We start from the raw sequence: 115,343 nt of genomic DNA on the forward strand, positions 1-115,343 counted from the left end.
ACCATTCAACCTGATAACCGACTGATTGAAAAAATAAAAGCAGTGCCCCGAGAGCACCGCCAATCATTGCTACATATTGTTTTGCCTTATCCATACAAATTCCTCCTTGATTATGTTTCAATTCTTGCTATCGCTAACAATAATTTGTTTAATTTCATTTACATCCTGAGCCAATGTAGGGAACGCTTGAGCTTGTGTTTCAATTACGCCTTGATTCTTTTCGATTACTGCTTGATAATTCGCTTCACGTTCTTTGTTAGTTTTCATTGTTGAGAAAAATAACCATACAAATAAGGCTGCGAATGCACCCTTTTCTAGAATCATATTAACTATTTTGACCCCCTTTCAATGCAAAATAAAAAAAGCCATTCTCTAATTAAGAGAAGACTTGGATATGCTTTGCTGATATCGAATGTGATTGAAAACGGATTGAATATATTTCCCTCACCCTTATTCTGTTGAAAAAAACTTTAATTCTCTAATGCTGTTATTCTTTGTTCCATGCTATTCATTAACGCGGCCATATTCTCAATGGTTTGTTGGCTGATATGAAAAATGTCCTTGATTAATTTTTTTTGATTTTTTCCGGGCATTTATCGGGCAGTTGATAACTTCATTAGATTTTATGAATAAATGCCCGAAATAGAAAAACCCCTGACACCAGAGGTGCCAAGGGTTTGAAAGATTAATACATTGACATATATTGTTCGCGTTCCCATGGGTGAACTTGTGTTCTAAACATATCCCACTCGATTTCTTTTGCTTCGACGAAGTGTTCAAGTAAATGTTCACCTAATGCTTCTTTGATGACTTCATCAGCTTTTAATGTTTCCAATGCAGCATATAAAGTAGCTGGTAGATCAACGATACCTACTTCTTCACGCTCTTCTTTATTCATAACATAGATGTTGCGGTCAACTGGAGCTGGAGGAGTCAAGTCGTTCTTGATACCGTCTAGACCAGCTTTTAGTATAACTGCAAGTGCCAAGTATGGGTTTGCTGCTGGATCGACACTGCGTACCTCTACGCGAGTACTTACTCCGCGTGATGCTGGGATACGGATTAGTGGGCTACGGTTTTTAGCGGACCATGCAACATAACAAGGAGCTTCGTAACCAGGAACTAGACGTTTGTATGAGTTAACAGTTGGGTTTGTTACCGCAGTGAAGCTTGGAGCGTGCTTAATGATACCTGCGATAAATTGCTCAGCTGTTTTACTTAATTCCAATTTACCTTCTTTATCATAAAATGCGTTTTCCTTGCCTTTGAATAGAGAAACGTTACAGTGCATACCAGATCCGTTAACACCGAACAATGGTTTTGGCATGAATGTCGCGTGTAAACCATGTTTGCGGGCAATCGTTTTAACAACCAATTTAAATGTTTGGATGTTATCGCAAGCTGAAACTGCATCTGCATATTTAAAGTCAATTTCATGTTGTCCTGGAGCTACTTCATGGTGGGATGCTTCGATTTCAAATCCCATTTCTTCAAGCTCAAGAACGATATCGCGACGGCAGTTTTCTCCTAGGTCAGTAGGTGCAAGGTCAAAGTATCCGCCTTTATCGTTCAATTCTAGAGTCGGCTCGCCTGCTGCATCCAGTTTGAATAGGAAGAATTCAGGTTCAGGTCCAAGATTGAAATCTGTGAAGCCCATTTCCCTAGCTTCTGCAAGAACACGTTTCAGGTTTGCACGTGGATCTCCATCAAAAGGTGTTCCATCCGTATTGTAAATATCACAGATTAACCGTGCGACTTTACCTTTTTCGGAAGTCCAAGGGAAGATAACCCATGTATTTAAATCAGGATATAGGTACATATCAGACTCTTCAATACGTACGAAGCCTTCAATGGAAGATCCGTCAAACATCATTTTATTATCAAGTGCTTTTTCTAATTGACTGACTGGGATTTCAACGTTTTTAATTGTCCCTAAAATGTCAGTGAATTGTAAACGAATGTACTTAACATTTTCTTCTTTCGCTAAACGAGTGATGTCTTCACGTGTGAACTTTGTCAATTTCTTTTCCCCCTAATAATCATTCATAAATCATATTTTTATTGGAAAAAACGGGACATATCCCCTTGTCGAAGAGATGTTCGATGCTTGCTTCCTTGTAAAAGCTCGGTACGCAGAAGCTTGCGAAGCTCCTCGTCACTAAGGTCCTGTCTTATCTTTTCCGCTTGTTCTAATTCTTGAGTTTTAGGTAAATTCTGTTCCTTTACAGTGAAAATCTTTTTGATGCCGGCCAGATTGACTCCTTGTTCGATTAAGTCTTTAATCTCAAGCAGTCGATCGATATCGTTTAATGAGAAAACCCGACGATTTCCATCTGTTCTCATAGGAGTAATAAGTTGATGCTCTTCGTAATATCGAATTTGGCGTGCAGACAACTCAGTTAGCTGCATGACGATTCCGATGGAAAAAAGAGGCATCGAACGCCGAATGTTGTTGCCGCTCATTCTTAGCATCCTCCTTTTGTTTATCTAAAATTATCTTATATCATGTTATTAAACTTGTCAATATGATGTTACATTTTATAACATGATTCTTTCAGAAAAATTAAATGATTTGTTCTACTCAAATATTATGACTATTGCTTTTGCGGGAATCCAATTGTATTTGGATTCCCATAACATTCCTAACTTAATTTCGTTTACAATTGAATCAGCTTTTTGTCCATTAGCGCATTCACTGCAGTCAATACAGCTACTTTAACATGGGCGTATGTCAAGCCGCCTTGAACGTAGGCAACATATGGAGCCCTTGTCGGACCATCTGCCGTAAGTTCAATGCTGGCCCCTTGTATAAAGGTACCCGCAGCCATGATTACATCGTCTTCATATCCTGGCATATAGGCAGGATATGGGGTCACATGTGAATTGATTGGTGAGGCATATTGGATGGCCTGACAGAAGGCAACCATCTTATCCCGGTCATTAAATTGGACGGATTGAATCAAGTCAGTTCGCTTCGCATCCCATTTAGGAGATGTATTCATACCGAGTTTTTCTAAAAAGGCAGCTGTGAAAATGGCTCCTTTAACAGCTTGGCCCACGACATGTGGTGCAAGGAAGAATCCTTGGTACATTTCCTGCAGACTATAAAGCGACGCACCTGCTTCAGCCCCAATTCCTGGTGATGTTAACCGATAGGAGCAAGCTTCAACCAGGTCCTTTTTACCAACAATGTATCCTCCGGTCTTCACTATCCCGCCACCGGGGTTTTTAATGAGTGAACCTGCCATTAAATCCGCTCCGACGTGACATGGTTCTTGCGTCTCGACAAACTCTCCATAACAATTGTCCACGAATACGACGATTTCAGGGTTAATGTCTTTTACAAAAGAAATCATTTCCCTTATTTCATCAATCGTAAAGGAAGGACGTGTAGCATACCCTTTTGATCGTTGTATACCGATCATCTTCGTATTTGGTTGGATGGCTTGTTTGACGGCTTCGAAATCAACGGTGCCAGTTTCCCCTAATGGAACGGCCTTATAGCTGATCTGAAAATCACGCAAAGATCCGATACCCGAACCCCGGATACCTACAATTTCCTCCAAAGTGTCATACGGCTTTCCAGTTATGTATAACAATTCATCCCCTGGGCGCAATATGCCGAAAAGAGCGGTGGAGATGGCGTGTGTGCCTGAAATAATTTGGGGGCGCACCAATCCAGCTTCCGCTCCAAATACATCTGCATATATCAATTCCAGCGTATCGCGGCCCATATCGTCGTATCCATACCCTGTTGTCGGGATGAAATGGGAATCACTCACTCTATGTGCTTGATAACTTTGTAATACGCGGAATTGATTTTCTTCAATTCGTTCGTCCACTTGCTTATGTAACGGAGAAATCATTGCTTCCACTTCCTCGGCAATGTTTTTCAACACTTCTCCATTAGTTAACTGCTGATACATCAAAATTCCCCTTTATAATGAATATTTCTCCAGCTGCCCGGTTATTGGATGATCAGCTAGACAAAAACCTTTGCATTCATACCTTTCCGATTCTTCATTAAAGGAGAGAATGCGCAATATGGTTTCATTTTTCAGCTGTGATAATAATTTACCCTCACTCGACGGCAGGAAAACATGATACGGGACCATTTCTTCAATCACGTACTTTTCAATTTCTTCCATGATTTGATTCAAGTCCGATTTTTCATAGGCACTGATCATCAATGAAGCACGACTTGCTGACCTGACAAAATCAGTGTGAATCTTATCTTTCTTATTATACAACGTTAGCTGTGGAATGGAAGGGACATCTAAGTCATTTAGCAAATCCTGCACCGTTTTCTGATGATTAAAGTAATCTGTACTTGAGGAATCGACCACATGGAGCAACAGATCCGCTTCTTTCACTTCTTCAAGGGTAGAACGGAATGCGGCAATTAAAGATGTCGGCAAATCTTGTATGAATCCAACAGTATCCGTCAGCAGCACGGTAAATCCGCTAGGAAGAATCGCCTTTCGTGTCATGGGATCCAATGTAGCGAACAATTGGTTCTCTTCGTATGAATCCGCCTCTGTCAAACGGTTGAACAGCGTTGATTTACCTGCATTCGTGTATCCTACAAGTGCTATTTGAAAGGTCTTATTACGTTTCCTTCTATCGCGATAGCGTTCACGATGCTTCACTATTCCACTTAATTGCTGCTTGATTTCATCTATTTTCCCACGGATGTGGCGTCGGTCGCTTTCCAGCTTCGTCTCCCCTGGTCCCCTGGTGCCGATTCCGCCTCCTAGCCTGGACATCGCCGTCCCCTGTCCGACCAAACGCGGCAATAAATATTGGAGCTGGGCAAGTTCAACTTGCAGCTTCCCTTCTTTGGATCGCGCCCGCTGAGCAAAAATATCCAATATTAGCTGTGTCCGGTCAATGATCCTTGCCTCCAATTGTTTCGAAAGGTTCCGAATCTGGCTCGGGGATAGTTCATCATTAAAGATAAATAAATCCGGCTCCAGCTCCTCTTCCAGATTCCGAAGTTCCTCCACTTTTCCTTTTCCTATATATGTAGCGGGATCAACACTTTCCCTTTTCTGGGAAATGGTCATTAAAACTTCACCATTCGCCGTCTTCGCCAAAGAAGCCAATTCATCTAGTGAATATTCAAAACGTTCATTAGCCTCAGTTGTTTGACACCCAATCAACACGGCCGTTTCCTTTTTTGTTTCTTCCAAATCACAAGCACCACTTTCTGGTAGATTTCTGTTAATCATAACAAAAAAATCGAATATATAAAAATTCCCTCAAAACGAAGCTTTTAACCGTTTTAAAAATTCCGATAACATGCTAAAATCAAATTTGGCTTTACCATTAAAATCGAAAAGACATAGAGGGACATTCATATGACATGGGAAGTATTAAGCTTAATAGGTACGATTGCATTCGCTATTAGCGGAACCATCATCGCCATGGAAGAAGAGTATGATATTTTGGGAGTTTATATTTTGGGAATCATAACCGCCTTTGGCGGAGGGGCAATGCGCAATCTATTGATCGGTGTCCCCGTTTCAGCGTTATGGGATCAAAGTTTCTATTTTGTCATCGCTTTAGTATCCATCACCATCGTTTTTGTTTTTCCTACAAACCTTTCAAAGCACTGGGACAGATGGGGAAACCTTAGTGATGCCATTGGCCTTTCAGCCTTTGCCATCCAAGGGGCGATGTATGCTGTGGAACTTAATCACCCAATAAGCGCCATCATTGTATCAGCTGCATTAACCGGATGCGGCGGCGGGATAATCCGTGACGTGTTAGCTGGAAGAAAGCCATTGGTCTTCAGAAAAGAAATCTACGTAGTATGGGCCATCATTGCAGGCTTGGCTCTAGGCAGTGGTGTATTATCCCAGTCATGGCAGCTTTATTCGCTCTTTGCCGTCATCACGATATTGCGAGTCCTATCTTACACCAACAATTGGCATCTTCCCAATAAGAAATGGGTGCCTAAAACATAAATTTGAAAAGCCCGCCATCTTGGTGGGCTTTTCCATGTCATTCTTTCTCATCATCATCGAAAATCAAATCTTGGCTGGTCAGCGTCAGTAAATCGGATTTTTCAAATGAATCTTCCAGTAAAAGCCTCATTGCCTGCGCCCTGATAGACTTTTCAAGTACATTGCGGATATAACGTCCGTTGGAAAATGAAATAGGTCCCCGGAATGAACGCAATATGATTAAATGTTCTTTTAATTTTCTTTCGGCATCCCGATTCATTAGATACTCCTTTTCCTGCAGCATCCGATCGGCTATTTCCATTAACTGTTCAATCGTATAATCCGGAAAATCAATCACAAGCGGGAACCTGGAATGAAGACCAGGATTAAGGCTGAGGAAATAATCCATTTCCCTCGAATATCCTGCAAGGATCAAAATGAATTCGTGCTGCCGATCCTCCATATGCTTGACTAGGGTATCTATGGCTTCTTTTCCAAAATCTTTTTCGCCGCCTCTTCCCAAGGAATAGGCTTCATCAATAAATAGGATCCCGCCAATGGCCTTTTTAATTAGATCCCTAGTTTTTTGGGCAGTATGACCAATGTATTCCCCGACTAAATCTGCCCTCTCCGCCTCAATTAAATGCCCTTTCGAAAGGACATTCATTTTTTGAAACAACTTACCGATTAAACGTGCAACCGTTGTTTTCCCTGTTCCGGGATTTCCTTTAAACATCATATGCAGTGCTTGCCTGCCAGTTTTCAACCCCTTTGCCTCACGCTGTTTATTGATGTAAATCCAGGCATATATCTCTTTTATCATCCGTTTCATTTCTTCCATTCCAACCAGCGCTTTCAGTTCATCTTCAATCTCTTTCAATGCCACATGCTGGTGGGGGATTTCCTGTACCAAAATTTCTTTTATCGGCAGATCCTTTTGTAGCGCTTTTCTATTTTCCGCGTTAAACACAATATTGATTTGCCCGTTATTTTTCATACGGATCGGTTGTTCCAATGCATTCACCTCTCCATCTTGGACCCTAACTCTAACACCACAATTTTCAATTTATGATGGTCATAGGCATATATTGCCTAGCCAAAACTACCCCATCGGAAAATTCGTTTATTTCTTTTCGAGAATAAGCCCCATTCCTACCTGATAAGAAGCTTACTCTGACAGGATTATTTCCTCGGAGGATACGTTTCGACAAACTCCATTTCCGTTCACCATTTTATTAGGGGTAATGTCATTTCCTGCGGTTTCCCGGAAAATAATCCGTTCCTTAATATATATTCAAATCAGGTACGTAAAATTATCGATTCTTTGAAAAAGAACAGAGAAGTCCATGCAAAAAAAACAGGTCGCTATAAGCTAAACCTGTTTTTTACATTCATATATATGATTATTCCTTCACTTCGTAATCAATCTGAACATTACGTTGTGGAGCAAATGTAGAGATCGCATGTTTATAGACTAATTGTTGTTTGCCCTCTGATTCAAATAAAACGGTAAAATTATCGAACCCTTTCACTTGTCCTCTAATCTGGAAACCGTTTAGTAAAAACACCGTCACATACGTACCATCTTTACGTAATTGATTAAGAAACTGATCTTGAATATTTACTGATTGTTTCATGTATTAGTCCTCCTCTTTTCTCTCTAAATTTATGTATTCGCCTTCACTGAAAAGCTTTCCTGCTACAAATCCAGATATTTCATGTATTTTTTTTGGAAAACCCTTGAGATCGGTCATATCAAACCAAATTACATCCATTTTATTCCGAAACCAGGTCAATTGCCTTTTTGCATATCGACGGGAGTTTTGCTTCAATGTCTCAACTGCTTCATCCAAAGAAGCCCTACCATCAAAAAAATCATAGATTTCTTTATATCCTATAGCCTGGATTGATTGGCAATCCCTCAAACCTTTTTCATAAAATGACTCTACCTCTTGAATCAGCCCTTCTTCCACCATGCCATCAACACGTTGATCGATGCGTTGATATAACCTTTCACGTTCCATAGTCAATCCAATGATGCACGTATCATATTTCAATTCTGTAGGCTGTTCATTCAACTGCTCACTCATTGTTTTACCAGTACAATGAAAAATCTCTAGTGCCCTGATCACCCTTCTTACATTATTAGGATGAATCCGATTCGCGCTTTCCGGGTCAACACTGCGTAATTGTTCAAAAATGGGATCAATCCCCAACTCCCTAACCTGTTTTTCGAGTCCCTCCCTATAAACAGGGTCGGATGGCGCCTCCGAAAATTGATAATCATAAATGACCGATTGTATATATAATCCTGTTCCACCGACGATAATGGGAAGTTTACCCCTGTTTTGGATCTCCTTGATACAAGCATTAGCCCGTTCCTGGAACTCCGCCACACTAAATGGTTCATCAGGGTCTTTAATATCAAGTAAATAATGAGGAATTCCCTCTGTTTCTTCCCTTTTGATTTTTGCAGTCCCAATATCCATCCCCTTATAAACCTGCATGGAATCCCCGCTAATAATTTCACCATTAAATAACTTTGCCATCTCAATACTCATCTTCGTCTTCCCAACAGCAGTCGGTCCAATGATAACGAGAAGTTTTCCTTTTTGTTTTTTCACAATCTCACTGCCTTAAATGATTTTTCCCTATCTTATCATAATCTCGATGAAAGCAGCTAAACATCTACCCATTATGCCCAATTCAGGTACTTTTATTCAACTTTTTCCCCCTATTAATCGTCATAGTTATATCTCTCAGATTGTCAGAGTGTAGAATTGCCGAAAATACATTTGAGGCTCACAGATCCATTGCCCCTCCCCTGGCAGAAGGAGCTATAATCCAGTTAATGGAATCGCAAAAAAAGGTATGATTCCTTCTGCATTTGAGGAATCATACCTTTTTTTCTATTGTCTTTAGATCAATTTAGCCGATTTTTCCATTTACGGGTATGATCATCGTAACGGTTGTTGCTTTTACTGAGGATTGTACATGAATCTCTCCATCATATCTGTTCACTAAGTCTTTAACGATGAACAATCCTTGTCCGCGAACTTTTCCCTTTTGTGCCTTTTTGGTTGAAAATCCGCTGTTGAATATATTCTCCAAATCTAATTCCGAAATCATTGGTCCGGTATTCGTGACCATAAACGTATACTTTTCACCATCAGCTTTGCAGGAAATATTCATTCGGCGTTCTTGCTCTGGCAATTCAATTGTTGCCTCAATAGCATTGTCGATAACATTTGATAATAATTTAATCAAATCGATTGTTTTAATTCGATTGAAGGATTCGAATGAAACATCAACCTCTATATCAATGTTATAATTCTGGGCCGAGAGCCTTTTTGTCTCTAACAGAACAGATAAGCCCGGGTGAGTCACATCCAATTGCATCGATTCAATTGAATGCACTTCTTTTGAAAGACCGGTTAAGTATTCGAGTGCTTTTGCATTCTCCTCTAATTTAAGCAGTCCATGTATAACTTGAATATGATTGGAAAAATCATGCCTCAATGAGCGGACTGAAGCAATGAGCGATTGAAATTCCGATTGATACGTATCTTCCGTATCCCCCACTTCACGTGTCAGTTCCTTTTGATACCATTTTTGAATGACAAAAAAGGTAACCAGCAGCATGATAACAAATCCACCATTATAGACAAGAATGGCAATGCTGCTTTTCAATACCTTGCCGTTAATGGCATTAATATCTTCTGCGCTCACATCAATGCCCAAAAAACCAATTATGTCGCCATCTTTATTTTTCATTGGCACTCCCACAGTCAAATATTCACCATACTCCGGATCTTCTAGAATCCCGGTAATGAAGCTTCTGCCTTCATACCCCCGTTTGACCTGCTCCGGCGGAACAGTACATGCACCACCGATAGGAAAATCCCCTTTATGATCTTTAGAAAACCCAGTAATCATAGCCTTAGATACTTCCGGATTATCAATCATGATGGTATAAACATATAGCGCTCCTATTTTTTCACGGGCATCCTCTAAGTAAGTTTTTATATCCTTATATTCCCGGCTATTTACTTGGTTATTAAGAAATCGCTGATAGGCCTCTATATCCATCGAGTCGGCAATAGATCTAGCAGCTACCAAGTTTTGATTAGCAACGGATTTTTGGACAGAATTTTTAATGCTTAAATATGTTGAAAACATATTTAGAAAAATGAAAACAATCAATAAAAGAATGGTCAAATAAAGAAATGCCCTTAACTTTTTATTTTTCATAGGATTAAACTTACCTCATCTCTAGCAGCTAAAAGTTAACGAACCTATTCTGAGTTTACTATATAAAGGGACAAAGAAATAGAGAAAAATCTAATATTCTCTATAATTCCAGGTATATAATACTATAATTTATCAAGTAATTAACAGATTACCCACTAACTTTCGACCATTTAACTTTTTCATATCTTATCTGCATTGAATCAATTAATAATTTTTTCTAATAAATCATATCATTTCCAGTAAATAATTATACTAATATAGTAATTTAACGATGTTGGGTTTGGTACTTTCTCTACAAATAAATAATTTTACCCTTTATATGAAAATATTACAAGAACCTAAAGGTTCCGTCTGTAAAGTTACACCATAATTCACATTTTTTATATCAAGTTTCGCAAAAAAAGTGAATCACTTCCCTTTCAATAGTACATATTAACCAATTTTTCATATAGGAAAACAAAAATGGAATCAGGGCCTGCCCCCTGATTCCATTTTTAAATGACAGCTTTTATTTAATCGAATTGATGACTGCCCGCTCATACATCTTTTTTGTTACTTGATAATATAGCAGTTGAAAAAGAAAATACATTCCGATGACCATAGCAGAATAGACGAACAAGTTGGATCCCAATAAATTGCTTAATGCTACGTAGGCGATGATGGCATGAGTCATCCCTATCAGAAAAGGAGCGAAAAAGAGGGTGCGTATTTCTGCACTTAAAATTTGCCGTATTTCTTTTTTTGTCAGTCCCAATCGATGAAGGGCATGAATTTGGATTTTTTTATCTTCTAAATTCGTAAAAACTCGGAGATACATCATGCTTCCTTGGACGATAAAGAATAATAAACTGACAAACAAGCCGATAAAAAGTATCAAAATGCTTCCCTGTTTCATTTCTTGATAAATCGGAGCTCTTGTTTGCAATTGATTATGGTCTGGATTGTTAGACATTTTTTCGATTTTACTGGATGTTTCGATTGATTCTTCCCAATCTTTAATTTCGTACCCGCGTACTCTTACCTTTTCTTTTATAGGCACATCAGCAGTTATTTCTTGAAACAGCCGATCATCGACCACCATCAGGGTCGTTGCTGACTTTAGGGGGGTGACTATGGATTGATTGCGCTGACCAATCATAGTTACCTGCATGGTTTGTTTACCATAGTGAAGTTCCTTTTTTTCTCCCTTTTGGACGAAGTGATAATCCAGTCCTCCATAAGGAAAAATGTATAACGCTTCCTTTCCAGATAACTTTGCCGGATCAATCTTTCGCAATGCAGCCACATTGTTATAATCACTTTCCGAGATTAATAATGACCTATTTTCATTGGATTCTCCCGTTCTCATATGGGGTAACATGTGGGTAATGGGTACACCCGTCATATTTACTTCGTAAAGGATCTTGAATCCATCTTCCTTTAATGCTTCCTCTACTGCGGATGGTTCAATAATGGAATATATAGAAGCGTCATTTTCCACCCAGCCAATTGATTGCGGAATGTTATTCATCCCTTGCTTTTTTAAGTCTGCACTGAACATGAAAAGTGTGCCTGCTGCTGTTAAAATGACGGCTGTTATGATCGAGGTCAAAAAGAATAATCTCGAATAGTCTTTAATATTAAAGATCAGGTTTGTTTGAGTGATTAAATGCGTTCCGCCATATAAGCTTTTCTTCTTCCGGTAAAGCCTGCTGCAAAGAGCGACAATACTTTGGCTGAATAAAAAGTAGGTGCCTATAAGTACGAAGAATAAAATGGGCATTACTCGAATATAAGAATTGTTCAACGACATAGTGCCTGCCAAATAATAAGAAACGCTTAAGCAAACTGCTGATAATGCAATTAGCCACTTTGAAACGAAGGGCGTCTTTTTTGGTTTTTGTTTATCTTTTAGTAAATCGACGACCTCCGCTTTTCCAATGTGAAACAATGAAAGGAGCGATAGTAGCTGAAATAGCAAAACGAAACCAACAATCGTATAAACAAAGGCTTCAGGGACAAAGACAAACAATATTGGTTGCTCTACAGCCAATAACCAAGAAACTGCCATTAAGAATAACTTTGAGAACAAAAGGCCCAAGCCTACCCCAATCAGGATGGATATGAGGGAAACCATCGTTTGCTCCAAGTAAATCAGTTTTCTTAGTTGGGATCTGGACATTCCAAGCAGTGTCAGCAGCCCAAACTCTTTTTTCCGCGGCTGTATAAATGCGGAATTTGAATAAGCGATAAAGAAAACCGAAAATATGATGATCACTATTTCTGCTGCAATGAGTCCCTTACTAATTAGCTGTCCCCCCGGGATATTCGCAGTGACCACATCAGGATGAAAGATAAATGATGCGTAAATAAAAAAGATTGAGACGGAAAGGACGATACTGAAAAAATAAGCTAGATAACGTTGTGCATTTCCTTGGATATTTCTCTTAGCGAGAAGTCGGATGTTCATGATAGACTCCTCCCAAAACGCTTAACGTATCTAAAATCCTTTGATGGAAACTCTGTCTTTCCCCTCCGCTGTGCACCTCCGAAAAGAACTTGCCATCCTTTATGAATAGAATCCGGTCACAGAAGCTGGCAGCAGTCGGGTCATGAGTGACCATGAGGATGGTTGCTCCCTTTTTCTCCTGAAGTGTCGTGAGGGTATCCATTACCTGCTTGGCGGATTTGGAATCCAAATTACCAGTAGGTTCATCCGCTAAAATAATGGAAGGCTCATGAATCATCGCTCTTGCACAAGCCGTTCGTTGCTGCTGACCTCCGGAAATTTCATAAGTCCGCTTTTCTAAAATCCCTTCTATACCAAGAAGGTTCGCCAACTGATTTACCCTATTTTCCATTTCCTTCAATTTATAATGATCTAACGCTAAAGGAAGGAGGATATTTTCGCGAACGGTAAGTGTATCAAGAAGGTTGAAGTCTTGAAAAACAAACCCAATCTCCCTCCTGCGAAACAAAGCCAGGTCCTGATTGTTTAATTCGTTAGGGTTTTGATCATTTAGAATGACATTACCTGTGGTCGGCTTATCAATCGTGGCCATTAAGTTAAGCAGAGTGGTTTTCCCGCTGCCTGATGGTCCCATCACCCCGACAAATTCCCCTTTCTGTACATTCATGGTGAAATTATGTAACGCTTTATGAAATAAATTCCCCTGCTTTTGAAAATAAGTTTTGGATAATTGCTCCGCTTTTAATATCGACATCCTAAAATACCTCCCTTTCTTACCGTAAGTATATTGAATAAAGCGGGAGGTTCCCATCGAAGTTTATTACATAATCGTTTAACACCCTTACAATTCTGTCACCTTTCATGTAAGGTATTTGTCTTAAAGAGAAATTCCACAGTAGTCCCTTCCGATACAGTCGATTGAATGGTAACACCATGCCCAAGCCTGTTAACGATTTCCTTCACTAGATATAATCCCATCCCGGTTGACTCCTGTTGGGCTCGCCCGTTCTCTCCAGTAAAAAATGGATCAAACACCCGTTTTACATCATGCGGGACGATTCCAATTCCTTGATCTGTTATCCTAAGCATAATCTCCGACTCTTTTTCAACAACGCTGAACGTTATGCTGTCATGCTCTTCCTGCCTTGAATACTTCAGTGCATTAAAGACCACCTGACTAATGGCAAAGTGGAGCCACTTACGATCCGAATGCACATATAAATTCTCAAGCTCCGTGTCAAGCCTGGGATATATGAACCGTTTGATGAACTGTTTCTTTTCTTCGTTAATCACTTGCTTGACTAGATTAATTAAGTCAACCCGCTCCGATTTTACATCCTCCGAAAAACGCTGCAGCCTTGCTCCATGCAAAATAATTTCCAGTCCTCTGCGAAATCGATCATTTTCTTCTTCTATCTCTTTAAGATAATCCTTCATCGATTCACTCGAAATTGTCCTTTTGCCTTCTTGAACCAGTAAGGAAATGACTGAAACGGGTGTCTTCATTTGATGAACCCATTGATGGATCAACAGCTCATATTGCTCCTTCTGTTTGATTTGTTCTTGTAATTGTCCAATTGTTACCTGGTTCATTTGTTGAAAAAGTTCCATCCATAACTTTTGTTCATTTGACAGGGGTTCCCTAAAAGCTTCGACATATTCAAACGACAAGCTCGGTTCTTGCTTCATCCTTACTAATTGATTAAGAAAACGGTAATGCCTTATATAATCCGCCCCTAAAAATAGAAGCATCATAAACAACGCGAGAATAAATAAATAGAAGATATTCGAAATCGATATGTGATTCCCCGCTTCCAGAACGGCTAATGCATAAGCAATGATAAGCAGGCCTACCAATAGAACGGTATAAAAAATAAAATAAAGACGGTCTTTTATAAAGGATTTCAGCTTCACTTTTCTTCACCTTGCACTATTTTAAGTCGATATCCTTTTCCCCTGCTAGTTGTTATGGCGTGATTGACGCCAATATCCTCAAGTTTTCTCCGTACCCTTGTGACATTGACGGTCAATGTGTTGTCATCAACAAATGAATCATCATTCCATAATGCTTCAAGTAAATCTTCACGCGAGACAATGTTGTCATACTGACGTAGTAAACAACTCAATAATTTCAACTCATTTTGAGTTAACGTTACCCGCTTGTCCTGATATTCGATCATCGCTTTTTCCGTATAAAGCGTTAACCCATCCATTTCCTTTATTTTTTGGTGGGATGAGGATATTTCCGCATATTCACCATACACCCTGCGTAGGACACTCTTTATTTTCGCTAGTACCACTTCCAAATGAAACGGTTTTGTTAAATAATCATCCCCCCCATATTCAATGGCCATGACTTGGTTCATTTCATCTGTCCTTGCAGAGATGAATATGATGGGAACCTTTGAAACCGCCCTTATTAGGCGGCACCAATGAAAACCATCATAATAGGGAAGATTAATATCCAATAAAACCAGATCTGGCATTACCTCTTGGAACTCCGCAAAGACTTGGTCCAGTTGCTTCACTTCAAATACCTCATACCCATACCTTTTTAAATAATTGACTAAGATCCCCGCTATTTTGAAATCGTCTTCAACCAATAATATTTTATACATCTTTATCTCCTCATTAACTTGACAATCCTTCATATCATTCCATTTATTGAAATGAAAATAAAAAACCTTGAATGGGATGAGCCAATCAAGGGGATTCAAATAAAATTAGATTTCTTCCGGGATTTTCAATCCCTCAATGAAGGATTTAAAACTCGTTGCAACTTTATAAATATTTTCATCCTGACTTGACGGATCCGAATACCAACCCTGATCCCAGAAATAAACTCCCTTTTCCTCTTCGTTATCTATCAGCAAGATTTTACCTGCACATGTATCATTACCTATTATAATGCAATTCTTATGTAAGTTTTTCCTATTTTCTTCATGCCATTTCTGTAGATCCAGTTCTTTATCTTGAATCTCTAATCCATAAAGTACATTTAAGCAAACGAGCGTGTCTAATCCATCTACATAAAACTTACTGTTTTGAACAGCAGTTGTGCCGCCATTATGTGTAAGGAGAAATTGTTTATAATCTGCAGGGATCTCAAAACCCACAAATTGCTGAAAATTATTTACTGCCTCTTCTGTCGCTTTTCCATATCCGGTAATATTAACCATTCTACCACTCCATTTCAGTTTATTTTAGCAAAATCAATTGATAATCTTATTCTGTAAGCCTGCTAAGGTCAGGCCCTACACTCCATTTATGGAGATCGTTTAAAAAAAGTTATTATTACTTAGAAAATAATACTTTTTTTAAATATATTAACATAATTTTACTTTCCTTATCAGTATTTTCTGATATTTTTTTTGACAATTTTGTTGCATTTCAATAAGAAAATAGCTTTTTTAGAAAGAGTTTTGTCAAAAAATCAATAAATCGTATAATTCGTAGATAAATCGGTAGTTTTCGGAGATATATAGGGAGCTGATGATGAAACTTAGCATTATTCCTCCTTCTTTCATCCAATAAAAAAGGCGCCCAACCATCATCTTTCTAGGTTATGCGCCTTTTTTCTATTTATGAATCATCCCTATACATCTCAGACAACTTTATAGTCGTCATAAGTAATTAGTAACCTGCTCATAGAAACTGTCTCAGCACGAAGCCTATTCTTATCACGACAATAAGCAATGATGGAACTATTGGGGATTTTGGCTGTACAATTCCATTTACTATATTTTTCATTATACCTGGAGGATATTTCGATATTCTCACCACGGACCTCTAATATCCTGCGTTCTACCAAGGGCATCAACTCCAATTCCGATAATATTCTTTACCCTAAACCAGATAAAATATTCCTGGGTCACATTCAGGCATGTCATATTCAAAGATTATGGACATTATAGCAAACCAAACATATATTCAAAACAAAAGATGTCTACATATTCTGCCGATAGCCGATTGATCATGCCCCTTATATAATAGGAAATGCGGTGAACCCCCAATCGTAATCTTATAGAATGTCTCTTTATATAAGGTATTATAATTAGAATAATCTTAATGTTTTTTTGGAATATTAAGAGAAATCACAAAATCCACCTAATAACTGTTAATAATAACTATAAAAATTATATTCGTATCACAAAAGAAATATTTGAAATTAAGAGGTTAGAGTCGTATGATTAGTAGTATCGGCGGAAAACACATTAATCAAAATAATGAAGTATAAAGGGGAATTAGATATGGTAGATGTAGTCTCAAAACCTGAACATGAAACACTTAATATTTCTGCAAACCAAGAACAATTGGATATCCTTGATCAGCTTTTAAAGCCCGAGGTTCAGGAATCATTGAACACTTTAGTTGAGCAGTTACCAAAACTGACTGAGTTAGTGAATATTTTAACAAAGTCTTATGATTTCGCTCAATCGGTTGCGACTGATGATGTTTTGAAAAACGATACGGTCAGCGCCATTTCGGAGATCGCGACACCTGTAGTCGATTCAGTGAAAGGGCTTGCGGTTACTGCCATCGAAGCTAAGGATCGTGCTGAAGTGAATCATGACGTGATTGGTCTTTTTGGTCTGTTAAGAATGATGAAAGACCCACAAGCACAAAAACTTTTCCGTTTCGCCCAAGCTTTTCTTGAAGTCTCTTCAGAACGTAAAAACCAAAAATAATTTGATGAATTTTCAATCAGTAAGGACGGGGGATTAACTATGTCAAAACAAATCGTCATCTTAGGTGCAGGTTACGCTGGATTGCTATCTGCCTTATCCGTACGTGAATATTACAAAAAGGATGAAGTACAGGTTACAGTGGTGAACCAATTTCCAACACACCAAATCATCACTGAATTGCACCGTCTTGCAGGCGGATCTATTTCTGAACAAGCCGTTTCCATTCCGTTGGAAAAACTTTTCAAAGGAAAAGATATCGACCTTATCATTTCCAAAGTGGATTCTTTCTCAGTGGATAACAAAGAAGTGAAACTTGCCAATGGTTCCACTTTATCTTATGATGCCCTGGTTGTTGCTTTAGGAAGCCAAACAGGATTCTTCGGCATTCCGGGACTTGAGGAAAACAGCATGGTCTTGAAATCCGTAAACGATGCAAACAAAATTTACAAACATATCGAAGATCGCATACGCGAATATGCACAAACGAATAATGAAGCGGACGCAACTATCGTGATCGGCGGCGGCGGATTGACAGGCGTCGAGTTAATCGGTGAAATCGTGGATCATTTCCCTAAAATCGCCAAAAAATTCGGAGTGGACTTCAAAGACTTGAAAATCAAGCTTGTGGAAGCTGGTCCAAAAATCCTTCCGGTCCTGCCTGACCACTTGATCGAACGTGCGATGACAAGCTTGGAAGCACGCGGTGTTGAATTCCTGACAGGTCTGCCTGTAACGGGTGTTAAAGGAAATCAAATCGAGTTGAAAGATGGACAAACGATAACGGCCAATACGCTTGTTTGGACAGGCGGAGTTGCGGCTCTTCCTATCGTAGGCGAATCAGGCCTTGAAGTGGATCGCGGCAAAGCGACCGTTAATGAGTATTTACAATCCAAATCCCATAATGACGTATTCGTTGTCGGGGACAGCGCCGTTGCGTTCCCTCCAGAAGGCGGCCGTCCATACGCTCCTACTGCACAAAATGCTTGGCAAATGGGTGAGCTTGTTGGATACAACCTATATGCAGCCTTTGAAGGCAAGAAACTTGAAGAATTTTCACCTGTAAACTCAGGTACACTTGCGAGCCTAGGCCGTAAGGATGCGGTGGCAACCGTTGGGGCCAATAACACTTCCCTTAAAGGCCTGCCGGCTACATTGATGAAAGAAGCAAGTAATGTTCGCTATCTATCACACATCAAAGCCCTATTCAGCTTGGCTTATTAATTTTTAGATATAGCACTCATTGAATTTAAAAGGACCATTCATCATTTGATGAATGGTCCTCTTTTGTAATGATCAAATCTTAACTTGGTTGATGCTGAATCTAAGGGAAAATCCCTCAGGTAATTTTGCATGTGTCAAAATCCGGGTTTCTTTCAAGCGTTTATCATTATAAGAGGAGACTTCCATCAATTCTTCATCCATATAAGCAGGATGGGTCATTATCTCCACGCTCGCCCCATCCGGTACCCTTCCCTTCAAGTTTTGAAAATAATCTTCAACCACCATATCTCCATAAAAATCATCCAGGAATACATCTGTAACGGTTTGAATCCCAGCCAGGTGCCTTCCGGCATTACGCACTGGCAATCCGTATTTATCAGACAGCTTTTTTATTACAGGTAGAAATGCTGTGATCCCGTGTACATGATGATGGCTGTCGAAATGAGTCGGAAATAAGCCAAATTCCAAGAATCTTTCGATTTGTGCTGACCACTCCCTCTCCAATTCCCTCAAGGAAATACCGGCAGGATCCCCATATATCAACGCTTGCTTTTTAAAAAAACCTGATTCATCAACTAAACTCGGAACATCACTCAATAAAGGTTTACCCCATGTCAGCACTAAGTGTATACCTACTTTCAACGAAGGGGTCTTCTTTGCGATTTCAATCGCATGCTCAGTTGCTTTCGCATTCATCATGATCGTCGCCGAATTGACAATCCCATATTTGTGGCTATCCAAAATCCCATAATTCACCGCTTTAGTCAACCCGAAATCATCTGCATTTACAAGGACTTCAATCATGATAAATTATCGTGCAACTCCTTTTTTTCAAAAAACTGCGGCAAATACTCTTTATGCGCCTCCAGCATTTCGTCTAAGATAAGTTTTGCAACCCGATCACTTGGAACGAGTGGATTGATCGTCATGGCAAGCAATGCAGTATCATAGTCGCCTGTAATTGCGGCTTCGATGGCTACCCTTTCAAAGGATTTGATTTGCTGTATTAAACCGCGGACTGCGACAGGAAGCTCACCTACATTGATAGGCTTAGGACCATCCTTGGTTATCACGCAACTGGTTTCAATCGCCGAGCCATAGGGGATGCCTTCAATCGCACCATGGTTTACGGTATTTACCGCTTGAATATCTCGCTTATCGGTATGCATCGAGCAAATCAACCGCACAGCAGCATCACTGTAGTACGCACCTCCGCGCTCTTCAAGCTGCGGCGGCTTGATGGCCAGATCCTTGTCTTTGTATAGCTCAAATAAACCTGTTTCAAGTCTTTGAACGACCTCTGCACGTGTTTCCCCTTTTTCTGCATCCTTCAATTCCTGGGCTAGTACATCTCCCGTTTTATAATAGTAGTTGTGGTATGGACACGGAAACAGGTTTAACGCTCTTAGGAATTCCGGTTCCCAGCCCATTGCATGGATATTCTTCATCGTTACAGCATTAGATGGATCTGTAATCAAATGGATGATTTGATCTTTGACACTCTCGCCATCAACGAATACATCCAAGCCGTAAACCATATGGTTCAAGCCAGCAAAGTCGATCCGGACTCTTGATGGCTCTACATCCATTAAATCCGCAACACCTCGTTCCATACCAATCGGCACATTGCAAAGGCCGATGATTTTGGAAATATTACTGTGACGCAGAACTGCTTCCGTTACCATTCCTGCAGGATTCGTGAAGTTAATCAGCCATGCTTCCGGACATAATTCCTCCATTTCATGAGCAATATCCAGAATGACAGGAATCGTTCTAAAAGCCTTGAAAAGCCCTCCTGGTCCGTTCGTCTCCTGTCCGATCACTCCGTGTTTCAATGGAATCCTTTCATCAAGCGCCCTTGCTGCTAGCTGGCCAACCCGCAGCTGGGTTGTTACATAATCAGCGCCTTTAAGCGCTTTCTTTCTGTCTAACGTGAGATGGACTTCAATATTCACACCAGCCTTTTCAATCATCCTTTTTGCCAAATTCCCGACAATTTCAAGCTTTTCCTTTCCCGCTTCGATGTCCACGAGCCAAATTTCACTCACAGGAAGTTTTTCATGATATTTGATGAAACCTTCGATCAGTTCGGGCGTATAGCTCGAACCTCCGCCAATCGTGACAATCTTCAGCCCCTTGCTCATTCAGCAGTCCTCTCCTTCACAGCCTCTGCATGTAAGAATTCTTCGCGTAGATCAATCATTTCAATTGCAAGATCCTTTATAGTCATCGCTGTCATTAAATGATCTTGTGCATGCACCAGGATAATGGGAAGATCAAATTGGTCCCCGCCCGCCTCAGCATGGATTAATTGGGTTTGGTATTTATGGGCTTGCAGTAATTCCGTTTCGGCCTCGGCTATTTTCACGCGAGCAGAATCAAAATTCCTTTTCTTTGCTTCCTGCATCGCTTCCATTGCAAAGCTTCTCGCATTCCCGCTATATAAAATCAATTGAAAGGATAGCTGGTATAATTCTTCTTTTTCCATTTTCATCACCGCTTTCTTAAACGCTTAGCGTTTCTGAATCTTTTGTAAGCTCTGTTTTATTTTTGGTGTCTATCTTCACTTGAGCATAAACGAATGGTAAATAAATCACTGTTGAAATGACTAAGTTGATTGCAGCCAAGACCGCTCCGGACATATGCCCGCCTGTCGCCAGGAATCCACCCACTATCGGAGGGGTAACCCATGGAATCTTGGCGACGATCGGGAAAACCATTCCGCTGCTTACCGCGATATAAGAGATCACGGTTGTAATTACCGGGCCGAGAACAAATGGGATGAACCACATTGGATTCAGAACGATAGGCAACCCGAAAAGAATGGGTTCGTTAATCTGGAACACTCCTGGTGCCCCTCCGAGTGCAATCATCTGTTTATACCGTTTCCGACCGGCAATGATCATTGCAATGATCAGGCCCAATGTTGCACCAGATCCGCCTAAATAAACAAATGCATCCAGGAAAGAACCCGCCAATACCCCGTATTGATCCATGTCTTTTATGCCTTTTGCATATAAATCGATATTTTTCACTCCCGAACTTTCAAAAAGCGGTGTCGTGATCCCGCCAAGGATATTGGGTCCATGCAAACCGATCATCCATAATAAATGAACAAGAAATACTAGTAAAATAGCGAATGGCAATGAATCTACTGCACTTTGTAATGGAGATACAATCACTTTACCAAGCCAGTCATTCAGTATTTGCCCATCCGTAATTTTACGGAATAGCAGTCCGAATACACCAGCGATAAAGATCGTCGCCATACCCGGCACTAACTTTGCAAATGAACGGGCTACCGCTGGGGGTACTCCATCAGGCAGCTTGATGACTAAATATTTCACTCGTGAAAGTCTCACAAAGATTTCAGTGGCAATTAAGGCAACGACAATTCCTGTAAATAAAGCTGTAGCATTAAAATAGTTAACGCTTACAAAACCCCATGCCCCGCCTGTTACATCCTTATCATCGATGGTCAAGGTGACATTTCCGATTTGAGGCAATAATAAGAAGAAACAGGCTGCGGAAACCAACATCGCTTCAAAACCATCGTCACCGTATGATCGTGCCAATTTATAAGAGATGCCGAATACAGCGAATACCGTCATGAATGCAAAGGTTCCAAACCAAATATCACCGCCCAGCGTATTCCATGCAGGACCGAAGATGGCCTCCATCATTCTACCGTAAGGCTTGATGACTTGCCCTAGATTATTAAACAGGACGGCGAATGACCCAATCATTGTAATCGCTATCATTCCAATCAATGTGTCACGGATCGCAAGCAAATGCCGGTTATTTCCTACCTTTACCGCCCCAGGCATAATATACTTATCAATAAAAGTCATCATATCCTTATTCTCCTTTTATTAAAGTAGTGGCTTGTTTTAATACTTCTTCACCATTACATAGTCCATAGAACATTGGATTGATGGTTGCGACTGGAATCCCCTTTTCTTTCCCCGATTCCTGTAACTTGGAAAGAAGATATCTAACCTGCGGACCTAATAAAATCACATCGGCCTTATCTATTTCATTATTCACTTCTGTAGAACCAACAGCCCATATACGACATTCTATTCCTTGTTTTTTAGCGCTTTCCTCCATCTTGGTAACTAATAAACTAGTAGACATCCCCGCAGAACAACATAATAAGATATTCATTGAAATTACCCCCCTTTTTAATGTTTGATTATTCAGTATTTTTAAGTAAGGCTAAACCACATTTTTGTATTAATCCCTGTTAATTTGTTTTATCACTTCCCCTGAAAGGCTATATGAAGTGGGTATTATTACCTCCATACATATATTGTAGTTACAAATTAGGAAAATATCAACACAATTTTAAATTTGTTACTACAAATTTTCGATTTAAAGTTGATTATTAAACTTATCCGAGATAATCTATATGTATATATTGGAATGAACATAGGAGGAATCACTGTGGAGACCATGAATAAAGAAGCGGCATTGCATTCCATAGTTAAGGAATCAATTATCGATCTCATAAAAAATGGCGAATATCAACCAAATACAAAATTACCGACCGAGGCTGAATTTTGTAAAATATACGGAGTAAGCAGGACAACAGTTCGTACGGCCTTACAGCAATTGAACGTCGAAGGCTACATCTACCGTGTTCAAGGCAAAGGGACTTTCGTTTCGGAGAATAAAGTGAAGCAATTTCTTACAAGCACGGTTGAAAAATTCTCTGAGCAAGTCACGATGCAAGGGAAAAACCCTTCTACGAAGGTCATTAGCTTAAAGGTGATTGAAGCAAACGCTACCCTAGCCAAGCTTTTCAAACAAAATATTGGAGACCCCGTAAATAAACTGGAACGGATACGTTACGTAAACGACATCCCCCTTCAATATGAAATTGCCTTTCTCCCTTGGTATAAAACACCCGGGCTTAATATCGAAGCCTGCGAAAAATCACTCTTTAAAGTACTTGAGACACAATTCAATTTAAAAGTAAAAAAAACAGTCGAACACTTGGAGTTTTCACTTGCCGACGATTCCATTTCTGACAAATTGGAGGTTCCGAACGGTTCACCTTGTTTTTCCTTAGAAACTTACACATATGAGAATGACGGATCGGTCATTGAATTCTCTAAAACTCTCTTTAGAGGCGATCGTGCACACTTTGTCATCGAGCGAAACTATTGATTGTAATTATATAAAAAATGACGGATGCCTAATTAATTAAGGCATCCTTACAAGAAACTCTGATGGATTCCGTAAACGTCCATATGAGAAGTGAAGTTCCGGTTGGATCTTTTCTATCAGGCGGGATTGATTCATCATTTAGCTGCTCCATTGCAAAAGAATCAAAACTTTTTCTGTTGGGCTCGAAAGAGATGGATATAGTGAAATAAACGTTGCCCAGGAAACAGCAGCCGCTCTAAATTATAGAAAATATAAGTTATATAATAAGTCCTGAAGAATTGGATTATATCTCCGGTTTCGGCATTTTATCTGCGATTTTCGGAGTTATATCTCCGATTTTTGAAATATATCTGCGATACTTTTAATAATTACTTGATTATCACCATAATCCATTCAATTCAATAATTCGTATATGACGAATTTCTCAAAAGGATTAGATTCAGTCAAGCCAGGTAACATCACTTCGTTTTTCAGCCTGAAGGCGGTTTGATTTTCAAGGAAAAAAATATAATCCTGTGAAGGATAAAATAATATAAGTTCGATTTGGCGCGGCTCTTTCTCAAAGGAAAGCAAAATGTTATTGATGATTTTCATGAAAATCTGTACCGAGAACGGATTAAAGAAATAAAAACGGTTGTCTTTCGTATCAATACCATACTCTTCTGCCAAACAACAGTGGAATTCTATATTGGCATTGTTTTTTTTCCTTTTCTCCAAATACCCATTCAGATTCTCAATCGCTTCTTTATAGAAACTTTCATTCATCTCCACGCCAACCACAGATGATTGATATAAGTGATGGATAAAAAAATTCAAGCGTCCTTTACCGCATCCAAAATCCACAATGCGATCATTTCCTTTCAGTGCATATTTTTTGAATAAATGTTCTAATGCACTGTATGGAGTAGGTTCATAGCGGTGATAATGCAAAGAATCATTGGATTTTTTTTGTACACCTTCCGTCCTGATGTTCAGCATTTCATCATAATTCGTTTCTTTCATTATTATTTGCACCTGCTTCATGTTTTTTAAAATATAGGGCTCCCTAATTAAAAACCCCGGATAAGGTTGATCTTATCCAGGGTAAGGTTTTGATATAAGAATGTCCAGACAATTAATTGGATTTTGCTTTAGTTACATAATCATTAAAATCAGAGATGCTTGGGTTGGCTATATAATGACCGCCTTCCACTTGGATCGTCTGACCTGTAATGAATTTGGACTCGTCTGATGCAAGGAATAGAACGGTATAACCGATATCTTCCGCTTCACCATGATATGGCAATGCATTAAATTTGGCAAAAATATCGAGTACGGCCTGAGGCATATTATTTTTCGCTGCAGGAGTTAAAATAAGGCCTGGTGCCACTCCATTACAACGAATATGATCTTTACCATACTGTGCAGCGATATAACGGGTCAAATTCACTACCCCCGCTTTGGACGCACCATATGCAGATCGTACGGAGTCACCTGTAAACCCAGCCATGGAGGCAGTATTGATTATCGATCCCCCTCCTGCTTTAATCATGTGAGGAATTGCAAACCTGCTTCCCAATAGGACACTTTTTAAATTCACATCCATAAGTCGATCCCATTCTTCCAAATCTAAATTCACGACATCCAGATCTTTATGGAGGTTAGTTAAACCCACGTTATTAACAAGCACCGTAACCGTACCATATTGTTCAATTGTAAAGTCGACTGCTGCCTGGATAGAATCTGCTTGTCCAGCATCCAAGAATACTCCAGCCGCTTCCCCACCTTGTTTTTTTATGTTTTCGGCCGCTTCTTTTGCTCCTGCTTCGTTAAAATCAGCAATCACGACTTTTGCGCCTTCTTTAGCCATCAGAGTGGATATGGATAACCCTATACCCGAAGCTCCACCTGTCACTAATGCTACTTTACCTTGTACTCTTCCCATAATAAATAACCACCTGCTCTTCAAAATTGAATATCACTGCTTTATTACTCATGACTACCAGTACAAGAATACAATATCTATAAAGTCATTACAAATAATTATACCTATATTCCAATCGTTGAAGGGAGATTATTAGAAGTTCATAAACCTAAAGAAAATTTTGTTTACCAAAGGGAAAACAGAAAAAAGCTGAAGCATCAAAAAGAGCTTCAGCTTTCTTTCATTTTTCTTCTTCATCATCCCATATGATCCAATCATGAACCTCAAGAATCTCCAGAAACTTCATCAACCGCGGTAAAGCTGGTTCTGCTTCCTCACCAAAATGTTCACTCATCGCTTCAGAAATCTGATTTACATTCCTTTGGAACTGCATCTGTTTAATGGCATATGCCCCAAACTTATCAAGCTTGATTTTACGGACTGATGGTTGTTTAAAAAAACGAATTGTAATTCGTTCCACAAAATTTGTCCTTTGAATGACCAAAAAAGTTGCTTCCGAAGATTCATGTACCATAGTGACGCGACTTTCCAAAAGGGGAACCATAGTTAACAGGTTCCTCTTTTTTGATTGGCGTTTACGAAGCATCTTCTTTTTTCCCTTTGCTGGATACGAACCAAAGCAATCCAGCTAGAGCAAGGAATAGTAGGAATGGCAGCAAATTGCTGGCTAATTTAGCCGCAGCCGGGACTTGGACACCTGCTGCGATCAATATGGCAATAAGAACACCAATCAATGATTCACCTGCTATTAAACCAGAGGCAAATAATACACCTCTATCAACCCGAGCTTTAAGCGCTTCTTTTGTTTTCGAGAAGAACTCAACGAAGAATCGAATAAATCCACCGATCATGATTGGGACACTAGTATGAACCGGTAAGTAAATGCCGACTGCAACAACAAGTGAATTCAGACCGAAAAACTCTAATGTGATGGAAATAGCAGCACCGATAAAGATAAGGGTCCAAGGCAAATCCCCTCCTAGAACACCTTCAGCAAGGATTTTCATTAATGCCGCTTTAGGTGCAGGTAGTTCTGCAGACCCCATCGTATATGCATTATCCATCAGAACAAGGATAAAACCAATGACTGAAGCGGACGCAACAACACCGATCATCATGGCAACTTGTTGTTTCCATGGTGTTCCGCCGACGATATATCCTGTTTTTAGATCTTGTGAAACATCACCTGATACCGCAAGTGCTGTACAAATGATTGCAGCGACGGTCAATGCGGCTACCATTCCAGTTGTACCAGTAAAACCAGTAGCTTTATAGACAATGGCCACAATCAATAGTGTAGCTATTGTCATTCCAGAAACTGGGGATGAAGAACTTCCGACGATTCCAACAACCCTTGATGCCACTGTCACGAATAAAAATCCAAAAATCGCAATTGCAATCGCACCGATGACCCCTACATCTGTTATAGGTGTGAAAGCAATGATTAAAATGACGATGATCGTTCCCAACCAAACGTATTTAGCAGGCATATCTTGTTCTGTACGGATCGAACCTGATTTTAGTTGTCCTTTATTGGCTTTTACGCCTTTAATAGTATCAAAAACTGAACTGAAAAGTATTGGTAATGTTTTGATCAATGTGATCAATCCGCCAGTTGCAACCGCACCAGCACCAATATAACGTATATAATTATCCCAAATTCCCCATGCATCCAATTCACCGATCGGTACATCAGAAGGGAAAATGGCTGTTCCATTGCTTCCGCCAAAAAAACTGATGGCTGGTATTAGAACGACCCAGGCTAATAAACCCCCACCTAGCATTTGTCCTGCAACACGCGGTCCAATAATATAACCTACACCCAAAAGGGAAGGAAAGGCATCAAGACCAACCACTGCATTTTTAAAATTCGTGATTCCTGTTTCAACCTCTGTCTTGAAGAGCTTAAACCCATCACCAAGCCCTTTAACGACACCGCCGATAACCAAACCGGCTCCGATTAGTTTCGCGCTTGTACCACCCTTTTCTCCTGACTTCAGGACCTCGGCACATGCCGTACCTTCAGGATATGGTAATGTTTCATGTTCCCTTACAATCAAAAGCTGGCGAAGGGGAACCATCATGAAGACCCCTAAAAATCCCCCAGTTAATACAACGAAAATGATGAATGCTTGACTCACATCCATGTCCCACATGAATAATGCTGGTATGGTAAATACAGCACCGGCACCAATTGCCTCACCTGCCGTGGTCATCGTTTGCACAATATTGTTTTCTAATATTGAATCCCTGCGAAAAACCCCTCTTAAGATAGCCATTGAAATTACCGCTGCGGGTATTGAAGCAGAGACAGTTAAACCAATAAGTAGGCCTAAGTATGCATTTGCCGCCCCGAATACGATTGCAAGAATAATCCCTAGAATAATTGCAGTTGCAGTTAATTCCGGTAGAGATTTAGATGCAGAGACGTACGGGACGAATTTACTTTCTTTTGAATTGTTCGACAATTTAGCCACTTCCTATGTTAAACTTTAAAATCATAAAGAACATTATATCACTGTAATTTAAAGTCATGCAATGGGAAAATTCTGCTTATTAAAAGTTTGATTATATCCAATAATCAGATTAGTAGTTTCGGTTTTAAAATATATAAAAAAATCATTCATCTCATAACCATCTGTTTTGGGCCTATTCGTTACAGGAAATCACTGCACCTCATTCATTCGATGGCCGGGGCCATCACACTCCTTATTAGCTCCATAAGCAAATAACCCATTGGGTTATTGCACATTAAAATGAGATTTAACATATCCTGAAAAATCAAGTCTTAAATGAAGGAATGATAAATTCATGGTCTCCTATATGGACTATACTTCGCCATCCACACAATACTTTTTTGATGTTAATAAAAGCAATTTAATGAAAAAAGACAATCAAAACTATATAAATGTATTAGGTATCAAACAATTGAACACACTCGAAAATGTTTCTTTATTAGATATTTACCTTAGTTCAAGCAATGTCGTAGAACCGCATTATCACCAAAATGCTGCAGAGCTAGTGTATTGCATTTCTGGAGCTGCAACCGTTTCATTACTGAATCCTTTTACTAAGCAAATACAAAATTATCCTATTAAACCTGGCCAAGTAGCCAACGTTCCCCAAGGTTGGTGGCATTATGAAGTGGCTAATACGGATAATACTCACCTGCTGGCCATTTTTAATGCTCCAACACCTGAGGTGATCCTGGGCTCGGATATCTTGAAATTGACACCTGCAAATATTATGGCACATACGTATTGCCTGGATGAAAACCAATGGAAAAAAGCGATAGCACCTGTTCAACCCTCAACATTCATCGGTCCGCCAGCCAATTGCCAACGAGCGGCCGAAGAAGACATGCAGCAATATAATAATCACTATGATAACCAAATGTATATTGCCCCTGCATATAACTATCAATTCCAGCCCACTCCCCCATATTATTATTATTGAAGATATGTGTTGGGAATTTGCTTAACCCTGTCCAACTCCTATCCCCCTTCAAGGATGGCGTCTAATAAAAGCAGAATCGAAAAAAGCAATGGAAAATCCCATTACATCAGGATTCTCCATTGTTTTTCATTACATGACCGGTTTAAAAAACCGAATTCATATACTTTCGCCACATCTTTCATTATGGTGGTCATCTAATGCAGTATAAGGGTATTTTAAAAACCGAAACACACTTGGATACAAATTTCATTATATATTTTCTATATATTCTATCGAGTTTCTTCTTATAATATAAGAGATTCTCAATTTGATCCCCACTATTGAAACAGATTATTCTTTTAAAGGGCCTACCCATATCAAAGTATTTTTCAATTCACTTCTATAAATTTTAACTACCTGACTCTTAGTATCTTTCTGGAATTTTATTTTTCCATATTATCATAAGTTCTTTAAATTGCTTTAGCTGAAATTTAGTTTTTGATTATCGTTGTTTGCGCATTCACTCCTTCTGTGTGCGAATTTTCTTCAGCATTCGTTGTATTGTTCCGCATAAAATCAATTCCATTCGCTGTGGTTTTTTAAGGATAAATTTCAGACAGTCATGTCCAATCAAAACCTGCCCCTTTCCCATAAATTAATTTGAAAAGGAGATGAAAAAATGAGTAGTGATAAAAAAAAAGATAAAGATAAAAGAGATAAAGGTACAGGTTCCTTAAGCAATTCTAAAAATGAACCTTTAAAGGAAGAAGCATGTCCATCATCGAGATACCAGGAATGCGTTGATCGTGCTTTTCGTATTCCCATATTTTTAAGCACCACAAATACGTTAAATCCAATACAACAACTGTTTCAAAACCGACTTATTTTAGAGATTGAGAACGCATTGCTTTTTCCACGTACATTGCCTGTAAGTGAACAATATCCAGAAACCATTTTAACAAGTATTCGACGGTTGGTTTCATCAAGTTATGGAATGTTAGCAATCAACTTTCGTCGCTTCCTCGTCGAGATTACTGATACTAATGTAGGACAACCTCCATCATCCACTCCTTTCTGGGAAGGGTCAGTTTTTTTACAAATTGAACCCTCTATGGCTTTTCAATTTGGACTACCCATATTATTAGTAAGGGAAGCTAATACTGACACAAATAATGGAATTTGGGCAGGAGGAATTGCCCCTCTCAATACATTCATAGTTTGGGATTCTGAAAATCAATCTGTTGATGAATTCTTTAGTAGTATTCAATGGAGAGAAGCCTTTGCGAATTGGATTGCAGAGGTAAGAAATGGATATTATAATCAGACAGAGCCTAAATTCAAGTACAGATGCAGTACACAAGATTAAAAAATTATTTGATTGGGGTACGCTTTTTCAAAGCAAGATTATCGTAATAAAAGAGTGATATAGTACAAGCATGATTTACGCCATACACATGCAACTATAATGTTGGAGATCGGAGACCAAGTGGTATCAGAAAGATTAGGCCATTCAAAAGTTACTATCACATTAGATAAATATACTCAGTTACTCAGAATATACAGGACTCCTCTGCAGAAAACTTTTCAAAAGCTACAGGAAAAATGAGCACGGAACAATAAAAGTGGTCATTTAACTAAAAAAGGAATGGAGAATCCCATTACATAAAGGTTCTCCATTGCTTTTCATTACATGACCCTCTTGAACATTTTCTCCATTTCATAAATGGAATAAGAGATGATGATAGGTCTTCCATGAGGACATGTGAAGGGATCGGTTGTCCGCCTTAGTTCATCCAATAATGCTTGGATTTCATCATTGCGCAGATGACGGTTTGCCTTTATTGAGGCTTTACAGCTCATCATGATGGCTGCCTCTTCACGCAGTTTTTTGATGTCGACCTTTTTCATTGATAGCAATTGTTCTATCATTTCTTCAAGGATTTCCTGTTCAATTCCTTTAGGGAACCATTGTGGATGCGATCGGACAATATAGGCGTTATAGCCAAACTCTTCTAAATAGACGCCGACTTTTTCCAATTCATGCCTATACTCATTTATCCTGATACATTGGTCTGTTGAAAATTCAAGAGTGATGGGAACTAGCATGTCCTGTAGCTCGTTTTCAACACGTCCGACCTTTTCTTTAAAATATTCGTATTTGATCCGTTCCTGGGCAGCATGTTGGTCTATGATGTACAACCCTTTTTCGTTTTGGGCAAAAATATAGGTTCCATGCATTTGCCCAATTGGGTACATGGGAGGGATGCGGCTATCCGGTTCATTCACTTCAATTTCTTCCTCTTGTTCAACCGTATAGGTTGTGTACTTTTCAGCTGACTCGTAATTTGGCTTGCTTTCATCATCTTGTAAAACCGGAATATAAGCATCTGCCATTTGCTGCTGTTCATTGCTATAGATTATTTCCTTTATTGGTTCTAGATTGAAATCTTCATTATAATTCACGTAACTCTTTTGTTCCTGCTTTTCCCGAATCAAGGTTTCCTTCAAGAGTGAAGCTTCTTTCTTGGCTTCTTCAAGGATGCGCTTGCCGCTTTCCACAACATGGTCCAATTCCAGCTCAGTTTGCTCACTTTTCACCTGTTCCGCCTTTGGTGTTGGTGTATATCCACTTGGTATTAGAGTCATCTTTTTAAATGAAGATTTGATCGTTTCCGAAACAAGACTGTACAATTCCTGTTCCTTGCTAAGCCTTACTTCCATTTTGGATGGATGTACATTGACATCGACAAGAATCGGATCCATTTCAATATTCAACAAAGCAATTGGAAAACGCCCTATTGGAAGGAGTGTATGGTACCCATCCAGGATTGCTTTCACGAGCGCATAGTTTTTAATGAAGCGGCCGTTTATCATGGTTGAAATATAATTCCTTGAAGCCCGGGTGACCTCAGGCATAACGATATATCCGGATAATTTGAAGTCCAAGGAGCTTGCCTGAACCGGAATCATCTTTTTGGCAATATTCATCCCATAAATAGCGGCTAGCACCTGCCTGACATCACCGTTACCATTCGTATGCAGGATTCGCTTCTCGTTGTGTGATAACCGTATAGAAACATCCGGATGCGAAAGTGCAAGCCTGTTAGCGACATCCGTAATATTTCCTAACTCGGTATGAATCGTTTTCATATATTTCAACCTTGCAGGAGTATTGTAAAACAAATCGGAAACCAGGATATCCGTTCCTTTTCGGCTTGATGAAGCTTCGAGTTCCTTAACCATTCCGCCTTCAAGAAGTATGCGTGTTCCCACATCTTCGCCTGTGCTGCTTTTCATTTCAAAACGGGAAACTGAAGCAATACTGGGCATTGCTTCACCGCGGAAGCCAAGTGTTCGAATTCGGAAAAGATCATTTTCATCTTTTATTTTACTTGTGGCATGGCGTTTAAATGCCGCTTCTATGTCATCAGCCAAAATCCCATCGCCATTATCCACGATCCGTATGGAACCAAGCCCAGCCTCCACCAATTCAATCTCTATAATGGTACTGTTTGCATCTATTGCGTTTTCCACAAGTTCCTTAACGACTGAGGCTGGGCGTTCAACAACTTCGCCAGCTGCGATTTTATTAGATAAAGCCTCATCAAGCTGTATGATTTTTCCCATTTTTATCGCCTCGCTTTAATTCTCATTTAAGTTTCTTTTGTAATTTATAAAGGGTATTCATTGCCTCAAGCGGCGTCATTTCAAGGATATCCAGTGATTTTATGTCATCCAGCACCTTTTTTTCCTTAGGTGAAGAATTCACTCTTCCTTTAGGAGCCTCTTCCCCAAAGAAGGAAAGCTGTGCCTCATTGACGGCTGTTACCGGGGCAGCTTCGGCAATAGGTGCTTCTACAGCAGTAGCAGCAGGCTGTTCAGGCATCGCCTTTGCCTGTCCATTTTCATTTTCTAGCTGCGCTAAAATAGCGGCCGCCCGATCTATTAACTGCTCCGGTAAATCAGCTAGCTTAGCTACATGAATTCCATAGCTTTTATCTGCTGGCCCTTCTTTAATTTTATGAAGGAAAACGACATTCCCATTTTGTTCAATGGCACTGACATGGATATTTTTCAATTTTGGCAGTTCTGCCGCCAATACAGTCAATTCGTGATAATGGGTCGAAAAGAGAGTCTTTGCCCCAATTTCCTCATGAATATATTCAATGATGGCCTGAGCAAGCGCCATCCCATCATATGTTGATGTTCCCCGCCCTATTTCATCAAATAATATCAAACTGTTTTCTGTCGCATTCATGATGGCATTTCTTGCTTCGAGCATCTCTACCATGAATGTACTTTGACCGGAAATCAAATCATCTGCCGCGCCAATCCTAGTAAACACCTTATCAAAAATAGGCAATTCAGCTATACTTGCGGATACGAAGCATCCAATTTGCGCTAGAATCGATGTTAGTGCAATTTGACGCATATACGTACTTTTACCCGACATATTGGGTCCTGTGATCAAGAGTAACTCCCTGTCTCCATCCATAAAGCAGTCATTGGGGACATACTCCTGTGATTGAAGGACTTTCTCAACTACTGGATGCCGGCCATCCTTCAGTACGATTCTTCGATCTTCAGAAAAGACTGGTTTCACATAATGGCGTTCTTCGCTTATCGTTGCAAAGCACTGGAGGACATCTAGTTCACTGACGCCTTTCGCTAAATCCTGTAAGCGCGGGATATAGCTTTTGACCTCTTCACGAAGATTGAGGAATAGGTCATACTCCAAACTGATGCTTTTTTCTTCTGCTTGTAAAATCAAAGCTTCCTTTTCTTTCAATTCAGGTGTGATATAACGTTCGGCATTCGTCAAGGTTTGCTTCCGTTCATACCGGCCTTCTTCAAGCAGATGCAAATTGGCTCGTGTGACTTCAATGTAATAGCCAAATACACGATTATATCCGATTTTCAAAGATTTGATCCCGGTCCGTTCCCGCTCTTCGCGTTCAAGCTGCGCAATCCAAGTTTTCCCGTTTCTACTGGCATCCCTGTAGGTATCCAGCTCCTTATGGAAACCATCCTGAATGATATTCCCTTCCTTCACGGACAATGGCGGGCTTTCTACAAGCGCCGTTTCAAGCAAATCCGTCACTTCTTCGCAAGGATCCAATTTATCGGCCAGAATTGAAATATCCTGATTGGAGACCATTGACTTCACGATTTCACGAATAATCGGCACCTGTTGTAATGAACGCTTCAGTTGAATCAAGTCCCGAGCGTTTACATTCCCGAAGGCAACCCTTCCGGCAAGCCGCTCCAAGTCGTACACTTCCTTCAGGCGTTCACGTAAGTCCTGCCGTTCGAAGTATTGATTTTTCAGGGTCTCAACAAGGCTTTGTCTCCGCTCGATCTGTTTTTTATTAATGAGCGGCCTATCAATCCACTGTTTCAACATCCTTCCGCCCATGGCTGTTTTCGTTTCATCAAGCAGCCATAATAATGAGCCTTTTTTTCCTTTGGAGCGAATAGTTTCAGTTAATTCCAAATTGCGTTTGCTATAATAATCTATTTTCATATATTGTGATGTTTCATATGCAAGCACAGGCTGTAAATGATCCAGGCTGCGTTTTTGGGTACGGTAAAGATAATTCAATAAACGTGAGGTCGTTGTCGCCAGTTTCTTGTCTTTTAACAGATGAAGCAATGCAACGAATGACTCGCTTTGAACCAAATTATTCTCTAGGGATAGAGCGGCAGCGCCCCGTTCTTGCAGCCTTTTTTTCCATTCTTCATTGAAATCCTCGGCAATGACCACTTCACTAGCACCAAGGATGGCGAATTCATTCAGGACTTCCTCAAAACTCTCAATCAAAGTGACCTTATTTTCCCCTGTCGATAAATCATTGTATCCAAAGCCAAACTGCCCATCCGTAAAATAGGTGATGGTGGCAATATAATTATTTTCCTTTTCACGCAGACCCTTACTATCCATTTTCGTTCCCGGAGTAATCAGCTGGACAACTTCCCTGCGTACCACACCTTTGGCTTGCTTCGGATCTTCGGTTTGTTCACAAATAGCTACTTTAAAACCTTTTTCTATCAATATATCAATATAATTAGCAGCCGAGTGATACGGAATGCCGCACATCGGAATTCGCTCTTCACTGCCGCCTTCTCGGCTCGTTAATGTGATTTCGAGCTCTTGTGATGCATTCAGTGCATCGTCAAAAAACATTTCATAAAAATCGCCTAAACGAAAAAATAAAAAGGCATCCTGATACTCTGCCTTAATTTTTAAATATTGCTGTATCATCGGAGTATATCCAGCCATTCCTTCAAAACCTTTCCAAACTAAAATCTATTACACATTTATGTCCTTCATTATAACATACGGGAAAGCAACATTGCCTGTATTCGAAATTGCATGGTAAATCAATTATACATTGAAACCAAACTTTTTTTGAGCTGCCTATGCAAAGCCATACGCACGGATATAGTAACATTCCATCCCTATTTTTGATCATGGCCAGGTCTGCTTGTCCCGCTTCAAATTAAATAAAACCGGATGAAGGGAATGTCATCCGGTATTAATTTCTAAATTCTATTCATCTTCGAATTCATCAAGGAAATCCGGATCTAAATCTTCGAAATCCTCATCATCGAAATCAGAGCCCCAGTCATCCTCACAGCGGCCATCTGGACTAACAGCGACACAAATTTTCGTTTCGCCGACGACTTCCACAAAGAATTCCCTTTCCACATGGACAATGATTTTTTGTCCACATGGGGAGATGCAAGCTTCTAAACAATTCGGCTGTTGGACAGCTTTTGCAACGATTTCATGGTCATCAAGACAATCGGGATCACGGTATTTCAGCGAAATAACGTCGGTATATTGCACTTTTTCAGTTACAACTTCCGTCTTCGAATTATGGTTATAAGAATACCAGACGTTGATTTCGTAGCTGCCGTGAATTTCTACCTTTTTGCCGACTTTCTTTGCATCGTATTTATGGTTGATGATCCAACAACCTAGAATGCTAGAAGGATGATGAGCCGGGCAAATGGTGTGAGAGGACTTTGTGAATTTACGTCCTTTTGCCACCACCGCTTTAGTAATTATCTCTCTATATTGTGACATGCTAGCGAACCCTCCTCATACAGTTTCCATTCATCCTATGCGTGGTAAAAGTCTAGTGTGCGTAGAATTTTAATTGTTTGAAAACTGCTGTAATGTTTTAAACCTAGGTTATTTTATGCGCAAGTTTTGGGATATGTGTCACGAATGGGCACTGTATAAGGATTTCCGCATATAGAAAAAGCCCTTCTGAAATCAGAAGGGCTTTTTCTATATTCATGAACAGCTACCGCCGCCAGCTTGTACTTGTGAACCTGTCTCACCGCGAAGGATGTCCCCTTCAGTCGATTCAATGATCAGGTCCGTCACCTTGTTCGATACTTGTGATGAGACCATTTGTAAAAGATCATTAACATCCACTTGGGATTGTTTGAATTCCTGCACGATCGGAAGTTCATCCAATTGCTTTTCCAGTGCATCAATTTTGGCCTGGACTTGGCTGTATGCTTTCTCTTTGCCGTAATGCTGGAAGTTTACAGCCTGTTTTTGCAAGCTCTTGATGCTGGCGATCATTTCCCTGATTTTTTGGTTTTCATTGATGTGAGCTTCTGCCCGTTTAAAGAAATCGACTTCTTCCGTGCTGGCGATCATTTCAGCAAGCTCGGCTGCTTTGTTCAGAATGTCATCTTTAGTATATTTAGTCATATTACTCCACCTCAATCGCCGTTGCTTCTTCAACCATATCCCCATTTAATGACCATGTTTTCGTTCCGGTGATTTTCACTTTTACGATTTGGCCAATAGCGGATTTTGGTCCTTTGAAGTTCACGAGCTTATTTTTCGTTGTATAACCTGCCAATACTTCCGCATTCTTCTTGCTCTCGCCTTCAACTAGCACTTCAACAATCTGTCCATCATACTCTTTCATTTTCAATGCGCACGTTTCATTGACAAGGGCATTCAAGCGTTGCAGACGTTCCTTTTTCACTTCCATCGGTACATTATCCTGCATTTTAGCAGCCGGTGTTCCCTCACGTGGAGAATAAATGTAAGTATATGCTGCATCGAAACCAACTTCACGGTATAAAGACATCGTTTCTTCAAAGTGCTCTTCCGTTTCATTCGGATAGCCTACAATGATGTCAGTGGTTAGCGATGCACTTGGAATAGCTTTCTTGATCTTTTTTACTAGCTCTAAATATTGTTCTCGTGTATATTTACGGGCCATGATTTTAAGTGTGTCCGTACTTCCCGATTGAACTGGAAGATGGATATGGTCAACGAGATTGCCGCCTTTAGCCAGTACTTCAATCAAGTAATCATCAAAATCACGGGGATGGCTTGTCGTAAAACGAATACGCGGAATGTCGATTTTACGGATTTCATCCATCAAATCGCCGAAACGATATTCGATATCCGTAAAATCTTTACCGTAAGCATTCACATTCTGCCCAAGCAGGGTTATTTCCTTGTAACCCTGTGCCGCTAAATGACGGACTTCTTGGATGATATCTCCAGGCCTGCGGCTTCTTTCTTTCCCCCTTGTGTAAGGTACGATGCAGTAAGTGCAAAACTTATCGCAGCCATACATGATATTGACCCATGCCTTCGTTTTTCCTTTACGCACTTTCGGAAGGTTCTCGATTACATCACCTTCTTTGGACCAAACCTCAATGACCATTTCCTTGGATAGATAAGCTTCATTAAGAATTTGCGGCAGCCGGTGGATATTATGCGTTCCGAAAATCATATCAACAAAATGGTGCTTCTCTAGAATCCGCTTTACAACTGACTCCTCTTGTGACATACAACCACAAACCCCAAGCAATAAATCCGGCTTTTCCAATTTCAATGATTTTAAATGCCCCAATTCACCGAACACTTTATTCTCTGCGCCTTCCCGAATCGCACAAGTGTTAAGTAAAATGACGTTAGCATCATCCACAGTGTCTGTCGGCTGATAACCAAGTGCCATAAAGATGCCCGCCATGACTTCTGTATCATGTTCGTTCATTTGACATCCATAAGTACGGATGTAAAACTTTTTACCTTCTCCCATTCCACGGAAACCTTCAGGAATTGCAAAGTCATCATGATATTCTACTTCTTCTTTTCCTCGCTTTTTCGCATCTTTTAAGGAAGGCGGAATATAAACGGCTTGGAAGTACTTACTGAAGTCCTTTTCGGATTTTTTGTCCGCTGGATTCTCAGCCTGTACTTGTTGTGATTCTAATCGTTGTTTCTCGTTCATAGTTAATCTCCTTTCAAAATAGTTAGTCTATTTCTTTCACCAACTATTTCAAGACCTATCTTCAAATGGTTTTATAAAGATTCCTTTTTAAGAATTACCAGTAAATATTAGCTATTAAGTGTGATATATCCACATTATTATAGTATAAAGCTTTTAACAGCAAGAAACAATCATTCTGTCGTGGCTTCTTCAATTGTAAGAAATTTTTCATAAATACGGTAATTGTGACTTAAAAAAAAGAGACCTGATTCGCATATTCTAACGAACTTAGCCCCTTCTTATTAAATGATAGAATGATACTATTTCTTCACAGCTATTTCAAATGCAGACCATGCAATTTACTCGTGAGTTTGGGCACTTTACTCGTGAATTTGACCGCTTTACTCGTGAGTTTGGGCACTTTACTCGTGAATTTGACCGCTTTACTCGTGAGTTTGGGCATTTACTCGTGAGTTTGACCGCTTTACTCGTAAACATTCTCACACTTTAAGGAATAAGGAGAACCTTACCACACTGACCTTTGGTCATCAGTTCAAATCCCTTTTCAAAATCGCTTAGTGAAAAACGGTGGGTAATCATCGGTTTTACATCAACCTTGCCACTTTCAAGCAGACTTGAAACCTGTTGCCAGGTTGAAAACATCTTCCTCCCGGTTATCCCTTGGACAGTAAGGCCCTTGAATACAATATCCTCCGTTATATTAAGCGTGACGGGCTTAGAAGGCAGACTTAGTATTGATATTCTTCCACCATTCGTCGCCATCTTAAACCCTTGTTGGATAGCTGCAGGATTACCGCTCATTTCGCAAACAACATCCACCCCATCCGCACTTGTAAGGCCTTTCGTGATTTCCAATGGATCCTGTTTAATTGAATGAATGAGATCTGTCGCACCCATCTTTTTGGCAAGCTGAAGTCGATAATCATTAATATCTAGAGCGATTACTTTATCAGCTCCCGCAGCCTTTGCAACAGCAATCGCCATAAGTCCAATTGGACCACAACCGATTATTGCCACCGTTTTACCCAGCACCTCGCCAGCTAGCACTGAATGGACTGCATTACCCATCGGTTCTTGGATGGTGGCTATATCGAGTGGCATATCACTTGGATTTTTCCATAAATTTTTAGCTGGCAGAGCTATATACTCTGCAAAGCATCCTTGTTTATCAACACCGATAATGTTTGTTTTTTTACAAATATGGAATTGACCGGTTAAGCATTGCCTGCATGTACCGCAAACGATATGTGTTTCGGCAGATACATAATCACCAACTGAAACATTGCTGACCCTTGCTCCTGTCTTGATTACTTCCCCAGCAAATTCGTGCCCAAATACGTATGGTGGACTCACTCTTCCCCGTGACCATTCATCCCAGGTGAAAATATGAATATCCGTTCCGCAGATCGAGGTCATTTTCACCCGAATCAAGACCTCGTCATCACGAATATCCGGTATATCAACAACTTGTAACTGTGCCCCATAACCTCGGTGGTGTTTGACGACGGCTTTCATTTTACCTCTCAACATGTACATTCCCCCTGAAATAGGGCTGCTTTCTCCATATTCCTTAATATGTAACTATATGAAAAATCCGTCACGAAAATACCATAATCGCTTTTCACATTAATAATGATGATTTTTAGGGCATTCGTACATTTTCGTTAAATGGGTCATGTTTCTATAGCATCCTGTCCGCTCTTGAATAAGATATCTTGTACAAACAAAAATTATGAAGGAGTGACTTATATGTCATGTGAAAGCAAACATCATGATCATCATGATAACCGCAATAATAACGACAGAATCGCAGACGATTTTTGTCGTGCGGTGAGGGGCTGTAATAATCGCGACCGGGACCGGGACCGTGACCGCGATCGGGATCGGGATCGGGACCGCGATCGAGACCGCGATCGGGACTGCGATCGGGATCGGGACCGTCACCATCATCATCATCATCATCACAACAATGAACGTTGTTGTTGTAGAAGAAGGAATCGTTGTTGCTTCGGTTTCGGTGGCGGCTTCTGTGGCGGTTTCGGTGGCCGTTGCGGTTGCGGTTTTTAACCGCAACTTCGGCGGATGCAACAACGGTTTTGTTAGGCTAAGCCAGTCGAAAGTCTCCTAGCATGTGGCACATCTACTGGAGAGCCTAATAATTAACCACAAAAAAGGTTCACCCCATCTTAGGGGTGAACCTTTTAACTTTTTACATAAATTCAGCAACAAGCTTATCAAAGTGTTGTTGATCCAGTGTCAGCTCTGATTTATTCAACGCTTTTTCAGCATACCCTGGCACTAATTCCTGGTACGAAGGGCGTGAAGAGTCTTGATAAATAATCCCTGTCACAAGGCTGTCATGTTGCATCAAAGTCTGCATGGCCTGTTCTTTATTTGATGAATCATAGCCTTCTATCGTGTTCAATTTAGTTAAGTTTTGTTTAAACCAATCATACGTATTGATCTTATTATATGTTACGCAAGGAGAGAAAACATTGATAAAGGAGAACCCTTTATGGTTTATCCCTGCTTCAATGATCGCCGTCAGGTCTTTCAAGTCAGTGGAAAAGCTTTGGGCGACAAACGTTGCACCAGCTGACAATGCTAATTCCATAGGTGAAACAGCTTGTTCTATTGATCCTTCTGGTGTGGATTTGGTTTTAAATCCAGCAGCAGACCTAGGAGAAGTCTGGCCTTTTGTCAATCCATAAATTTGGTTATCCATGACAATATACGTAATGTCGATATTACGGCGGATCGCATGGATGGTGTGTCCCATCCCGATTGCAAAACCATCTCCGTCACCGCCTGAAGCTATAACGGTCAATTCACGGTTGGCCATTTTTACTCCTTGTGCAATTGGCAGTGAGCGGCCATGGATGCCATGGAAACCATAGGACTTGATGTAACCCGATATACGACCTGAACAGCCGATACCGGAAACAACGGCCAAATTCTCCGGCTCCAATCCTACATTGGCTGCCGCACGCTGCATGGCAGCCTGAACGGAGAAATCTCCGCATCCAGGACACCAGTTAGGTTTTACATCATTCCGAAACTCTTTAAACGTTGCCATATTCGAACATCTCCTTGCATTGTGTGTGAATTTCATGCGGGAGGAATGGGTTGCCATCATATTTTAGGATGCTTTTAATTTTATTAACATGTCCAACATTCATCTTGATAATATTAGCCAATTGTCCAGTCGCATTATTTTCAATAACTACTACTTTCTTAGCACTTTGCACCAATGATAGGACTTCATCTGCTGGGAAAGGATGAATCAAACGGATATGCGCATGATTCACTTTCATTCCATCCGTTTCTAACCGGCCGATCGCTTCATCAATCGTCCCGCGTGTTGAGTTAAAGCCGAGAATTAATAAATCCGCTTCTTCATGCGGTGTGTTTTTGTATACTGGTGTTTGGAATGTGTTAGTTAAATTATTCAGCTTACGCATCCGTTTATCCATTTGCAATTTACGATTCAAAGCCGTCTCGGAAGGTCTGCCCGTTTCATCATGTTCAACACCTGTAACGTGGTGAATCCCATTTTTCATACCAGGCACTACACGTGGTGAGACTCCGTCTTCCGTTACTTCATAACGCTTGAAGTAAGATTTATTTTCAGACTCTTCAATTTCAAAGTCAACCAATTTTCCGCGTCTTATCTCCACTTTGCCGTAATCAAGCGGCTGAACCGTCTGTTTACCTAATGATAACTGTAGGTCGGATAAAACGATAACTGGACATTGATATTCCTCTGCAAGGTTGAATGCTTCTGCCGTATCGTAAAAAGCTTCCTCAACAGTACTCGGAGCCATGACGATTTTAGGTATTTCACCATGTGTACCATAGATCATCGCCATTAAATCGGATTGCTCCTGTTTTGTAGGAAGTCCCGTGGATGGACCGCCACGTTGAGTATCGACGATGACAATTGGCGTTTCGGTAATGCCCGCTAAACCAATCGCTTCCATTTTCAAAGAAAGTCCAGGTCCAGCTGAAGCTGTGATGGCACGTACACCGCCATAGTTTGCACCGATTGCCATTGTAGCCGCCGCGATTTCATCTTCAGTCTGTATGACCGTCCCACCAAATTGAGGGAGTTTTTTAATTAAGTATTCCATAATTTCAGAGGCCGGAGTAATCGGGTAAGCTGCCATGAAGCGGCAACCGCCTGCAACTGCGCCTAAAGCGATGGCATCGTTACCAATCATGAACATTCGTTTTTGGCCATCCGCCTTTTCCAGTTCCATTGCTCCCAGTTTTTCGCCAAGCAACACTTCCATTGCCTTATAGCCAGCAGTAATGGCATCCATATTCTTCTTAACGATTTCTTCACCTTTACGGCCGAATATTTCATCAACCACATCGTTGAATACGGATATTTCCATACCTAGAACAGCACATGTCGCGCCGATTGCCACCATATTTTTCATTAATGATGTTCCTAATTCGGCTGCTATTTCCGTAAATGGAACAATATATAATTCTGCCTTTGTATCTTCTGGGCAGACAGGTTTGAATTTTGCATCTGCGATTATGATGCCACCCTCATGTAATTCTTTATAATTGACGTCAATTGTTTCTTGGTCAAAAGCAACTAAGATGTCTAAATCATCAGAGATAGCACGAGTTTCCGTAGTACTTACACGAATTTTGTTATTCGTGTGTCCACCCTTGATTCGGGATGAGAAATGACGGTAGCCATACAAGTAATAACCTAAGCGATTGAGGGCAATACAGAATATTTCTCCTGTACTTTCAATACCTTCACCTTGTTGTCCGCCAACTTTCCATGAAAGTTGATTGATCATGTCTTACACTCCTTTAGGACGTTCGTATATAAATGCATTTAACCGCACCTCTCTTCAGAACATTCAACTATGTATAATTAATCGTTCTATTTTAGGAAAGGTGTACTAAACGCTTTCAATTCTATCGGTTAAATCATTAAATTGCAACCTTTTTGCTTTTATTATTTATATTTTCAGAATATTAATTCATATCTATATAGTAAGAATTAAAAATCATTTAAGATATTACCTTTTCTTGCGGAAAATTACGGGTAAAATTATCAAAAAGGAGTCCTTTTACAAACTCACTGGAATAAAGCCTGTTCAGTTCATTGATTAAGTTATGATAATCCTTATAAGACATTAAATTTTCTACCATATGATCGATTCCATCGAAGTCCGACCCTAATCCAATTTGTCTTTCCCCTCCTAAACTGCATATATGTTCTATATGTTTCAAGATATCCTTTATCGTAGCCGAACCGCCTTTTGAAAGAAATTGCGGGACAAAGGTTACGCCGATCACCCCACTTTTCTGCAAAAGGGCTTTTATCTGCCCGTCCTTTAAATTTCGTGGATGCGGACAAAGATGATAAGCATTCGAATGGGAGGCAATTGGGAATTCCGCCAACTTTAGGGTGTCCCAAAATCCAGCTTCAGATAAATGGGATAAATCACACCAAATTGACTTCTCATTCAATAGTGCCACCACATCTGTTCCAAACCCTGTCAAGCCGCCCCCTCTTGTTTCTAATGCCCCATCCGCAACCAAATTAGCGTAATTCCAAGTTAGACCTATGGAGGAAACTCCAAGATGAATAAGTGTTTTCAGTTTCAACAAATCATTCCCAATGCAATCGCACCCTTCCAAAGTTAGCATTGCACCTATTTCCTTTTCTTTTAAAGATTGAATGTCTGCCTTGGTCTTTATAAATTTCATTTCCGGCTCTGATAATATCTTTTCATGAAAAATATCCACCATCGCCAAAGCCGCTTGAAACCTCATATCAGGGTGGACTTTTTCAGGAATATATATTGCAAAACATTGGACCTTTCCCCCTTCATCCAATAATCCCCGCTTTGTTATATGCAATTTATCACTATTCGTAAAAGTAATATCCGGATCGATGAACATTTTCATCAGCACATCACAATGTGCATCAAAAATCGCCAATGTAATTCTCCTTCCTGTTTTTTTTTAAGATTATACATTCCATTATAAAGGGACATGGATTTTTCGTCATTTGGATTTCAGGACAAAAAAGAGCCTGCTCGCCTTCCGACAAACAGGGCACCCAAACATGAAATTATCTTGGTTCAATGATTAGTTTTATTGCCGTTCTCTCTTCGCCATCAATAAGTATATCTGTAAAGGCAGGAATACAAATCAAGTCGACTCCACTAGGTGCGACAAACCCTCTCGCGATTGCTACTGCCTTGACGGCTTGATTTAACGCACCTGCACCGATTGCTTGAATTTCGGCTGCTCCTCTTTCCCTGAGCACTCCCGCTAGTGCGCCTGCTACAGAATTAGGATTAGATTTTGCTGAAACTTTTAATATTTCCATTCCTAGTCCTCCTTGTTTTCCCTGCCGATTCTAACTTGGCTCAATAGTTATAACACTTTCCACTGCTACTATATTCATCAAGTAAAACTTGTATGACAAAGAAAACCTGGATTGTCCACCATTTATTAATGAATGGAAAAACGGATGGACAGTTTGACTGTCCATCCGTTTGAATCATTGATAGAATGGATGATCTTCGTTAATCAGTATCCTTTCTATTTTTATTGCCTTACCGGTTTTATCATCAATTTCAAGGAGAACCCCACTTAATAGGGTCCGCCCCTCTTTAGGCACTTCGAAACGAACAGGAAGGCTGGTTAGGAACCGATGGATGACTGCCCCTCTTTCCATACCAAGAATGCCATCATATGGTCCTGTCATGCCTACATCTGATATGTAAGCGGTGCCTGCAGGTAATATACGGTTATCTGCTGTCTGGACGTGCGTGTGTGTACCGACAACGGCTGTAACTTTCCCATCCAGGAACCACCCCATAGCTTGCTTTTCACTTGTAGCTTCTCCATGAAAATCGACAAAGATGATCGGTGTCTTTTTTCGAGCCTCCGCCACGAGTTCTTCTGCCTTTTTGAACGGGCAATCCAAATCAGGCATGAACGTTCTCGCTTGCAAATTGATGATTGCTATTTCATGATCGTTCAATTTTAAAAATTTCATTCCTTCTCCAGGTGCCCCGTCTGGAAAGTTAGCTGGACGGACAAGATATTTCGCTTCATCAATAAAGTTGAAAATATCCCGATTATCCCATGTATGGTTTCCCATGGTCACCGCCTGCGCTCCCCACTCTAAAAAACTGCGGTAAATCTTTTCTGTAATTCCCCGGCCACTTGCTGCATTCTCGCCATTGATGACCGTGATATGCGGACGATACTTTTCTTTTAACTTAGGAAGGTATTCTTGGATCATGTCACGACCAGGAGACCCCACTACATCTCCAATAAATAGCAATTTCATTGTAAAATCCTTTCTAGATTCACCTAATTATATGAATTATTCAAGTATGTATTGTAACATAATTTGGGGTAATTATAGGAATTACGCCTAACGACTACTAACGGAAATAGAAAAAACGAAGTGGTTTGCACCACTTCGTCCTTCATTTACAATTATTTGGCGTATTCGACTGCTCTTGTTTCACGGATGACCGTGACTTTTATATGACCTGGGTAATCGAGCTCTTCTTCAATCCTTTTCCGGATTTCACGTGCGAGTCGATGTGCAGAAAGATCATCGATTTGTTCTGGTTTCACTAGAATCCGCACTTCTCGTCCGGCTTGAATCGCAAAAGATTTCTCCACTCCATCATAGGATTCAGAAATTTCCTCAAGTTTTTCAAGTCTTCTAATGTAATTTTCAAGCGTTTCACTTCTAGCTCCCGGTCTTGCAGCTGATAATGCATCAGCGGCAGCCACAAGCACTGATATGATGGAAGTTGGCTCCGTATCGCCATGATGTGAAGCGATGCTGTTAATGACAGTTGGATGCTCTTTATATTTGGTTGCTAATTCAACGCCAATTTCAACATGACTGCCTTCCACTTCATGATCAATCGCTTTCCCAATATCATGCAATAAACCTGCACGACGGGCAAGAACTTCATCCTCACCAAGCTCAGCGGCCAGTAAACCTGAAAGCTGGGCCACCTCAATTGAATGTTTAAGTACGTTTTGCCCATAACTGGTACGGAACTTCAAACGTCCTAGTATTTTGATGAGATCTGGATGGAGACCGTGAACACCAACTTCAAAAGTTGTTTGTTCACCAATTTCACGAATATGTTCATCTACCTCACGTCTTGCTTTGTCAACCATTTCTTCAATGCGAGCCGGATGGATCCGTCCGTCCTGAACAAGTTTCTCAAGAGCCAAGCGTGCCGTTTCCCGTCTAATTGGATCGAATCCGGATAAAATGACAGCTTCAGGAGTATCATCAATAATAAGGTCAATACCTGTTAGCGTTTCTAACGTCCGGATATTTCGTCCTTCACGTCCGATTATACGTCCTTTCATTTCATCGTTTGGAAGATTTACTACAGAAACGGTGGTTTCTGCAACATGATCAGCCGCACAACGCTGAATGGCAAGAGAAAGGACTTCTTTTGCTTTTTTATCAGCTTCTTCTTTGGCACGGGTATCACTTTCTTTAATCATAAGCGCTACATCGTGAGCCAGCTCGTTTTCCATTCGGTCGATAATGATTGCTTTAGCTTCTTCACGAGTTAAACCGGAAACACGTTCAAGCTCTGTTTGCTGCTTACGAACCGTCTCGTCCACTTTGCTTTCCATCTCTTCAATATGCTGTTGTCTTTGGTTTAGAGAATCTTCTTTTTTCTCCAAAAGGCTCTCACGTTTGTCTAACGTTTCATCCTTGCGGTCCAGATTCTCTTCTCTTTGCAATAACCGATTTTCTTGTTTTTGTAATTCGTTCCTTCTTTCACGGGCTTCCCGATCCGAATCGGCACGAACTTTATGAATTTCATCTTTTGCTTCCAACAAGGCTTCTTTCTTAAGTGCTTCCGCTTCACGTTTTGCATCCTCAAGGATGTGTTCTGCAGAGCCCTTTGCCCCTGCTATTCTACTCTCAAATTTTGATTTGTGAATAAAATAACCAACAACTGCACCGACGATTAGGCCAAGCAAAGTGAAGATGATTGTCATGGGTTCCATCGTTTCACCTCCCCTTGCTATGAACTTTTTACATAAAATGTTGAACTGTCGGCAAGTACATTGCACATAAATTCAATATACAGCACTTAATTTTCAAAATTTTAGTTTGAAAAATTGTAAAATATACATATTAATTGTATAGTTGAGAATTTTTATTGTCAAGCGTTTGTCCCTTTGTATCAATGATTATTCAAGTTTTCTTGATAATAACCATCATAATCTACAGCATTCATTATGGAAGAAGTCTGTAAATCTGATTTCGATGCCCATTAATCCGCTGGAAATTTCGCACTTTTCTCAAAATATACAGAAAAGGCCTAAGCAAACAAGCTTAGGCCTTTTCCAAATATCATTAATCAAGCAGTTCAAAATGCTCTTCTGGTTCATTTTCTTCTGGCGGTAATTCATGCTCTCCATCGAGATTATAGTGATCTCTGATTTTCCGAGAAATTTCCTGAGCGATATCCTGATTTTCTTTCAAGAACAGCTTCGCATTTTCGCGACCTTGTCCGACACGCTCTTCATTGTATGAATACCACGAGCCGCTTTTAAGGACGATATCAAGATCAGCACCCATATCGATGATTTCACCTTCCTGTGAAATCCCTTGACCATACATGATGTCAACTTCTGCTTGACGGAATGGTGGGGCAACCTTGTTTTTTACAACTTTGATTTTCGTTTTATTACCGACGATTTCATTACCTTGTTTTAATTGTTCCGCACGGCGCACTTCCAGACGAACAGTTGAATAGAACTTCAATGCCCGGCCACCAGGAGTCGTTTCCGGATTCCCAAACATAACACCGATTTTTTCACGGACTTGGTTAATGAAAATGGCAATGGTATTTGATTTATTAATGGAACCAGACAGTTTTCTAAGTGCCTGAGACATCATCCGGGCTTGAAGACCCATATGGGAATCTCCCATTTCGCCTTCGATTTCAGCTTTAGGAACAAGTGCTGCCACCGAGTCAATGACAATGATATCCACCGCTCCACTTCGAACTAACGCTTCAGCGATCTCTAAGGCTTGTTCACCCGTATCAGGCTGTGAAAGCAGTAACTCATCGATATTCACACCAAGTTTTTCTGAATATGCTGGATCTAAAGCATGCTCGGCATCAATGAATGCAGCCGTGCCGCCAGTCTTTTGTACCTCTGCAATAGCATGTAATGCAACAGTCGTTTTACCGGAGCTTTCAGGTCCATATATCTCAATGACCCGGCCTCTTGGATATCCTCCCACTCCCAATGCTACGTCCAATGCTAATGAACCGCTTGAAATCGTTGAAATCCTACGATCAGACTGTTCCCCAAGTTTCATAATAGAACCTTTACCAAATTGTTTTTCAATTTGTTTTAACGCCATATCTAAAGCCGCTTGACGATCACTCACTCAATTTCCTCCTCTATATTCAAATAATCGGCTGTCCGATTAAAGGTGTACTTACGTTAGCAATTATTTGAGATCAAGGTTTGTACCCTGTCTCAAAACCTATCTTTACTATATACTCTTTTTACTATTTTGCCAAGCAAAAAGTCGAACATTCATTCGTTTTTTTCTTTCGGGATATTCTTTGTGAAAAAGCGTTTTATCTAAAGGAAATCTCCATTTCGTTTCACTTACTCCCTAAAAAAAACAATTTCATTGAATTAACTTTTTTCTTTTTTCCCTATTTTTCAAGAAACAAACTTCTAAAACCAAATAAAAAGCAGAGCTGTAAAAAGCTCTGCTTATAGCGTTTATAAATCCCTTAATAGGTAATGACAGCCGTATTTCACACTCCGAATACGGTTTTGTGCCCTGCTTCCTGAAAGATTCAACTCCTTGAAATGAGTGTTTCCATCCCGATAGGAAATGCCAATAAATACTGTACCTACAGGCTTGCCTTCTTGTTCATCCGGCCCTGCAACGCCCGTAAAGCTTATGCCTACATCCGCATCGAGCTTGTTCCGGACATTAGAGGCCATTTCCATAGCACACTCACCGCTGACCACTCCATACTCGGATATGGTATCATCACTGACGCCGAGGACATTAGCCTTCGCATCATTCGTATAGCAGACAATTCCGCCTTTGAAAACTTTACCGGCGCCTGGGATGGTTGTCAGCTGTTCTTGGAACATCCCTCCGGTCAAGCTTTCAGCTGCCGCAATTGAAAGCTTGCGGATCGTTAATTCTTTTACAAGTTCCTTTATTAGCGAAGTATTATCACTTCCATAATGGAACTTGCCGACCCTGCTAAGAATTTCTTTTTCCGCTTCCAAAATAAGCTCTTCGCATTTTTCTTTAGATGAGTCTTTAGCGGTGATCCTTAACGTCACTTCCCCTTCGGCTGCCAGCGGGGCAATTGTCGGATTCGTTTGATTGACAAGGAGATCTTCAATCACCGTTTCCAGTTCGGCTTCACCTATACCGTAGAACCGAAGAACCTTGGAATCGATCCGTTCATGCTTTTCCAATTTATTCATGATCTTTTCATAACCATAACTTAAAAACATCGGCTCCATTTCACTTGGCGGCCCAGGTAGAAGCATATATGTAATCCCAGATTTGGACAAGACCATTCCCGGTGCCATCCCATGATCGTTTGCCAACACTTCACTGCCTTCTAAGACGAGGGCCTGCTTTTTGTTGTTTTCCGTCATCGGACGTTCCCTTTTTTGGAAGTAGGCTTCAATGGATTGCAATGCTTCATCATTAAAAACGAGCTTTTTCCCTATATGGCGAGCAATCGTTTCTTTCGTTAAATCATCTTTGGTTGGACCAAGTCCACCGGTAAAGACAATCAAATTTGCCCTTGATTCAGCGATTTCTATAGCTTGTTGTAAACGGCGGTCGTTATCCCCGACCACAGTATGGTAAAAAACGTTGATCCCCATTTCCGCAAACTGCTGCGATAAGAATCTTCCATTAGTGTTATTGATTTGCCCTAAAAGAAGCTCTGAGCCCACTGCAATGATTTCTGCATCCATCTTTTCAAAACCACCATTCGTTTTACTTTGAATTAACAAATACTTCTTTGTTTTTTATAAAATAATCCAAACCTGACCAGATTGTAAAGATTAATGCAATCCATAATGCGATATTAGCAAAAGGAAGTGAAATGAGGGCAAATGGAAGGTTATGCAGCAATAAAGCCGATATAGAAACAATTTGTGCCCATGTTTTAATTTTTCCAAGCTGGTTCGCTGCAACCACTTCCCCCGTACCCGCTAACACCAAACGTAATCCGGTGACCGCAAACTCACGACTTATGATCACGATGGCAATCCAAGATTGACCGTACATTAAATCTAGATCAACCAAAACGATTAAGGCAGCCGAAACCAGAAGTTTATCAGCCAATGGATCTAAAAATTTCCCTAAATCAGTAATCATATTATACTTTCTGGCAAAATGGCCATCGATCCAATCCGTAGTGGAAGCGATAATAAAGAGGATGGCTCCAGCCAGATGCGCCACTGGCAAACTGTATTCTCCCCAAGTTAGTGTCCCCCATGAAAAAGGAACGAGCATGATGATTAAAAATACTGGTATTAAACAGATTCTTGCTACTGTAATCTTATTAGGCAGATTCAAAACTTTTACCTCCAAAATTTACGCGTGCCATTTGGGCAATGCGTCTTAGACTAAAATAATGCTTATATGTATAACTTATCTCAAAATCCAATCTTATATGCCGGGTAAACCATTTACTGCAGCCTTACTATTGTATATATAGAGCAAAAATAGTCATCTATAAGATGACTATTCGGCTTTCGTAAATTGTATCGTAACCAATTGCGTATTCACTTCAGTCGGTGAAATGGAATACTCCAGCTTCTCATCATTCACATAAATCTCAGTTTCATATGCCCTGCCTATATTGATGACAGCTTCTTTCTCATTGGTGAAATCAATTTCCTGGCTCTTGTCCTTGTCGATAGTGCCCTGGAAAAGTAACTTACCTTCACCATTTTTTATGCCTACCCATGGTGAGCCTTTGGAGGTCACCTTTAATTTAAAGGTATCGGTATTTTTTAATTCATACGTACTATTTTTACCGCTGGAACTGGTGACGGCAAGGTTTTGCTCTTTCTTTTCATCCTTGACAACTGCATCATCTTCATTCTTCTTATCAGATGAATCTGATTTTTCTTCATTCTGTTTTTGGTCTGCATTCTCTTCTTCTTTGTTAAACTCTTCACTTTTATTGTATCCCACGGCATCGCTCTGTTTTGGGTCCTTTTTGCCATCGTTATCCGGATTACTCATATAATGCAATACAAGCACCCAAATCAATACGGCCACACCAATGACTAAAACGGCAGCCAAAATCTTCGGTAACATTTCTACAACTTTTGAATTTCCTGCCGGTATGGTTTTCCGGGATTGGACCCTTGAAAGCTGTTCTGGCAATTCCTCGCTATAGACCGATGGTATCTCACTCTTATATTGTTCGAAAATCTCTTCTGAATCCAGTCCGACCGCTTCACAATATTGCTTTATGAATGCCCGTACATAGAACTTCCCAGGCATCATGCTGTAATTTCCCTCTTCAATGCCAATGAGGTAACGCTTTTGAATCTTAGTTAATTCCTGCAAATCATCCAAGCTAAGACCTTTGGCTTCCCTAGCTTCCTTTAATCGAATACCTAACTCAGTCAAATAAAACACCTGCCATTTTAAAAGTCAAAGGAACCAAAATCCGACCCCGAAAACTGGTCTTTTTGGTCGACAACTTCATATGTTATTTCTTCTTCAGGATTGTTTCGCAATTCAATAATATAATCAAAGTCTTCAAGAGTATACTCCGTATTTTGGACAAAAACATCCGGATGTTCGATTACTTTGACAGCATCAAGCCTCATAATTTCGCGAATCAACTGCCAATGACGCTCATTTGCACGGCGAGTTGAAACAATCCCATCTAAAATGAACAAATTATCATTATTATATTCATCCTCAATTAGCTGACTGCGGATAGTCTGCTTTAAAAGGGTCGATGACACAAACAACCATCGCTTATTAGCACATACACTCGAGGCTACGATAGATTCCGTTTTCCCGACACGTGGCATCCCTCGTATCCCAATCAATTTATGACCTTCCTGTTTAAATAGCTCGGCCAGGAAATCGACAAGCAAGCCTAGTTCATCACGAACAAACCTAAAAGTGTTTTTCTCATCAGCATCGCGCTGAATATAACGTCCATGCCTGACTGCCAGGCGATCACGCAATTTAGGTTCCCTAAGCTTAATGACCTTTATCGTATCCATCGTACGGAGGATTGACTCGAACCTTTCTATATTACGGCTGTCTTTCGCCAACAAAAGTAACCCCCGCCTGCCTTCATCGACCCCGTTGATGGTGATGATATTAATGGAAAGCATACCCAGAAGGGATGATATATCCCCTAATAAACCAGGACGGTTGACTTGAATTTCATATTCAAAATACCATTCTTTATTATCCACGATAACACTCCTTAAGCCTAAAAGTCTTTACCCTCTCAGGGGCAAAAAACTCATCCATCGGAAATTTCAAGGTCTGAACACTTTAATAGTAATTGTCTAGCTTCTATAATATAGCATTTCGTGATAAGTTAAAAGGAAAAACCCTAGAAAAATATTCATTTTTATATAAGGGGATAAATAGACATCCACTTCAATCCAAAAGGCCCTGTTATTTAATAACAGGGCCTTTTGGATTGATATTTTACTTCGTTCCATTGTTCTCGACTAACCTGACCATGACGCTTGCCATGGCATGCTTTTCTTGATCGTTTGCGACCGACCAAAGATCAGCAAGCACTTTTTCTTGATCATTCTGGGGCTCAACCTGATTAGCCAGGTAATCACCGATTTCGAAAGCCAAGTTGTTAACAGCACTTTCTGACAAACCTTGTTGTTCACCTTGATTTAATCTGTCGCCTAAGAAATTTTTCCATTGATCCCAATTGTCCAGTACAGACATGAATGGTCACCCTTTCCTTCAAAATAGTACATAGATATTTTGTGAAGGAACCGAGAAAATTATACATGTCTAAAAAAAATCATGTGTACCATCCGCCATTTACGCCTAAGATTTGCCCAGTTATATATGACGACTTGTCGGAAAGCAAATAGTATACGGCCTCTGCGACTTCTTTGGAATGCCCCATCCTGCCCATCGGAATATCGCCTTTGATGATTTCCAGGTCTTCCGCACTGAATGATTCGAGCATGGAAGTGGAAATCGCACCGGGGGCAACGGCATTCACCCGGATTCCATTGAGCGATACCTCTTTGCTAAGCGCCTTGATAAAAGCATTTTGACTGCCCTTGACCATAGAATATAACACTTCACAAGATGCACCTGTCTGCCCCCAAATCGATGTGACCGCAACGATGGCAGCCTGTTCTTGGTACATGAGCTTTGGAAGCAGTTCCTTTGTTAAATGGAATGGGCTCGTTACATGCAGCTGGACCATTTCATTAACGATTGTCTCATCCATGTCCGATATAAGCCCATAATAGCTATTGCCACTATTAAGGACGATTGCATGGAGGGCAAAAATATTTTCCGCCAATTTCTTGTATCCATCCGCTGCAGCCAAATCCGCTTGAACCGGAATAAGTTCGACTTGATGAGGCTTCAGCTCTTCAATCAGTTCAAGTATCGCTTCTTCATTGCTGTTATAATGTAAATAAAGTGAGTAATTCTCCTCGGCGAGCTTTATAGCTATTTCCCTGCCTATTCCTCCGCTGGCTCCAGTAATAAGGGCAAAACGTTTCCCCACATTCCCGCCCCCTTTATATTATTTAGGAAGTACCTGGCAGACAGTCATCCGTTGATCGGATATTAAGTCCTTGGCGACCTCCCTGATATCTTCAATCGTTAGTTTTTCCAATACCGATACAACATCGAACAAGTTCATATCATTGAATGCATATCTGGTGAATTGATTCGCTATATATTCCGGCGAATTCAGGGAGCGAAGGAAAGAACCGATTTTTTTCTTGATTGTCCTTTGCAGGCTTTCTTCATTCAGGCCAGTTCCGGCTTTTGATTTTTGCAGGATACCAAATAAAGACTCCCTCAACTCATCAGGTTTGGCACTGTCCCCGCCAATTAACGCAAACCCAAAACCTTGTTCCTGTGTATAATCATAAGAGAAGGTTTGATCGATCAACCCTTCCTCATATAGCTCCTCATGCAAAGGTGAACTCTTGCCAAATAGCATTTCCAAATATATATTGGTCGCCAATTCCCTTTTCAAGAGCTGTAAACCGGATTGGTGCACATTGATGGCCTTGATGCCCAGCATCACTTTTGGTGTCTGGACATTCATTCTTAAGACTTCCTTATCCTTGGCAACGACTTCCGGCTCTTCGTCAAATTTACGTTCCACTGCAGGTTGTTCGTTGTACCCTTTATTATTTTGATTATCCCTAATCAGTTTCATGGTGCTTTCGACATCTACCGGTCCTACAACGAATAGGAGCATGTTGCTAGGATGGTAAAAAGTATTATAACATTCGTAAAGCATATCCTTCGTAATATCCGCAATCGATTCCACAGTTCCGGCAATATCGATTTTCACTGGGTGTTGATGATACATATTGGCTATCGTCCCGAAATATAATCGCCAGTCTGAATTATCATCATACATATTGATTTCCTGCCCAATGATTCCTTTTTCCTTCTCTACCGTCTTTTCCGAAAAGTAAGGTTCCTGGACAAAGTCAATTAAGGTAGTTAGATTCCTATCGAAATCGGACGTACTGGAAAATAAATAGGCTGTACGGGTAAAAGAAGTAAAAGCATTTGCGGATGCTCCCTGCTTTGAAAATTGCTGAAAAACATCACCATCTTCCTTTTCAAATAGCTTATGTTCAAGGAAATGGGCGATCCCATCAGGTACTTTAGAGAATTCCGTTCCATTCAATGGTTTAAAATGGTTGTCAATTGAACCATAATTAGTCGTGAAAGTCGCAAATGATTTATTGAACCCACTTTTCGGAAGTATATATACTTCTAGACCATTATCCATTTTTTCATGGAAAAGTTCTTCTTTCAATTGAGTGAATGCTATTTTTTCCATTACCCTTGCACCTCCGCTTCCGTTAGGAAATAAATCGTATCAAGCTGAATTTTTTGACCGACTGCAATGATTTCTTCCTTTGTCGTCCGCTCTGTTTTTGCAAACCAATCGTCGAGCGATATATCCTGCCCGGAAACCACATTATGATATAAAATTTCCACAAGACCTCTCGAAACGTCAATGGTTTCAAGGAGTTGGTTCTTAACGACCGCCTTTGTCTGTGCCAGTTCCTCTTCGGAAAAGTTCCCTTGCTTCATTTCCTTCATTTGTGCATGGATGATATCCAATGCCTGCTTGTAGTTGGCATTCTCAATGCCCGCCATGACCATTAAAAGTCCTTTATGACTTTCGAGCCTTGAAGCTGCATAATAAGCAAGGCTGGCTTTCTCCCTGACATTAATGAAAAGTTTCGAATGTGAAAAGCCACCAAAAATCCCATTGAATAGCTGAAGAGCATAATAATCCGGATCACCGTATGCAACTTGGGTTCGATAACCGATATTCAATTTACCTTGTTTCACATCCGAATTTTCGATGATTTCTTTTTCCTTCTCCACTACCTTGCCCGGCTTCCTCTGCAGTCTTACAGGCACTCGTTCTTGCAACGATACATACTTGTCAGCTAAAGCCTCCACTTCCGATTCATCGATGTCACCGATTACATATAAATCGATTTCATCCTCCGTCAGCACTTTTTTATAATAGGCGTAAAGGGATTCCGGAGTTATCGTTTCCAAGTCTTGAAGATTGCCGCTCGCTTCTAGAGCATATGGTTCGTTTTTGCACATTTCCTCTACAAGGCGTGTAGCTGAGTATCGCATCTTGTCATCGGAAATGGATTGAATCCGCTGTTTTAAAGAACGGATTTCATTGGAAACCGTTTTAGAGTCAAAGGCTTCGCCGTTCTTCTTCGGATTAAAGATCACTTCTGATAATAACCCAAAAGCCTTTTCGAGAAGCGGGGTGGAATCACTAAGGAACTTTTCATTGACGATATCGATCGTAAAACTTATGATTTGATATTCTCCTTTTTTAGCAACATCGACATAAAACCCTGCTCCATATAAATCATCAAGATAAGATTGAAGCTCGGGTGTTGTAGGGTATTTACTTGTATTGCTTTGTAACACATATGGCAGTAATGCACGATATGTAACGTCCTCTTTTGTCAACGGGGCCTTCATCTTCAGCACGAGAGTATTCGTTTTATATTTATCCGTCTGGACCACATGAAGCTTGTAGCCGCTTTTTTCCGTAATTGTATCGGAAGCAATAGACATGAATAATCCTCCTCATTATATAAATCACCTTTATTAGCTTATTGTTTGTAGATTGGAACCCTTTTAAACATCTACTTAAAATATACATGTGAAAGGAAAAATCATGCAAGTTACAGCTACTTTTTTTGGTATTTCACCAGCCTCAGCATCACTTATGGCTCAATCTCAAAAGAAAAAACCGGCCAGCAAGTTTGCTGACCGGTTAAATACTTATCTTTTCCCTTTGATGTATGGCTGTCCGGATGCTTTCGGAGCATCTGCACGTCCAATGAAACCAGTTAGTGCGATGATCGTCAGAACATAAGGAGCGATCAAGAGATAAACCGATGGAATATCCTTGAAGAAGGGAAGGCTCGAGCCAACGATACTTAAACTTTGTGCCAAACCAAAGAATAACGCAGCACCCATTGCCCCGATCGGGTGCCACTTACCAAAAATCATGGCGGCAATGGCCATGAAACCTTGACCATTAATTGTTGCATGATTGAATTCATTCGAAAAGATGGTAGCATAAATCGCTCCGCCGATACCGCCAAAAGCACCTGATAATAAAACGGCGGCATAGCGGATTTTCGTAACATTGACACCCATCGTGTCAGCAGCCATCGGATGCTCACCCACTGCACGGATCCTTAACCCGAAAGGTGTTTTATAAAGTACATACCAAACGACAAAGGATATTAGAATCGCTATATATACGATATAATAACCATTTGAGAAAAAGATGGGTCCTATAAATGGAATATCACTTAGTAACGGAACATCAATCCGTGGGAATGTTTCTGTGATTCTATCAGTTTGACCTTTGTCAAAAATCAGCTTCACCAAAAACATGGTCAGACCTACTGCCAACAAGTTGATGGCGACCCCACTGACCGTTTGGTCCGCCCTGAACGTAATGCATGCCACAGCATGCAGAATGGAAAACAGCAAGCCGGCAATCATTGCCGCCAAGACTGCCAGCCAAGGAGTCCATTCCCCAAATACATCAGCAAGCATTAAGTTAAAAACAATCCCTGTAAAGGCACCAATGACCATCAAGCCTTCTAAACCGATGTTTATGACACCTGCCCGTTCAGAAAACACTCCTCCGAGCGAAGTAAAAATAAGTGGAGCAGCTAGAGCAATCATTGATGGAATAATAATTTGTAATACTTGGTAAAAGTCCACTTATTTCACCCCTTTCTTAAATCGAGCGGCAATCCAACGAATAAAATAACTGGATGCGACAAAGAAAATGATCAGTGCTATGACAATATCTACTATTTCACTTGGTATGCCGGTTTCTAGCGGCATATTTAAGGCTCCTGCTTTCAGCCCCCCAAATAATAAGGCTGCCAGCACGACACCAATAGCCGTATTCGCTCCTAGTAAGGCTACTGCAATCCCGTCAAAGCCCATACCTGTGAACCCGCCTTTGACTGCAGCATAACCGAAAGTTCCAAGGCCTTCCATCGCACCTGCAAGCCCTGCAAACGCACCTGAAATAACCATGGAAAGTATGATGTTCTTATTTACACTCATCCCTGCATATTCGGACGCGTGCTGATTGAAACCTACCGCTTTCAGTTCAAAGCCGGTTTTTGTCCTTTCAAGTAGGAACCACATGATGATTACGCAAATAATCGCGACCACTATTCCCCAATGCATCCGGGAAAAATCCGTAATGCTTTCGAAAAAAGGAGACCGCAGTGATGCTGTATCGGCAATTCTTTCTGTTTTATCCAGTTTGTCAGTCATTACATTCCTAATTAAATAATTCGTCACATATAAAGCTGTATAATTCAACATGATAGAAACGATCACTTCATGTACGCGGAACTTAGCTTTTAAATAACCAGGGATAAATGCCCACAAGGCGCCAGCAGCTGCACCAGCTAAGATGGCAAACGGCAAATGGATGATCCTTGGAAGATCAAAAGCAATTCCGACCCAAACTGCCGCCAGCCAGCCTACAATTAATTGCCCTTCCACGCCGATATTGAATAGGCCCGTGCGGAAAGCAAAAGCCACTGCCAAACCAGCAAGGATATAAGGGATGATTGTCCTGACGGATTCCCCTACATAATAAGAATCCCCAATAATTCCATTTATCATGGAGCCATAGCCGGCAACTGGGTCATAGCCGCTTACTAACATGATTATTGCCCCAACGACCAAGCCGAGGATAACTGCTATTAACGGACTCGTTAATTTAGATAAATACTTAGACATTTTGTTTTCCACCTGCTTCCGTCCGTTTACTGCCGGCCATAAGAAGGCCAAGCTCCTGTTCAGTCGTTTCTTTCGGATCGACAATTGCGACGATTTCCCCTTCGTATATAACGGCAATTCTATCGCTCACATTCATGATTTCTTCCAATTCAAATGATATGAGAAGTACCGCTTTTCCTGCATCACGCTGTTCAATTAGACGTTTATGGATAAACTCGATCGCTCCGACATCAAGTCCGCGTGTTGGCTGTGCGGCAATCAATAAATCCGGGTTCCTATCAACTTCCCGCCCGATGATAGCTTTTTGTTGATTCCCTCCAGAAAGCGCCCTTGCCGGGGTATATTCACTCGGGGTGCGAACATCGTAACTTTTGATCAATGAACGGGCTTTTTCAAAAATTTTCTTTGAGTTCAAGATACCTGCTTTTGAAAAAGGCTTTTGATAGTAGGTTTGCAAGACAATATTTTCCCCAATGCTGTAATCGAGAACCAAACCATGCTTATGTCTGTCCTCCGGAATATGGCCGACACCTGCTTCAGTGATCTTACGCGGCTTAAGATTCCTGATCTCTTTTCCATTTAGCTTTATCGAACCTGCTGTTGTCTTCCTTAGGCCAGCCAATGCTTCAATTAGTTCGGATTGACCATTTCCATCTACACCAGCGATGCCGACAATTTCTCCTGCACGGACAGTTAACTCCAAATTCCGAACAGCTGAAACGCCCCGGGAATCCTTGACTTCCAGTTCACGAACTTCAAGAACTACACCCGAAGGAGTAGCTGCCGTTTTTTCCGTCTTGAATAGAACTTCCCTACCGACCATTAAGCTGGCCAATTCGTCAGGGTTCGTTTCGTTGACATTCACTGTACCGATTCCTTGCCCTTTGCGTATAACCGTTACCCGGTCACAAACCTCCATGATTTCCTTAAGTTTGTGTGTGATTAAAATGATAGATTTACCCTCTTTGATAAGGGCTTTCATAATATATATCAATTCCTTGATTTCTTGAGGAGTCAATACAGCGGTCGGTTCATCAAAAATCAATATCTCCGCACCGCGGTAAAGCGTCTTAAGAATCTCGACACGCTGCTGCATCCCTATTGAAATATCGGCAATTTTTGCGTAAGGGTCAACACGAAGCTGATATTGTTCTGATAGTTTCCTAACTTCCTCGCTCGCTTCTTTCAAATCGATCTTACCCGCTTTTGATGGTTCTTTTCCTAATATGATATTTTCCGTTACTGTAAAAGGGTCAACGAGCATAAAATGCTGATGGACCATCCCAATCCCTAAATCATTGGCAATGTTAGGACTGGTAATCTTGACTGGCTTACCATTCACACGGATTTCTCCCTGCTCAGGCTGATATAAGCCGAATAAAACATTCATCAAAGTGGATTTACCCGCGCCATTTTCACCTAATAATGCGTGAATCTCCCCTTTTTTAACCTGTAGGGTAACATTATCATTTGCGACGATGCCGGGGAATTCCTTACGGATATTGAGCATCTCAATTACATATTCCACGTATTATCAACTCCTAAAATGAGTGTACATATTCTTAAATCATTTAAATGCTGCTAGTAACTTATTGATTTTTTAAAAAAACCAAATGAAAAACTACGATTCTATCATAGTTTTTCATTCGATATTTTTCAGTGCTTAGAGTTATTGGGAAAAGAAAGAATAGAGGGCAACCCTGCCTCCCTATTCTTTCTGGCATTACAGCTTATAAACCAAGTTTTTCGAATTCTTCATCCGTACCCGGAACTACGAATTCACCTGATTTGATTTTTTCTGTCCACTCTTCGACCGCTTTTAAAGATTCTTCTGTTACGTTATCTTTTGTATCGGAAATGCCTACACCATTTTCTTCGATACCGTACTCAATTACTTTTCCGCCAGGGAAGTTTCCTTCTTTCGCTTTCTCGGAAAGGTCTTTAACTGCTACGTCAACTCGTTTTAGCATGGAAGTCAGTGTGATATTGTCGTCAGTTCCCGGAACTGCCCCTAATTTAGCTTGGTCGCTATCTACACCAATAACATAGATTTCTCTCTTAGGATCTTTTTGCTTTTGCTCTACAGCTTCAGTGAATACACCTTTTCCAGTTCCTCCAGCAGCGTGATAAATGATATCGATACCAGAAGAATACATGGAGCCTGCAGTGGACTTACCGATATCAGCTTTATTGAAGTCTCCGGCATATTTAACTTCAACTTTCGCATCCGGGTTTACAGATAATACCCCAGCCTTAAAACCAACTTCGAATTTCTTGATTAATTCAGATTCAACTCCGCCGATAAAACCGACCTTGTTTGTTTTCGTTTGCAATCCGGCAATTACACCTACAAGGAATGAACCTTGCTGCTCTTTAAAATTAATGCTGGCTACGTTCTTTTTATCAACAACAGTATCCACGATAGCAAAGTGTGAATCCGGACGTTGGTCAGCCACTTCACCAACAGATTCGGCTAAAAGAAAACCGATACCATAAATAAGTTGGTAATCTTCACGTACAAGCGTATTCAGGTTTTTAGCGTAATCGGCATCTGATTTAGATTGCAGGTAGTTATAGCCATCTTTACCTTTTTCCAGACCATTATCTTTACCGAATTCCTGAATGCCCTTCCAAGCGGATTGGTTGAACGACTCGTCATCCACGCCGCCTGTATCAGTTACCATCGCAACCGTGAAGTTATCTTTGTTTTTCCCATTTGAAGATTCTTTATCATCATTCTCTGAATTACCACATGCCCCAAGTAGCGTACCGGCTGCAAGAACAAGTGAAAGAGCTAGTCCTAATTTGCGCTTTTTCAATTTTTATCCCCCTAATTTACATAGTTTTTTGAGCAGGAATGTTCTGAAAAGTCATTTATGTTTGCGTTTTCACTTCTCGTTAATTTTTTTTGCTTATGTTTGATTTGAATTTTACTGAATCAAAACAAACGCTTGCATTCACCCGTATGCAGAGTCAACACCTACACACGTTTACGAAGAACATGAAAGCTGAACATATTGGCTTTAAAGTAGTTAACAGAATACAGGATAGGCTGGTCCCAGTCATCCAGATGCATCTGCTTTAAAACGAGTAGTGCGGCTTCTGGAGAGCATTTAAGGATAGGAGAAACTTTCTCATGATATCCAATAGGCTCAATCTCCGCTACGGCATGCGTAATTTTCCGATGCGCATCTCTTTCCAAAATATCAAAAAGAGATTCATCATTCCGGTCAAAATTTTCTGATAGTATAGATTCAGGAATTTTGTCAATGCAGTAGACAACTGGCTCCCCATTCGCTGTCCTTACTCGCTCGATGATGACGATGCGTTCATCTGTTGAACATGAAAACCTGCGTATATCCTCTTCTGTAGGTTCTTGGGCCGTCGAGCTTAAGAAAATCGTACCCGGTTTCATTCCTGCCTCTTCAATCATGTTCGTGACACTTTTTAATTGCTCGATACCTGAAGTGAACCGAGGTTTCGGATTGACGAAAGTCCCAACTCCATGGCGGCGAATGATGATGTTTTCTTCTTCTAAAATTCGCAGCGCTTCTCGAAGTGTCGCCCTACTCACTCCCAATTTTTTTGCAAGATCGAATTCTGAAGGGAATTTTTCATTTTCCTGATAGACTCCTGCTTCAATATCCTGCTTCAGGTAATCAATGACCTGCAAATATAAATGTCGACTATCTGATTTTATTGACATACAGTTTCCCCCAGCTAATTTCTTAAGACATCAGACCTCTGATGTTGAATCATTCCTACTAATCGAAAATAATATAACATTTTTTTTGATATAAATAAATAGTGTTTTACTATTTACTTTAAAAGAATTTAGGAGAAATTACCCTTACATGTGTCTTTCAATCTAGATAAGGCCGCGGAATTTGTACGATTATTCTCCTAAATCGGATAAATTCATTTTAAAAACGCAAAATGAATGCCGCTCTGTTCAAGATGATGTTTTCCTGTATAATAGGATTTATCTTCTTTGAAGGGATGTACACAAGATGTTAAAGATTACAGAATACACGATTGAAAAATTGAATGATCCATTTGGTATTTTGTCCGGGGAACGTTACGAGTTGTTCTTGGATATTGAAGTGCCTGAAGAGGATGAGCTCTTTTCAGAAAATGGTTTATATATCAGGGTGCTTTTTGTTGTGGAAGAACAAATAGGCAAATTGATTAAATATGATATTTTTGAAAAAGGGAACGAAGGCGCACTCGAATTCGATTTAGAAGATGATGAAGAAGCGATGATTACCGACTTCTGCCTTAAACATTTGGACGAGGCGATGAATAATTAAAAAACCGGGCTGCAGCCCGGTTTTTTAATTATGATGAATGTGCTTCATCCTGTTCATCTTTAGTAACCAATACATTTCGTGGTTTACTGCCTTCATAGGGACCGACAATTCCCCTTGCTTCCATTTCATCGATCAATCTTGCTGCCCGGGTATAGCCAATCCGGAAACGGCGCTGCAGCATGGAGACAGATGCAGTCTGCATTTCTACGATCAAGGACACCGCATCCCCGTATAAATTATCTTCGACTTCACCATTAGAAGTTTCTGCAATTTCATCCGGTATCATCTCTTCGTTATATTGTGCTTTTTGCTGTGAAATGACATATGTGACAACTTCCTCGACTTCATTGTCGGATAAAAAGGCCCCTTGAACGCGAACCGGTTTTGATGCTCCTGCAGGCAGGAAGAGCATGTCACCCCGTCCTAACAGTTTTTCGGCTCCGCCCATGTCGAGAATCGTTCTTGAATCGGTCATGGATGAGACACTAAAAGCGATCCGAGATGGGATGTTCGCTTTAATGACCCCTGTAATTACATCTACGGATGGCCGCTGAGTGGCAATTATCAAGTGGATGCCCGCGGCACGTGCCATTTGTGCAAGCCGTGTGATGGCATCCTCTACATCATTTGAGGCGACCATCATCAAATCCGCCAGCTCATCGACAATCACTACGATATAAGGCAAGAGCGGTTGTTTGGCATCTTCTTCAATGTTATACCGGTTAATATAATCATTGTAGCCTTCAATATTACGGGTACCGGAATGAGAAAATAGCTCGTAGCGCCTTTCCATTTCACTGACCACTTTTTGCAAAGCCTGTGCAGCTTTCTTTGGATTGGTCACTACAGGCGCGAGTAAGTGAGGGATTCCATTATATACATTCAACTCCACCATTTTTGGATCGATCATCATCATTTTCACTTCATGCGGTTTTGCGCGCATCAGAATACTCGTGATAATCCCGTTGATACAAACGGATTTCCCGCTGCCGGTGGCACCAGCAACTAGTAAATGCGGCATTTTATTAAGCTCCGCCTTAACCGCTTCACCAGAAATATTCCGTCCTAAGCCTATTTGCAGTTTTGCGTCAGGCTTGTCAACTTCTTTGGCCTCTAAAACTTCCCTTAATGACACCATTGCCACTTCAGAGTTGGGCACTTCTATTCCGATAGCCGATTTCCCGGGAATCGGAGCTTCGATCCTAATATCCTTTGCGGCAAGTGCAAGAGCCAAGTCATCGGATAGGCTGACAATTTTACTTACCTTCACCCCTACATCCGGATGGACTTCATATTTGGTTACGGCTGGGCCTAAATGAACTTGAGTGACCCTCGCTTTCACTCCAAAGCTATGAAAGGTGCGCTCAAGTTTTGCCGCATTCTCATGGATCAATTGGTACTCTCCGCTTTGGTCCGTTTTTTTGGGCTGCACTAACAAAGAAAGAGGGGGTAAAAGATATTCTTTATTCTCCACTTCCGTAAAATTCATAGGCGGAACGGCGTCATCCTGTTCCTCTGCACTTTCGGCTGCAGGTTCCGTAACTACTGGAGTTATTTCGTTTTCGTCGCTATAGGCTTTATCAGCAAAGCTGGAAATGATCCGTTCGGTCGCCAGTTGCTGTGTTTCCTCTTCTTGATGAAGGGGCTGATCGGTTTCCTCCACCGGATCGGTTTCCCGTTTCTTCTTTTTCACGGGATTCTTTTTCTTTTCTTTTTTGTCGTCATTCCACGTTTTCATATCATCTCTGAAAGCAGACCATTGCTTTTTGAAAAAGACGCCAAGACCCCTGAAAAACTTCCCGAGGGTTTCACCTAACGTTTTCCCGGTCAATAGGACGGCACCTACAATGATAAAAAGGAATGAAACGATTTTCGATCCAGCTTCGTCGAATAAAAAGTATGAGGCTGCAAATAATATCGCTCCAATCATACCGCCCCCGAGGTCCTTTGTGCTGGCCTTTCCGGTCACTTCCATCCAGAATAGTTCCCATGTATTCGAAATGACACTTGGCTTCGTAAACGGCCCTCCATCTGCAAGCATGTTAAACAGTGTCACATGACTTAGCAGGAGCATGCTCGCGACAAGAAAATACATCCCGACGAATTGCCGTTTTAACAGGTAAGGGACCTCCCTCTTTATCATCAAATAGAAGCCAGCTGCAATTGCTCCCAACAAAAAGAGGATATACCATTCCCCCATGAAGAAGCGGATTAAAAAGACCGTCCCGTTTCCCACAGCTCCAAGCTTGGCAATGGCAATGATGGCCAAACCTATTATAGTTAGGCCGATCAATTCATATTTAAGCGTTAGTTTTAATTTCTCTGTACTATTCTTTTTTCTGCGTTTCTTTTTTGCCATAATATCACCTGATTCTTCATGAAACTATTCTAACTTTCCTATTCAACATCACTACATGATTTCCCTTCTAGAAACAAACGTTCGCTCCCTGATTATATCAAATATATTTGTACCTGTCCTTGATATATATACCATTTATTATTTAGACGAACATTTTGCCCACATAATGAATAAAGCAGCCAAGCGGCTGCTGATTTTCATTCCAGTATATCATAATTTACCTCAGTTAGTCGTTTTTACTAATGATTCATCTGTTCGAACACATTTATGACAGCCCCCGGCTGGATGTGTACATTCATATAATCTTCAGGATCCGTGCTTACAATTCGATCAATGCGAAACGTGCGGCCTCCGTCATGTTCAACCATTACATGTACACCATTATAGATCATTTCTATTAAATTTGCCGTCTTTTCATGGTGATGAGGGAAAATTATTTCTTCAGGAACGATCGTATAAAGCGTCATTGCAGAAGCCCCTCCTCTTCCCCGGCAATTTTTGGCCTTCTTTCTTCCATGAAGCTATTTAGTTTTCTCATGGCCTGGCCTACTCCTCCTACATCATCGATCATACCGATTTCAACTGCCTCGGCCCCGATTACATTCGTGCCGATATCCCTGGTTAAATTTCCTTTAGCAAACATTAAATCCTTAAAACTTTCTTCCGATACGTTAGAGTGCCGTGTAACAAATTTAATGACTCTTTCCTGCATTTTATCCAAGTATTCAAAGGTTTGAGGCACGCCAATGACTAGCCCTGTCAAACGAATGGGATGAATCGTCATCGTTGCTGTTTCTGCTATATAGCTATGGTCACACGAAACCGCAATCGGCACACCGATTGAGTGACCTCCCCCAAGTACAATCGAGACGGAAGGCTTTGAAAGGGAGGCCAGCATTTCTGCGATGGCTAGTCCCGCTTCGACATCTCCTCCGACTGTATTTAAAATTACAAGCAGCCCCTCTATATTGGGATTTTGTTCAATTGCCACAATTTGCGGAATAACATGTTCATATTTGGTCGTTTTATTTTGAGGCGGCAGCTGCATATGTCCTTCAATTTGTCCAATGATCGTCAAACAATGGATTTTTGAGTCCTGAGATAGTTGCGGAACATTAGTAGCCCCCAGCTGCTGGATCTTTTCGATTAAAGTTGAATTCTTACCTTCCTGTTTGCCTTCATTTTCATTTGGTAATGGTGCATTATTATCCACTATGCCAACCCCTTTCTCTTAAGCCTATAGCTTTATTATGTCTCGAGTCTCGGACTTCATTCTTCAAGATATAAGAGGTTTGACACAGAAAAAAGAACCCCTGACTGTTTAAACCAGGGGTTCCTTACTTAATATTCCATGATTATAGGTAAAATCATTGGGCGGCGTTTCGTTTTCTCATAGAAGAATTGGTTTAACGCATCACGCATTTCCTGCTTCAGCGTGGACCAATCAAAGGGTTGGCGCGACCCATTTTTCTTTACGATCTCACTTACTATTTCAGTTGCTTCCCCAATCATTTTTTCAGATTCGCGAACATATACGAAGCCCCTTGAAATGATTTCAGGTCCTGCTGCAATGCTTTTATCCTGACGGTTCAACGTGACCACTACAATCAAAATGCCATCCTGGGATAACAAGCGACGATCACGAAGAACGATATTACCCACATCTCCAACACCACTGCCATCTATCAGGATATTTCCTGCAGAGACTTTGCCGGAAAGACCCATTTTATTGCCCTTTAGTTCGATGACATCACCTTTTTCGGCAATGATGATGTTTTCACGTTCAATTCCCGCAGCAACCCCAACTTTTTGATGGGCATATAAATGGCGGTATTCCCCATGTACAGGGATCAAGAATTTAGGATTCATCAAATTGATCATCATTTTAAGTTCTTCCTGGCTTCCATGCCCTGTTACGTGCACTTTGTATTTATTTGCAGATACCACTTCAGCACCTACCCTGTAAAGCAAATCGACGGTTTTGGATAAAATAAGTTCGCCGCCCTGTAGGGGTGATGCACTGATCAAAACTGTGTCCCCCTTTTTGATCGTCACCTGCTTGTGGGTCTGTTTTGCCATTTTTTGCAGTGCCGCTATGGGCTCCCCTTGATGACCTGTCGATAACACGACGATTTCACGGTCGTCATACTGGCGAATTTCATTAATCGGGATTATCAGCTCTTCTTCGACCTTTAAGTAGCCAAGGTTCAAGGCTGTTTCATAAACGCGTTGCAGACTTTTTCCTACAACTGCCACTTTTCTGCGACTTGCAGCCGCTGCATTGAAAACATGTTGAATCCGGTTAATGTTCGAAGCGAAGCACGCTACGATGATCCTTCCGGAGGCTGCATGAAAAACCTCTGTAATATCTTTGGCCACAACTGCTTCTGATGTCGTATAACCTGGCCTCTCGGCACCAGTACTATCCGAAAGCAAGCATAGGACACCTTCTTCACCGATACCAGCCATTTTACCGATTTCCGGTTTATATAAATCAGTTGCTGCTTGATCGAATTTGAAATCCCCAGTATAAACGATTGCACCTTCACGAGTGTGGATCACGACTCCGACGGAATCGGGAATACTATGGTTTGTCCGGAAAAAGGACACAGCCGCTTGAGGGAAACTTAAAAGAGAATCCGAATCGATTTCAGTGAATGTTGCCCTGCCGTTAAAGCCATCTTCCTTTAATTTCGTTTTAATTAAAGCCAGTGTAAGCTTTGTTCCATAAACAGGTGCCGGTAAATATTTTAAGACATAAGCAAGTGCTCCCATATGGTCTTCATGACCATGGGTAATGAATATCCCCTGCACCCTTTCCTTATTATCCATCAAATAAGAAATATCAGGGATGACCGCATCGATTCCGAGCATTTCGTCTTCTGGCAGCATTAACCCTGCATCAAGAAGATAGATGTCCTCGTTCACCTCAACGACGTACATATTTTTACCAAGTTCCCCTTGTCCTCCAAGAGAAATGACTTTTATTCCATTATTTTTATCTTTACCCAATCGAATATCCTCCTTAAAAATTCCCGTTCATAATTTCCCAATGAATTCATTATAACCGATGTTCAAAAAACATGACAACACTTACCATTTTCAGAGGGACATTTTCATATAATTCAAAAAAAACAACCTATTATGTAAGAGATCCTTTGTACTTTTATCCAGTTTCGATCGATAATAAAAAAATTCAAATATTTTCATCTCGAAATCGGAAAGGATATCCCATTCATTTACATCTTTATGTAAAAACAAGCCAATCTTCAACGATCAGCTTGTTCCGTGTCTTTTTATTTATTTAATACCTTTGTTAATGCAAGGCGCTCCTTTTCCGTCAATGGCACGATTGGAAGTCTCACCGAGCCAACGTCTATTCCATTTAACTGAAGCGCTGTTTTGACAGGTGCAGGGCTTGGCGCTGCAAACAAACCTTTTATAAGCGGTAACAGTTCCTGATGCAGCCTCGCTGCCTCTTTCAAATTCCCACTGATGAAGGCCTCCACTATTTTCTGCAACTCATTACCGGCAATATGCGAAGCAACCGAAACTACACCCACACCACCAATAGCCAATACTGGGAGTGTTAATGCGTCGTCCCCACTATATAACGCAAATTCTTCATCCGTGCCGGCTATGATTTGGGTCATAGCGTTTAAATCCCCGCTCGCTTCTTTAACGGCTACGATATTAGGAATTTTTGAAAGGCGGATGATCGTTTCCGGTTCAATGTTAATCGAAGCGCGCCCAGGGATATTATATACCATAACAGGGAGAGTCGTACTAGCAGCAATAGCCTTAAAATGCTGGTATAGACCTTCTTGATTCGTTTTACTATAATACGGGGCCACCAGCATTATCGCATCGGCGCCATTTTGTTCCGCTTTTTTTGTCAACTCGATGGAAGCATACGTATTGTTGCTTCCTGTCCCCATGATGATGGGCACACGTTTTTCTACAACCTTAGAAACATGACGCAATAACGCAATTTTCTCCTCCGAAGATAAAGTTGGAGATTCCCCTGTCGTTCCCGAAAGCACAAGCGAATCGGTTCCATTCTTTAATAAATAATTAACCAATGAAGTCGTCTTTTGAAAATCGACATTTCCCTTGCCATCGAAAGGGGTGACCATTGCGGTTGATACTCTACCAAATATCATAATCTAACACCTCTTTAATTTTTAAAACCTTTATTCATTAAAAAGCCAAATCATTGGACTTCCCTTTCATGCAATTGAAATGCATAGTGCAGGGAATTAACAGCTTCTATTAAATCTTCCTCTTTCACAAGTACCCAAATTGTCGTATGGCTATCCGCAGACTGGAGAATGGCAATTTCCTTTTCGGAAAGCGCTGTGACAATCTTCGCTGCAACGCCTGGCACTCCATTTATACCTGCACCGACTACTGAAACCTTGGCACAATTTCTTTCAATGACCGGTTCATGACCAAGCTCGGCCAAAATCGAGAGGGCATGTTCTGTCATCTCTTCCGAAACGGTATACACTACGCCGCTTGGATATATATTTATAAAGTCCACTGAAATAGAGGCATTGGCCATTGCTTTGAAAACTTCTGCCTGCAGATTATATTGATCTTTTTTCGCACGTACCTTGATTTGAGTGATTTTTGGTACATGGGCAATCCCGGTCACGAGCCTTTCACGTATGTCACTGCCCTGGCTTCCCTTGTTCATGCTTGTAACAAGGGTCCCCAAACCTTCACTGTATGTTGACCTTATCCGAATCGGGACTTTCGCCTGCATTGCAATTTCAACAGCTCGCGGATGAATGACCTTCGCCCCTTGATATGCCATATTGCAAACTTCCGTATATGAAACGATTGATAATGGACGAGCTTGATCGGCAATACGTGGATCTGCCGTCATAATTCCTTCCACATCCGTAAAAATATCGACCCGTTCAGCTTGCAATGCTGCACCTAATGCAGCGGCAGAAGTATCACTTCCACCACGGCCGATGGTCGTGATGTCCCCGTTTTTAGCCGCTCCCTGGAATCCTGCAACAACGACTACATCCTTCACCTCAAGTTCCTTCATGAGACGGTCGCATTTCATTTCGATAATTTTCGCACTTGAATAGTCGGTATTCGTCAAGAATCCCGCTTGAGCTCCAGTATAAGCAACCGCATCAATACCATGTTCCAAGAGCATGTTCGTGAATATGACAGATGATATCGTTTCTCCAACTGACATAAGTAAATCCTGTTCCCGTTTTGAAAGGCTGGCTTTCGCTCCATTTACTAGAGAAAGTAAGGTATCCGTTGCATAAGGATCGCCTTTTCTTCCCATTGCTGAAACCACAACCACCACTTTATAGCCTTCTTTAATCGCATTTTCAATATGCCCCTTGGCAAATAAACGGCTTTCCTCATCGCGAACGGATGTCCCACCGTACTTCTGGACGATAATTTTCATAATATGCACCCCAAATATAAGCCAGCTTCCCAAACCGGGAAGCTGACAAAAACTCTCTATCCTATTGGAATTTAATTTTTTATCTAGTTATTAAAAATAAATTATTACTTAACGGTAACCAAACCTAATTTTAAAAGGCTCTCAGCAATTTGAACGGAATTCCAAGCTGCTCCTTTTAATAGATTATCGGAAACCACCCATAAATGGAAGCCTTTATCTTCATCCAAATCTTTGCGAATCCGACCGACGAATACATCATTCTTGCCGACGGATGAAGCAGGCGTAGGGTAAACTTGTTGCTCGGGTTCATCTTCTAGCACTATTCCAGGTGCCGTTTTCATTAAATCCTTGATTTGAGAAGCCGCTATGCCTTCTTTTTCAACTTCAATGTATACAGATTCCGAATGACCTGTTACAACAGGAAGTCTCACACAAGTTGCAGCCACTGGAAGGTCTTGCATATGCATGATTTTCTTTGTTTCATTAATCATTTTCATCTCTTCGAATGTGTACCCGTTATCTTGGAATTTATCGATTTGGGGAATGACGTTAAATGCGATTTGATAATGCTTTTCGTCCCCTTTTACCGGTAAAATCTTCGGATCTATTTCTTTTTCATCAAGCAAGTCGCGAGCCTGTTCCTTTAATTCATTTATCGCTGCTGCACCTGCACCCGAGACAGCCTGATAGGTTGAAACAACAATTTTTGATAAGCCGTATGTCTTGCGGATCGGTTCTAATGCCACAACCATTTGGATAGTTGAACAATTCGGGTTTGCAATGATCCCATTATGCTGTTTCAAGTCTTCTTCATTTACTTCAGGAACGACTAGCGGAACATTTTCATCCATGCGGAATGCGCTCGTATTATCCACTACTATCGCACCGCGTTTCACTGCTTCTGGAGCCAATTCCTTAGACACGCTTCCTCCAGCACTGAATAAAGCGATATCTATGCCTTCAAAGCTTTCAGGTTTTGCTTCCTGCACTTCGATTTCCTCGCCCTTAAACGTAAGTTTGATTCCAGCGGAACGAGCCGATGATAAAAAGATGATTTTCTTTATCGGTAAGTCCCTTTGTTCGAGTGTTGAAATCATTTGTTGTCCTACCGCTCCAGTTGCTCCCACAACTGCAATACGCAATCCCTGTGTCTCAGTCATTTATCCATACTCCTTTTCTATCTCTTAAATTAATTATTTACTGGATTTACTGCTTCTTGTTCAGAATATCATTTATTTTATCACATTAACATTCCAAAGGGTCGCACTTTAACAAAATATTCTGGTAGTGGAGTGGTTTTTCATAACTTCAACCTACAAATTTATGCATATATGTTAGTCGTTAGAATGCGGGATGGAGGCAGAAATACTTGTTCAGACTAAATCATCCTTGAACCTTTCGACGATGACAGGTTGAATCTGTTCCCTTTCCAGTGCAGCTATGATCGTATCCCTTATCATGCTCATTCTTGCAACCATGGAACTTGGTTTGCCTGTGGGATTATCCTGGCCATATGGAACGAAATAAATATCTTTTGCTGCCATCAGCCTCATTAGATTGACACCATTTAACCCAAGTGCATCATTCGTTGAAATCGCGACCACGACCGGACGGTGATTTCTCATCGTCGCTTTTGCCGCCATAAGTACTGGCGAATCGGTAAGAGCATTTGCCATCTTACTCATTGAGTTACCCGTTAAAGGAGCGATCACCATGCAATCAAGTGGCAATTTAGGTCCTAAAGGCTCTGCTTTGACGATTGTATCAACGACATGATTCCCCGTCAATTTTTCTATTCTTTCGACCCAATCCTCGCCCTTTCCAAAACGGGTTTCCGTGTTTTGAACTGTCGATGTTACGATGGGAATGACTTCCGCCCCTTCATCTACAAGTTTTTCTATTTCCGGGAACACTTCATCATATGTGCAATGTGATCCTGTTAATCCGAAACCAATCCGTTTACCTTTGAGACTCATATCTTTTTCCCCTTCCTTTTCGTGAACTCGCCTTGTATCAATAGTCCCAGTGCATTCGCTAATATCTGACCAGCTGTTTTCGGGGCAACTATTCCCGGCAGGCTTGGTGCCAACAGCGCCTTAATTCCCCTTTTTTCAGCGTAACGAAAATCAGTCCCCCCCGGTTTTGAAGCAAGGTCGATGATTAATGTATGAACGGGCATTTTAGCTATAACTTGTGCGGTAATTATCGGAAAAGGAATCGTATTGATACATATATCAACATTTTTCATTTCAGCAGCAAGATCATTTAAATGAAAAGGGGCTAATGCCATTTCACTGATCCTCGCAATATCTTCGCTTTTTCTTGCCCCCACCTTCACTTTTGCTCCCAGTGCATGGAATGACCGGGCTACACTCATACCGACCCTTCCCAGTCCGAGAACGGCTACATTCGATCCATGGATCGTAAAATCCGTATGTTGAATGGCCATCATGATCGTACCCTCAACAGTTGGAATCGAATTATAAATAGCCACATCATCACGTTCGAACAATAGTACAAGTTTGCGATCCACTTTCTTGAATATCCCATCGAGGTAATCGTTACTGATTCCTGCATAAAAAGTGCAATGTGCCGGGGTCTTTTTTATCATTTCTTCAGTTAAAACAACTTCTTCACTGGAAAAAATCGTTTCTACTTTCCCATTTGAATCGGTGCCCCGGACAGGTAGGATAACTGAATCTATTTCCTTGAAATTTATATCCTCCATTTTTTCCTTAACCGCTCCGGTAAAAGCATGGTCGAGCTGTTCAAAACCTACCAATAATAGCTTTGCATCAAGCTCTGTCAGTTTACGGACAACTTCAAGCTGACGCGCATCTCCACCAATTACAGCGATTTGCATGCCTGTGAGCATTAAAACCGTCACCTTCTTTATATAAAAGATCCTAAACATTCCTTGCCTTGTGATACAATCCCTTCAGTAAACAATTCGTTTTTTGCTACAATCTCTAGTTACCCTGCCATCTTATGTTTTTAGTTAAAAAACGGTGATAAGAAATCAAAAAACGCCTTAGCTATTGCCAGCTAAGGCGTTTTCGGATTGCATTTCGTGAAATTCCAAGGAGTAGGCGCGAGCATCATCATCCATCCATTTGCTCTCCGTCTTTATTTGAAAGTCCTTCTTGAAAATCAATGATGACCATATCCGCACCGATTTTTTTTATGTGATCCCATGGCACTCTTATTTCACTGCCACTCCTTAAAAGGCCGAACCATTTGACGGATGGGATGATCAACGAGGTAATTTGTCCAGTATCATCTATTTCCAAATCCGTCTGACCAAGGATTCCTAATCTTTCCGCCCTATTCACATCGACTATTTCCTTACCGCTCAGTTCGCTTAACCTCATATTTGGTTCCCCCTTTTTCGTCTTCTATTCAATCTATATCCGAAAAAGGTAAACTTAGAAGGCCTTTATCCAAATATTGTCCAAAACACTGGACTTCCCATATCTAAAGAAAAAAAGCCTGACCTCCCTTTAACAAAAGGAAGGTTCAGACTTAGTCGTTATTACTTGTCCCAGTTTTCCAGCGGGCTCACTAATGACAAGGAATGTTCCGTAAAGATCTGATTTGCCAATTCATTGACGGTATCCTCTGTCACTTCGTCAATCTTGATGATGATATCATCTAGGGTACGGTGCTTACCCAACATTAGCTCATTTTTTCCGTTCCGGCTCATGCGGCTATTCGTGCTTTCAAGGCTGAGCATCAAACTTCCTTTAAGTTGCTCTTTACTATTACGTAATTCCTTTTCCGTAATGCCATCCCTTTTTAAAGTATCCAATGTTTCCTGAATGGTTTCATACAGGCTGTCAAGCTGGTTTGTGCCTGTCCCCCCATATACTGTCACCATTCCGCTATCTTGATAGCTGGAATGATAGGAATAAACGGAGTAAGCAAGGCCGCGTTGCTCCCTGACGTCCTGGAATAGGCGGCTACTCATGCTTCCCCCAAGAATATTATTTAAGGTAATCAGGCTGTATGTTTTATCATTGCCGATTTCCAACCCTTTGTAACCAAGGCATAAGTGGGCTTGTTCCGTATCTTTTTTACGGGTGATCCTATTTTCATGGAAGGAAGGTTTGACCAATTCAAGACGGTCTTCCCCTCCTTGATATGAGCCGAAGTAGTTTTCGACCTCCTGAATCAATTTTTCATCCACATTCCCAGCAATGGACACTACTACTTTATCGGGTGTGTACATGTCATGCACGTATTTTTTTAATGTATCACTATTGAAGGTTTCAAGCGTATTTTCCGTTCCAAGTATAGGATAGCCAAGGGGATGGTTTTCATATACCGCCTTGCTTAAAAGGTCATGGACAATATCATCGGGTGTGTCTTCGTACATTTTGATTTCTTCGTAGACGACATTTTTTTCTTTTTTCAATTCTTCCCCATCAAATGTTGAGTTGAAGAACATATCAGCAAGGATTTCAAGCGCATAGCTTGCATGGTTATCCATTACTTTAGCATAGTAACATGTATACTCTTTTGAAGTGAATGCATTAACCTGACCACCAATACTATCGAACGACTCGGCAATTTCACGCGCATTTCTCGTAGTTGTCCCTTTGAAGAACATATGCTCCAGGAAATGTGAAACCCCATTCAATTCTGGTGTTTCATTTCTTGAACCTGTTTTGATCCATACTCCAATTGCTGCTGAGCGTACAGTTGGAATATTTTCCAATACAATTCTAACTCCATTTTGACACGTGTATTTCTTAATCAACTAACATTCCTCCCAATCATTCTATGCTGCTTTCGTTACCAATGTTTTATGGATTCGATCGCTCTTCATCTACTGCTTCCGAAAGTGTAACAACATCTAAATCTTTCTTTTTTATTTCAATTATTAACGTCTCCAATGACTTTGCAGTAGATTCCGTCGGATGCATCAATATAAATGCGCCAGGGTGTATCTTAGAAAGCACCCTTTGTTGAAGGACTTCAGGGCTTGGCTTTTGCCAGTCGATCGTATCCACACTCCACATGGCGGTCTCCATACCGAAAGAATCGGCGATTTTCACCGTTTCATCCCGGTAGCTTCCACTTGGTGGTGCGAACCATTTCATTTTCAAACCTGTCACCGCTTCAATGACTTCATTCGTTTTTCGAATTTCCTCACGTGTAGCTTGTGCGGATATGTTTTTCATATCGGGATGTGAATAAGAATGATTTCCAATTTCATGCCCGCCGCCCTTAATCATCTTGGCCAAATCAGGATTTTTCTTGGTCCAATTCCCTTCAAGGAAAAAAGTTGCCTTGACATTATTCTTTTTTAACACGGCCAACATATCTTGTAAGTATTCATTCCCCCAGGCCACATTGATTAAAAATGAAACCACTGGCTTTTCGGGGTGGGCCCGGTAAATCGGAGCCGGATCCAGATCCTCCATATGAATCTTTGCTGGGACCTGCTGAAATACCAGCTTATCCTTATCGAACACGCCCTCCTTCTTCATGGCTTTATACGATTCATCAATATTTACTTTCAGGCCGTTATATGCAGGAACGGTTTTCCAAACAGAATCTATTCGTGCATCCTGTGGTGCAATCTCATATTTTTTTGTTGATTCTTTTATTTGTAAAAGAAGCTCGTCTTCTTGCTTCATTGAAGCAACTGAATCATTGGTTAATTGGGTCAAATAAACTTGTGTATATGGATTTTGCACTAATAACCATGATATACCTGCAATGGCACTTATCGCAACTATCTGCTTCCATTTATTATTCATTTTTTACGCCCCCTTCATACCAAAATGTATGAAGAAAACGGACAAGGTAGAACATGACATGCTTATAACGCCATCGCAATATCGATATTCCAATATTTTCAAACAAAAAAAGCATGCAGATTCACAAGGAATCGCATGCCGGATTTTCATTTTCCATTACGATTGAGAAGGATTGGCTGCCTCTTTTTGCTCTTTCAAGACCGCTTTACGGGAAAGGTTTACCCTTCCTTGCTTATCGATCTCAGTAACTTTGACCAATAATTCATCGCCAAGTGAAACGACATCTTCCACTTTTCCGACTCTTTCTTCAGCCAGTTCAGAAATATGTACCAAACCGTCTTTGCCATTGAAGATTTCAACGAAGGCACCGAACTTTTCGATACGTTTAACTTTACCTAAGTATAGTTCACCCACGACGACTTCACGTACGATATCCTCAATGATTTTCTTCGCCTTTTGAATCATTGGTTCATCAGTAGAAGATATGAATACCGTTCCATCCTGTTCGATGTCGATTTTCACGCCAGTTTCTTCAATGATTTTGTTGATATGTTTTCCGCTCGGTCCAATTACATCACGGATTTTATCCGGATTTATGGACATTGTAACGATTTTTGGAGCATATTTGGATAACTGCTCACGCGGTTGATTGATTGTTGACATCATTGATTCCAAAATATGCATCCGGCCATGTTTGGCTTGTAGTAAAGCTTCTTCAAGAATCTCTCTTGAAAGACCCTCGATCTTAATATCCATTTGCAGGGCAGTAACACCTTTTGAAGTCCCTGCGACTTTAAAGTCCATGTCCCCCAGATGATCTTCCATACCTTGAATATCCGTTAAGATTGTATAGTGCTCACCTGTTTTAACAAGACCCATAGCAATACCTGCAACTGGAGCTTTCAATGGAACACCGGCATCCATCATTGCCAAAGTGCTTGCACAGATACTTGCTTGTGATGTTGAACCGTTTGATTCAAGGACTTCAGAAACAAGTCTGATTGTATATGGGAAGTCTTTATCGTTTGGAATCACAGGCTCCAATGCTCTTTCACCAAGTGCACCATGACCGATTTCACGGCGTCCTGCCCCACGGATAGGGCCAGTTTCCCCAACACTGAAATGCGGGAAATTATAGTGATGCATAAAACGTTTTGACTCTTCGGTACCAAGTCCGTCCAGAATCTGCACATCACCAAGAGCACCTAATGTACAAATGGATAGCGCTTGGGTTTGTCCGCGCGTGAACAATCCGGAACCATGAGTACGAGGCAGAATGGTAACCTCTGATGATAATGGTCTGATTTCGTCAGGATTACGGCCATCCGGACGCACTTTTTCTTCCGTGATTAAACGGCGTACTTCGGATTTGACCAATTTATTCAGGATTTCTTTGATTTGCTTTAATTTTTCTTCATCAGTCTCTTCTTCATAATGAACCAACACACGATCTTTTACTGCTTTGATGGCGTCTTCACGAGCATGTTTTTCCTGAACTTGTACAGCTTTGTTCAATTCTGCTTCACATAGGCCTTTCACTTCTGCTTCCAGTTCAGCATCCACTTGATATAAAGTGACCTGCATTTTCTCTTTGCCGATTTCAGCAACGATTTTCTCTTGGAATGCAATGATCTTCTTGATTTCATCATGTCCAAACATGATTGCTTCAAGCATGGTTTCCTCTGGTACTTCATTTGCTCCGGCTTCAACCATGTTGATAGCATCTTTAGTGCCGGCAACCGTCAGATTGATGTCACTTTTGGCTAGTTGGTCAACAGTAGGGTTAATAATGAATTCATTGTTGATTCTCCCCACTACAACTCCAGCAATTGGACCTTCGAACGGAATATCGGAAACAGAAAGTGCAAGGGAAGAACCTAGCATGGCTGCCATTTCCGTAGAGCAATCTTGATCGACACTCATGACCATGCTGATGATCTGAACATCGTTCCTGAAGCCATCTGCGAAAAGCGGACGGATTGGACGATCGATTAAGCGGCTTGCAAGAATTGCCCTTTCACTTGGTCGTCCTTCACGTTTGATGAAGCCTCCCGGAATTTTACCGACTGCATAAAGTCTTTCTTCATAGTTCACTGTCAAAGGAAAGAAGTCGACATTTCTAGGTTCCTTTGAAGCTGTTGCAGTACTTAATACAGCAGTTTCTCCATAACGGACTAAAACTGCTCCGTTCGCTTGTTTGGCTAATTGCCCTATCTCTACCGTTACATTACGGCCGGCCCAGTCAAATGAATACGTATGTTTTTCCTGTCCCATTTATTAAACCCCTCTCTGAATCTTCACTTTGAGGCTTAGTTTACCTAAACCTGTATTGGATTAAATCATTTATATGTGAAAGTAACTGAACTCGAGTTAAAACCAAACTATTCCTATTATGCACGAAAAAAACAAGCATTAACAGTAAAATGAATAAAAATTTCATTCATTTGATTATGTATATCCTGATCATTTATAAATGGAAAAGGACCCGGCTCCTGCCGAGTCCCAAGGACGAAGGCCCAGCCTTAAGTAGAATACGTCCAAATCATTTGATTAACATCAAAAAAGCGGGAAATTTCCCGCCTTCCTGAAAAAATTATCTACGTAGACCTAATTTGTTAATTAGTGTACGGTAACGAGTAACGTCTTTGTTACGTAGGTAAGTTAAAAGGTTACGACGTTTACCTACCATTTTTAGAAGACCGCGACGTGAATGGTGGTCTTTTTTGTGTGTGCGTAAGTGACCGTTCAAGTTGTTGATTTCTTCTGTTAATACTGCGATTTGAACTTCTGGAGATCCAGTGTCAGTATCGTGAGTTCTGAACTCAGCGATAAGTTCGTTTTTGCGTACTTGTGTAATTGCCATGTTATTATTCCTCCTAAAATTCTGTAAAATCACCTATTACCGAGCCAGCGTCGGAGTCTCGACTAGCCAAGCAATGGTTATTTTCATACATACAATAGAATACATGTTTTTCATTAAAATTGCAAGTCTTGTCTTTTATGCTTCAAGTTTTGCAAAATAGGCCATTGCATTTTGCTTATCCGTTTCAATCTGAGCGACCAATGCTTCAAGTCCGGAAAATTTCTGTTCACTCCGAAGTCTTGTATGCCATTCCACCGATACCTGGTTGCCATAAATATCTCCCGAGAACTCCAATGCATGAACCTCTACAGTGGGATACTTAGGTTTTTCTTCGTGGAACGTAGGCTTGTAGCCGACATTGCAAACTCCATTATACCATTTACCGCTTATTTTGATCCTGACGGCATATACGCCTGCAGCAGGAAAGATATAATCGTCACTTACTTCAATATTAGCGGTGGGGAAACCCAGCTTCCTGCCCCGCTTTTCACCGTGAACGACATGACCTTTCGTTAAATAGCGGCGGCCAGCCAAATGATAAAAGTCGGAAAAGTTGCCATTACCGAGAGTTTCCCTGATTCTCGACGAGCTAACCTTTTCATCTTCAAGTGTCTGTTTTTCAACGACTGTCTGCGAAAACCTTCCCTGTGCGTAAACAGGCAAATCCTCCATCGACCCTTGACCATAGCGGCCGTATGAATAATCAAAGCCTGCAACTACGTGAAGAACATTCAGCCCAGCAATGTATTCATCAACGAACCGCTCCGGCAGTACCGAAGCAAATTCCTTGCTGAAATGGACAATGAATAAATAATCGATCTCCATCGACTCTATGATATCCACCTTATCTTCAAGTGGAGTGATATAGCGGATATTTTCCGTTTTCCTACCCAGTACTGCAGAAGGATGCGGGTCAAATGTCATGACTGCTGACTTAAGATTCATTTCATCGGCTTTTTTCTTGGCGGTTTGAATAACAATCTGATGACCTTTATGTATACCATCAAAAAATCCAAGCGCCATTACAAGCTCGGGAAAATCATCCGAATTAAATTGATGAGGATGCTCTATTGCGATCACTTTCACCTTTCAATCTCCTCTTTCCGGCGGTAAAACGGTCTATAATTCTTGTGCCAATACTTTTACAGGTTTAATTAATCCCACTTTTGTCGGATGTATTTGATAAATGGCAATGGCCTTATCTGCTGGATCGACCATCACAAAAGGCTTTCCTTTTTCAACAACAACATCCTTTGTTTGTTCCAATACCGCACCGTTAAGTACTTTCTTTGCTACTTTATCACTAATCTGAAATTTGGGCAAATGAAATAATCCCCGCTCCAAAGGCAACAGAAATTCATCTGTTTTTCCACTTTCCATGAACTCTTCCACTTCAGCAAATGTAAAACAGTCCTCCTGCTTAAAACCTGCTGATTCAATACGCGTCAAGTCTGACATATGGGCAGGAAAACCCAGTTCTTCACCCATCATGACTGCAAGCGTCCGAATATACGTTCCTTTGCTGCATTTGACGCGAAAACGAAAAGAAATGGTTTCCCCTTTAAATTCAGAACGATCATCAAGAAGGGTAATTTCATGGATGGTGACCTCCCTTGTCGGCCTCTCCACTTCTATCCCTGCACGGGCATATTCATATAACTTTTTCCCGTTTACTTTTACCGCTGAAAACATTGGCGGCGTCTGTTCAATTTTTCCAGTCAATGATTCCAGCACATCAAGAATACGTTTACGCTGAATCACTTGATCAATCTTTTTCTCTTCCACTTTTTCACCGCTTGCGTCTTCAGTTGTCGTTGAAAAACCAAGGGTCACTTCCCCTTCATACGCTTTACCGGCTTCTGTCAAATATTCGGCTATCTTAGTTGCCCTGCCAATACAAATAGGCAAAACCCCTGTTACATCAGGATCTAAAGTACCTGTGTGCCCAACCTTTTTTGTCTTTAAAATCTTTCTTAATTTAAAAACACAATCATGGGATGTCAATCCCCTGGGTTTCCATAATGGAAGAATACCGTTCACGCTTTCACCTCATCATTTATAAAACACCCTAAACTATTATCATAAAGCAAAATGAATTCCAATTCCGAAAGGTGTTTTTCCTTTTTCAAAAAAAAGAGACCGACATCAAGAAGTGCAAAGCACTTATTGAGTCGGCCTCCTTTTACTGCTTGCTTATTCCTCGTCTTTTTCAGCCGGTTTATCCTCTGAATTGATTTGGGAAATCAACGACTCGATGCGATTACCATAATCGACCGATTCATCAAATTCAAAAAACAGCTCAGGGGTTTTGCGCAGGCGGATTCTCTGCCCAATTTCTGAACGCATGAATCCTTTCGCCTTAGCAAGACCTTGCAGGGTTTTCTCCCTTTGTTCCTGGTCACCCAAAACGGAAATATAAACTGTTGCCTGTTGTAAATCGCCTGTAACCGCGACATCCGTCACTGTTACAAATCCGATTCTTGGATCTTTAATTTTTCGGCCGATAATTTCACTCAGCTCTTTTTTCATTTGTTCGCCAACACGATTTGAACGAAGGCTCATAATATCACCTCGATAGCCTAAAGCCAGTCTATATCTGTTATTGTTCGCTCTAGTTCCGGAAAAGAATCTAGAAATTTAAGGGCATTTTGAAGTTCCCGTTCAGTAGCCTTCCTTGAGGATGTTACGGTTACGATAGTAATCCTTGTCCGCTGCCATAAATCCTGAAAATCGGTCTCTGCTACAGAAATATTGAACTTCTGCTTAAGCCGTGTCATGACACGCTGAAGCACGGCCCTTTTTTCTTTCAAAGAATGGGTGTCATGGATGATGCATTCACATTGGACAGAGCCAACGATCATTTACGTTCGATCTCTTCCATTACAAACGCTTCAATTACATCGCCTTCTTTAAGGTCGTTGTAATTTTTAATCGTAATACCGCACTCATAGTTCGTTGCCACTTCTTTTACATCATCTTTAAAACGTTTCAATGCATCAATTTCCCCTTCGTAAATGACGACACCTTGACGAATTAAGCGAATACCGCTATCACGTGTAATTTTTCCTTCTGTAACGTAAGATCCGGCAATCGTACCTACCTTGGATACTTTGAAAGTCGTACGAATTTCTGCCTGACCGATAATTTTTTCCTCGAATTCAGGGTCAAGCATCCCTTTCATAGCCGACTCGATCTCTTCGATCGCTTTATAGATGATGCGGTGAAGGCGGACATCAACATTTTCTGATTCAGCTGCACGCTTCGCATTCACATCAGGACGGACGTTAAATCCGATGACGATTGCATTCGAAGCTGTAGCAAGGATGATGTCAGACTCTGTAATGGCACCGACGCCAATGTGTATGATTTTCACTTTAGCGCCTTCTACTTCTATTTTATTCAGGGAAGCGGCCACTGCTTCCGCAGAACCTTGAACATCAGCTTTTAGAATGATGTTCAATTCTTTGATTTCCCCTTCTTTCATTTGTTCGAATAATGTATCCAGGGTTACACGGGATTTCTCATTACGTTGTGAAGCAAGTTGTCTCTGTGCACGCACTTCCCCAACTTGACGGGCCGTTTTCTCATCTTCAAAGACGATGAAACGATCGCCGGCCTGTGGCACTTCGTTCAATCCAGTGATTTCAACCGGTGTTGAAGGACCTGCATCCTTAACACGGCGTCCAAGATCGTTGACCATAGCACGAACACGTCCGAATGTATTACCGATAACAATCGGATCACCGATTTTCAACGTTCCGTTTTGAACAAGCAAAGTGGCAACCGATCCGCGCCCTTTATCCAACCGTGCTTCGATAACCGTTCCATTTGCTTTACGGGATGGATTCGCTTTATACTCCTCAACTTCACTTACAAGAAGAATCATTTCAAGCAAGCTATCGATTCCCTCACCGTTTTTAGCTGAAATTGGTACGAAAATTGTGTCTCCGCCCCATGCTTCAGAAACTAAACCATGTTCTGTCAATTCTTGCATGACACGGTCCGGATTGGCAGCCTCTTTATCCATCTTATTGACTGCGACGATAATTGGAACTTCTGCAGCTTTGGCATGGTTGATCGCTTCAATCGTTTGAGGCATAACGCCATCATCCGCTGCGACGACAAGAATGGTGATATCGGTAACTTGTGCACCGCGGGCACGCATTGTTGTAAACGCGGCATGACCTGGTGTATCCAAGAAAGTTATTTTCTTATCGTTTACTTTAACTTGATATGCACCGATATGCTGAGTGATCCCGCCCGCTTCGCCTTCAGTAACTTTTGTATGGCGTATAGAATCAAGCAATGTCGTTTTACCATGGTCAACGTGTCCCATGATCGTCACGACAGCAGGACGTTCAATCAAATCTTCAGAAGCGTCCTCAGTGACAAGTGATTCAAGGTCTGTTAGGTCAACACGAATCTCTTCTTCTGCCACTACACCATATTCCGCACAAATCAATTCAATTGCATCTTTATCCAAAGTTTGGTTGATTGTTGCCATAACACCAAGCATAAAGAGCTTTTTAATGATTTCAGAAGGTTCACGGTGAAGTTTTTTTCCAAGTTCCATAACTGTCAAAGACTCATAAAACGTAATTTTCTCTGGAAGTTCTCTTTCTTTACGTTTTGTAACAGGTGCCTGAGGCGCTTGTTGTCTTTGTTTATTATTTTTATTCTTGTTATTGCGACCCTTGTTGAACTGACCTGTTGGTTTTTTCGTACCTACAGGTTTAACTGGTGGTTTCTTCTTCAGCTTTTCTTTATTGACTGTGCTCTTTTCATCCGCTTCAGCTTCGTACTTCGCGACTGTAGCGTTAGCTTTTGGTTCAGCAGCTTGGCTTTTATCTTCGTTTTTAGGTTTGATTGAATCGTTTAATTTATTTACAGTTGAATCGTCTAATGCTGTCATATGGTTTGTTACCTCTATATTCATTTCTTTAAGTTTATTTATTACATCCTTGCTTGAAACGTTCTTTTGTTTTGCATATTCATATACACGCAATTTTGTCATACGTTCACCCCCGTAAAATTTAATCGAGCAGCGTTCGGAGTTTTTGTGCAAAACCTTCATCCAGAACTGCGACGGCAACTCTAGCATCCTTACCTATCGCATGGCCGAGCATTGACCTGCTTTCGACTCTTTTTAAAGGAACCTGATAAAATGCGCACTTATCAGATATTTTTTTTTCAGTGTTTTTTGAAGCGTCCGCGGATAAAATAACAACTTTGGCATTACCGCTTCTAATCTCTTTAACCACTAATTCTTCACCCGAAATTAGCTTGCGTGCTCGATTGGCCAAACCTAATAGAGACATCCATTGTTGTTGTTGGGTCATGTTGTTAGTTTTTCTCCTTATTCACTAATTCAAGCAATTGTTCATAAAGGGAAGAATCGATTTGAGTACTAAGGTGATTAGCCAGCACATTTTTCTTTTTGGCCAGCTCGATAACATCCCGATCAAGAGTCAAATAAGCTCCCCTTCCCGATTTTTTTCCGGTCGGATCAAGGCTGACTTCCCCTTCTTTAGATCGAACGATGCGAATGAGTTCTTTCTTCGGCTTCATTTCACCTGTTGCCACACATTTACGCATCGGGATTTTTTTTCGGCTATTCATCTTTTTCACCTCGAATTACTCGTTATCCTCTTCGAAATCTGTTTCCTCTTCAGTAACATAACTATCTCTGCTCAAAAGGAATTCCTGTTCTTCCACAGGATAAATACCAGCTTCGCGGGCTTCCGTTTCACTCTTGATATCAATTTTCCAGCCTGTAAGCTTGGCAGCTAAACGGGCATTTTGTCCACGCTTACCAATTGCCAGGGAAAGTTGATAATCCGGAACGATTACAGTCGTCGCCTTTTCCTCTTCTTTAACGATAACTTCAAGTACTTTTGAAGGGCTTAAAGCATTCGCAACGAAAATGACCGGATTCTCCGACCATTTAACGATATCGATCTTTTCACCTTTCAATTCATTGACGATCGCCTGAACACGCTGTCCTTTTTGGCCTACACAAGAACCGACAGGATCGACTTCTTCGTTATCGGAGTGCACGGATATTTTTGAACGGTCGCCTGCTTCGCGGGCAACTGACTTAATTTCCACTGTTCCATCAAAAATTTCAGGCACTTCGATTTCGAATAAACGTTTTAAAAGGCCAGGGTGTGAACGGGATACAAAAATTTGCGGGCCCTTTGAAGTCTTTTCAACTTTAGTGATGAAAACTTTAATGCGGTCATGAGGTTTATACTGTTCATTCGGCATTTGCTCATTCACTGGGAGCAAAGCTTCGATTTTACCTAGGCTCACATAAATGAATCGGGAATCCTGGCGTTGAACGATGCCAGTCATGATATCCTCTTCACGATCGATGAATTCGGCATAAATGATGCCCCGTTCAGCTTCACGCACTCTTTGAGTGACGACTTGCTTTGCTGTTTGTGCTGCAATACGGCCGAAATCCTTTGGTGTTACTTCCATTTCGACAATATCCTCTAACTGATAGTTGGGATCAATTGCTCTTGCTTCTTCAACAGAAATTTCCAGACGCGAATCGAACACTTCGTCAACAACGTCTTTTCTGGCAAATACACGCATAGTTCCTTTACCAAGATTCAAGTCGATACGTACATTTTGTGCTTGGTTAAAGTTACGGCGATATGCCGATATAAGGGCAGATTCAATCGCGTCGATCAAAACCTCCCTGGAAATTCCTTTTTCGTTTTCTAAAATATAGAGAGCATCCAATAACTCATTGCCCATGGTGATCCCCCTTACGGATATTTAAATTAATGATTTGCTTGACTTAAGAGAAGGTAATCGCCAATCTCGCTTTGGCTACCTTTTCGAATGGTATGACGATTGTTTTCTTTCTTGTTTTGATTCTGACCTCGAGTGTCACTTCTTCACCATCGAAACCGGTTAAGATTCCTTCGAATTCTTTTTCATCTAAAATGGGCTCATATGTTTTTATGTAAACATTTTTACCGATAGCATTAAGGAAATCCTTCTCTTTTTTCAGAGGCCTTTCAGCTCCGGGTGATGAAACTTCGAGAAAATAATTTTGTGGAATCGGATCAACCTCATCAAGCTTTTCACTGAGTTTTTCACTCACATTTCCGCAATCATCAATATCTACGCCTGTTTCTTTATCAATGTACACTCGAAGGAACCAGCTTTTACCTTCCTTCACATACTCCACTTCGACTAATTCAAGCTGCAATTCTTCAAGAATTGGTATTGCTAATTCCTCTACGACTTCCGTTACCTTTTTACTCATTTGTTTCCTCCATACGTGCGTTGTATGCGCTTGGTTTCGGATTCAAAATTAAATGGTCAATACAACACGAAAGAGTGGGTTTCCCCACTCTTGCCATTGGTTCCTCTTAGTATTTCCAATAAAAATATACCATAATCAAGATATTTATGCAAATATCATGTCTGTTTCTTCCTTTTTGGAATCAGTTTCCTCTTTAAAATAAAGATAACTGATTTTGTTCAGGCAATGACTCCAGACAGCCTTGTTTATCAAGGTATTCAAGGATGGTCTTCGAAACCTTCCCCCGTTGTTGAAGGTCTTCTTTGGAAAGGAATTCACCATTTTCCCGCGCGTTGACGATATTGATCGCCGCATTCGTTCCAAGACCAGGTATCGAATTGAATGGCGGTATCAAAGTATTTCCTTCAATTAAGAATTGATCTGCACTGGATTTGTACAAGTCCACTTTAGCGAATGAATATCCGCGTTCACACATTTCCAAAGCAAGTTCAAGAACCGTCAATGTATTCTTTTCCTTTGTGGATGCATCCAATCCCTTTACCATGATTTCTTCCATTTTTGATTTGATCGCTTGCGACCCCCGTGTCATGGCGTCGATTTCAAAATCATCGGCACGTACTGTGAAATAGGCTGCATAATACAATAAAGGCAGATGCACTTTAAAATAGGCAATCCGAACAGCCATTAAGACGTAAGCTGCAGCATGGGCTTTCGGGAACATGTATTTAATCTTCTTACATGAATCGATATACCATTCCGGCACCTCATTTTTCCTCATTTCCTCTTCGAATTCCTCCGAGAGCCCTTTCCCTTTACGAACAGATTCCATGATTTTAAACGCTAGGGAAGGATCTAGGCCTTGGTATATCAGATAGACCATAATATCATCCCGGCAGCCTATAACCTCACTTAGTGTACATATGCGGTTGTGGATCAATTCCTGTGCATTGCTCAGCCATACATCCGTACCGTGGGAAAGCCCTGAAATCTGAACAAGCTCGGAAAATGTCGTAGGTTTCGTATCTTCAAGCATCTGCCGGACAAAGCGCGTACCAAATTCCGGTATGCCAAGCGTACCCGTTTTACACATGATCTGTTCTTCGGTAACTCCTAAAGATTCAGTACTGCTGAATATTTTCATTACTTCCGGATCATCGGTAGGGACGGTCTTTGGATCGATGCCACTTAAATCTTGAAGCATCCGGATTACAGTCGGATCATCGTGACCAAGTATATCAAGTTTCAAAATATTATCGTGAATGGAATGGAAATCAAAGTGAGTTGTTTTCCACTCAGAATTCCTGTCATCCGCAGGGAACTGAATTGGTGTGAAATCATAGATATCCATATAATCCGGAACAACGATAATTCCCCCCGGGTGCTGTCCAGTCGTCCTTTTCACACCAGTACAACCGGCAACAAGGCGATCAGTCTCGGCTCCACGCATGTGGATGTTATTATCAGAGGAATACCCTTTTACATATCCATAAGCCGTTTTTTCAGCGACCGTACCAATCGTTCCGGCACGATATACATATTCTTCACCGAATAAGACCTTCGTATAGTTATGGGCCTTCGGCTGATACTCACCGGAGAAGTTCAAGTCAATATCAGGAACCTTATCCCCTTTAAATCCAAGGAAGGTTTCAAACGGGATATCATGCCCGTCTTTTGTATAAGCAATGCCACAATCGGGACAGTCTTTATCTGGCAGGTCAAACCCGGAACCTACAGAACCGTCATTGAAGAATTCGGATTTCTTGCACTCCGGACATACATAATGCGGCGGAAGCGGATTCACCTCTGTAATTTCCGTCATGGTGGCAACGAAAGATGATCCAACCGATCCCCTTGAACCAACTAGATAACCATCATTCAAGGATTTTTTAACAAGTTTGTGGGAAATTAAATAAATAACGGCAAAACCGTGGCCAATGATGCTTTTCAATTCTTTCTCAAGACGGGCTTCCACGATTTCCGGCAGGTTCTCTCCATAAATCTTCCTTGCCATTCCATAACTCATTTGACGCATCTCTTCTTCTGCACCTTCAATTTTAGGTGTGTATAACTCATCCTTGATAGGTTTGATTTCTTCAATCATATCAGCGATTTTATTCGTGTTGGTTACCACGACCTCTTTGGCTTTCTCAGAACCGAGGAAGGAGAATTCCCGCAGCATTTCATCTGTCGTCCGAAAATGTACGTCAGGAAGCTTATGGCGATTCAGCGGATTTGCGCCACCTTGTGAATTCACAAGGATTTTACGGTAAATTTTATCATTCGGATCTAAATAATGCACATTTCCCGTGGCTACGACTGGCTTATCCAATTTTTCACCAAGCTTGACGATATTGGAGATGATCGTTTCCAATGATTTATCATCCCGTACATATTCAAGCTCAATCAAATGCTTATACACTTCCTTCGGATGGATTTCAAGATAATCGTAGAATTCGGCGATATCGACGACTTCCTCAAAACCCTTCTGCATCATCCCTTCAAAAACTTCCCCTTTATCGCATCCCGATCCGACCAAGATTCCTTCACGATACTTTTTAAGTTGTGAGCGTGGTAGTCGGGGCACACGATAGAAATAATCTATGTGTGATATTGAAATTAATTTGAAAAGGTTTTTTAAGCCAGCCTGTGTTTGCGCAATCAGCGTACAATGAGACGGCCGGGAACGCTGATAAGCGTTTCCTTTACCCATATTGTCATTAAGTTGATCATGATGGGTAATCTCCTTTTCCATTGCATCCTTTAGCATCTTCAGCATAAGGTATCCTGTAGCTTCGGCGTCATAAATGGCCCTATGATGCTGGGTCAAATCAATATCGAACTTTTTACATAATGTATTTAACCGGTGATTTTTAAACTCCGGATATAAGAAACGGGCAAGTTCCAATGTATCAAGAACAGGATTGGAAGCTTTAGGATAACCCAAGTTTTTATAGCCTATATTCAAAAATCCCATATCGAAGGCTGCGTTGTGAGCAACCAGAATCGCATCGCCCGCCCATTCCTTGAACTTTTCTAGTACTTCCGAGACTTCCGGAGCATTTTCTACAAGATCATCAGTGATTCCAGTCAATTCTATCGTCGTATTGGATAGTGGATGATGCGGATTAGCAAAAGACTCGAAGCGATCAATAATGTCACCATCACGAATTTTCACTGCAGCAAATTCAATGATCGTATCATAAACGGCTGATAGGCCTGTCGTCTCTACGTCAAACACAACATAGGTGGCATCTGCCAAAGCGATATGCGCCTCATTATAAACTATGGGCACACCATCATTTACCAGATTCACTTCGACACCATAAAGGATTTTGATACCATTCTTTTTCCCGGCACTATAAGCTTCAGGGAATGATTGGGCTCCCGCATGATCTGTAATGGCTACAGCCTTATGCCCCCACTTTGCTGCCTGGGCAACAAGCGCAGAAGTAGGCGTCACTGCATCCATTTGGCTCATTGGGGTATGCATATGCAGTTCTACACGCTTTTCCCCTTCTGGAGCCTTATCCTGCCGTCCTTGTTTAGAAATTTCATTTATATCATTTGCGATCATTACTAGGTCACGTACGAATGTATCATTTTGGATGCTGCCTTGGGCACGTACCCACATCCCTTTTTTCACTCGGGCAAGTATGGCAGCATCTTCTTTATCACGGGAAAACATTTTGACCAATATCGAGCTCGTATAATCTGTGACTTTAAAAGTCAACAGGCTTCGTCCGCTGCGTAACTCACGCACTTCTGCATCAAATACGAAGCCTTCGATAGCAATCCTGCGCTCTTCATCAATAATTTGTTCGATTCTGCGGAAATCCGCATCTTCTTTAATCGTATAGCCAATTTTAACCGGTCCATCGTAGACGGCATCGTCCCCGCCTTTTTCCGATTCTTTTTTCTGCATTTCCACTAGGGCAGCAAGTCCCTTTTCTGCGTCTTCCTTTTGTTTCTCTTCTAAGAACTTTTGGTAATCAGGATTCGAAACCGTTTCCTTCACTTCCGCTTCAAGTGTCAACGGAGGAAAACCGAATGTTTGATAGATATTCGAAATGATGCCGGAGTATTTTCGCTTCAACTGACCAGCCTCCGCATCATTCCGGGCGCTAACGATAAGCTTATATCCATTTACCGTTGGAACTTGTTCATTTAGAAGTGATAACAGTGCAGGAGACATGCCTTCAAGCTCGCCAATGCAGTTTTTCCAATACTCCTTCACCAATTGTTCCGTCACTTGCGGATTGGCCACATTCAAGTTGAATGTGACCTTTGCAATATGGGAAAACGTACTTGCCAGATGAGTAGCAAGTCTTGTATGAACACTGCAAGGAATTAATGCAGGTATATTAAAGGCAAAATGCCATGTTTTGGACTCCCTCTCGATTGAGAGTTTATCAATTTCGGCACCTATGAAATAATTCACAAAGGCATCCTCAGTCAAGCCCATTTGCTGGAGCAAGAGTTGAAATCTCTCTCTACCGCTATTTGGATTTTGATCCATTCCCTCTCTCCCCTATCTACTATCTCTTATTTTTCACAATCATTTTCTTTTGATACCAGAGGCTATTATAACATATCATGAATGTTTCACTAGTATCCAAATCCATGAAAAGGAAAGGCATCATCCAATTGAATGATGCCTAATTCCGCTATTTTTAAATTATGCCATTATTTCGTGAAGCTTTTGAGTCAGTTCAGCTCTTTCAACTTCAAGAACCTCACCCGTTTTACGGATTTTCACTTCAACGATTCCCTCGGATGCCTTTTTACCAACAGTCACCCTGACAGGAAGACCCATCAAGTCAGAGTCTGCGAATTTTACGCCCGCACGTTCTTGACGATCATCCATAAGAACTTCCATGCCTTGTGCCTTTAGATCATTATATAAATCTTCTGCCAGGGCAGCCTGAGCCTCATCCTTCATATTGATTGGAATCAAATGGACTTGGTATGGCGCTAAATTCGCTGGCCAGACCAACCCTTTTTCATCGTTGAATTGTTCAGCAACAGCGGCTAGTGTACGGGAAACACCAATGCCATAACAGCCCATGATCATAGGCTGCGTCCTTCCATTCTCATCCAGGAATGTCGCATTCATAGCTTCAGAATATTTAGTTCCCAGTTTGAATACGTGGCCTACCTCAATCCCTTTGGCAAATTTAATCTTTCCGTTTCCGTCCGGTGATGGGTCACCCTCTTGGATGAAACGAAGATCTATATAATTATCCACGTTAAAGTCACGAGCGGGATTTACGTTCACATAATGGTGGTCTTCCTCATTTGCACCACAAATTCCATTAACCATGGCCTCAACGGCAACATCCGCAATCACTTCGACTTCAGAAGTGACATTGATTGGTCCAAGTGATCCAATTGTACATCCTAAGACTTCTTTCGTCTCATTTGGATCGACCAATTCAACGATTGAAGCGTTATAGAAATTCTTCAGCTTGATATCATTGACTTCATGATCTCCTCGTACCAAAACAAGCACATACTTTTCATCCACTTTAAACAATAACGATTTTATTAGTTTCTCTGCACTAGTATTCAAGAATGAAGCAACTTCTTCAATCGTTTTTTGGCCTGGTGTATGAATTTTTTCAAGTGCAATTTGTTCTTCGGAGCTTTTTTCATATTTAACGCTCACAGGTGCCATTTCAATATTAGCTGCATAATCGGAAGTATCAGAATATGCGATGGTATCCTCCCCAATTTCAGACAGGACCATGAATTCATGTGTATCCTTACCACCCATTGCCCCAGAATCGGCAATGACGGCACGGAAGTTCAGCCCACAACGGCTGAATATATTCGAATATGCCGCATATAAATTTTTATAAACAGCATCCAGGCTTTCTTGATTAGCATGGAAAGAATAAGCATCCTTCATGATGAACTCACGTCCACGCAACAATCCGAAACGCGGTCTTTTTTCATCACGGAATTTGGTTTGGATCTGATAAACCGTTAATGGAAGACGCTTATAGGATTTCACTTCATCACGAACTAAGCTGGTTATCACTTCTTCATGTGTGGCACCAAGCGCAAATTCACGGTTGTTGCGATCCTTAAGCCGCATCAACTCTGGACCATAGGTATACCAGCGTCCAGATTCCTGCCAGAATTCGGCTTGTTGCAGAGCCGGCATCAACAATTCTACCGCACCAGCATTTTCCATCTCTTCCCTAACGATAGCCTCAACCTTTTGAAGCACCTTTTTTCCAAGCGGCATAAAACTATATACACCGCTGGAGTTTTGTCTCATAAATCCTGCACGTAATAGCAGCTGATGACTTTTGATTTCAGCATCTGCAGGCACTTCCCTCAATGTAGGGATCAACGTCATACTTTGTTTCATATCTGCACCTCTTCAATATTTCCTTTAAATTAATTGCGGCTACGGAAAATTCATACCGCAACATTAATACGGTCATTTCATACAAAAAAGACTTTCCGCGTTTTTCAGAAAAGCTAATTTAATATACTCATTCTCGATTATACTTACGATTTCCCTAGAAAACAAACAATTTCCCCAAAACGGTTAAAAAACTAGGAAATCCCTTCAGATAAGAAAACGGCCAACAGATAAATCTGCTGGCCTGTTTTGCATTTTCCAAACTTATCTTACAGGAAGAATCGCTGGATATCATTCCATGTAACGACAATCATCAATAACATCAGCAAGGCAAAGCCGATGAAGTGGACCATTCCTTCTTTTTGACGGTCAATTGGTTTTCCTCTTAAGAATTCGACCACAAAGAATAACAGTCTTCCTCCATCCAATGCCGGCAGCGGAAGCAAGTTCATGATTCCCAAGTTAATGCTGAGCAGCCCAGCCCATTTCATTAACGTGAATAAACCTTGTTTCGCTACTTCCTCAGTTGATTTATATATTCCTACAGGACCGGATAAACTGTCGATCGTAAATCCACCCGTTACGAGGTCACCAAGGATGATGAAGATTTGTTTTGTCCAAAAATACGTTTCTGTAAAACCATATTGTATTGCTTTAATCGGTGCTTTTTCAACCGGAGGGTAAACGCCGATAATTCCGATTTTCTTCCCTTCCCTCTCCACTTCTTGTGGAACAACCGGAACTTCTAATGTTTTCCCGTCCCTGTCAACGACGAACTCGATCTCTTGCCCAGGGTTCTTTTGAATGCTTTCCTGAACATCTCCCCAAGTGGAGACTTCCGTACCTTCTATGGATTGAATGACATCCCCCGATTTTAAACCGGCATTTACAGCCGAACCATCTGGAGTCAACTCACCAAGTTTCGCTTCATCCACCACGACTCCTTGAAACATGCCGATCAACACAAAAATGACAAAAGCCAAAACGAAATTCATTGCCGGTCCAGCTACAATCGTCAGGAAGCGATGCCCAAGCGACTTTGAGGCAAATTGCCGATCATAAGGAGCAATCTGGTTTTCTACACCATTTTCAACGATCACCGCTTCTTCATGAACGGCAAACGTTTTTAGTGTATCTTCCTCGCCCTCTTCATAACCAGTAAGGATCAGTTTATGATCAAGATCGATCACTTCAACTTCCACAAGACGAATATCAGGATATTTATCTTTATTGTTCAAAATGATTTTTGTAACATTCTCTTCATTATCAAACATTAATCCCACCCGATAGCCGGGCTTCAATTCAATATTCTCTGCGTCTTCACCAGCCATACGCACGTACCCGCCAAGAGGGAGCAGTCGAATGGTATATACGGTTTCCTTCTTTTTATAAGTGAATACTTTTGGCCCGAAACCGATTGCGAACTCACGGCATAAAATTCCTGCTCGCTTTGCAAACACTAAGTGCCCAAGCTCATGGAAAAATACTAGAGCTCCAAAAATGATGATGAACGCTATAATCGTTTCTAAAGTCTGCATGTTCCGGTCACCTATCTTTCACTAAAGATTCTATATACTGCCTTGTCATATTATCGACTTCCTGAATCGTTTCTAAATCTGGAAGGGCTATGACGGAATGCTGATTCAGCGCCTTTTCAATCAATGTTTCTATATCAAGGAAGGTTACCTTTCCAGATAAGAACGCAGAGACTGCGGCTTCATTGGCGGCATTCAACACAGTAGTCATCGTTCCGCCCATTTTACCCGCTTTATATGCGAATTGCAAACAAGGATATCTGGTGAAATCCATATCGCTGAAATGCAGTTTGCCTGCTTCAGCAAGATTAAGCCGTTTGCGACCTGTTAGCGGAATACGGTCTGGATAAGTAAGTGCATATTGTATCGGAACCCTCATATCCGGTGTCCCCAGTTGTGCCATCACGCTGGAGTCATGAAACTCAACCATGGAATGGATGATGCTCTCCTTATGAAGCAATACATCAATTTTATCGTAGGGAAGATCGAATAGCCAGTGGGCCTCAATTACTTCCAATCCCTTATTCATCATTGATGCCGAATCTATGGTGATTTTAGCTCCCATTGACCAGTTCGGATGGTTCAGTGCCTCTTCCACCGTTACACCCTTCAATTCTTCCCTGGTCCGATCCCGGAAACTGCCTCCTGAAGCAGTAATGACAAGACGTTCTATATTTTTTCCCTTTTCACCTTGCAATGCCTGAAAAATAGCTGAATGCTCACTGTCAACCGGCAGCAATCGGACCCCCGCTTTTTTTGCTTCACTTATGACCAAATGACCTGCAGTCACCAAAGTCTCCTTGTTGGCGATGGCTATATCTTTTTTAGCCTTTATTGCTTGAAGTGTCGGATAAAGACCCACGCTTCCGATGACGGCATTGACCAATATCGTCGCTGGACCATAAACGGCAACAGCAGCCAATCCCTCATCTCCATACATGAACTCGATATCTTTGCGGCTGGAGAATTCACTTTTCAAAACATGATAATTTTCTTCCGTTTGGACTGAAACCAGTTTCGGTTCAAACTCTTTTATATAAGTCCTGACCAATTCTATATTCTTTCCAGCAGAAAGCGCCACAATCTTGAATTGATCTGGATGGGACCTTACTACATCCGCTGTTTGTTGACCAATCGATCCTGTCGCGCCCAAAAGGCTGATATTTTTCAAATTGTTCATCTCCTAATTCAATAACGCTTGCCTATATATATATTATAAAACGTGCAATAAATGCAAAATCGGTAAAATGAATATCACGCTATCAAGCCTGTCCAAAATTCCTCCATGTCCCGGGAGAAGCTTCCCTGAATCTTTAACGCCATAATGACGTTTATACGCCGATTGGACAAGATCACCCAATTGCCCAAATACCCCAATGATTAATGAAATCAATAATAATTGTAATAACGTGTAGTCAAGGTTGGAGAAGACGTAAAATAGAACACCCACTACCATAGCGGAAAATAACCCGCCGATAAATCCCTCCACTGTCTTGTTTGGACTTATTTCTGGCCATAGCTTTCTTTTACCAAGTGATTTACCAATGAAGTAGGCTCCGGAATCGGTTGCCCAGATCGTAAATAGGGTAAGCAGGATATAGATCAGCCCTAACCCCAAAGAGTCCCGTGTTTCAAATAGGTAGTAGAAACCTATCCCCAAGTATAGGATTGAAATCACGAGAAAGCCTGCATCATCAAAAGTGAAACGGTTTTTTGAAACGACTGTATAAAGTAACAGCAGCAAAACCCCGATTAAGAAGACTTGAACCTTATCGTAATTTATTTCCGCTAAAAAAGCGGTATGCTCATTAGGCAATAAAAGCACCCACAATAATATGTGTGCAAGAAATGATTCAAAAGACAATACACGTAACTTTTTCATTTTCATCAGTTCATACAAACCAATTGACCCTAACAGATAAACCGTCAGTAAAAAGGGAATGCCCCCTAAAATGACTAGTGGAATGAAGATAGCGGCAACTACGACCGCCGTAATAATTCGTTGTTTCATTATTCCATTTTCCTCGCCTTCTACATTAAACGCCACCGAATCTTCGTGAACGCTTTTGATACTCCTCAACTGCCTGCAATAAATGCTCTTCACTAAAATCCGGCCATAGCACTTCAGTAAACCACATTTCAGTATAAGCTGCCTGCCAAAGCATGAAATTGCTTAAACGGATTTCACCGCTTGTACGGATCAGTAAATCAGGATCCGACAAATGTTTGGTCATCAGATAACTGGATAACATTTCCTCAGTTACAGATTCCTTTATTATACCATTCTTAGCATCATTCAAGATGCTATTCACTGCAGATACAATCTCCCCGCGGCTTCCATAATTCAGGGCAAAATTCAGAATCATCCCATCATTACCTTTCGTGTCTTCCATTGCCCGTTTAACGGCACTTTGAGTATGTGACGGAATGAGAGACAAGTCCCCTATCATTTCTACTCTTACATTTTCGGAAATGAGCTCGGGTAAAAATGTCCCAAGAAATTCCTGTGGAAGCTTCATCAAAAAGTCTACTTCACTTTTCGGACGTTTCCAATTTTCAGTTGAAAACGCATAGACTGTCAAAGTTTTGACCCCTAATTTATTGGCAACTTTCGTAATCCTACGAACGGTTTTCATTCCTTCATGATGACCCGCCACACGTGGCAATGCACGCTTTTTGGCCCAACGGCCGTTTCCATCCATAATGATGGCTATATGCTGAGGAACATCAAACTGTTTAATATGCTGAATCCTATTTGTTACATCGGAAGAAGCATCTTTTTTAACGAAACGCTTCCAAAGTGAATACATATGTTAGTCCCCCATCAGGTTGTACTTATCTCTCTACAAAGGCAAAGTTGTCGTGCACTATGTATATCAAGCTTTCTGCCGCTTAAAAAGAATCTATATTATAATATCAAAAAAAAACTGGTTCTCATATTATTATTATGAAAATTTTTTCTTCAATAGAAGCTAGAAAGGGAGAAATCATTACTTCTTTTTTTCTAAAACCGGTTTATGAATACCATGAAAAATGCAAAAAAGGACCACCTCCAACGTTTGCATGCAACATACTAACTCAAGGCGTAATCATAATCGGAGAAACCTTATTATAACAGTTTTCTCATTTAAGCACACCTATATGTTAGAACCAAGACATGACCCTGTATGGATTCGGCCCTCTTTATTTAATCAATTCTTCAGCGGAAATTATACTTCCAAAATTTCTTTTTCTTTATCTTTTGTAATTTCATCGATTTTCGTGATATTGCCATCTGTCATCTTTTGGATGTCATCAGCATAGCCACGTAAATCATCTTCAGTGATTTCACCGCTTTTTTCAAGCTTTTTCAAATCATCATTAGCATCTCGACGCACATTACGGACAGCTATTTTCGCTTCTTCCGCTTCTTTTTTCACAACTTTCACAAGCTCTTTTCTACGCTCTTCAGTTAACGCCGGAATGGCTATCCTGATGACCGATCCGTCATTAGAAGGATTTAAGCCTAAGTCTGATTTCAAAATCGCCTTTTCGATTTCACCCAATACAGTTTTATCATATGGTTGAATGACTAATAATCTAGCTTCCGGGACAGAAATGCCAGCCACTTGATTGACTGGTGTCGGCGAACCATAATAATCAATCGAGATTCTATCAAGCAATGAGGCATTTGCCCTTCCGGCACGGATGCTTGCTAATTCACGTGTGTACGCTCCAATGGCTTTTTCCATTTTCGTTTTCGCATTCGAAATAACTTGTTTCGGCATCTTTTATTTCCCCCTTACGATAGTTCCAAGCGTTTCGCCTAAAACGGCCCGTTTAATATTACCTTTTTCCATGATCGAGAAGACGATCAATGGAATATCATTGTCCATGCATAGTGAGGACGCAGTTGAATCCATTACTTCTAACCCTTCTTTAATCACATCAAGATAGGAAAGTTTATCATACTTCACTGCATTTTTGTCCTTTACCGGATCTGCATTGTATACGCCATCCACATTATTCTTCGCCATCAAGATGACATCAGCTTCAATTTCAGCAGCACGCAGGGCGGCAGTGGTATCCGTTGAGAAGTATGGATTACCTGTACCAGCTGCAAAAATCACCACTCTCTTTTTCTCTAGGTGCCTGATTGCACGGCGTCTAATGTATGGTTCTGCGACTTGTCTCATCTCAATGGAAGTTTGCACGCGGGTTTCAATTCCAAGCTGATCAAGGCTGTCTTGTAATGCCAATGAGTTCATGACTGTAGCCAGCATACCCATATAATCGGCATTAGCACGATCCATGCCCATTTCACTGCCTATTTTTCCGCGCCAAATGTTTCCGCCGCCGACAACAACAGCCACTTCCACATCAAGCTCAGCCACTTCCTTGACTTGTTCAGCAATGGATTTAATTACTGCAGGGTTAATTCCAAATCCTTCTTCACCGGCTAATGCTTCGCCACTTAGTTTTAGAACGACACGTTTATATTTAGCGTTACTCATGAGAACCTCCAACTATGTAATCTTTTCATTCGTTCATCATGTTTTCTTGCAATACTACCAAAAATTCATGACATTTCAAAAAATAGGGAACACAAGAGTGTTCCCTATTATTAATTATCTGACAATTAGTCTTTTTTAACTTGATTCATTACTTCTTCAGCAAAGTTTTCTTGACGTTTTTCAAGACCTTCCCCTACTTCATAACGAACGAATGATAGGATTTTTCCACCTTTAGATTCAACGAATTGTCCCACTTTTTGATCAGGGTTCTTAACGAAAGCTTGTTCGTTAACACAGATTTCTTCGTAGAATTTATTGATACGTCCTTCAACCATTTTTGCAACGATTTTTTCAGGTTTTCCTTCATTAAGTGCTTGCTGAGTAAGAACTTCGCGTTCGCGTTCTAGTTCGCTGGCATCAACTTGGTCACGAGAGATATATTTAGGGTTAATTGCAGCGATATGCATTGAAACGCCTTTAGCTGCCTCTTCATCAGTTGTACCTTCAAGAACTGATAGTACGCTGATGCGTCCACCCATGTGAAGGTATGCACCAAATGCGTCGTTATCTGTTTTAGAAACGACTTGGAAACGGCGAAGAGTTAATTTTTCCCCGATTTTTGCAACAGCAGCATTGATATGATCTGCAACTTTTGCTCCATTTTCCATTGTTTGCTCAAGAGCTGCTTCAACGCTTGCAGGTTTGTTAGCAAGAAGGAATGAAGCCAATTCTTTAACAAGAATTTGGAAGCCTTCATTTTTAGCAACGAAATCAGTTTCTGAGTTCACTTCAAGAATAACCGCTTGGTTTCCTTCCACAACGATTGAAGTTAAACCTTCAGCAGCAATACGGTCGCCTTTATTAGCAGCTTTTGCAATCCCTTTTTCACGTAGGAAATCGATTGCCTTTTCCATATCGCCTTCTGTTTGTACAAGTGCCTTTTTACAGTCCATCATGCCGGCACCAGTTTTTTCACGCAATTCTTTAACTAATTGTGCAGTGATTGCCATAATATATATCCTCCTCAAATTAAATGCAGTTTATTCAATCTTTACCCATTATTGCCAAAAAATACTTGTTATCATCAAAGAAAATAACAAGCCTTGAGAATTTTTCCTGAAAAAACATCAACTTTTTCAGTCAGTTTGACGGAGCTAAACTAGTTGATGATTTTCATCCCTCAAAAATCGCCCATACCTTTTTAAAAAGACATTCCGTACAGTGATTTTATGTAAGTTCATTTAGTGCAAAAAAAAGGGATAAAAGGCATTATCCTCTTATCACCTTTTTTCTTACTAAATAAGCAACCTTTTTTACTTATTAAGCAGTAGTTGTTTCAGTTGCTGTTTCTTCGCCTTGTTTAGCTTCTAAGATAGCATCTGCCATTTTACCTGTTAATAATTTAACAGCACGGATTGCATCGTCATTCGCAGGAATAACTACATCGATTTCATCCGGATCACAGTTTGTATCAACGATACCAACAAGTGGAATGTGTAATTTGTGTGCTTCCGCAACAGCAATACGCTCTTTGCGAGGGTCGATAACGAAGATCGCATCTGGAAGAGTCTTCATATCTTTAATACCGCCTAAGAATTTTTCTAAGCGATCCCATTCTTTTTTAAGTTGGATAACTTCTTTTTTAGGAAGGACTTCGAAAGTTCCGTTTTCTTCCATTTTTTCGATATCTTTAAGACGAGCGATACGTTTTTGGATTGTTTCAAAGTTTGTTAAAGTTCCACCTAACCAACGTTGGTTTACATAGTACATACCAGAACGGATAGCTTCTTCTTTAACAGATTCTTGAGCTTGCTTTTTAGTTCCGACGAAAAGAACAGTACCACCGTTAGCAGCTAGTTCTTTCACGAAGTTATAAGCTTCTTCAACCTTTTTAACTGTTTTTTGAAGGTCGATGATGTAGATGCCGTTACGCTCAGTGAAGATATATTTCTTCATTTTCGGGTTCCAGCGACGTGTTTGGTGTCCGAAATGCACACCAGCTTCAAGCAATTGTTTCATAGAAATGACTGACATTTTAGTTCCTCCTAAATGGTTTTGTTTTTCCTCCGCACCGATCATTTTCATACAGAAACTGTCGTAACAGCACCATCTGCAAGAATCACGGGGCGTGTGTATTAACACCATTTCATAATATATCATAATGACTCTGTACAATCAAGAGATAACTTATCTATTCTCGCGAAACTTTAGTAATAGCTCTATCTCCGTTTGACCGCGACCTAACTTTTTGGCGATTTCCTCTACTGAATTCCCTTGATCTGCTAACATATCCACTTTTTCATTCAATGACCATTCATTTAACGAAGCCTGCAGCATGCCCGAAAATTCCATGCCAGCCGGCTTCCCCTCGTTTTGAGGGGAAGTGGCTGCCGATGAAAGCTCCAATTTGTCCTCGACTTTTACGGGTAGAGCATTGGCCTCATTTTCTTCAGGCACTATTTTATAAGCGTTAATCGCCTTCATTTTAGCTGCGGCACGATTTCCCTCTTCATACTTACTGTTTTGTTCTTGTTTTTCATCTTTATCATCCTTTGTTTCCTTGTTTGAACCATGTTCTTTTTCTTTGTGTCCATGATCGTGATTCATAGCCACCGAATTGGTGACTGCCTTTACCAATGTCTCGTTGTCCTCTTTCATCTCCATTAAATAACCTGACAAAAGTTGTTCCATTTCCCCAATGATGGCTTTTTGGTCTTTTTCCAACTTACTTAAACGATTTTGGCGAAGATATAAAACGATGATGGCGAAAATGGTGAATATGTTTAATACAAACAACAGAAATATAAAAAACGCTGACATGTTGCCTCCTATTAACCGGAATAGTCAATCCTGTTACCCTAATACGGATGGGGATCTTTTTTCACTGTTGTTTTTCCTTGATTACTTTCTCTATGCTTGAAAAAGTACAGTTCGAACATTCTGTGATTTCGAGACATTTATTGATCCGGGTACCCGTAAGAATTTTTTCAAGTTGACATATAGGGGCTTTCTTCGTTCTCCAAAGCCCTCTTCAAAAAAAATCATGATTAAATCTTTTGATCTTGCATCGTGTTTCTTAATTTATATATCGCTTTCGAGTGAATTTGGGATATCCGGGAAGTAGATAAGCTCATCACTTGTCCGATTTCGGTTAATGTTAGTTCTTCCTTATAAAAAAGCTGTAAAACCAACTGTTCTTTTTCATTAAGCGTTTCTATGACTTTGGCTAATTCCACATACAGTTCTTCCCTTAACACATGTTCCTCAGGTAAATCCGCCTTTTCATCTTTAATATGAAAATTCGCGCTTTCTTTATCGTCCTCTTGGGGATTTTCATCAATTGATAGTACATTGGCAAAGAAATTCTCATTTAATGCAGCATATACTTCATCTTCCGGGATATTCAATTCAGCGGCAATCTCATTTGGCGAAAGGTTCCTCATGTATTGCTGCTCCAGCCTTTCTATTGCAGATTCAATTTTCTTGGCTTTATCTCTTGCACTCCGTGGAAGCCAATCCTCTTTCCTTAATCCATCTAAAATAGCACCACGGATTCTAAAAGATGCATATGTGTCAAACTTCAGGTCGCGCTTCGTATCAAAGCGCTCCAGGGCATCGAATAACCCCATCATCCCTAAACTCCTTATATCATCCCGGCTCACATTTTTAGGAAGACTTACCGAAATACGTTGAACATGATACGATACGAGAGGTATGTATTTCTTTACCAAAATGTCCCCGGCCAGCGGATCTCTGCAATCCACCCAATTTTTCCAACATAACTGCTCTTCTTCGATGGTCAGATGAGACATTGGACATCCTCCTAACATTGTTATATGATTTGTGATCAAAACGGCCCCTAGAGCCATAAATGCATTAATGGTTCAGTAGCAAGTGCACCTGTCATATTTTTGGCTTTTCAAAAGCCATTCCGATCCTATATGTTTTTAGTTCCTTTTGTAACGGTACGAATTTTTAGCAAACAATCATTAAAATTGAATTCGATCGTTCTTCCGCTATTCCCGCCAACGTCTTCGGCAACGACTCTAATCCGCAAGTCAGATAACTCTTTCCGGACAGCTTCCACATTCCGGGGTCCTATCCTCATTAAAGCCCCTCCTGAGGCAAATTGAAACATTTGCGCTCCGCCAGCCAACTTCGCTTTTAGGAAAGGCATTCTTGCGCCTTCTTTCACTAAGATCTGCACTAATTCCTTAATGGCCGTATCTGCAAATTTGGCAATGTTGATCTGTCCCGATTTACTGAGTGAAGAGTCAGGCAGCATGATATGGGCCAAACCTGCAATTTCTTTTTTTTCATCATAAATCACGACACCAACACACGACCCCAACCCGGAAGTACGAATCGTATAGGGAGGTTTTATTATATTCATATCCGCTATTCCAACCTTAACAACCTGGTCCTTTATCAATTCAGTCATTAGGTGATACTCCTAAAGCGGAAAAAATGATATCAAGAAATTCGGGATCAGGTAATAGAAAGAAATGACCATTAATGGAGTCATCAAAAAGTTGGTCTTTTTCAAGTACTGTATCAATGACGATGGCTGCGTCACTTACTTGAGATAATTCCAATAATCCATAACTGATCGTTGCCCCTACCATATCGATGCTCAAGGAAGGAACGGATGGATGGATATTCAATCGGGTGAAATCAGAAAGGGAAGAGAGATAGGATCCCGCTAAAATATTCCCTAACTCCTGAAGGCAAGAGAGTGCCAATTCATTATAGGGTGCTGAATCTATTAAAAAGGTCACATCACCAGTCATCTTACGAATCAAGTATTCAGCTACGGGTAGCGAAAGGATAAAAAACATACTCCCTGAAGCATCACCTTCCATTCTAAGGAAAACGCTGGCAACGACGTGATCGGCCCCGCCAGCCATTTCCATCATTTCATCAAAGGAAACGATTCGGACATTAGGAACATTCATAGCAATTTTCCTATTAAGGATGGCAGAAAGCGCGGTTGCTGCGTTCCCTGCACCTATATTACCGATTTCCTTCAAAATATCGAGTTGAAGAGGGTTGATTTTCTCAATGAATGACATATGATTATCCTTCTCTTAACATATTTTCAGTCATTTCTAGACTTAAGGCCTTCTCCAAATTAATTAGGACGAGCAGTCGCTTCTCAATTTTAGCCACTCCGCTAATATATTCTGAAGCTGAATGTCCCACAATTTCAGGCTGAGGTTCGATACTTTCCACGGGAATATCCAAAACATCATTGGCAGAGTCCACTATTAGCCCCACTTCCATATCATCCAGAATGACGACGATAATCCTTGTTGACTCATCGTATTCCACCTCTTCGAAACCAAAACGAACCCGTAAATCAATAATTGGAGTGATTACACCCCTTAAATTTATGACTCCCTTAACAAATTTTACAGCCTTTGGAACTCTTGTAATATGCAGAAGCTTTTCGATACCACTGACCTTATCCACTGGAATTGCATATTCTTTATCCTTAATTTGAAATACAATAACTTTCATATCCTCCGACATCTATTCCCCTCCTTTAAAAAAACTCATGATGATTGTAAAGCTTTGATACGAATCGGCACGGTCGAACCAACGCCCCGTTACCCTGCCCATTTATCTATCATTCAATGAATCAATGTGTTGCAATCTATGATTAAAGCAACTTGCCCATCACCAAGTATCGTTGCCCCGGAAATTGCAAATGCACTAGTTAAATAATTACCTAGTGACTTCAGAACGATTTCCAGCTGCCCGATAAATGAATCAACGACTAACCCTGCTAATTTATCACCTTTTCTTACAATGACCACAGAGAGGGACTCTTCTTCTTCCTGACTGATAGGAACTTCGAATATATCTTTCAAGAACAGAAGCGGTAGGACCTTCCCCCTGTAATCAATAACTTGTTGATTATGGGCATTCATGATATCTGCTTTTTTTATTATTGCTGTTTCAATAATGGAAGAAAGCGGTATGGCATATTTTTCATTTTGGATTGCAACCAGCATGACAGAAATAATGGACAATGTAAGCGGAAGTTGAATAAGGAAGATGGATCCTTCATTCTCTTTGGAATCGATCGTGACAGATCCACCGAGGGACTCAATAGTATTTTTAACCACATCGAGCCCCACACCCCGTCCCGATACATCTGAAATGGTTTCCGCTGTTGAAAAACCAGAAGCGAAAATCAATTCATAGATTTGCTTATCCGTTAGGGTGGCGGCAGTTTCCTTAGTTAATATCCCATTGGATAGGGCCTTGTTCAAGACTCGATCTTTATTAATGCCTGCGCCGTCATCCTCGATTTCAATGAAAACATGATTACCGCTGTGATATGCTTTTAAGAGGATTTTACCTTCTTCATTCTTTCCTTTAGCTAAACGTTCTTCAGTTGTTTCAATTCCATGATCCATGGCGTTTCTTATTAAATGGACGAGTGGATCACCGATTTCATCAATGACTGTACGATCAAGTTCCGTTTCGGCACCGTTGATTTCCAAATTGACTTTCTTGTTTAAATCCCTTGCCAATTGACGAACCATTTTAGGAAAACGATTGAATACAGTTTCCACGGGCACCATCCGCATGTTCAATACGATTGTTTGTAAATCACTTGTTATACGGGACATTCTTTCTACTGTTTCATGCAATTCTTGATTATCCAAATCGCTGGAAATTTGATCAAGTCTGCCTCTATCGATTACTAATTCCTCGAATAAATTCATTAATATATCAAGCCGCTCAATGTTCACCCGAATGGTCTTGCTTGATGCCGGCTTGACGGGAGCCTGTTTTTTCTTATCATCGTTATCAGTTGGAAGCAAGACATCATTTGACTCTTGTTTTAGAATTCCAGTAACATTATCCTCGTTAGATTTAGCTTCATGCCGCATGCATTCTAGATCAAGTGCATTTACAACAACTTGATCCACTTCGGTAACCTTCATGATTTTTTTCTTTATCTCTTCACCCGATTCTGTTGTTACCATCGTGACCGTAAATTGCTGATCGAATTGCTCTTCTTCCAAAAGTTCGACGGGTGGGTGGGACTTGATTACTTCACCTGACTTTTCAAGCACTTCGAAAACCATAAAAACACGGGCAGCTTTTAAAAGACAGTCCTCACGCAACCCTATCGAAATTTCGAAGCTGTTGAAGCCTTGATCCTTTGACTGTTGAAGTACTGTCCATTCAAATTCATCGTACTCTCCCGCAATCATTTCCTTCTTTTCCAGGACGGCAGAAGCTGCTGCAATCTCTGCATTGGTGGAAGAAAAGGGCGACTCCCCTTTTTCAATCATTTCCAGCTGATGGACAACATCCTTCACATTTCTTTTTCCATCTCCACCTTCAGCAATGGACATGACCATTGCTTCTAAATCATCAACCGCTAAAAATATCACATCAAACAATTCAGGCGAAAGGGCGATTTGGCTGTTTCGAATCGCATCCAGCACATTCTCCATTTTATGAGTTAAGTTGGCTAGATCCTCATACCCCATAGTTGCCGACATCCCTTTTAAGGTATGGGCGGAACGAAAGATTTCGTTTACGATCGAGAGGTCTTCCGGGTTCTTTTCGAGTACCAGCAACTGTTCGCTGCACGTTTGAAGATGTTCTTTACTTTCCTCTATAAATACCTCTAAATATTGATTCATATCCATACAATCTCACACCTCCACGTGTTAACAATAGCTTATTATCGCTTTAGCTATTTCTTCTACATCCTCTACGCTATCTATTAACTTGGTATTGATTGCCGCTTTAGGCATACCAAAAACGATTGATGTCTCCTGTGATTCGGCTATCGCTTTTAAAGGACCCTTTTGTTTAAGATTCGAAAGCCCTCTCGACCCGTCCTTTCCCATCCCGGTCATGATAACGGCTATTTTCGCAGAATCATTCATTTCACTTACCGATTCAAATAGCACATCAACCGACGGGCGATGTCCATGACGCACTTCGGATTTATCCAAAAGGATTGCCCAGCTCATCCCGACCTTCTTCACTTTCAAGTGAAAACCTCCAGGTGCGATGTAGGCGATACCTTTTTGTATCAGTTCTCCCTCTTCAGCTTCCTTCACTTTAATCTTGCATAATGAATTCAGGCGTGTTGCCAAGGATTTTGTGAATCCGGGGGGCATATGCTGGACAATGAGTATGGGCGCATCAATTTCTTCTGGGAGTCCTGTCAAGACTGTCTGCAGAGCTCTCGGGCCTCCTGTTGATGTGCCGATAACGATTATCTTCTTATATCCATAGGACCATTTTTTTATATCTTTTTCACTTTTAGGCATATCCATTGAATCTATTTTACTATATTTTCCCCAAACGGATGGGCCTCTTTCAATATTTTTTGCATTTTTTTCTAGTTTGTGAACATTTGCCCTGCTGGCAGCCATAACTTTTTCATGGAGTTCTTTCTTGATTTTATGTAAATCCAATGAAATGGCTCCCGAAGGCTTAGCCACAAAGTCAAAGGCTCCACTGTTCATGGCGGCAAATGTATTTTCCGTTCCTTTTTTCGTGGTGCTTGATAACATGACTACAGCGGTCGGACATTCATTCATAATCCGGTTTAATGCTTCCAATCCGTCCATAATCGGCATTTCCACATCCAAAGTCACGACATTGGGTTTTAAAGCCTTTATTTTGTCAATGGCATCTCTTCCATTCCTGGCAGTCCCGATGACTTCCACCCTGCTATCTTCTGCTAAAAACTCTGAAATTAACTTTCTCATAAACGCAGAATCGTCCACTATCAGCACTTTTACTTTACCCATATAAGGAGACCTACTTTCCAAAAAAATATCTCTTCATATTTTGGAGGAAATGACTTTTTTGCAAAGTCAATTCTTCCCCAAATGAATGATTTGCATATCTTGAAGCAATGTCCAAAATGGCTTTGGATACATCGGCTTCAGAATCGAAAAGGAGAAAGGGCATTTGTTTGGTAACAGATTTGGGTACGGTTCTATCATCTGGCAAGTACCCTAGAGCTACAGTTGCCAGTCCCAAAAATTTCACTAGTGCATTTTGGAGCCGCTTAATCGTTTCCTTGCCGTCCTTACTCGTGAAAACCCGATTGCAAACTAGGAACAATGGAATCTCTTTATTTACTGAATGGATATATTTCATTGCGGAGTATGCATCCATGATAGAAGTTGGTTCAGGCGTCGTGATAACGACTAATTCATCCACACATAACAGGAATTTCATGGAATCCTTAGTGATGCCTGCTCCCATATCAAATAATATATAATCGTAATTCGCCAACAATAAACTGAATTCTTCATTAAAACGGGTATACTGATCTTCATCAAGTGAAAAGAGATCCGTCAACCCTGTACCACCTGTAATGATTGAAATATTTCCCGGTCCTGACATGATGATATCCTTCAAACTACAATCTTTTTCAAAAAAATCAATAATACTGCAGGGAGAGTGTTCACCTATCAAAATATCAATATTCCCCATACCGATATCCATATCGAACAACAGTACCTTTTTGCCTCTTTGGGATAAGGCAATGGAAAAATTCAAAGTAAAGTTTGATTTTCCCACTCCACCTTTACCGCTTAAAACGGCAATCGTTTTGGCCATTGATTTATTTTGGCGGGCTTCCAATCTTTTTCGTAAATTCTCAGCTTGATCTTTCATATTTTTTAGCCCCGATAGCCATTTTCAATAGCTGTGATGATGTAGCTATTTCAATATCGTCTGGCACATTCTGTCCATCTGTTATATAGGCCGCTCCCAATTTATGAGTGTGTATAAAATTAAATATCGGTCCGAAAGTGGAGGTTTCGTCCGCTTTTGTAAAAATCACCTGTTTAATCGGTATGCTAGCAAACTGTCGGTAAATATCTTCCATATCCTTTTGTTTGGAAGTCAATGACAACACTAAATAGGTTTCCATCTCATCAGTAAAATGGATGATTTCATTAAGATCCTTAACATATTGCGGGTTAAGGAAATTCCTTCCTGCCGTATCAATAAAAACATTATCGTAATGGGAGAAGCGTTCAGCCGCTCTTTTGAAGTCTTCCAGGTTATAAGCGACTTCAATGGGAACGTTTAGAATCTTGGCATATGTCTTAAGTTGATCTATTGCAGCGATCCTGTACGTATCCGTCGTAATGAAAGCCACCTTTTTATCATGCTTCAACATGGTTTCCGCAGCTATTTTTGCCAGGGTCGTTGTCTTTCCCACACCTGTTGGACCAACAATATTAATATACTTTTTTTGCAGCCCATTTTTTCCATTTTCGACCTTTTCCAAAATCGCGAGCATGGCTTCTTCCAACCAAGCTTGAACCTCTTCATCAGTGGATTGCCGTTTAAAAACGAACCATTTTTCAAGCAGTTCATCCATGATTTGGCACCGAAGTGATATATCCACTTCCTGCTCGGTTAGGTATTCATGGACTTTCTGCAGTTTCCCCGGATATTTTCTATCAAGTGAATAGGTTTGCAAACTCTTTATCATATCTTTCAAACCTTCGATTTCTTTTACTAGGTCAGCACTTTCCCTATTGCCTCCATTAGGCTCAGGGGCATGACTTGCCACTTCCAGCTTTGATGGCAACTTCTTCGACTTTTGTTTGGTTACGGTTTGGACAGGCTGTGGCACTGGGTCTATGGCTGCAATGACTTCAATATTCCTCTTTTTGAATAATCCTAAGAAACCACCAGTATATACAGCCTTTGAACTTAAGATTACCGCATCACTGCCTAGTTCCTCCCTTATTCGCTTCATTGCCTCGTTCATTGATGGTGCCAAATATTTCTTTACCTTCAATCGAAATTCACCATCCCTACACTTTGTACTTCTACATTCGACTCAAGTTCATTGTATGAAAGAATCGGTACATTAGGAAAATATCGTTCAGTTAATTGCCGGGCATACATCCTTACTGCTGGAGAACAGAGTAAGATCGGTTGGTGATCCATTAGGGTCAGCTCTTCCAATTTGGCTGCAATTGCCTCCAATATGGATTGCGATATAGTTGGATCCAATGATAAAAAATTACCATGTTCGGTTTGCTGTACACCATCCGCGATGGTCTTTTCCACTTTCCCCGATAATGTTATGACTTTAATTCTATTTTCATCCGAAAGAAAAGAATTCGTGATTTGCCTGGCTAAATTCTGCCTTACATATTCAGTAAGCAAATCTGTATCAGTCGATAACTTGCCATAATCAGCAAGTGTTTCAAAAATGATCGGTAAGTTCCTTATTGAAACTTTTTCCTTCAATAATTTTGCCAATACCTTTTGTACATCTCCTATGGACAAGGGGTTCGGAGTGACTTCCTCTACTAGTATAGGTGCCGATTCGTGGAGATGATCGATCAATTGTTTCGTTTCCTGCCTGCCCAATAATTCATGCGCATTGGCCTTTATCACTTCCGTCAAGTGAGTGGATACAACACTTGGCGGGTCCACAACTGTATAACCCAACATCTCAGCATGTTCTTTCATATCATCCGTGATCCACTTGGCCGGTAAACCGAAAGACGGTTCTATCGTATCGATTCCTTCTATTGAATCATCCTCCATCCCTGGACTCATGGCCAAGAAATGATTTAGGAGCAATTCCCCCTTGGCCATGACGCTTCCTTTAATCTTCAGCCGATATTCATTGGGATTCAACTGAATGTTGTCACGTATTCTGACGACAGGGATCACGAGTCCCAATTCAATTGCAAGCTGCCTGCGGATCATGACGACCCTGTCCAGCAGGTCTCCCCCTTGATTGGCATCCGCAAGCGGAATCAATCCATATCCAAACTCAAATTCGATCGGGTCGACACTTAAAAGGTTAACAACGCTTTCTGGACTTTTCATTTCATCGGTTTCCAACACTTCTTCCATTTCTTGTATTTCACTTTCGTCCTGCTTTGGTATTCTTGAAATTGTATACCCTCCAACGACTAATAAAGCAGCGATCGGAATCGTGAATAGGTCGGAAATGGGAGTGAATAAACCTAAAAGGAAAATGGTTGCAGCTGTCAGGTAAAGCATTTTGGGAAATTGGAATAACTGTTCAACAATATCCGCTCCGAGGTTTCCATTCGAGGCTGCCCGGGTTACGACAATACCCGTAGCTGTAGAAATCAATAAAGCAGGTACCTGACTCACGATACCGTCACCAACCGATAACATGGAAAAATGGACGGCTGCTTCTCCAAAGCTCATGTCCAATTGCATGACGCCGATAATCATACCGAAAATCAAGTTTATGATGACAATGATGATGCCCGCTATGGCATCCCCTTTAACAAACTTACTCGCTCCATCCATGGATCCATAAAAGTCTGCTTCGTTACTAATCTTTTCCCTTCTGCCACGTGCTTCGTTTTCGGAGATCATCCCAGCATTCAAATCTGCATCTATGGCCATCTGTTTCCCTGGCATCGCGTCCAGCGTAAACCTTGCCGCTACCTCCGAGACCCGTTCGGAGCCTTTGGTGATGACGATGAAATTGATGATGACCAAAATGATGAATACAACTAATCCTACAAGCACGTTACCGCCGACTACAAACGACCCAAAGGTTTCTACAACTCCTCCAGCATCACCATAGGTCAAAATGGCACGAGTCGTCGAAACATTCAACCCCAGCCTGAACAATGTCAGTAAAAGGAGCAAGGAAGGAAAGATTGAAAATTCGAGAGGTTCTTTCATATTCATCGTAGTCAATAGAACCAGCAACGCAAGAGAGATATTTAAAAGGAGTAAAATACTTAACAACCATGTTGGCAATGGAATGACCAACATGGTAACGATCATGATGACGCTTGATATAACAACTAAATCTCTTGCTCGCATGTTTTTCTCTCCTAACTAGCGGGTTACCCTATTACTTCTTTACAGTTTACCTTTGGTTTTATATACAAAGGCCAGTATTTCAGCGACCGCCTTAAAGAACTCTTCAGGTATCGCCTGGCCTAACTCAGCCTGATCATATAATGACCTGGCCAAAGGCCGATTTTCCACCATGGCCACATCGTTTTCTTTAGCAATGAATTTAATTTTCTGAGCAACAAAATCAACGCCTTTTGCCACTACGTACGGAGCCTCAGCTTTTTCTTCATCATATTTTAAAGCAATAGCAAAATGCGTCGGGTTAGTGATGACGACATCCGCATTGGGAATTTCCTGCATCATTCTTTGCGCGGCCATCTGCCTTTGCTTTTGCTTTATCTTGGATTTGATGAGCGGGTCCCCTTCGGAATTTTTATACTCATCCTTAATATCCTGTTTGGACATCCGGATGTTTTTTTCAAAGTCATATTTTTGGTACAAATAGTCTAATAGAGCAATGAACAATAAAGCCACGGCAGCATAAAACCCTACTTTAATCGTAATATCCGCCAATGTTGCCATCGCTTCTTCCACAGAAATCTGTGATAAAATCATAATCTCGTCCATGCGCTGCCATAGTACATAAAAGGCAACAAAACCAACAAATGATATTTTAAGGATGGATTTCAATAATTCAACGATGGCCCTCATTGAAAAAATACGTTTGAATCCCTTAATGGGATCCAATTTATCCAGTTTGAACTGAATGGATTCAGTCGAAAACAAAAAACCGATTTGCATGACATTAGCCAATATCCCAGCCACTATCGCTGCTGCGAAAACGGGTCCCAGGATAAGGCCCATCTCCTTTAAAACCTCAATCATGATAATTTGCATATTCTCCTCACTGAATCCAGACAAGGTAAAATGTTGCAGATATTCTTTCATGAGACCGAGCAGATGATTATACATGTATGGTCCCATAAGCAATAGCACAGAAAACACTGCAATTAAATTCACAGAGGTATTTACATCCTGACTCTTTGCCACCTGACCTTTTTTCTTCGAATCCTGACGTTTTTTGGGAGTCGCCTTTTCGGTCTTCTCTCCAGCGAAAAACTGTAAATCCAGCTGAAGCCTCTCCATATCAAACGCCTCCAATCAACTGCATTAGTTGACGCATGGTCAAAAGCAAAAAATTGAAGAGTTGTGTTACAACTGTCATCATCATCCCCATTACCAGTATGATAACCGCTAAGCCGGCAATGATTTTCACTGGGATCCCGACAACGAACACATTTAATTGAGGGACCGTCCTGGCAAGGATCCCTAACGTGACATCCACTAAGAAAATACTTCCCACTACAGGTATGGACATTTGAAAAGCAATCATGAAAGCTCTGCTGAAAGCTTTGGCCAAATATTCTATCAGTGTATGATCTCCGAATGGTACAAATAATTGGTCAATCGGGATGAACTGGTAACTATAAAAAATTCCATCCAAAAGCAAATGGTGGCCGTTCGTACTCAATAGGAATAATAAAGCGATTGTATAAAGGTATTGTCCCATCAGCGGGCTTTGTGCCCCCGTTTGGGGATCGATGACATTCGCAATTGAAAAACCCATTTGAAAATCAATCAATCCTCCAGCGATTTGCACGGCCGATAAAATCATATAAGCGGCAAACCCGATGAAAAGCCCAACCAGCGCTTCCTTCATGATCAATAAATAAAATGTGACATCCAATACCAGAACCGGGGCATCAATGGTATAGTACATGATCCAGGCAAGGAAGATTCCAAGCCCTACCCGATGTTGTACCGGTATTGAACGGTAAGAAAAAATCGGCATGGCCACGAAAAACGTAGTGACCCGTACCACAATTAATAAAAAGGCGGGAAAGTGCGGAAATAGTTCCTCCATGTCCTACCCTACAAATCGATTCAGATTACCGAATATTTCATTTGCGTATGATAATAGGTGGCTCAGCATCCATGGAGCCAATAAAATGAGTCCCAATAAGACTGCCACGATTTTTGGAACAAATGCCAAGGTTTGTTCCTGAATCTGTGTAGTCGCCTGAAAGATGCTTACTAGTAGTCCTACTATAAGAGCGATGACCATCAATGGGCCAGCGATAATCAATACCATATAAATTCCTTTTTCTGCTATATCAATAACAAAATCTGCACTCATTTTTTCTCACCTGCTTAAAAACTCTGTAATAAAGACTTCACTACTAAATACCATCCGTCAACAAGAATGAAAAGGAGGATTTTAAATGGCAGGGAAATCATGACTGGCGGCAGCATCATCATCCCCATCGACATCAGGACACTGGCAACGACCATATCGATAACCAAAAATGGTATGAAAATCATAAATCCTATTTGAAAAGCCGTTTTGATTTCACTGATAGCAAAAGCTGGTACAAAGGCAGTCATGGGTATGTCCTGTATCGTTTCCGGCTTATCCACCTTGGCATACTCCAAGAATAACGCCAGATCCTTTTGCCTTGTATGGGCACTCATGAATTCCTTAAATGGTATCGAGGCCTGAACATATGCCTCTTCTAAATCTATCTCTTCATTAAATAACGGGGTTAATGCCTTTTCATTCACTTCCTGAAAAGTCGGTGCCATTATGAAGAATGTCATGAAAAGTGCCAGGCCGACCAGTACCTGGTTCGGCGGCATCTGCTGGGTAGCTAGCGATGTTCTCACAAAGCTCAGGACAATGATGATTCTTGTAAAACAGGTCATCAAGATCAATATGCTTGGTGCCAGCGATAAGACAGTCATTAGGAGAACAAGTTTTACGGAAGTAGAGACATTAGTGGGATCACTGTTATTAAAAAACTCCATGAACTCATTCATTCATTGTCTCTTCCTTTCCTACCAAGCTCATTTAACAGCCTTTTCCTGCTATCGGACATTTGATCAAGTTGATTTTTGAACTCTGCAGAGAAACTGGCAGTTCCGGATTCGCTTTTCTTCAACCACTTATTTTTCAACTTCATGGCAAATTCCCCAGGCTGGATCATTTGATCGATCTTATCGTTGTGATCTTTCAAAAGCTGTTCATATTCCTCGGGATCATCTATTTCTTTCAAGAGCT

General features: G+C 40.9%; 105 protein-coding genes and 2 pseudogenes (1 of these 107 running past the window's edge). 9 read left to right on the forward strand and 98 right to left on the reverse strand.

The features are described 5' to 3' along the window. Positions 1-117: 117 nt before the first annotated feature. The 5 genes from ACFRAK_RS04675 to hflX form a co-directional block, all read right to left on the reverse strand. Positions 118-324: a BhlA/UviB family holin-like peptide gene (locus ACFRAK_RS04675; RefSeq protein ID WP_387707186.1), complete on the reverse strand. Its 207-nt coding sequence runs from the start codon at positions 322-324 to the stop codon at positions 118-120. A gap of 361 nt (positions 325-685) precedes the next feature. After that, positions 686-2,020 (reverse strand): type I glutamate--ammonia ligase, encoded by a 1,335-nt coding sequence (glnA, locus tag ACFRAK_RS04680; protein ID WP_192204118.1) that lies wholly within the window; start codon positions 2,018-2,020, stop codon positions 686-688. Between the two features lie 38 nt (positions 2,021-2,058). Next, positions 2,059-2,463: a MerR family transcriptional regulator gene (locus ACFRAK_RS04685; RefSeq protein ID WP_192204117.1), complete on the reverse strand. Its 405-nt coding sequence runs from the start codon at positions 2,461-2,463 to the stop codon at positions 2,059-2,061. Positions 2,464-2,657: 194 nt separating this feature from the next. Continuing rightward, positions 2,658-3,926, reverse strand: coding sequence for a methionine gamma-lyase family protein (locus tag ACFRAK_RS04690; protein ID WP_260288875.1), 1,269 nt, complete (start codon positions 3,924-3,926; stop codon positions 2,658-2,660). A gap of 12 nt (positions 3,927-3,938) precedes the next feature. After that, a complete protein-coding gene (gene hflX, locus ACFRAK_RS04695; protein WP_394571371.1) occupies positions 3,939-5,192 on the reverse strand; it encodes a GTPase HflX in 1,254 nt (417 codons plus the stop codon). A gap of 168 nt (positions 5,193-5,360) precedes the next feature. On the opposite strand from hflX, the gene ACFRAK_RS04700 reads away from it, so the two are divergent. Next, positions 5,361-5,969, forward strand: coding sequence for a trimeric intracellular cation channel family protein (locus ACFRAK_RS04700; protein WP_387600089.1), 609 nt, complete (start codon positions 5,361-5,363; stop codon positions 5,967-5,969). Between the two features lie 37 nt (positions 5,970-6,006). Here ACFRAK_RS04700 and spoVK read toward each other — a convergent pair whose 3' ends face one another. The 9 genes from spoVK to ACFRAK_RS04745 all read right to left on the reverse strand — a co-directional run bounded on the left by spoVK (position 6,007) and on the right by ACFRAK_RS04745 (position 15,827). Continuing rightward, positions 6,007-6,963 (reverse strand): stage V sporulation protein K, encoded by a 957-nt coding sequence (gene spoVK, locus ACFRAK_RS04705; RefSeq protein ID WP_387600086.1) that lies wholly within the window; start codon positions 6,961-6,963, stop codon positions 6,007-6,009. A 388-nt stretch (positions 6,964-7,351) separates the two neighbouring features. Continuing rightward, positions 7,352-7,585, reverse strand: a complete 234-nt coding sequence (hfq, locus tag ACFRAK_RS04710; protein WP_034313436.1) for an RNA chaperone Hfq — start codon at positions 7,583-7,585, stop codon at positions 7,352-7,354. Between the two features lie 3 nt (positions 7,586-7,588). Beyond that, complete coding sequence (miaA, locus tag ACFRAK_RS04715) at positions 7,589-8,575, reverse strand: tRNA (adenosine(37)-N6)-dimethylallyltransferase MiaA (RefSeq protein WP_394571442.1); 987 nt, start codon at positions 8,573-8,575, stop codon at positions 7,589-7,591. A 301-nt stretch (positions 8,576-8,876) separates the two neighbouring features. Beyond that, the gene (locus tag ACFRAK_RS04720; protein ID WP_394571372.1) at positions 8,877-10,199 is read right to left on the reverse strand and encodes a sensor histidine kinase; all 1,323 of its coding nucleotides are present in this window, start codon (positions 10,197-10,199) and stop codon (positions 8,877-8,879) included. 508 nt (positions 10,200-10,707) lie between these two features. Beyond that, positions 10,708-12,648 carry an FtsX-like permease family protein gene (locus ACFRAK_RS04725; protein WP_394571373.1) on the reverse strand — a complete coding sequence of 647 codons (1,941 nt, stop codon included), beginning with the start codon at positions 12,646-12,648 and terminating at the stop codon, positions 10,708-10,710. Then, complete coding sequence (locus ACFRAK_RS04730; protein ID WP_387600077.1) at positions 12,626-13,402, reverse strand: ABC transporter ATP-binding protein; 777 nt, start codon at positions 13,400-13,402, stop codon at positions 12,626-12,628. Before ACFRAK_RS04730 ends, ACFRAK_RS04725 begins: the two co-directional genes overlap by 23 nt. A 98-nt stretch (positions 13,403-13,500) precedes the next feature. Further along, complete coding sequence (locus ACFRAK_RS04735) at positions 13,501-14,562, reverse strand: sensor histidine kinase (protein ID WP_387600074.1); 1,062 nt, start codon at positions 14,560-14,562, stop codon at positions 13,501-13,503. Further along, positions 14,559-15,266, reverse strand: a complete 708-nt coding sequence (locus ACFRAK_RS04740) for a response regulator transcription factor (RefSeq protein WP_387600071.1) — start codon at positions 15,264-15,266, stop codon at positions 14,559-14,561. The genes ACFRAK_RS04735 and ACFRAK_RS04740 overlap by 4 nt, the downstream gene beginning before the upstream one ends. A 105-nt stretch (positions 15,267-15,371) precedes the next feature. Continuing rightward, complete coding sequence (locus ACFRAK_RS04745; RefSeq protein ID WP_394571374.1) at positions 15,372-15,827, reverse strand: SMI1/KNR4 family protein; 456 nt, start codon at positions 15,825-15,827, stop codon at positions 15,372-15,374. Between the two features lie 1,071 nt (positions 15,828-16,898). Here ACFRAK_RS04745 and ACFRAK_RS04750 point away from each other — a divergent pair. Then, on the forward strand, positions 16,899-17,336 hold the full coding sequence (locus tag ACFRAK_RS04750; protein WP_192204106.1) for a helical membrane plugin domain-containing protein: 438 nt from the start codon (positions 16,899-16,901) through the stop codon (positions 17,334-17,336). 39 nt (positions 17,337-17,375) lie between these two features. After that, the gene (locus ACFRAK_RS04755; protein WP_098373865.1) at positions 17,376-18,557 is read left to right on the forward strand and encodes an NAD(P)/FAD-dependent oxidoreductase; all 1,182 of its coding nucleotides are present in this window, start codon (positions 17,376-17,378) and stop codon (positions 18,555-18,557) included. Between the two features lie 72 nt (positions 18,558-18,629). Here the strand turns inward: ACFRAK_RS04755 and chbG are convergent, their stop codons facing one another. Genes chbG through ACFRAK_RS04780 form a run of 5 tightly spaced genes read right to left on the reverse strand, consistent with a single transcriptional unit; the run spans position 18,630 to position 22,724 of the window. Further along, entirely contained in the window at positions 18,630-19,361 is a 732-nt protein-coding gene (gene chbG, locus ACFRAK_RS04760; protein ID WP_387708759.1) for a chitin disaccharide deacetylase, read from the reverse strand. After that, on the reverse strand, positions 19,358-20,701 hold the full coding sequence (locus ACFRAK_RS04765) for a 6-phospho-beta-glucosidase (RefSeq protein WP_387600061.1): 1,344 nt from the start codon (positions 20,699-20,701) through the stop codon (positions 19,358-19,360). Before ACFRAK_RS04765 ends, chbG begins: the two co-directional genes overlap by 4 nt. Then, positions 20,698-21,045, reverse strand: coding sequence for a PTS sugar transporter subunit IIA (locus tag ACFRAK_RS04770; protein WP_387600058.1), 348 nt, complete (start codon positions 21,043-21,045; stop codon positions 20,698-20,700). Before ACFRAK_RS04770 ends, ACFRAK_RS04765 begins: the two co-directional genes overlap by 4 nt. A 16-nt stretch (positions 21,046-21,061) precedes the next feature. After that, the gene (locus ACFRAK_RS04775) at positions 21,062-22,411 is read right to left on the reverse strand and encodes a PTS sugar transporter subunit IIC (RefSeq protein WP_387600055.1); all 1,350 of its coding nucleotides are present in this window, start codon (positions 22,409-22,411) and stop codon (positions 21,062-21,064) included. 4 nt (positions 22,412-22,415) lie between these two features. Beyond that, a complete protein-coding gene (locus tag ACFRAK_RS04780; RefSeq protein WP_387600052.1) occupies positions 22,416-22,724 on the reverse strand; it encodes a PTS sugar transporter subunit IIB in 309 nt (102 codons plus the stop codon). A gap of 288 nt (positions 22,725-23,012) precedes the next feature. On the opposite strand from ACFRAK_RS04780, the gene ACFRAK_RS04785 reads away from it, so the two are divergent. Continuing rightward, positions 23,013-23,729 (forward strand): GntR family transcriptional regulator, encoded by a 717-nt coding sequence (locus ACFRAK_RS04785; protein WP_228467669.1) that lies wholly within the window; start codon positions 23,013-23,015, stop codon positions 23,727-23,729. Positions 23,730-23,788: 59 nt separating this feature from the next. Then, positions 23,789-24,007, forward strand: a pseudogene (locus ACFRAK_RS04790) (asparagine synthase-related protein); the annotation flags it as partial. A gap of 115 nt (positions 24,008-24,122) precedes the next feature. Here ACFRAK_RS04790 and ACFRAK_RS04795 read toward each other — a convergent pair. From ACFRAK_RS04795 to ACFRAK_RS04810, 4 genes are all read right to left on the reverse strand, one after another. Beyond that, entirely contained in the window at positions 24,123-24,731 is a 609-nt protein-coding gene (locus ACFRAK_RS04795; protein ID WP_394571375.1) for a methyltransferase, read from the reverse strand. Between the two features lie 112 nt (positions 24,732-24,843). Then, on the reverse strand, positions 24,844-25,653 hold the full coding sequence (locus ACFRAK_RS04800) for an SDR family NAD(P)-dependent oxidoreductase (protein ID WP_342615375.1): 810 nt from the start codon (positions 25,651-25,653) through the stop codon (positions 24,844-24,846). Between the two features lie 220 nt (positions 25,654-25,873). Then, positions 25,874-26,239 (reverse strand): PqqD family protein, encoded by a 366-nt coding sequence (locus tag ACFRAK_RS04805; protein ID WP_387600045.1) that lies wholly within the window; start codon positions 26,237-26,239, stop codon positions 25,874-25,876. Beyond that, positions 26,229-28,121, reverse strand: coding sequence for an OPT family oligopeptide transporter (locus ACFRAK_RS04810; RefSeq protein WP_387600043.1), 1,893 nt, complete (start codon positions 28,119-28,121; stop codon positions 26,229-26,231). Before ACFRAK_RS04810 ends, ACFRAK_RS04805 begins: the two co-directional genes overlap by 11 nt. A gap of 343 nt (positions 28,122-28,464) precedes the next feature. On the opposite strand from ACFRAK_RS04810, the gene ACFRAK_RS04815 reads away from it, so the two are divergent. The 3 genes and pseudogenes from ACFRAK_RS04815 to ACFRAK_RS04825 all read left to right on the forward strand — a co-directional run. Continuing rightward, positions 28,465-29,109 (forward strand): cupin domain-containing protein, encoded by a 645-nt coding sequence (locus ACFRAK_RS04815; protein WP_387600040.1) that lies wholly within the window; start codon positions 28,465-28,467, stop codon positions 29,107-29,109. Between the two features lie 658 nt (positions 29,110-29,767). Then, positions 29,768-30,454 (forward strand): hypothetical protein, encoded by a 687-nt coding sequence (locus tag ACFRAK_RS04820; protein ID WP_394571376.1) that lies wholly within the window; start codon positions 29,768-29,770, stop codon positions 30,452-30,454. 69 nt (positions 30,455-30,523) lie between these two features. Then, positions 30,524-30,708 (forward strand): annotated as a pseudogene (locus ACFRAK_RS04825) (tyrosine-type recombinase/integrase); the annotation flags it as partial. Between the two features lie 66 nt (positions 30,709-30,774). Here ACFRAK_RS04825 and mutL read toward each other — a convergent pair. From mutL to ACFRAK_RS04960, 27 genes are all read right to left on the reverse strand, one after another. Further along, positions 30,775-32,715, reverse strand: coding sequence for a DNA mismatch repair endonuclease MutL (gene mutL, locus ACFRAK_RS04830; protein ID WP_387600034.1), 1,941 nt, complete (start codon positions 32,713-32,715; stop codon positions 30,775-30,777). Between the two features lie 22 nt (positions 32,716-32,737). Then, complete coding sequence (gene mutS, locus ACFRAK_RS04835) at positions 32,738-35,368, reverse strand: DNA mismatch repair protein MutS (RefSeq protein WP_387600031.1); 2,631 nt, start codon at positions 35,366-35,368, stop codon at positions 32,738-32,740. Positions 35,369-35,638: 270 nt separating this feature from the next. Continuing rightward, positions 35,639-36,178, reverse strand: coding sequence for an outer spore coat protein CotE (locus ACFRAK_RS04840; protein WP_192204090.1), 540 nt, complete (start codon positions 36,176-36,178; stop codon positions 35,639-35,641). A 213-nt stretch (positions 36,179-36,391) separates the two neighbouring features. Further along, positions 36,392-36,820: a YlbF/YmcA family competence regulator gene (locus ACFRAK_RS04845; RefSeq protein ID WP_063231802.1), complete on the reverse strand. Its 429-nt coding sequence runs from the start codon at positions 36,818-36,820 to the stop codon at positions 36,392-36,394. A gap of 1 nt (position 36,821) precedes the next feature. Continuing rightward, a complete protein-coding gene (miaB, locus tag ACFRAK_RS04850) occupies positions 36,822-38,366 on the reverse strand; it encodes a tRNA (N6-isopentenyl adenosine(37)-C2)-methylthiotransferase MiaB (protein WP_387600027.1) in 1,545 nt (514 codons plus the stop codon). Between the two features lie 486 nt (positions 38,367-38,852). After that, positions 38,853-39,893, reverse strand: coding sequence for an L-threonine 3-dehydrogenase (tdh, locus tag ACFRAK_RS04855; RefSeq protein ID WP_387600284.1), 1,041 nt, complete (start codon positions 39,891-39,893; stop codon positions 38,853-38,855). Between the two features lie 225 nt (positions 39,894-40,118). After that, positions 40,119-40,454, reverse strand: coding sequence for a hypothetical protein (locus ACFRAK_RS04860; protein WP_394571377.1), 336 nt, complete (start codon positions 40,452-40,454; stop codon positions 40,119-40,121). A 121-nt stretch (positions 40,455-40,575) separates the two neighbouring features. Next, positions 40,576-41,442: a 2-oxoacid:ferredoxin oxidoreductase subunit beta gene (locus tag ACFRAK_RS04865; RefSeq protein WP_192204085.1), complete on the reverse strand. Its 867-nt coding sequence runs from the start codon at positions 41,440-41,442 to the stop codon at positions 40,576-40,578. Further along, positions 41,429-43,186 (reverse strand): 2-oxoacid:acceptor oxidoreductase subunit alpha, encoded by a 1,758-nt coding sequence (locus tag ACFRAK_RS04870; RefSeq protein WP_076366399.1) that lies wholly within the window; start codon positions 43,184-43,186, stop codon positions 41,429-41,431. The genes ACFRAK_RS04865 and ACFRAK_RS04870 overlap by 14 nt, the downstream gene beginning before the upstream one ends. Positions 43,187-43,403: 217 nt before the next feature. Then, a complete protein-coding gene (locus ACFRAK_RS04875; RefSeq protein WP_387705258.1) occupies positions 43,404-44,339 on the reverse strand; it encodes a dipeptidase in 936 nt (311 codons plus the stop codon). Positions 44,340-44,472: 133 nt separating this feature from the next. Next, on the reverse strand, positions 44,473-44,733 hold the full coding sequence (gene spoVS, locus ACFRAK_RS04880; protein ID WP_029281188.1) for a stage V sporulation protein SpoVS: 261 nt from the start codon (positions 44,731-44,733) through the stop codon (positions 44,473-44,475). Between the two features lie 174 nt (positions 44,734-44,907). Continuing rightward, on the reverse strand, positions 44,908-45,705 hold the full coding sequence (locus ACFRAK_RS04885; protein ID WP_260284303.1) for a TIGR00282 family metallophosphoesterase: 798 nt from the start codon (positions 45,703-45,705) through the stop codon (positions 44,908-44,910). Between the two features lie 152 nt (positions 45,706-45,857). Beyond that, positions 45,858-47,417: a ribonuclease Y gene (gene rny, locus ACFRAK_RS04890; RefSeq protein ID WP_387600015.1), complete on the reverse strand. Its 1,560-nt coding sequence runs from the start codon at positions 47,415-47,417 to the stop codon at positions 45,858-45,860. A 352-nt stretch (positions 47,418-47,769) separates the two neighbouring features. Continuing rightward, positions 47,770-48,816, reverse strand: a complete 1,047-nt coding sequence (recA, locus tag ACFRAK_RS04895; RefSeq protein ID WP_387600013.1) for a recombinase RecA — start codon at positions 48,814-48,816, stop codon at positions 47,770-47,772. Positions 48,817-49,163: 347 nt separating this feature from the next. Next, positions 49,164-50,396, reverse strand: a complete 1,233-nt coding sequence (locus ACFRAK_RS04900; RefSeq protein WP_394571378.1) for a competence/damage-inducible protein A — start codon at positions 50,394-50,396, stop codon at positions 49,164-49,166. Positions 50,397-50,418: 22 nt separating this feature from the next. Continuing rightward, a complete protein-coding gene (gene pgsA / locus ACFRAK_RS04905) occupies positions 50,419-51,003 on the reverse strand; it encodes a CDP-diacylglycerol--glycerol-3-phosphate 3-phosphatidyltransferase (RefSeq protein ID WP_034313524.1) in 585 nt (194 codons plus the stop codon). Positions 51,004-51,171: 168 nt separating this feature from the next. Beyond that, entirely contained in the window at positions 51,172-52,071 is a 900-nt protein-coding gene (locus tag ACFRAK_RS04910; protein ID WP_483878282.1) for a RodZ domain-containing protein, read from the reverse strand. Between the two features lie 17 nt (positions 52,072-52,088). Then, positions 52,089-52,880: a DUF3388 domain-containing protein gene (locus ACFRAK_RS04915; RefSeq protein ID WP_034313530.1), complete on the reverse strand. Its 792-nt coding sequence runs from the start codon at positions 52,878-52,880 to the stop codon at positions 52,089-52,091. Between the two features lie 241 nt (positions 52,881-53,121). Continuing rightward, positions 53,122-53,379, reverse strand: a complete 258-nt coding sequence (locus ACFRAK_RS04920) for a DUF3243 domain-containing protein (protein WP_192204079.1) — start codon at positions 53,377-53,379, stop codon at positions 53,122-53,124. A gap of 79 nt (positions 53,380-53,458) precedes the next feature. Next, positions 53,459-54,184: an elongation factor P 5-aminopentanone reductase gene (ymfI, locus tag ACFRAK_RS04925; protein WP_387600001.1), complete on the reverse strand. Its 726-nt coding sequence runs from the start codon at positions 54,182-54,184 to the stop codon at positions 53,459-53,461. Between the two features lie 18 nt (positions 54,185-54,202). After that, positions 54,203-55,489, reverse strand: coding sequence for an EF-P 5-aminopentanol modification-associated protein YfmH (gene yfmH / locus ACFRAK_RS04930; protein WP_260284298.1), 1,287 nt, complete (start codon positions 55,487-55,489; stop codon positions 54,203-54,205). After that, positions 55,489-56,769 (reverse strand): EF-P 5-aminopentanol modification-associated protein YfmF, encoded by a 1,281-nt coding sequence (gene yfmF, locus ACFRAK_RS04935; RefSeq protein WP_260284297.1) that lies wholly within the window; start codon positions 56,767-56,769, stop codon positions 55,489-55,491. Before yfmF ends, yfmH begins: the two co-directional genes overlap by 1 nt. Before the next feature lie 210 nt (positions 56,770-56,979). Continuing rightward, positions 56,980-57,939: an ABC transporter permease gene (locus ACFRAK_RS04940; RefSeq protein ID WP_260284295.1), complete on the reverse strand. Its 960-nt coding sequence runs from the start codon at positions 57,937-57,939 to the stop codon at positions 56,980-56,982. Continuing rightward, positions 57,940-58,983, reverse strand: coding sequence for an ABC transporter permease (locus ACFRAK_RS04945; RefSeq protein WP_260284294.1), 1,044 nt, complete (start codon positions 58,981-58,983; stop codon positions 57,940-57,942). After that, on the reverse strand, positions 58,976-60,511 hold the full coding sequence (locus ACFRAK_RS04950) for an ABC transporter ATP-binding protein (protein WP_387599996.1): 1,536 nt from the start codon (positions 60,509-60,511) through the stop codon (positions 58,976-58,978). Before ACFRAK_RS04950 ends, ACFRAK_RS04945 begins: the two co-directional genes overlap by 8 nt. Positions 60,512-60,713: 202 nt before the next feature. Next, positions 60,714-61,802, reverse strand: a complete 1,089-nt coding sequence (locus tag ACFRAK_RS04955; RefSeq protein ID WP_192204072.1) for a BMP family lipoprotein — start codon at positions 61,800-61,802, stop codon at positions 60,714-60,716. Positions 61,803-61,963: 161 nt separating this feature from the next. After that, positions 61,964-62,689 carry a GntR family transcriptional regulator gene (locus ACFRAK_RS04960; RefSeq protein ID WP_192204071.1) on the reverse strand — a complete coding sequence of 242 codons (726 nt, stop codon included), beginning with the start codon at positions 62,687-62,689 and terminating at the stop codon, positions 61,964-61,966. Between the two features lie 304 nt (positions 62,690-62,993). On the opposite strand from ACFRAK_RS04960, the gene ACFRAK_RS04965 reads away from it, so the two are divergent. Further along, positions 62,994-63,293 (forward strand): DUF6509 family protein, encoded by a 300-nt coding sequence (locus ACFRAK_RS04965; protein ID WP_387599991.1) that lies wholly within the window; start codon positions 62,994-62,996, stop codon positions 63,291-63,293. A gap of 28 nt (positions 63,294-63,321) precedes the next feature. On the opposite strand, the gene ACFRAK_RS04970 is transcribed toward ACFRAK_RS04965, so the two are convergent. The 48 genes from ACFRAK_RS04970 to ACFRAK_RS05205 all read right to left on the reverse strand — a co-directional run. Next, on the reverse strand, positions 63,322-65,652 hold the full coding sequence (locus ACFRAK_RS04970; protein WP_387599988.1) for a DNA translocase FtsK: 2,331 nt from the start codon (positions 65,650-65,652) through the stop codon (positions 63,322-63,324). Positions 65,653-65,891: 239 nt separating this feature from the next. Continuing rightward, on the reverse strand, positions 65,892-66,119 hold the full coding sequence (locus ACFRAK_RS04975) for a YlzJ-like family protein (RefSeq protein WP_098370978.1): 228 nt from the start codon (positions 66,117-66,119) through the stop codon (positions 65,892-65,894). Continuing rightward, complete coding sequence (locus ACFRAK_RS04980) at positions 66,116-66,865, reverse strand: ClpP family protease (protein WP_387599985.1); 750 nt, start codon at positions 66,863-66,865, stop codon at positions 66,116-66,118. The genes ACFRAK_RS04975 and ACFRAK_RS04980 overlap by 4 nt, the downstream gene beginning before the upstream one ends. 128 nt (positions 66,866-66,993) lie before the next feature. Then, positions 66,994-68,664 (reverse strand): ribonuclease J, encoded by a 1,671-nt coding sequence (locus ACFRAK_RS04985; RefSeq protein WP_192204068.1) that lies wholly within the window; start codon positions 68,662-68,664, stop codon positions 66,994-66,996. A 284-nt stretch (positions 68,665-68,948) separates the two neighbouring features. Further along, on the reverse strand, positions 68,949-69,818 hold the full coding sequence (gene dapA, locus ACFRAK_RS04990) for a 4-hydroxy-tetrahydrodipicolinate synthase (protein WP_394571443.1): 870 nt from the start codon (positions 69,816-69,818) through the stop codon (positions 68,949-68,951). A gap of 47 nt (positions 69,819-69,865) precedes the next feature. Then, on the reverse strand, positions 69,866-71,092 hold the full coding sequence (gene dapG, locus ACFRAK_RS04995; protein WP_192204066.1) for an aspartate kinase: 1,227 nt from the start codon (positions 71,090-71,092) through the stop codon (positions 69,866-69,868). A gap of 104 nt (positions 71,093-71,196) precedes the next feature. Continuing rightward, a complete protein-coding gene (gene asd / locus ACFRAK_RS05000; RefSeq protein WP_098370982.1) occupies positions 71,197-72,252 on the reverse strand; it encodes an aspartate-semialdehyde dehydrogenase in 1,056 nt (351 codons plus the stop codon). A 213-nt stretch (positions 72,253-72,465) separates the two neighbouring features. After that, complete coding sequence (locus ACFRAK_RS05005; protein WP_098370983.1) at positions 72,466-73,068, reverse strand: dipicolinate synthase subunit B; 603 nt, start codon at positions 73,066-73,068, stop codon at positions 72,466-72,468. After that, positions 73,065-73,967, reverse strand: coding sequence for a dipicolinic acid synthetase subunit A (gene dpaA / locus ACFRAK_RS05010; RefSeq protein ID WP_387599977.1), 903 nt, complete (start codon positions 73,965-73,967; stop codon positions 73,065-73,067). Before dpaA ends, ACFRAK_RS05005 begins: the two co-directional genes overlap by 4 nt. Positions 73,968-74,193: 226 nt before the next feature. Further along, on the reverse strand, positions 74,194-74,463 hold the full coding sequence (locus ACFRAK_RS05015; protein ID WP_394571379.1) for a YlmC/YmxH family sporulation protein: 270 nt from the start codon (positions 74,461-74,463) through the stop codon (positions 74,194-74,196). Positions 74,464-74,624: 161 nt separating this feature from the next. Further along, positions 74,625-75,851, reverse strand: a complete 1,227-nt coding sequence (locus ACFRAK_RS05020) for a M16 family metallopeptidase (protein WP_387599971.1) — start codon at positions 75,849-75,851, stop codon at positions 74,625-74,627. A gap of 46 nt (positions 75,852-75,897) precedes the next feature. Continuing rightward, positions 75,898-76,857: a polysaccharide deacetylase family protein gene (locus ACFRAK_RS05025; protein ID WP_260284286.1), complete on the reverse strand. Its 960-nt coding sequence runs from the start codon at positions 76,855-76,857 to the stop codon at positions 75,898-75,900. A gap of 156 nt (positions 76,858-77,013) precedes the next feature. Beyond that, positions 77,014-79,131, reverse strand: coding sequence for a polyribonucleotide nucleotidyltransferase (gene pnp, locus ACFRAK_RS05030; protein ID WP_260284285.1), 2,118 nt, complete (start codon positions 79,129-79,131; stop codon positions 77,014-77,016). 319 nt (positions 79,132-79,450) lie between these two features. Further along, complete coding sequence (rpsO, locus tag ACFRAK_RS05035; RefSeq protein ID WP_053345367.1) at positions 79,451-79,720, reverse strand: 30S ribosomal protein S15; 270 nt, start codon at positions 79,718-79,720, stop codon at positions 79,451-79,453. A gap of 135 nt (positions 79,721-79,855) precedes the next feature. Continuing rightward, positions 79,856-80,806 carry a bifunctional riboflavin kinase/FAD synthetase gene (gene ribF / locus ACFRAK_RS05040; RefSeq protein WP_387599967.1) on the reverse strand — a complete coding sequence of 317 codons (951 nt, stop codon included), beginning with the start codon at positions 80,804-80,806 and terminating at the stop codon, positions 79,856-79,858. Positions 80,807-80,839: 33 nt separating this feature from the next. Then, positions 80,840-81,760 (reverse strand): tRNA pseudouridine(55) synthase TruB, encoded by a 921-nt coding sequence (gene truB / locus ACFRAK_RS05045; protein ID WP_387706838.1) that lies wholly within the window; start codon positions 81,758-81,760, stop codon positions 80,840-80,842. 153 nt (positions 81,761-81,913) lie between these two features. Continuing rightward, a complete protein-coding gene (gene rbfA, locus ACFRAK_RS05050; RefSeq protein WP_034313607.1) occupies positions 81,914-82,282 on the reverse strand; it encodes a 30S ribosome-binding factor RbfA in 369 nt (122 codons plus the stop codon). Between the two features lie 17 nt (positions 82,283-82,299). Next, positions 82,300-82,581, reverse strand: coding sequence for a DUF503 domain-containing protein (locus ACFRAK_RS05055; RefSeq protein WP_260284282.1), 282 nt, complete (start codon positions 82,579-82,581; stop codon positions 82,300-82,302). Beyond that, on the reverse strand, positions 82,578-84,734 hold the full coding sequence (gene infB / locus ACFRAK_RS05060; RefSeq protein ID WP_260284281.1) for a translation initiation factor IF-2: 2,157 nt from the start codon (positions 84,732-84,734) through the stop codon (positions 82,578-82,580). The genes ACFRAK_RS05055 and infB overlap by 4 nt, the downstream gene beginning before the upstream one ends. 19 nt (positions 84,735-84,753) lie before the next feature. Beyond that, positions 84,754-85,059 (reverse strand): YlxQ family RNA-binding protein, encoded by a 306-nt coding sequence (locus ACFRAK_RS05065; protein ID WP_061144653.1) that lies wholly within the window; start codon positions 85,057-85,059, stop codon positions 84,754-84,756. 4 nt (positions 85,060-85,063) lie between these two features. Next, on the reverse strand, positions 85,064-85,339 hold the full coding sequence (gene rnpM / locus ACFRAK_RS05070; protein ID WP_061462443.1) for an RNase P modulator RnpM: 276 nt from the start codon (positions 85,337-85,339) through the stop codon (positions 85,064-85,066). A gap of 15 nt (positions 85,340-85,354) precedes the next feature. Beyond that, positions 85,355-86,485, reverse strand: a complete 1,131-nt coding sequence (nusA, locus tag ACFRAK_RS05075; RefSeq protein WP_076366463.1) for a transcription termination factor NusA — start codon at positions 86,483-86,485, stop codon at positions 85,355-85,357. Positions 86,486-86,528: 43 nt separating this feature from the next. Next, the gene (rimP, locus tag ACFRAK_RS05080; RefSeq protein WP_387599958.1) at positions 86,529-87,002 is read right to left on the reverse strand and encodes a ribosome maturation factor RimP; all 474 of its coding nucleotides are present in this window, start codon (positions 87,000-87,002) and stop codon (positions 86,529-86,531) included. A gap of 193 nt (positions 87,003-87,195) precedes the next feature. Beyond that, positions 87,196-91,518, reverse strand: a complete 4,323-nt coding sequence (locus ACFRAK_RS05085; protein ID WP_387706842.1) for a PolC-type DNA polymerase III — start codon at positions 91,516-91,518, stop codon at positions 87,196-87,198. A gap of 159 nt (positions 91,519-91,677) precedes the next feature. After that, positions 91,678-93,378, reverse strand: coding sequence for a proline--tRNA ligase (locus ACFRAK_RS05090; RefSeq protein WP_394571381.1), 1,701 nt, complete (start codon positions 93,376-93,378; stop codon positions 91,678-91,680). 266 nt (positions 93,379-93,644) lie between these two features. Beyond that, positions 93,645-94,913 carry an RIP metalloprotease RseP gene (rseP, locus tag ACFRAK_RS05095; RefSeq protein ID WP_260284277.1) on the reverse strand — a complete coding sequence of 423 codons (1,269 nt, stop codon included), beginning with the start codon at positions 94,911-94,913 and terminating at the stop codon, positions 93,645-93,647. 7 nt (positions 94,914-94,920) lie between these two features. Continuing rightward, positions 94,921-96,081 carry a 1-deoxy-D-xylulose-5-phosphate reductoisomerase gene (dxr, locus tag ACFRAK_RS05100; RefSeq protein ID WP_394571382.1) on the reverse strand — a complete coding sequence of 387 codons (1,161 nt, stop codon included), beginning with the start codon at positions 96,079-96,081 and terminating at the stop codon, positions 94,921-94,923. Positions 96,082-96,123: 42 nt separating this feature from the next. After that, positions 96,124-96,921, reverse strand: a complete 798-nt coding sequence (locus ACFRAK_RS05105; protein WP_387707984.1) for a phosphatidate cytidylyltransferase — start codon at positions 96,919-96,921, stop codon at positions 96,124-96,126. A gap of 25 nt (positions 96,922-96,946) precedes the next feature. After that, positions 96,947-97,720 carry an undecaprenyl pyrophosphate synthase gene (locus ACFRAK_RS05110; RefSeq protein ID WP_387599945.1) on the reverse strand — a complete coding sequence of 258 codons (774 nt, stop codon included), beginning with the start codon at positions 97,718-97,720 and terminating at the stop codon, positions 96,947-96,949. Between the two features lie 399 nt (positions 97,721-98,119). Further along, a complete protein-coding gene (frr, locus tag ACFRAK_RS05115) occupies positions 98,120-98,677 on the reverse strand; it encodes a ribosome recycling factor (protein WP_053534379.1) in 558 nt (185 codons plus the stop codon). Between the two features lie 3 nt (positions 98,678-98,680). Beyond that, positions 98,681-99,403, reverse strand: a complete 723-nt coding sequence (gene pyrH, locus ACFRAK_RS05120; protein WP_034313639.1) for a UMP kinase — start codon at positions 99,401-99,403, stop codon at positions 98,681-98,683. A gap of 125 nt (positions 99,404-99,528) precedes the next feature. After that, positions 99,529-100,413: a translation elongation factor Ts gene (tsf, locus tag ACFRAK_RS05125; RefSeq protein ID WP_387599942.1), complete on the reverse strand. Its 885-nt coding sequence runs from the start codon at positions 100,411-100,413 to the stop codon at positions 99,529-99,531. A gap of 310 nt (positions 100,414-100,723) precedes the next feature. Continuing rightward, positions 100,724-101,437 (reverse strand): 30S ribosomal protein S2, encoded by a 714-nt coding sequence (gene rpsB / locus ACFRAK_RS05130; protein WP_034313644.1) that lies wholly within the window; start codon positions 101,435-101,437, stop codon positions 100,724-100,726. A gap of 153 nt (positions 101,438-101,590) precedes the next feature. After that, the gene (locus ACFRAK_RS05135; protein ID WP_387705818.1) at positions 101,591-102,223 is read right to left on the reverse strand and encodes a hypothetical protein; all 633 of its coding nucleotides are present in this window, start codon (positions 102,221-102,223) and stop codon (positions 101,591-101,593) included. A gap of 227 nt (positions 102,224-102,450) precedes the next feature. Then, positions 102,451-103,215 (reverse strand): FliA/WhiG family RNA polymerase sigma factor, encoded by a 765-nt coding sequence (locus ACFRAK_RS05140; protein ID WP_260284271.1) that lies wholly within the window; start codon positions 103,213-103,215, stop codon positions 102,451-102,453. Positions 103,216-103,340: 125 nt separating this feature from the next. Next, positions 103,341-103,844, reverse strand: a complete 504-nt coding sequence (locus ACFRAK_RS05145; RefSeq protein ID WP_394571383.1) for a chemotaxis protein CheD — start codon at positions 103,842-103,844, stop codon at positions 103,341-103,343. Beyond that, positions 103,837-104,475: a chemotaxis protein CheC gene (locus tag ACFRAK_RS05150; RefSeq protein ID WP_387599933.1), complete on the reverse strand. Its 639-nt coding sequence runs from the start codon at positions 104,473-104,475 to the stop codon at positions 103,837-103,839. The genes ACFRAK_RS05145 and ACFRAK_RS05150 overlap by 8 nt, the downstream gene beginning before the upstream one ends. A 4-nt stretch (positions 104,476-104,479) precedes the next feature. Then, positions 104,480-104,935, reverse strand: coding sequence for a chemotaxis protein CheW (locus tag ACFRAK_RS05155; protein WP_387599930.1), 456 nt, complete (start codon positions 104,933-104,935; stop codon positions 104,480-104,482). A 101-nt stretch (positions 104,936-105,036) separates the two neighbouring features. Further along, positions 105,037-107,079 carry a chemotaxis protein CheW gene (locus tag ACFRAK_RS05160; protein ID WP_387599927.1) on the reverse strand — a complete coding sequence of 681 codons (2,043 nt, stop codon included), beginning with the start codon at positions 107,077-107,079 and terminating at the stop codon, positions 105,037-105,039. Between the two features lie 21 nt (positions 107,080-107,100). After that, complete coding sequence (locus tag ACFRAK_RS05165) at positions 107,101-108,198, reverse strand: protein-glutamate methylesterase/protein-glutamine glutaminase (RefSeq protein ID WP_387705816.1); 1,098 nt, start codon at positions 108,196-108,198, stop codon at positions 107,101-107,103. Positions 108,199-108,208: 10 nt separating this feature from the next. Beyond that, positions 108,209-109,075, reverse strand: coding sequence for a MinD/ParA family protein (locus ACFRAK_RS05170; protein ID WP_387599921.1), 867 nt, complete (start codon positions 109,073-109,075; stop codon positions 108,209-108,211). Next, entirely contained in the window at positions 109,059-110,216 is a 1,158-nt protein-coding gene (gene flhF / locus ACFRAK_RS05175; protein WP_394571385.1) for a flagellar biosynthesis GTPase FlhF, read from the reverse strand. The genes ACFRAK_RS05170 and flhF overlap by 17 nt, the downstream gene beginning before the upstream one ends. Then, positions 110,213-112,249: a flagellar biosynthesis protein FlhA gene (gene flhA, locus ACFRAK_RS05180; RefSeq protein WP_394571386.1), complete on the reverse strand. Its 2,037-nt coding sequence runs from the start codon at positions 112,247-112,249 to the stop codon at positions 110,213-110,215. Before flhA ends, flhF begins: the two co-directional genes overlap by 4 nt. 39 nt (positions 112,250-112,288) lie before the next feature. Further along, positions 112,289-113,371, reverse strand: a complete 1,083-nt coding sequence (flhB, locus tag ACFRAK_RS05185) for a flagellar biosynthesis protein FlhB (protein ID WP_394571387.1) — start codon at positions 113,369-113,371, stop codon at positions 112,289-112,291. A 1-nt stretch (position 113,372) separates the two neighbouring features. Further along, on the reverse strand, positions 113,373-114,149 hold the full coding sequence (gene fliR / locus ACFRAK_RS05190) for a flagellar biosynthetic protein FliR (RefSeq protein WP_387599910.1): 777 nt from the start codon (positions 114,147-114,149) through the stop codon (positions 113,373-113,375). A gap of 3 nt (positions 114,150-114,152) precedes the next feature. Further along, complete coding sequence (fliQ, locus tag ACFRAK_RS05195) at positions 114,153-114,422, reverse strand: flagellar biosynthesis protein FliQ (protein ID WP_101224658.1); 270 nt, start codon at positions 114,420-114,422, stop codon at positions 114,153-114,155. 14 nt (positions 114,423-114,436) lie between these two features. Further along, entirely contained in the window at positions 114,437-115,102 is a 666-nt protein-coding gene (gene fliP / locus ACFRAK_RS05200; protein ID WP_387599907.1) for a flagellar type III secretion system pore protein FliP, read from the reverse strand. Next, positions 115,099-115,343: the 3' portion of a flagellar biosynthetic protein FliO gene (locus tag ACFRAK_RS05205; RefSeq protein WP_394571388.1), read on the reverse strand. It continues 415 nt past the right edge of the window; 245 of the gene's 660 nt are visible here — the last part of the coding sequence; its start codon lies beyond the right edge, outside the window; the stop codon is at positions 115,099-115,101. The genes fliP and ACFRAK_RS05205 overlap by 4 nt, the downstream gene beginning before the upstream one ends.

This window comes from Peribacillus sp. NPDC056705, assembly GCF_043656335.1.

Coding starts and splice junctions, on each gene's coding strand:
- ACFRAK_RS05165 (WP_387705816.1), bottom strand. CDS start 108,198: ATGGGTAAAGTAAAAGTGCTGATAGTGGACGATTCTGCGTTTATGAGA.
- miaB (WP_387600027.1), bottom strand. CDS start 38,366: ATGAACGAGAAACAACGATTAGAATCACAACAAGTACAGGCTGAGAAT.
- ACFRAK_RS04785 (WP_228467669.1), top strand. CDS start 23,013: ATGAATAAAGAAGCGGCATTGCATTCCATAGTTAAGGAATCAATTATC.
- ACFRAK_RS04960 (WP_192204071.1), bottom strand. CDS start 62,689: ATGTCAATAAAATCAGATAGTCGACATTTATATTTGCAGGTCATTGAT.
- dpaA (WP_387599977.1), bottom strand. CDS start 73,967: ATGCTCACAGGCATGCAAATCGCTGTAATTGGTGGAGATGCGCGTCAG.
- ACFRAK_RS04770 (WP_387600058.1), bottom strand. CDS start 21,045: ATGGAAAAAGAAGAATTATACCAGCTATCCTTTCAATTGATTTTATAT.
- ACFRAK_RS04725 (WP_394571373.1), bottom strand. CDS start 12,648: ATGAACATCCGACTTCTCGCTAAGAGAAATATCCAAGGAAATGCACAA.
- ACFRAK_RS04690 (WP_260288875.1), bottom strand. CDS start 3,926: ATGTATCAGCAGTTAACTAATGGAGAAGTGTTGAAAAACATTGCCGAG.
- spoVS (WP_029281188.1), bottom strand. CDS start 44,733: ATGGAAATATTAAAAGTTTCAGCAAAATCTAATCCTAATTCTGTAGCA.
- ACFRAK_RS05055 (WP_260284282.1), bottom strand. CDS start 82,581: ATGATCGTTGGCTCTGTCCAATGTGAATGCATCATCCATGACACCCAT.
- fliP (WP_387599907.1), bottom strand. CDS start 115,102: ATGAATGAGTTCATGGAGTTTTTTAATAACAGTGATCCCACTAATGTC.
- fliR (WP_387599910.1), bottom strand. CDS start 114,149: ATGGAGGAACTATTTCCGCACTTTCCCGCCTTTTTATTAATTGTGGTA.
- rpsB (WP_034313644.1), bottom strand. CDS start 101,437: ATGTCAGTCATTTCTATGAAACAATTGCTTGAAGCTGGTGTGCATTTC.
- mutS (WP_387600031.1), bottom strand. CDS start 35,368: ATGGCTGGATATACTCCGATGATACAGCAATATTTAAAAATTAAGGCA.
- rpsO (WP_053345367.1), bottom strand. CDS start 79,720: ATGGCAATTACACAAGTACGCAAAAACGAACTTATCGCTGAGTTCAGA.
- ACFRAK_RS04740 (WP_387600071.1), bottom strand. CDS start 15,266: ATGTATAAAATATTATTGGTTGAAGACGATTTCAAAATAGCGGGGATC.
- ACFRAK_RS04805 (WP_387600045.1), bottom strand. CDS start 26,239: ATGCTTCGTAAACGCCAATCAAAAAAGAGGAACCTGTTAACTATGGTT.
- ACFRAK_RS05065 (WP_061144653.1), bottom strand. CDS start 85,059: ATGACCCAACAACAACAATGGATGTCTCTATTAGGTTTGGCCAATCGA.
- ACFRAK_RS04675 (WP_387707186.1), bottom strand. CDS start 324: ATGATTCTAGAAAAGGGTGCATTCGCAGCCTTATTTGTATGGTTATTT.
- ACFRAK_RS04870 (WP_076366399.1), bottom strand. CDS start 43,186: ATGATCAATCAACTTTCATGGAAAGTTGGCGGACAACAAGGTGAAGGT.
- tsf (WP_387599942.1), bottom strand. CDS start 100,413: ATGGCAATCACTGCACAATTAGTTAAAGAATTGCGTGAAAAAACTGGT.
- ACFRAK_RS05140 (WP_260284271.1), bottom strand. CDS start 103,215: ATGTCTCATCTGACCATCGAAGAAGAGCAGTTATGTTGGAAAAATTGG.
- frr (WP_053534379.1), bottom strand. CDS start 98,677: ATGCCGAAACAAGTTATTTCGAATGCGAAAACGAAAATGGAAAAAGCC.
- ACFRAK_RS05110 (WP_387599945.1), bottom strand. CDS start 97,720: ATGTATTCACTTTGGAAGCGTTTCGTTAAAAAAGATGCTTCTTCCGAT.
- nusA (WP_076366463.1), bottom strand. CDS start 86,485: ATGGGCAATGAGTTATTGGATGCTCTCTATATTTTAGAAAACGAAAAA.
- ACFRAK_RS04900 (WP_394571378.1), bottom strand. CDS start 50,396: ATGGATGCAGAAATCATTGCAGTGGGCTCAGAGCTTCTTTTAGGGCAA.
- ACFRAK_RS05170 (WP_387599921.1), bottom strand. CDS start 109,075: ATGAAAGATCAAGCTGAGAATTTACGAAAAAGATTGGAAGCCCGCCAA.
- ACFRAK_RS04815 (WP_387600040.1), top strand. CDS start 28,465: ATGGTCTCCTATATGGACTATACTTCGCCATCCACACAATACTTTTTT.
- ACFRAK_RS04965 (WP_387599991.1), top strand. CDS start 62,994: ATGTTAAAGATTACAGAATACACGATTGAAAAATTGAATGATCCATTT.
- ACFRAK_RS04885 (WP_260284303.1), bottom strand. CDS start 45,705: ATGAAATTGCTATTTATTGGAGATGTAGTGGGGTCTCCTGGTCGTGAC.
- ACFRAK_RS04795 (WP_394571375.1), bottom strand. CDS start 24,731: ATGAAAGAAACGAATTATGATGAAATGCTGAACATCAGGACGGAAGGT.
- rbfA (WP_034313607.1), bottom strand. CDS start 82,282: ATGAGCCTTCGTTCAAATCGTGTTGGCGAACAAATGAAAAAAGAGCTG.
- ACFRAK_RS04700 (WP_387600089.1), top strand. CDS start 5,361: ATGACATGGGAAGTATTAAGCTTAATAGGTACGATTGCATTCGCTATT.
- chbG (WP_387708759.1), bottom strand. CDS start 19,361: ATGATTGAAGTCCTTGTAAATGCAGATGATTTCGGGTTGACTAAAGCG.
- infB (WP_260284281.1), bottom strand. CDS start 84,734: ATGACAAAATTGCGTGTATATGAATATGCAAAACAAAAGAACGTTTCA.
- hfq (WP_034313436.1), bottom strand. CDS start 7,585: ATGAAACAATCAGTAAATATTCAAGATCAGTTTCTTAATCAATTACGT.
- ACFRAK_RS04685 (WP_192204117.1), bottom strand. CDS start 2,463: ATGAGCGGCAACAACATTCGGCGTTCGATGCCTCTTTTTTCCATCGGA.
- ACFRAK_RS05145 (WP_394571383.1), bottom strand. CDS start 103,844: ATGACTGAATTGATAAAGGACCAGGTTGTTAAGGTTGGAATAGCGGAT.
- dapG (WP_192204066.1), bottom strand. CDS start 71,092: ATGAAAATTATCGTCCAGAAGTACGGTGGGACATCCGTTCGCGATGAG.
- ACFRAK_RS05155 (WP_387599930.1), bottom strand. CDS start 104,935: ATGTCGGAGGATATGAAAGTTATTGTATTTCAAATTAAGGATAAAGAA.
- ACFRAK_RS04865 (WP_192204085.1), bottom strand. CDS start 41,442: ATGGCAACGTTTAAAGAGTTTCGGAATGATGTAAAACCTAACTGGTGT.
- ACFRAK_RS04730 (WP_387600077.1), bottom strand. CDS start 13,402: ATGTCGATATTAAAAGCGGAGCAATTATCCAAAACTTATTTTCAAAAG.
- ACFRAK_RS04840 (WP_192204090.1), bottom strand. CDS start 36,178: ATGTCACAATATAGAGAGATAATTACTAAAGCGGTGGTGGCAAAAGGA.
- mutL (WP_387600034.1), bottom strand. CDS start 32,715: ATGGGAAAAATCATACAGCTTGATGAGGCTTTATCTAATAAAATCGCA.
- yfmF (WP_260284297.1), bottom strand. CDS start 56,769: ATGTCTATTGCTTCCGATACAATTACGGAAAAAAGCGGCTACAAGCTT.
- ACFRAK_RS05105 (WP_387707984.1), bottom strand. CDS start 96,921: ATGAAACAACGAATTATTACGGCGGTCGTAGTTGCCGCTATCTTCATT.
- fliQ (WP_101224658.1), bottom strand. CDS start 114,422: ATGAGTGCAGATTTTGTTATTGATATAGCAGAAAAAGGAATTTATATG.
- ACFRAK_RS04920 (WP_192204079.1), bottom strand. CDS start 53,379: ATGTCTGTACTGGACAATTGGGATCAATGGAAAAATTTCTTAGGCGAC.
- ACFRAK_RS05085 (WP_387706842.1), bottom strand. CDS start 91,518: ATGGATCAAAATCCAAATAGCGGTAGAGAGAGATTTCAACTCTTGCTC.
- ACFRAK_RS04820 (WP_394571376.1), top strand. CDS start 29,768: ATGAGTAGTGATAAAAAAAAAGATAAAGATAAAAGAGATAAAGGTACA.
- ACFRAK_RS05150 (WP_387599933.1), bottom strand. CDS start 104,475: ATGTCATTCATTGAGAAAATCAACCCTCTTCAACTCGATATTTTGAAG.
- asd (WP_098370982.1), bottom strand. CDS start 72,252: ATGACTGAGACACAGGGATTGCGTATTGCAGTTGTGGGAGCAACTGGA.
- ACFRAK_RS05025 (WP_260284286.1), bottom strand. CDS start 76,857: ATGAATAATAAATGGAAGCAGATAGTTGCGATAAGTGCCATTGCAGGT.
- ACFRAK_RS04800 (WP_342615375.1), bottom strand. CDS start 25,653: ATGGGAAGAGTACAAGGTAAAGTAGCATTAGTGACAGGTGGAGCTTCG.
- ACFRAK_RS04720 (WP_394571372.1), bottom strand. CDS start 10,199: ATGAAAAATAAAAAGTTAAGGGCATTTCTTTATTTGACCATTCTTTTA.
- pnp (WP_260284285.1), bottom strand. CDS start 79,131: ATGGGACAGGAAAAACATACGTATTCATTTGACTGGGCCGGCCGTAAT.
- rnpM (WP_061462443.1), bottom strand. CDS start 85,339: ATGAATAGCCGAAAAAAAATCCCGATGCGTAAATGTGTGGCAACAGGT.
- ACFRAK_RS04945 (WP_260284294.1), bottom strand. CDS start 58,983: ATGTCTAAGTATTTATCTAAATTAACGAGTCCGTTAATAGCAGTTATC.
- rny (WP_387600015.1), bottom strand. CDS start 47,417: ATGGAACCCATGACAATCATCTTCACTTTGCTTGGCCTAATCGTCGGT.
- flhB (WP_394571387.1), bottom strand. CDS start 113,371: ATGGAGAGGCTTCAGCTGGATTTACAGTTTTTCGCTGGAGAGAAGACC.
- ACFRAK_RS05005 (WP_098370983.1), bottom strand. CDS start 73,068: ATGAGTCTCAAAGGTAAACGGATTGGTTTCGGATTAACAGGATCACAT.
- ACFRAK_RS04975 (WP_098370978.1), bottom strand. CDS start 66,119: ATGACGCTTTATACGATCGTTCCTGAAGAAATAATTTTCCCTCATCAC.
- ACFRAK_RS04755 (WP_098373865.1), top strand. CDS start 17,376: ATGTCAAAACAAATCGTCATCTTAGGTGCAGGTTACGCTGGATTGCTA.
- ACFRAK_RS05160 (WP_387599927.1), bottom strand. CDS start 107,079: ATGGATATGAATCAATATTTAGAGGTATTTATAGAGGAAAGTAAAGAA.
- ACFRAK_RS04845 (WP_063231802.1), bottom strand. CDS start 36,820: ATGACTAAATATACTAAAGATGACATTCTGAACAAAGCAGCCGAGCTT.
- ACFRAK_RS04765 (WP_387600061.1), bottom strand. CDS start 20,701: ATGAGCAAGGGGCTGAAGATTGTCACGATTGGCGGAGGTTCGAGCTAT.
- ACFRAK_RS04745 (WP_394571374.1), bottom strand. CDS start 15,827: ATGGTTAATATTACCGGATATGGAAAAGCGACAGAAGAGGCAGTAAAT.
- ACFRAK_RS04780 (WP_387600052.1), bottom strand. CDS start 22,724: ATGAATATCTTATTATGTTGTTCTGCGGGGATGTCTACTAGTTTATTA.
- flhA (WP_394571386.1), bottom strand. CDS start 112,249: ATGCGAGCAAGAGATTTAGTTGTTATATCAAGCGTCATCATGATCGTT.
- pyrH (WP_034313639.1), bottom strand. CDS start 99,403: ATGAGTAACGCTAAATATAAACGTGTCGTTCTAAAACTAAGTGGCGAA.
- ACFRAK_RS04750 (WP_192204106.1), top strand. CDS start 16,899: ATGGTAGATGTAGTCTCAAAACCTGAACATGAAACACTTAATATTTCT.
- ACFRAK_RS04775 (WP_387600055.1), bottom strand. CDS start 22,411: ATGATGACTTTTATTGATAAGTATATTATGCCTGGGGCGGTAAAGGTA.
- rseP (WP_260284277.1), bottom strand. CDS start 94,913: ATGCAGACTTTAGAAACGATTATAGCGTTCATCATCATTTTTGGAGCT.
- ACFRAK_RS04970 (WP_387599988.1), bottom strand. CDS start 65,652: ATGGCAAAAAAGAAACGCAGAAAAAAGAATAGTACAGAGAAATTAAAA.
- yfmH (WP_260284298.1), bottom strand. CDS start 55,489: ATGGAAAAAATAGCATTCACTCAATTGAAAGAAGAACTTTTCCATGAA.
- rimP (WP_387599958.1), bottom strand. CDS start 87,002: ATGAGTAAAAAGGTAACGGAAGTCGTAGAGGAATTAGCAATACCAATT.
- ACFRAK_RS05015 (WP_394571379.1), bottom strand. CDS start 74,463: ATGAGGTTAAGCGAACTGAGCGGTAAGGAAATAGTCGATGTGAATAGG.
- ACFRAK_RS05090 (WP_394571381.1), bottom strand. CDS start 93,378: ATGAAACAAAGTATGACGTTGATCCCTACATTGAGGGAAGTGCCTGCA.
- ACFRAK_RS05135 (WP_387705818.1), bottom strand. CDS start 102,223: ATGTCAGCGTTTTTTATATTTCTGTTGTTTGTATTAAACATATTCACC.